The 115052-nt window shown below is 63.0% G+C and carries 100 protein-coding genes (1 of these 100 running past the window's edge); 41 read left to right on the forward strand and 59 right to left on the reverse strand.

Going from position 1 to position 115052, the window contains the following annotated elements:
* Positions 1-236 precede the first annotated feature (236 nt).
* The 4 genes from GCN74_RS13850 (at position 237) to GCN74_RS13865 (ending at position 5489) form a co-directional block, all read left to right on the forward strand.
* On the forward strand, positions 237-1583 hold the full coding sequence (locus GCN74_RS13850) for an MFS transporter (protein WP_152257218.1): 1347 nt from the start codon (positions 237-239) through the stop codon (positions 1581-1583).
* Between the two features lie 14 nt (positions 1584-1597).
* Positions 1598-2743, forward strand: coding sequence for an ABC transporter ATP-binding protein (locus GCN74_RS13855; RefSeq protein ID WP_152257219.1), 1146 nt, complete (start codon positions 1598-1600; stop codon positions 2741-2743).
* 161 nt (positions 2744-2904) lie between these two features.
* Positions 2905-4215, forward strand: coding sequence for a tetratricopeptide repeat protein (locus GCN74_RS13860; RefSeq protein ID WP_152257220.1), 1311 nt, complete (start codon positions 2905-2907; stop codon positions 4213-4215).
* 80 nt (positions 4216-4295) lie between these two features.
* Positions 4296-5489 (forward strand): DUF5009 domain-containing protein, encoded by a 1194-nt coding sequence (locus GCN74_RS13865; RefSeq protein ID WP_152257221.1) that lies wholly within the window; start codon positions 4296-4298, stop codon positions 5487-5489.
* On the opposite strand, the gene GCN74_RS13870 is transcribed toward GCN74_RS13865, so the two are convergent.
* From GCN74_RS13870 to GCN74_RS13885, 4 genes are all read right to left on the reverse strand, one after another.
* Positions 5486-6598, reverse strand: coding sequence for an acyltransferase family protein (locus GCN74_RS13870; protein WP_152257222.1), 1113 nt, complete (start codon positions 6596-6598; stop codon positions 5486-5488). The genes GCN74_RS13865 and GCN74_RS13870 overlap by 4 nt on opposite strands.
* Positions 6595-7893 (reverse strand): glycoside hydrolase family 18 protein, encoded by a 1299-nt coding sequence (locus GCN74_RS13875; RefSeq protein WP_152257223.1) that lies wholly within the window; start codon positions 7891-7893, stop codon positions 6595-6597. The genes GCN74_RS13870 and GCN74_RS13875 overlap by 4 nt, the downstream gene beginning before the upstream one ends.
* Before the next feature lie 65 nt (positions 7894-7958).
* A complete protein-coding gene (locus GCN74_RS13880) occupies positions 7959-10658 on the reverse strand; it encodes a TonB-dependent receptor (RefSeq protein ID WP_152257224.1) in 2700 nt (899 codons plus the stop codon).
* Positions 10659-10835: 177 nt separating this feature from the next.
* On the reverse strand, positions 10836-13493 hold the full coding sequence (locus tag GCN74_RS13885) for a TonB-dependent receptor (RefSeq protein WP_152257225.1): 2658 nt from the start codon (positions 13491-13493) through the stop codon (positions 10836-10838).
* A 388-nt stretch (positions 13494-13881) separates the two neighbouring features.
* Here GCN74_RS13885 and GCN74_RS13890 point away from each other — a divergent pair, with 388 nt between their 5' ends.
* Positions 13882-14622: a GntR family transcriptional regulator gene (locus tag GCN74_RS13890; protein ID WP_152257226.1), complete on the forward strand. Its 741-nt coding sequence runs from the start codon at positions 13882-13884 to the stop codon at positions 14620-14622.
* Positions 14623-14814: 192 nt separating this feature from the next.
* On the opposite strand, the gene GCN74_RS13895 is transcribed toward GCN74_RS13890, so the two are convergent.
* From GCN74_RS13895 to rpsP, 10 genes are all read right to left on the reverse strand, one after another.
* The gene (locus tag GCN74_RS13895; protein WP_152257227.1) at positions 14815-16278 is read right to left on the reverse strand and encodes a carbon-nitrogen hydrolase family protein; all 1464 of its coding nucleotides are present in this window, start codon (positions 16276-16278) and stop codon (positions 14815-14817) included.
* Positions 16275-17093 (reverse strand): AraC family transcriptional regulator, encoded by an 819-nt coding sequence (locus tag GCN74_RS13900; RefSeq protein ID WP_152257228.1) that lies wholly within the window; start codon positions 17091-17093, stop codon positions 16275-16277. The genes GCN74_RS13895 and GCN74_RS13900 overlap by 4 nt, the downstream gene beginning before the upstream one ends.
* A 90-nt stretch (positions 17094-17183) precedes the next feature.
* On the reverse strand, positions 17184-17633 hold the full coding sequence (locus GCN74_RS13905; protein ID WP_152257229.1) for a CBS domain-containing protein: 450 nt from the start codon (positions 17631-17633) through the stop codon (positions 17184-17186).
* A gap of 82 nt (positions 17634-17715) precedes the next feature.
* Positions 17716-18051, reverse strand: a complete 336-nt coding sequence (locus tag GCN74_RS13910) for a DUF3579 domain-containing protein (protein ID WP_029496213.1) — start codon at positions 18049-18051, stop codon at positions 17716-17718.
* A 225-nt stretch (positions 18052-18276) separates the two neighbouring features.
* Positions 18277-19236, reverse strand: a complete 960-nt coding sequence (locus tag GCN74_RS13915; RefSeq protein ID WP_152257230.1) for a CobD/CbiB family protein — start codon at positions 19234-19236, stop codon at positions 18277-18279.
* Between the two features lie 97 nt (positions 19237-19333).
* The gene (locus tag GCN74_RS13920; RefSeq protein WP_152257231.1) at positions 19334-19993 is read right to left on the reverse strand and encodes a CoA pyrophosphatase; all 660 of its coding nucleotides are present in this window, start codon (positions 19991-19993) and stop codon (positions 19334-19336) included.
* Positions 19994-20189: 196 nt separating this feature from the next.
* Entirely contained in the window at positions 20190-20573 is a 384-nt protein-coding gene (rplS, locus tag GCN74_RS13925; protein WP_010395528.1) for a 50S ribosomal protein L19, read from the reverse strand.
* 131 nt (positions 20574-20704) lie between these two features.
* Entirely contained in the window at positions 20705-21451 is a 747-nt protein-coding gene (gene trmD, locus GCN74_RS13930; RefSeq protein ID WP_152257232.1) for a tRNA (guanosine(37)-N1)-methyltransferase TrmD, read from the reverse strand.
* Between the two features lie 50 nt (positions 21452-21501).
* Positions 21502-22059, reverse strand: coding sequence for a ribosome maturation factor RimM (gene rimM / locus GCN74_RS13935; RefSeq protein WP_152257233.1), 558 nt, complete (start codon positions 22057-22059; stop codon positions 21502-21504).
* Between the two features lie 13 nt (positions 22060-22072).
* The gene (rpsP, locus tag GCN74_RS13940; RefSeq protein WP_010395524.1) at positions 22073-22324 is read right to left on the reverse strand and encodes a 30S ribosomal protein S16; all 252 of its coding nucleotides are present in this window, start codon (positions 22322-22324) and stop codon (positions 22073-22075) included.
* A gap of 288 nt (positions 22325-22612) precedes the next feature.
* Here rpsP and GCN74_RS13945 point away from each other — a divergent pair, with 288 nt between their 5' ends.
* Positions 22613-23047 carry an NINE protein gene (locus GCN74_RS13945; protein ID WP_152257234.1) on the forward strand — a complete coding sequence of 145 codons (435 nt, stop codon included), beginning with the start codon at positions 22613-22615 and terminating at the stop codon, positions 23045-23047.
* A gap of 136 nt (positions 23048-23183) precedes the next feature.
* Positions 23184-23810: a glycine zipper 2TM domain-containing protein gene (locus GCN74_RS13950; protein ID WP_152257235.1), complete on the forward strand. Its 627-nt coding sequence runs from the start codon at positions 23184-23186 to the stop codon at positions 23808-23810.
* A 188-nt stretch (positions 23811-23998) separates the two neighbouring features.
* Here the strand turns inward: GCN74_RS13950 and GCN74_RS13955 are convergent, their stop codons facing one another.
* From GCN74_RS13955 to GCN74_RS13980, 6 genes are all read right to left on the reverse strand, one after another.
* Positions 23999-25789 (reverse strand): acyl-CoA dehydrogenase, encoded by a 1791-nt coding sequence (locus tag GCN74_RS13955; protein ID WP_152257236.1) that lies wholly within the window; start codon positions 25787-25789, stop codon positions 23999-24001.
* A 92-nt stretch (positions 25790-25881) separates the two neighbouring features.
* Positions 25882-26814, reverse strand: a complete 933-nt coding sequence (locus GCN74_RS13960) for an electron transfer flavoprotein subunit alpha/FixB family protein (RefSeq protein ID WP_131373968.1) — start codon at positions 26812-26814, stop codon at positions 25882-25884.
* A gap of 120 nt (positions 26815-26934) precedes the next feature.
* The gene (locus tag GCN74_RS13965) at positions 26935-27684 is read right to left on the reverse strand and encodes an electron transfer flavoprotein subunit beta/FixA family protein (RefSeq protein ID WP_076567298.1); all 750 of its coding nucleotides are present in this window, start codon (positions 27682-27684) and stop codon (positions 26935-26937) included.
* A gap of 265 nt (positions 27685-27949) precedes the next feature.
* Positions 27950-28207 (reverse strand): sulfurtransferase TusA family protein, encoded by a 258-nt coding sequence (locus GCN74_RS13970; protein WP_225317265.1) that lies wholly within the window; start codon positions 28205-28207, stop codon positions 27950-27952.
* Between the two features lie 205 nt (positions 28208-28412).
* A complete protein-coding gene (gene alaS, locus GCN74_RS13975) occupies positions 28413-31025 on the reverse strand; it encodes an alanine--tRNA ligase (protein WP_152257237.1) in 2613 nt (870 codons plus the stop codon).
* A gap of 120 nt (positions 31026-31145) precedes the next feature.
* Positions 31146-31604 carry a Fur family transcriptional regulator gene (locus GCN74_RS13980; RefSeq protein WP_152257238.1) on the reverse strand — a complete coding sequence of 153 codons (459 nt, stop codon included), beginning with the start codon at positions 31602-31604 and terminating at the stop codon, positions 31146-31148.
* A 159-nt stretch (positions 31605-31763) separates the two neighbouring features.
* Between GCN74_RS13980 and GCN74_RS13985 the strand changes: the two genes are divergently transcribed.
* Entirely contained in the window at positions 31764-33821 is a 2058-nt protein-coding gene (locus GCN74_RS13985; protein ID WP_193317075.1) for a TonB-dependent receptor domain-containing protein, read from the forward strand.
* 118 nt (positions 33822-33939) lie between these two features.
* Here GCN74_RS13985 and ugpQ read toward each other — a convergent pair whose 3' ends face one another.
* Complete coding sequence (ugpQ, locus tag GCN74_RS13990; RefSeq protein WP_152257239.1) at positions 33940-34683, reverse strand: glycerophosphodiester phosphodiesterase; 744 nt, start codon at positions 34681-34683, stop codon at positions 33940-33942.
* A gap of 196 nt (positions 34684-34879) precedes the next feature.
* Between ugpQ and GCN74_RS13995 the strand changes: the two genes are divergently transcribed.
* Positions 34880-35995, forward strand: a complete 1116-nt coding sequence (locus GCN74_RS13995) for a sensor histidine kinase (protein ID WP_152257240.1) — start codon at positions 34880-34882, stop codon at positions 35993-35995.
* The gene (locus GCN74_RS14000; RefSeq protein WP_152257241.1) at positions 35992-36876 is read left to right on the forward strand and encodes a LytR/AlgR family response regulator transcription factor; all 885 of its coding nucleotides are present in this window, start codon (positions 35992-35994) and stop codon (positions 36874-36876) included. The genes GCN74_RS13995 and GCN74_RS14000 overlap by 4 nt, the downstream gene beginning before the upstream one ends.
* A 7-nt stretch (positions 36877-36883) precedes the next feature.
* Here the strand turns inward: GCN74_RS14000 and GCN74_RS14005 are convergent, their stop codons facing one another.
* Positions 36884-37210 (reverse strand): hypothetical protein, encoded by a 327-nt coding sequence (locus GCN74_RS14005; protein WP_152257242.1) that lies wholly within the window; start codon positions 37208-37210, stop codon positions 36884-36886.
* Positions 37211-37383: 173 nt separating this feature from the next.
* Here GCN74_RS14005 and GCN74_RS14010 point away from each other — a divergent pair, with 173 nt between their 5' ends.
* The gene (locus GCN74_RS14010; RefSeq protein WP_152257243.1) at positions 37384-38040 is read left to right on the forward strand and encodes a hypothetical protein; all 657 of its coding nucleotides are present in this window, start codon (positions 37384-37386) and stop codon (positions 38038-38040) included.
* Positions 38041-38046: 6 nt separating this feature from the next.
* Here GCN74_RS14010 and GCN74_RS14015 read toward each other — a convergent pair whose 3' ends face one another.
* Positions 38047-39324, reverse strand: a complete 1278-nt coding sequence (locus tag GCN74_RS14015) for an MFS transporter (RefSeq protein WP_226939035.1) — start codon at positions 39322-39324, stop codon at positions 38047-38049.
* 108 nt (positions 39325-39432) lie between these two features.
* Between GCN74_RS14015 and GCN74_RS14020 the strand changes: the two genes are divergently transcribed.
* On the forward strand, positions 39433-40335 hold the full coding sequence (locus tag GCN74_RS14020) for a LysR family transcriptional regulator (RefSeq protein WP_152257244.1): 903 nt from the start codon (positions 39433-39435) through the stop codon (positions 40333-40335).
* 167 nt (positions 40336-40502) lie between these two features.
* Here GCN74_RS14020 and GCN74_RS14025 read toward each other — a convergent pair whose 3' ends face one another.
* The 4 genes from GCN74_RS14025 to GCN74_RS14040 form a co-directional block, all read right to left on the reverse strand.
* Positions 40503-41375 (reverse strand): hypothetical protein, encoded by an 873-nt coding sequence (locus GCN74_RS14025; protein ID WP_152257245.1) that lies wholly within the window; start codon positions 41373-41375, stop codon positions 40503-40505.
* Between the two features lie 19 nt (positions 41376-41394).
* The gene (locus tag GCN74_RS14030) at positions 41395-42180 is read right to left on the reverse strand and encodes a hypothetical protein (RefSeq protein ID WP_152257246.1); all 786 of its coding nucleotides are present in this window, start codon (positions 42178-42180) and stop codon (positions 41395-41397) included.
* Entirely contained in the window at positions 42170-42682 is a 513-nt protein-coding gene (locus tag GCN74_RS14035) for a hypothetical protein (protein ID WP_152257247.1), read from the reverse strand. Before GCN74_RS14035 ends, GCN74_RS14030 begins: the two co-directional genes overlap by 11 nt.
* A 96-nt stretch (positions 42683-42778) precedes the next feature.
* Positions 42779-43072, reverse strand: a complete 294-nt coding sequence (locus GCN74_RS14040; RefSeq protein WP_010395442.1) for a DnaJ domain-containing protein — start codon at positions 43070-43072, stop codon at positions 42779-42781.
* Positions 43073-43233: 161 nt separating this feature from the next.
* On the opposite strand from GCN74_RS14040, the gene GCN74_RS14045 reads away from it, so the two are divergent.
* From GCN74_RS14045 to GCN74_RS14055, 3 genes are all read left to right on the forward strand, one after another.
* The gene (locus tag GCN74_RS14045) at positions 43234-45000 is read left to right on the forward strand and encodes a glutamine--tRNA ligase/YqeY domain fusion protein (RefSeq protein WP_152257248.1); all 1767 of its coding nucleotides are present in this window, start codon (positions 43234-43236) and stop codon (positions 44998-45000) included.
* A 195-nt stretch (positions 45001-45195) separates the two neighbouring features.
* Positions 45196-47043, forward strand: coding sequence for a CHASE domain-containing protein (locus GCN74_RS14050; RefSeq protein ID WP_226939036.1), 1848 nt, complete (start codon positions 45196-45198; stop codon positions 47041-47043).
* 193 nt (positions 47044-47236) lie between these two features.
* Complete coding sequence (locus tag GCN74_RS14055) at positions 47237-47950, forward strand: glycine-rich domain-containing protein (protein ID WP_152257249.1); 714 nt, start codon at positions 47237-47239, stop codon at positions 47948-47950.
* Positions 47951-48031: 81 nt separating this feature from the next.
* Here the strand turns inward: GCN74_RS14055 and GCN74_RS14060 are convergent, their stop codons facing one another.
* The 4 genes from GCN74_RS14060 to GCN74_RS14075 all read right to left on the reverse strand — a co-directional run bounded on the left by GCN74_RS14060 (position 48032) and on the right by GCN74_RS14075 (position 50237).
* Positions 48032-48271: a hypothetical protein gene (locus GCN74_RS14060; RefSeq protein WP_029496207.1), complete on the reverse strand. Its 240-nt coding sequence runs from the start codon at positions 48269-48271 to the stop codon at positions 48032-48034.
* Between the two features lie 241 nt (positions 48272-48512).
* Complete coding sequence (locus GCN74_RS14065) at positions 48513-48782, reverse strand: hypothetical protein (protein WP_152257250.1); 270 nt, start codon at positions 48780-48782, stop codon at positions 48513-48515.
* Positions 48783-48974: 192 nt separating this feature from the next.
* Positions 48975-49235 (reverse strand): hypothetical protein, encoded by a 261-nt coding sequence (locus GCN74_RS14070; RefSeq protein WP_152257251.1) that lies wholly within the window; start codon positions 49233-49235, stop codon positions 48975-48977.
* Positions 49236-49319: 84 nt separating this feature from the next.
* On the reverse strand, positions 49320-50237 hold the full coding sequence (locus GCN74_RS14075) for an NAD-dependent epimerase/dehydratase family protein (RefSeq protein WP_152257252.1): 918 nt from the start codon (positions 50235-50237) through the stop codon (positions 49320-49322).
* A gap of 12 nt (positions 50238-50249) precedes the next feature.
* Here GCN74_RS14075 and GCN74_RS14080 point away from each other — a divergent pair, with 12 nt between their 5' ends.
* The 5 genes from GCN74_RS14080 (at position 50250) to GCN74_RS14100 (ending at position 55170) form a co-directional block, all read left to right on the forward strand.
* Positions 50250-51275 carry a CDP-6-deoxy-delta-3,4-glucoseen reductase gene (locus tag GCN74_RS14080; protein ID WP_152257253.1) on the forward strand — a complete coding sequence of 342 codons (1026 nt, stop codon included), beginning with the start codon at positions 50250-50252 and terminating at the stop codon, positions 51273-51275.
* A gap of 77 nt (positions 51276-51352) precedes the next feature.
* Complete coding sequence (locus GCN74_RS14085; protein WP_152257254.1) at positions 51353-52624, forward strand: MFS transporter; 1272 nt, start codon at positions 51353-51355, stop codon at positions 52622-52624.
* Positions 52625-52662: 38 nt separating this feature from the next.
* On the forward strand, positions 52663-53328 hold the full coding sequence (locus GCN74_RS14090) for a DUF1345 domain-containing protein (protein WP_152257255.1): 666 nt from the start codon (positions 52663-52665) through the stop codon (positions 53326-53328).
* 235 nt (positions 53329-53563) lie between these two features.
* A complete protein-coding gene (locus GCN74_RS14095) occupies positions 53564-53941 on the forward strand; it encodes an HPF/RaiA family ribosome-associated protein (protein ID WP_131374005.1) in 378 nt (125 codons plus the stop codon).
* 263 nt (positions 53942-54204) lie between these two features.
* Entirely contained in the window at positions 54205-55170 is a 966-nt protein-coding gene (locus GCN74_RS14100; RefSeq protein WP_152257302.1) for a GGDEF domain-containing protein, read from the forward strand.
* Between the two features lie 106 nt (positions 55171-55276).
* On the opposite strand, the gene GCN74_RS14105 is transcribed toward GCN74_RS14100, so the two are convergent.
* Entirely contained in the window at positions 55277-55909 is a 633-nt protein-coding gene (locus tag GCN74_RS14105) for a DUF5610 domain-containing protein (protein ID WP_226939037.1), read from the reverse strand.
* A 143-nt stretch (positions 55910-56052) separates the two neighbouring features.
* Here GCN74_RS14105 and sbcB point away from each other — a divergent pair, with 143 nt between their 5' ends.
* Entirely contained in the window at positions 56053-57501 is a 1449-nt protein-coding gene (sbcB, locus tag GCN74_RS14110; protein WP_152257256.1) for an exodeoxyribonuclease I, read from the forward strand.
* A gap of 144 nt (positions 57502-57645) precedes the next feature.
* Here sbcB and pyrF read toward each other — a convergent pair whose 3' ends face one another.
* The 3 genes from pyrF to GCN74_RS14125 all read right to left on the reverse strand — a co-directional run bounded on the left by pyrF (position 57646) and on the right by GCN74_RS14125 (position 62889).
* Positions 57646-58470, reverse strand: coding sequence for an orotidine-5'-phosphate decarboxylase (gene pyrF / locus GCN74_RS14115; RefSeq protein ID WP_152257257.1), 825 nt, complete (start codon positions 58468-58470; stop codon positions 57646-57648).
* A 126-nt stretch (positions 58471-58596) separates the two neighbouring features.
* A complete protein-coding gene (locus tag GCN74_RS14120) occupies positions 58597-60960 on the reverse strand; it encodes a pectinesterase family protein (protein WP_193317077.1) in 2364 nt (787 codons plus the stop codon).
* A gap of 84 nt (positions 60961-61044) precedes the next feature.
* The gene (locus GCN74_RS14125) at positions 61045-62889 is read right to left on the reverse strand and encodes a glycoside hydrolase family 28 protein (RefSeq protein ID WP_193317078.1); all 1845 of its coding nucleotides are present in this window, start codon (positions 62887-62889) and stop codon (positions 61045-61047) included.
* Positions 62890-63131: 242 nt separating this feature from the next.
* Between GCN74_RS14125 and GCN74_RS14135 the strand changes: the two genes are divergently transcribed.
* From GCN74_RS14135 to GCN74_RS14155, 5 genes are all read left to right on the forward strand, one after another.
* Positions 63132-63746 (forward strand): LemA family protein, encoded by a 615-nt coding sequence (locus GCN74_RS14135; protein ID WP_152257261.1) that lies wholly within the window; start codon positions 63132-63134, stop codon positions 63744-63746.
* Between the two features lies 1 nt (position 63747).
* The gene (locus GCN74_RS14140; RefSeq protein WP_152257262.1) at positions 63748-64581 is read left to right on the forward strand and encodes a TPM domain-containing protein; all 834 of its coding nucleotides are present in this window, start codon (positions 63748-63750) and stop codon (positions 64579-64581) included.
* Positions 64581-65102 (forward strand): TPM domain-containing protein, encoded by a 522-nt coding sequence (locus tag GCN74_RS14145; protein WP_152257263.1) that lies wholly within the window; start codon positions 64581-64583, stop codon positions 65100-65102. Before GCN74_RS14140 ends, GCN74_RS14145 begins: the two co-directional genes overlap by 1 nt.
* Positions 65103-65174: 72 nt before the next feature.
* Entirely contained in the window at positions 65175-65939 is a 765-nt protein-coding gene (locus tag GCN74_RS14150; RefSeq protein WP_152257264.1) for an SDR family NAD(P)-dependent oxidoreductase, read from the forward strand.
* A gap of 549 nt (positions 65940-66488) precedes the next feature.
* Positions 66489-66914, forward strand: a complete 426-nt coding sequence (locus tag GCN74_RS14155; protein WP_226939038.1) for a VanZ family protein — start codon at positions 66489-66491, stop codon at positions 66912-66914.
* A gap of 19 nt (positions 66915-66933) precedes the next feature.
* Here GCN74_RS14155 and GCN74_RS14160 read toward each other — a convergent pair whose 3' ends face one another.
* A complete protein-coding gene (locus tag GCN74_RS14160; RefSeq protein ID WP_152257265.1) occupies positions 66934-67221 on the reverse strand; it encodes a hypothetical protein in 288 nt (95 codons plus the stop codon).
* A gap of 219 nt (positions 67222-67440) precedes the next feature.
* On the opposite strand from GCN74_RS14160, the gene GCN74_RS14165 reads away from it, so the two are divergent.
* Positions 67441-67935 (forward strand): hypothetical protein, encoded by a 495-nt coding sequence (locus tag GCN74_RS14165; RefSeq protein ID WP_152257266.1) that lies wholly within the window; start codon positions 67441-67443, stop codon positions 67933-67935.
* A gap of 100 nt (positions 67936-68035) precedes the next feature.
* Here GCN74_RS14165 and GCN74_RS14170 read toward each other — a convergent pair whose 3' ends face one another.
* Positions 68036-69163, reverse strand: a complete 1128-nt coding sequence (locus tag GCN74_RS14170; protein ID WP_152257267.1) for a M24 family metallopeptidase — start codon at positions 69161-69163, stop codon at positions 68036-68038.
* A gap of 190 nt (positions 69164-69353) precedes the next feature.
* Positions 69354-70859 carry a dipeptidase gene (locus GCN74_RS14175; protein ID WP_152257268.1) on the reverse strand — a complete coding sequence of 502 codons (1506 nt, stop codon included), beginning with the start codon at positions 70857-70859 and terminating at the stop codon, positions 69354-69356.
* A 216-nt stretch (positions 70860-71075) separates the two neighbouring features.
* On the opposite strand from GCN74_RS14175, the gene GCN74_RS14180 reads away from it, so the two are divergent.
* Positions 71076-72074 (forward strand): LLM class flavin-dependent oxidoreductase, encoded by a 999-nt coding sequence (locus GCN74_RS14180; protein WP_152257269.1) that lies wholly within the window; start codon positions 71076-71078, stop codon positions 72072-72074.
* 237 nt (positions 72075-72311) lie between these two features.
* The gene (locus GCN74_RS14185) at positions 72312-73541 is read left to right on the forward strand and encodes an MFS transporter (RefSeq protein WP_152257270.1); all 1230 of its coding nucleotides are present in this window, start codon (positions 72312-72314) and stop codon (positions 73539-73541) included.
* 131 nt (positions 73542-73672) lie between these two features.
* On the opposite strand, the gene GCN74_RS14190 is transcribed toward GCN74_RS14185, so the two are convergent.
* The 6 genes from GCN74_RS14190 to GCN74_RS14215 all read right to left on the reverse strand — a co-directional run bounded on the left by GCN74_RS14190 (position 73673) and on the right by GCN74_RS14215 (position 81013).
* Positions 73673-75313: a M28 family peptidase gene (locus GCN74_RS14190; protein ID WP_152257271.1), complete on the reverse strand. Its 1641-nt coding sequence runs from the start codon at positions 75311-75313 to the stop codon at positions 73673-73675.
* A 136-nt stretch (positions 75314-75449) separates the two neighbouring features.
* A complete protein-coding gene (locus GCN74_RS14195; protein WP_077400451.1) occupies positions 75450-76286 on the reverse strand; it encodes an HDOD domain-containing protein in 837 nt (278 codons plus the stop codon).
* A gap of 114 nt (positions 76287-76400) precedes the next feature.
* Positions 76401-77486, reverse strand: a complete 1086-nt coding sequence (locus GCN74_RS14200) for a BMP family ABC transporter substrate-binding protein (RefSeq protein ID WP_152257272.1) — start codon at positions 77484-77486, stop codon at positions 76401-76403.
* A 21-nt stretch (positions 77487-77507) separates the two neighbouring features.
* Positions 77508-78437, reverse strand: coding sequence for an ABC transporter permease (locus tag GCN74_RS14205; RefSeq protein WP_152257273.1), 930 nt, complete (start codon positions 78435-78437; stop codon positions 77508-77510).
* Positions 78430-79506, reverse strand: coding sequence for an ABC transporter permease (locus tag GCN74_RS14210; RefSeq protein ID WP_152257274.1), 1077 nt, complete (start codon positions 79504-79506; stop codon positions 78430-78432). Before GCN74_RS14210 ends, GCN74_RS14205 begins: the two co-directional genes overlap by 8 nt.
* On the reverse strand, positions 79499-81013 hold the full coding sequence (locus GCN74_RS14215; RefSeq protein ID WP_152257275.1) for an ABC transporter ATP-binding protein: 1515 nt from the start codon (positions 81011-81013) through the stop codon (positions 79499-79501). Before GCN74_RS14215 ends, GCN74_RS14210 begins: the two co-directional genes overlap by 8 nt.
* Before the next feature lie 463 nt (positions 81014-81476).
* Between GCN74_RS14215 and GCN74_RS14220 the strand changes: the two genes are divergently transcribed.
* Together GCN74_RS14220 and gluQRS are read left to right on the forward strand one after the other, a co-directional pair.
* Positions 81477-82289 carry an outer envelope protein gene (locus GCN74_RS14220; protein WP_152257305.1) on the forward strand — a complete coding sequence of 271 codons (813 nt, stop codon included), beginning with the start codon at positions 81477-81479 and terminating at the stop codon, positions 82287-82289.
* A 306-nt stretch (positions 82290-82595) separates the two neighbouring features.
* A complete protein-coding gene (gluQRS, locus tag GCN74_RS14225) occupies positions 82596-83522 on the forward strand; it encodes a tRNA glutamyl-Q(34) synthetase GluQRS (RefSeq protein ID WP_152257276.1) in 927 nt (308 codons plus the stop codon).
* Between the two features lie 74 nt (positions 83523-83596).
* Here gluQRS and GCN74_RS14230 read toward each other — a convergent pair whose 3' ends face one another.
* Positions 83597-85828, reverse strand: a complete 2232-nt coding sequence (locus GCN74_RS14230; RefSeq protein ID WP_152257277.1) for a TonB-dependent receptor — start codon at positions 85826-85828, stop codon at positions 83597-83599.
* Between the two features lie 509 nt (positions 85829-86337).
* On the opposite strand from GCN74_RS14230, the gene GCN74_RS14235 reads away from it, so the two are divergent.
* Positions 86338-89031: a PAS domain-containing protein gene (locus GCN74_RS14235; protein WP_152257278.1), complete on the forward strand. Its 2694-nt coding sequence runs from the start codon at positions 86338-86340 to the stop codon at positions 89029-89031.
* Positions 89024-89917, forward strand: coding sequence for a class A beta-lactamase (bla, locus tag GCN74_RS14240; protein WP_152257279.1), 894 nt, complete (start codon positions 89024-89026; stop codon positions 89915-89917). The genes GCN74_RS14235 and bla overlap by 8 nt, the downstream gene beginning before the upstream one ends.
* Here bla and GCN74_RS14245 read toward each other — a convergent pair whose 3' ends face one another.
* The 13 genes from GCN74_RS14245 to GCN74_RS14305 all read right to left on the reverse strand — a co-directional run bounded on the left by GCN74_RS14245 (position 89918) and on the right by GCN74_RS14305 (position 105882).
* Positions 89918-90352 (reverse strand): DUF695 domain-containing protein, encoded by a 435-nt coding sequence (locus GCN74_RS14245; RefSeq protein ID WP_152257280.1) that lies wholly within the window; start codon positions 90350-90352, stop codon positions 89918-89920.
* A 39-nt stretch (positions 90353-90391) separates the two neighbouring features.
* Positions 90392-91054 (reverse strand): hypothetical protein, encoded by a 663-nt coding sequence (locus GCN74_RS14250; RefSeq protein WP_152257281.1) that lies wholly within the window; start codon positions 91052-91054, stop codon positions 90392-90394.
* Positions 91055-91139: 85 nt separating this feature from the next.
* Complete coding sequence (locus tag GCN74_RS14255; protein WP_152257282.1) at positions 91140-91406, reverse strand: PAAR domain-containing protein; 267 nt, start codon at positions 91404-91406, stop codon at positions 91140-91142.
* 13 nt (positions 91407-91419) lie between these two features.
* The gene (locus tag GCN74_RS14260; RefSeq protein ID WP_152257283.1) at positions 91420-93051 is read right to left on the reverse strand and encodes a DUF2875 family protein; all 1632 of its coding nucleotides are present in this window, start codon (positions 93049-93051) and stop codon (positions 91420-91422) included.
* 85 nt (positions 93052-93136) lie between these two features.
* Entirely contained in the window at positions 93137-95413 is a 2277-nt protein-coding gene (locus GCN74_RS14265; RefSeq protein WP_152257284.1) for a DUF3274 domain-containing protein, read from the reverse strand.
* A gap of 18 nt (positions 95414-95431) precedes the next feature.
* Complete coding sequence (locus GCN74_RS14270) at positions 95432-98227, reverse strand: type VI secretion system Vgr family protein (RefSeq protein ID WP_152257285.1); 2796 nt, start codon at positions 98225-98227, stop codon at positions 95432-95434.
* Between the two features lie 81 nt (positions 98228-98308).
* The gene (locus GCN74_RS14275) at positions 98309-99172 is read right to left on the reverse strand and encodes a hypothetical protein (protein WP_152257286.1); all 864 of its coding nucleotides are present in this window, start codon (positions 99170-99172) and stop codon (positions 98309-98311) included.
* Between the two features lie 74 nt (positions 99173-99246).
* Positions 99247-100242 carry an alpha/beta hydrolase family esterase gene (locus GCN74_RS14280; RefSeq protein WP_152257287.1) on the reverse strand — a complete coding sequence of 332 codons (996 nt, stop codon included), beginning with the start codon at positions 100240-100242 and terminating at the stop codon, positions 99247-99249.
* A gap of 126 nt (positions 100243-100368) precedes the next feature.
* Positions 100369-102603, reverse strand: a complete 2235-nt coding sequence (locus GCN74_RS14285; RefSeq protein WP_226939039.1) for a TonB-dependent receptor — start codon at positions 102601-102603, stop codon at positions 100369-100371.
* A 148-nt stretch (positions 102604-102751) separates the two neighbouring features.
* Complete coding sequence (locus GCN74_RS14290; protein WP_152257288.1) at positions 102752-103558, reverse strand: alpha/beta fold hydrolase; 807 nt, start codon at positions 103556-103558, stop codon at positions 102752-102754.
* Between the two features lie 116 nt (positions 103559-103674).
* Positions 103675-104313 (reverse strand): TetR/AcrR family transcriptional regulator, encoded by a 639-nt coding sequence (locus GCN74_RS14295; RefSeq protein ID WP_226939040.1) that lies wholly within the window; start codon positions 104311-104313, stop codon positions 103675-103677.
* A gap of 108 nt (positions 104314-104421) precedes the next feature.
* Positions 104422-105378: a bifunctional helix-turn-helix transcriptional regulator/GNAT family N-acetyltransferase gene (locus GCN74_RS14300; RefSeq protein WP_152257289.1), complete on the reverse strand. Its 957-nt coding sequence runs from the start codon at positions 105376-105378 to the stop codon at positions 104422-104424.
* A 75-nt stretch (positions 105379-105453) separates the two neighbouring features.
* The gene (locus GCN74_RS14305; RefSeq protein ID WP_152257290.1) at positions 105454-105882 is read right to left on the reverse strand and encodes a hypothetical protein; all 429 of its coding nucleotides are present in this window, start codon (positions 105880-105882) and stop codon (positions 105454-105456) included.
* Between the two features lie 128 nt (positions 105883-106010).
* Here GCN74_RS14305 and GCN74_RS14310 point away from each other — a divergent pair, with 128 nt between their 5' ends.
* The 4 genes from GCN74_RS14310 to GCN74_RS14325 are packed head-to-tail and all read left to right on the forward strand — an operon-like array spanning position 106011 to position 108345.
* On the forward strand, positions 106011-106505 hold the full coding sequence (locus GCN74_RS14310) for a hypothetical protein (protein ID WP_152257291.1): 495 nt from the start codon (positions 106011-106013) through the stop codon (positions 106503-106505).
* A 44-nt stretch (positions 106506-106549) separates the two neighbouring features.
* Complete coding sequence (locus tag GCN74_RS14315; RefSeq protein WP_152257292.1) at positions 106550-107071, forward strand: DUF1993 family protein; 522 nt, start codon at positions 106550-106552, stop codon at positions 107069-107071.
* Positions 107055-107786 (forward strand): DUF1566 domain-containing protein, encoded by a 732-nt coding sequence (locus GCN74_RS28750; RefSeq protein ID WP_226939041.1) that lies wholly within the window; start codon positions 107055-107057, stop codon positions 107784-107786. The genes GCN74_RS14315 and GCN74_RS28750 overlap by 17 nt, the downstream gene beginning before the upstream one ends.
* A gap of 40 nt (positions 107787-107826) precedes the next feature.
* Positions 107827-108345 (forward strand): hypothetical protein, encoded by a 519-nt coding sequence (locus GCN74_RS14325; RefSeq protein WP_152257293.1) that lies wholly within the window; start codon positions 107827-107829, stop codon positions 108343-108345.
* 3 nt (positions 108346-108348) lie between these two features.
* On the opposite strand, the gene GCN74_RS14330 is transcribed toward GCN74_RS14325, so the two are convergent.
* Positions 108349-109065: an SDR family oxidoreductase gene (locus tag GCN74_RS14330; protein ID WP_152257294.1), complete on the reverse strand. Its 717-nt coding sequence runs from the start codon at positions 109063-109065 to the stop codon at positions 108349-108351.
* Positions 109066-109216: 151 nt separating this feature from the next.
* Between GCN74_RS14330 and GCN74_RS14335 the strand changes: the two genes are divergently transcribed.
* The 4 genes from GCN74_RS14335 to GCN74_RS14350 all read left to right on the forward strand — a co-directional run.
* Positions 109217-110521, forward strand: a complete 1305-nt coding sequence (locus tag GCN74_RS14335; RefSeq protein WP_152257295.1) for an MFS transporter — start codon at positions 109217-109219, stop codon at positions 110519-110521.
* A gap of 334 nt (positions 110522-110855) precedes the next feature.
* Positions 110856-112436 (forward strand): isocitrate lyase, encoded by a 1581-nt coding sequence (locus tag GCN74_RS14340; RefSeq protein WP_152257296.1) that lies wholly within the window; start codon positions 110856-110858, stop codon positions 112434-112436.
* 656 nt (positions 112437-113092) lie between these two features.
* Positions 113093-113830, forward strand: coding sequence for a LemA family protein (locus tag GCN74_RS14345; protein WP_152257297.1), 738 nt, complete (start codon positions 113093-113095; stop codon positions 113828-113830).
* Positions 113827-115052, forward strand: the 5' portion of a protein-coding gene (locus GCN74_RS14350) for an MAG1210 family protein (RefSeq protein WP_152257298.1). Its footprint extends 508 nt past the window's final position; the window shows 1226 of its 1734 coding nt (coding positions 1-1226); the start codon lies at positions 113827-113829; its stop codon lies off the right edge, out of view. Before GCN74_RS14345 ends, GCN74_RS14350 begins: the two co-directional genes overlap by 4 nt.

A 115052-nucleotide genomic window follows, 5' to 3' on the forward strand; every position in this document is an offset into this window, starting at 1 on the left:
CGCGCTGGACGACGTGAGCGCCGCGCTGGCATCGGGCGCCCTGCCGCTGCAGGCCGCAGGTACGCGGCTGCAGCGCCTGGCGGCCATGGCCGCGCGCTACCCGGCCGGCAGCGGCATCTATGCGCAGGAGGCGGCCGACCGCATCATCATGGCCGAGGCCAGGCAGCGCTGCCATTGAACGCCGCCTTTGTTCCCAACGTGACACCCGACTTTCAAGACGACCCGAGGAAGCATCCATGAACGACAAGCACATCAGCAGCAACAGTAGCAAGGGCGGCGTCCGCAGCCCGATTTCGTGGGTGCCCACCTTGTACTTCGCCCAGGGCCTGCCGTTTTACGCCGTGGCCCTGGTGGCCGGCCTGATGTTCAAGAGCATGGGCGTGCCGAACGACCAGATCGCCCGCTGGACGGGCCTGATCGGCTTTGCCTGGGTCTTCAAGTCGCTGTGGAGCCCCTTCCTGGAACTGGCGTCGAGCAAGAAGACCATGGTGGTGCTGTTCCAGTTCCTCGGTGGCCTGAGCCTGGGCCTGATCGCGCTGGCCCTGCAAACGCCGCTGTGGTTTGCCGCCTGCATCGCCGTGCTGTTCGTCGCCGCGCTGGCGTCGTCGACGCACGACATCGTCTGCGACGGCCTGTACATCGCCAGCCTGTCCGACAAGCAGCAGGCCGCCTACGCGGGCTGGCAGGGCGCCTTCTTCAACGCGGGCAAGTTCATCTCGCTGGGCGGCCTGGTGATCCTGGCCGGCTACCTGGAAAAGAATATCGGCGTCAAGCCCGCCTGGTCGGTGATTTTCCTGATCATCGGCGCCATGATGCTGTCGCTGGCCGCCTACCACCTGTGGGCGCTGCCGCAGGTGCGCAACGCAGCCGTCAGCGACAAGAGCGTGGCCGGCATCAGCCGCACCCTGTGGGACGTGCTGGTGGACTTCCTGAAAAAGCCCGGCATCTGGGGCATGATCGCCTTCATCATCCTGTTCCGCGCCGGCGAGGCGCAAGTGCAGACCATCGGCCCGCTGTTCCTGCGCGAAGCGCGCGAACTGGGCGGCCTGGGCCTGTCGACGACGGAAGTGGGCGCCGTGTACGGCACGGCCGGCACCGTCGCCTTCCTGCTGGGCAGCATAGGCGGCGGCTATTTCACTTCCTGGCTGGGCCTGAAGCGCGCCATGCTGTTCCTGATCCTGGCCATGAACCTGCCGAACCTGGTGTTCTACTACCTGAGCCACAGCCTGCCCACCGACCTGACCCTGATCACGGCCGCGCTCAGCGTGGAAATGTTCGGCTACGGCTTCGGCTTCGTCGGCCTGATCCTGTTCATGATGCAGGTGGTCTCCGTCGGCAAGTACCAGACGGCCCACTATGCGTTCGCCACGGGCGTGATGCAGCTCGGCTTCGTGCTGTTCAAGATGATCAGCGGCGACATCCAGACGGCGCTCGGCTACAAGACCTTTTTCCTGTGGGTGCTGGTGTCGGCCGTGCCCGTACTGATCCTGTCGCGCTTCATGCGCATCGGTCCCAAGGACACCGCCGGCCAACCCGACCTGACCAAGGCCGAGTCACCACCGGCGCCAGCGCGCGCCAGCTAGGATAGAACCACTTCATGGCACACATCGTTTTAAAGAATATCGTCAAGCTGTACGACGACAAGCATCCCGTCATCCACGGCATCGACCTCGACATCCGCGACGGTGAATTCGTCGTCTTCGTGGGCCCGTCCGGTTGCGGCAAATCCACCCTGCTGCGCATGATCGCGGGGCTGGAAGACATCACGGACGGCGAGCTGCATATCGGCGGCCAGCTGGCCAACGACGTCGCGCCGGCCGAACGGGGCCTGGCCATGGTCTTCCAGAGCTACGCCCTGTATCCGCACATGACGGTGTACGAGAACATGGCCTTCGCCCTGAGCCTGGCCGGGCATAAGAAAGCCGAGGTGCGCGCCGCCGTCGAGCGCGCCGCCGAGATCCTGCAGATCACGCCTTTGCTCAAGCGCAAGCCGAAAGACCTGTCGGGCGGCCAGCGCCAGCGCGTGGCCATCGGCCGCGCCATCGTGCGCAAACCCAAGGTGTTCCTGTTCGACGAGCCGCTGTCGAACCTCGATGCCTCGCTGCGCGTGCAGATGCGCGTGGAAATCTCGCGCCTGCACCAGGAATTGAAAACCACCATGATCTACGTCACGCACGACCAGGTCGAAGCCATGACCCTGGGCGAGCGCATCGTCGTGTTCAACGGCGGGCGCATCGAACAGGTGGGCAGTCCGCACGAACTGTATAACAATCCCGGCAACCTGTTCGTGGCCGGCTTCCTGGGCGCGCCGAAGATGAACTTCATCGCCTGCGAGGCCGTCGCCTGCGGGCCCGGCACGGTGAGCGTGCGCCTGCCCGGCGGCGCCGTGATCGAGGTCGCGGCGCAGGGCGACGCCGTGGCGCCGGGCGGCCGGCTGACCCTGGGCGTGCGCGCCGAGCATGTGGGCCTGCAGGACGGGGGCGCGGCGGGCGACAACGTGGTCGATGTCACCGTCAGCCATGTCGAATACCTGGGCGACGTGGCCATCGTGTACGCCAGCATGCCAGCCGTGGCCGGGATACCGGCCGAGATGCTGGCCGTCAAGCTGCCGGCCGAAGATGGCTTGCGCCAGGCGGGCGACGCCATGCGCCTGCATCTGCCGCCGCAGCGCTGCCTGCTGTTCGATGCAGCAGGGCAAGCCCTGGCGCGCACGTTTGCCGCACCCGCTCAGCCGTTTATGTGACAATAGCCGCTTAGTATCATGCCGCTTCTGTTTGACTTATGCAGGCAGACTGGCAAAATGTGTGTTTTTTCGAGCTTCCTTGCCCCTCTGGCAATGCCACTGCACGATGTTGCGGCTGCCAGTGCCGGTGCGTATTTTTGTTATTGATTGAAGGATTGACCATGTCCCAATTCCGTCTTGCCCGTCTCAGCCTGCTCCTGGCCGCCATCGGCCTGAACTTCCTGCCATCCCTGTCGCACGCGCAGGATGCCAAGCCGGCCGCTGCCGCTGCAGCTGCAGCTCCCGCAGATTCGGTGCGTCCAGAAGTGTTCAAGCTGCTCGATCCCACTGCCGTGAAAGCATCGATGGATGCAAAAAACTATGCCGACGTGCAAAGCCGCATCGACCAGGCTGCCGCCATACCGGCCCTGACGCCGTATGAAACGTTCGTGCTGAACCGCCTGCGCGTGGCACTGGCCTCCACCACCAACAATGCGCCCATGGCCATGACGGCGCTGGAAGCGGTGATCGAATCGGGCAAGCTGGACAAGAAATCGGAAGGCGACTTCATCCAGGCACTGGCCAACTACCACTACAACGCCAAGGATTACCCGAACGCCATCAAATGGTTCACCCGCTACCAGACGGCAACAGGCGACGTGGCCACCGTGCGTCCCTACATCATCCGCGCCTATTACTTCAGCAATGATTTCGCGCGCGCGAAACAGGAACTGATGGCCGACGTAACGGCCAAGCAGCAAGCGGGCAAGACGCCGACCATCGAAGAACTGCAATTGCTGGCCAATACGGGCTCGAAGAGCAAGGATCCGGCCACCTACCTGGTAGCCATGGAAAACCTGGTGCGCTACTACCCGTCGGACGACTACTGGAGCGACCTGCTGGGCCGTCTGCAGGGCAAGGCCGGCTACTCGGACCGCTTCGCGCTGGACGTGCTGCGCCTGCAATTCAAGGCCGTCGACACCATGCCGCCGCAGGACTACAGCGACATGGCTGAAATTGCCTTGCAAAATGCCTTCCCTACGGAAGCGAAAAAAGTCCTCGACGCCGGCTTTGCCAAAGGCGTGCTGGGTACGGGCGCAAATGCCGCCAAGCACAAGAAACTGCGCGACCAGGCCGCCAAGGCCGCTGCCGACGATGCGAAAAACATCGCCAGCGGCGAAGCGTCGGCCATGAAGAGCAAGGATGGCACGGGCTTGATCAACCTGGGCTACGCCTTCGTGACGATGGACCAGTTCGACAAAGGTATCGACCTGATACAGAAAGGTATCGCCAAGGGCGGCCTGAAGCGTGTTGAAGATGCCAAGCTGCGCCTCGGCTATTCCTACGCCATGGCAGGCAAGAAAGATGAAGCCATCAAGGTCCTGGAAACGGTCAAGGGCGGCGACGGCGTGGGCGACCTGGCCCGCTACTGGATCCTGTGGCTGAACCGTCCTGCCGCGGCAGCGGCGGCACCGGCAGCAGCGGCCCAGTAATTCCTGCTCCCGACAGCACGCACAAAGCAGTTCCCGGCGCAGGCCGGGGCTGCTTTTTTTTCGACCTTTCCCCTCCTGCCATGCCGCCTGCCACCGCCCCCGCCACCGAACGCCTGATCAGCCTGGATGCCTTCCGCGGCTTCGTGATCGTCACCATGATCTGGGTCAACTACCTGGCCGGCATGCCCGGCATTGCCTGGTGGCTCGAACATGCGGGTCCCCGCGCCGACGGCATCACCTTGCCCGACCTGGTCTTTCCCGGCTTTCTGTTCATGGTGGGCATGGCCATTCCGCTGGCCTTGCAGCGCCATTGCGGCCAGGTCACGCCTGCCTTGCTGGGACGCCTGCTGTGGCGCTCCGCCAGCCTGATGCTGGCCGGCGTGGTGCTGGCGAATGCCTACCGCTACGATGCACGGGCGGCGCTGCTGCCATACGCCGTGTATTTCCTGCTGTTTTATGGGGCCATGATACTGCTGTGGCGCCAGGGTGCGGGCAAGCTGGAGCTGGCCGCAGGCGGCGCGCTGATGCTGTTCCTGCTGGCGACGTTCCGTGGTGAACTGAACAGCGAGTTTTCCAGCACCTGGCTGCAACCGTCCTGGTGGGGCATCCTCGGCATGATAGGCTGGGCGTATCTGCTGTGCAGCCTGCTGTACCTGGCGTGCCACGGCAGCGGCACGGCGCTGATGGGTACGCTTGCCATGCTGATCGTGCTCTACATGGGAGGCACGGCCGGCAGCCTCGACTTCCTGCCGGCAGGCGTGAATGCCTTCGTCAACGTGCCGCAGGTGCTGGGCTCGACGGCGGCCAATGTGCTGGCCGGCACCCTGGTGGGTCAGCTGTTCCTGCGCGGCGCGGCCCTGAACCATGCCCAGCGAATACGTTTCATGGCGTGGTTCGCGCTGGGCCTGCTGGTGGCTGGCCTGCTGCTGCGACCGTATCACCACATCAACAAGATTGCGGCGACGGAATCCTATACCCTGGTCTGCAGCGCCATCATCCTGGCCCTGTTCCTGGCGTTTTATGTCGTCATCGACGTCTGGCGCTGGCGCGCCTGGGCGGTGGTGCTGCTGCCCGCAGGTACCAATGCCCTGTTCGCCTACATCGTGCCCGACCTGTGGCAGCAGCTGGCGGCCGTGCTGCACCTGCCCCGCTTCTGGTGGCCGTACCTGGAAACGGGCGGCGCGGCCGGCCTGTGGAATGCCGCCGCCGTCACCGCCCTGATGATGCTGTTGACCGCCCTGGCAACCCGGTACGGCCTGAAGCTGAAGTTCTAGACTTTGATATAGATCCTGCGCTTGTCCATGCCGTAAGCAATCAGCCAGCACAGCAGCATGAAGCTGACGGCAAACAGCAGCGATCCCACCTGCGCCGGCGCCCACCCCGTAAACCCGTGCCGGTACAGCCACTGGTACAGGTTGCCGCCGCCGATGCGCACGGTAAACGCGATGATCACCAGCACTTCCGACACCAGGTAGATGAACAGGGTGTTCTTGCCGAACACTTCAAAGAAGTAGGTCCAGCCCGTCATTTGACGTACGTCAATGATGAACATCAGCAGGGCCAGCAGCAACAAGTCCAGGCCGATGCCCAGCATCACGTAAGAGCTGCTCCACAACTTCTTATTGATCGGAAACACCTCGTTCCAGCACAGGGCGACGGCCACGCAGAGGACGCCGGCCACGGCAAGCTGAACCAGACTGGAACGCAGCCGCGCCGGCGCCGCCTGGCGCAGAAAACTGCCCGCCAGGTAGCCGGCGATGACGTTGACGGTAGCTGGCAAGGTGCCCAGGATGCCTTCCGGGTCGAAGGCGATGCCTTCGCCGTGGTACAGGTGGCTGTCCCCCAGCAGGATCAAATCCAGCTTGGCCGGCGCATTGCCCTGCAAGCTGTAGTCGCCAAAGCATGCCAGGATGGCCCAGTAGCCGAGCAAGGCGCAGGCGCTGAAGAGCAGCGCGCCGCGCGCCTTCCAGTAATGCAGGATCAGGGCGGCGGCCAGGTAGCACACGGCGATGCGCTGCAGCACGCCGGGAATGCGCGTGTGCGACAGGGACGACCAGGCAAACTGGCCAGAGTCGTCGATCTTGAAGAAAGGAAACCAGTACAGCAGGAAGCCCAGCAAAAAGATCAGCGCGCTGCGCTTGCACAGCTTGGCCAGCACGGCGCCATGTCCCAGGTTTTCATACTTGCCCAGCGCAAAGGCCAGCGCATTGCCAACGACAAACAAAAAGCTGGGGAAGACCAGGTCCGTCAAGGTAAAGCCATGCCATTCGGCATGCAGAAACGGCGCATACACGCTGCCCCAGTCGCCAGGCGTATTGACGACGATCATCAGGGCCACGGTCAGGCCGCGCAGGACGTCGAGGGCGAGGTAGCGCTGGCTCATGGCTGCTTCTCCGTCAGGACGGGTGCCAGGGCCGTGCCCAGCACCTGTTGCGCATCGCCGCTCAATTCCCAGAACATGCCACCGCGCAAGCCCTTGTCGCGGATATAGCGCACTTTCCCGGCCACCGATTGCGCGTCCTCATAGCTAATGAAGACGCCGCTGTCGCGGTGGTACAGATATGGCACTTGCGACGCGCTATTCCAGTAGCGCTGAAAACCCCGCGCGCCTTTGCCATCGACCAGGTAGCCCTGCTCGAGCAGGTGCCGGTAAGTGAATGTCGGCGAGCCGTCATTGCCGCTGGCCGCGCCCTGGCATGCCTGGTACAGGCCATCGCCGCGGGGACCGGCGGCGCACTGTTTCCAGCCATAGCCATAGAAGGGTACGCCCAGCACCAGCTTGGCGGCAGGCACGCCGGCGCGCAGGAAGCGCGTCACGGTGGCGTCCGCATACAGGGCCTTGTCGCGCTGCGGGTCGGCAGGATCGGCATACAGGGGCGCCAGCTGGCCATTCTCGGCATCCCACACGCCGCGGTAGTCATAGGTCATCAGGTTGATCCAGTCCAGCTGCGCGGCCAGGCGGGCCATCCAGCCGGGCGAAGCGTCGCTGTCGTCGGTCAGGCTGGCATGCGCGCCGGCAGCGATGGTGATCAGGTAATGGCGGCCGGCAGCCTGCTTGCCGGCGCGGTCGAATGCGCTGCGCAATTCGGCAGCCAGGCGCACATAGTTTTCCTTGTCGTCGCTGCGGTGGCAAACCTTGCCTTCGATACAGGGAATCCCTCCCGTGGCCGGATGCTCCCAGTCGATATCGACGCCATCGAGGCCATGCCGGCGCACCAGCTCCAGCGCGGAAGCGATAAACGCCTGGCGCGCGGCCGGCGTGGCGGCCACGTCCGAAAAACGGTTGGACCAGATCCAGCCCCCTACCGACAGCAGGACGCGCAGCCGCGGATTACTTTGCTTGAGCGCATTGAGCTTGCGCAAGTTGTCGGCATCGGCTTGCGGCGCCGGCAGCACGATGCTGCCATTGGCCGGCCGCGACGGCTTGCCGTCCGCATCCAGGCAGGCGCTCACGCCGCCGCCATCGGGCGCGGGATTGCCGTGTTCGCCATCCCAGCAAATGTCGGCAAACGCATACTGGATCAGGCTCACGTTACCGGCGCGAATATTGGTCTCGGTGACGGGGAAGTCGGCCGACTTCCAGGCGGGATAATAGGCGACCACTTCCGGTGCGGGTCCTGCGGCGGCCGCCAGCGGCAGTGCACAGGCGACGGCGCCAAACATTGCGTGTAATTTCATGGGTTGATCTCGCTACAAAAAAACATGAAAACCGGCGCCTGCGCGGCGCCGGTCGATGGTGAGTCCTACAGCTTGGCGCGCAGGCCAAAATAATACTGGCGGCCATTCGCGTACAGCGCCGTCGGCTGGTCCTGGTTGGCGCCGTAATACTTGAGCACCGGGTTGTTCAGGTTCAGCACGTCGAAGGTCAGCGAATAACGCTCGCTGATCTTGTAGTTGATCGACGCGGCCAGGTTGCCCACGCCATGCACATACTGGGGCGAGCTGCTGAACAGGCCGGCCAGGAAGCTGGAGCGGTAGGTGTAGGCCAGGCGCGCGCTCAGGCGCTCGTCCTCGTAATAGCCTTCCAGGTTGTAGGTGCCGCGCGAACTGCCGACCACGGCGGCACCATCGTCAGCCTTGCCATCCGTATACGTGTAGTTGCCCACCACACCGAAGCCGCCCCACAAGCCTTGCTGATAGCTGAGTTCCACACCCTTGTTCCTGGCACCGATATTCGTCGGCGACTGGATCACATAGGTGTTAAATTTCTTGAAGGTATTATTGTAGTAGGTCACGGGTGCCGTGCCGAACGTCACGTACGATTTCATGTCCATGAAGAAAGCGCCCACCGAGAGCATGGCTTTCGGCGCGAAATACCATTCCAGGGTGGCATCGTAGTTGGTCGAGCGTATCGGTTTCAAGTCCGGATTGCCGCCCGTACCCGTCAGCAACTGGTCGTTCAGGTTGACGGCGCCCACCAGCGCGCTATAGTCGGCGCGCGCCATGGTCTTCGCCACGGCCGCGCGTGCCACCAGGTCCTTGCTCAGGTCAAACTTGATATTCGCGCTGGGCAGCACGTCCGTGTAGCTGTGCTTGACGACGGTGGGCGTGTAGGTGCCGAAGATATTTTCCTGGCCGATCGGATTTTCGCCGCCCGGCACGTTCGTCACCGTCGTCTGCTGCGTGCGCACGACGCGCACGCCCACGTTGCCGCGCCACTTGTTGCCCGACAAATTGGCCATGATGTAGGCGGCGCTGTCCTTTTCCTTCACGTCCAGCTCGGCTGGCCAGTTGCGCGAATTCGGCCCGCCCGAGTTGTCGTACTTGTTCGCCCACGCCACCAGGTCGGCCGGGTCCAGCTGCCAGTAGCGGCCCTGCGCGTTGCCGCCCAGCCCCTTGCCATAGTCGCCGGGATACGTGCCGCCATTCCACTTCGGCAAAGGGGCGTTTGTCGTGCCATCGCACACGGCGCAGCTGCGGTTTTCCGGCCATGCCACATTGCGATGGTGCTCCGCGTAGCGGGCGCCGAACTTCAGCGATTCCAGCACGCCGTAATCCATGCTCAGTTCGCCATCGGCCTGGGCGTATTTTTCCGTATCCAGGGTTTCCACATGCGAACCCCAGGCCGATGCCGTCACCGCATTGGAAAACCTGGAAACATCGAGGCCAGGGAAATTCAGCCTGGCCGGCGACAGGCCGTTCAACTGGTACGACACGCCCACGCCCGTCAAGCCCGCCTCATAGCCGAGGTCGACGGGGGTTTCGCCGATGCCGCGCGTATAGCCCAGGCTGCCCGAGATGCGCAGGCGCTCGCTGGCGCGGTAGCTGCCGTTGACATCGACATACGCGGTCGACGAGTTCGAGCCGGGACGGTAGATCTGGTCGACCAGGGCGGGATACAGCTGACCGTTATAGGGCGTGGTGGCATTCGCGGCAGGAAATTGCGACGCAGGAAAGTCCGCCGCCACCAGGGTGTTGTTCTTCACCGTAAACGTGCTGGGAATCACGCCGACGTGCTTGCCGTCATTGTCGACGGCGTTCAGGTTGGCGCCCGGCTGGTTATAAAAGCTGCGGTTGTAATTGGCCGCGTCCAGCTTGGAATAAAAACCGTTGACGTCGAGCATCAGATCGGGGCTGGGTTTGAATTGCAGGTCGATACTGCCGCCCTGGCGCTTGCGCACCTGCTCGAACAGGGCCGAGTTGATGCCCAGCGGCGCCAGCACGCCGGCCAGTTCCGGGTATTTCTGCGCGGCCGGGCTGTTCGCCTCGATGGCGCCATAGCCGAAGAATTCCTGGCCGTCGCGGCGCTCGTGGCGTTTCTCGGAAAACACCTGGAACAGCACGCCCATGGTCTTCGCTTCGTTCTTCCAGTTGAACAGGGCATTCATTTGCGGGTCCGTCTTGCCCGGCAAGTCGGCGTAGATCGCCTGCACGGCCAGCTCGGCCGTAAACGGCTGCTTGAAACTGAGCGGCTTGCGCGTCTCGATATTGATGGAGCCGGCCACGCCGCCCTCCACCAGGTCGGCCTGTGCACTCTTTTGCACGGTGACGCGGCTGACGATTTCCGACGGCAGCAAGGCAAAGCTGACGCTGCGCCCCACCGTGCCCACCTGGTCTGTGACGAACCAGTCGCCCGTGCCGACGGCGTGGCCGTTGATCAGGGTTTGCGTCAGGCTGGGGCTGGTGCCGCGGATGCTGACCCGGTCATTTTCCGAAAAGCCGCCCTCGCCGCCAGCCGACGAGGAAATGTTGACGCCCGGCACGCGCTGCACGGCATCGGCCACGTTCTTGTCGGGCAGCTTGCCGATGTCTTCCGCGCTGACGACATCGATCACGGAATCGCTGTTGCGCTTCTGGCTCAGCGACTGCTCCAGCGAGGCGCGGATGCCGGTCACGACGACTTCCTGCATGGGAGCCTGCTGCGCCTGGGCCGCCATATTGATGGACAACAAAGCGGCTGCAGCGGCGATGGGGTGGAATACGGGATGCAAACGACTGTTCATAGACTCCTCGATTATAGGTATGCCCACCGGACGGTGGAACGGTTTTATATGAGTACAGACGGCAGGCGCCCTGCCACGGCGCCGAAAAAAAAGGCAAGCCCCTGAAACAGGAACTTGCCTTGAAAAGACCGAGGAAGACCGGGCCTGACGCGGGCGCATCAGGCCTGATCGTCGTGCTTACAGTTTGCCGCGCAGGCCCAGGTAGAAGGTACGGCCATTGCTGTAGAACGCGCGTGGCTGATCCTTGTTTTCCGCATACATCTTGATGGTTTCATTGGTCAGGTTCAGCGCATCGAACGTGATCGTGAAGTGCTCGTTGATCTTGTAGTTGAGCGAACCGGCCAGGGTGCTGCTGTCGTCGACGTGCTGGCTGGCGCCACGGTCCACGCCCGCCTTGTAGGCCGAACGATAGTTGTAAGCCAGGCGTGCGCTAAAACCGTGTGCTTCGTAGAAAGCGGTCAGGTTATAGGTGTTTTTCGACGCATTCAGCAATTCGCTGCCATCGTTCAGCTTGCCATCGGCGTAGGTGTAGTTGGCCAGTACGCCGAAATCACCGAACACCGGTTGCTGATAGCTCAGCTCGACACCCTTGTTCTTGCCCTTGGTGTTGTAAGACTCGGTCACCTGGAACACCCTGTCAGCACCGACCTTGGTATTGAAATAGGTGGCGTTGATGTTACGTTGCGCCACGATCGAATTCAAATCCATGTAGAAGATACCGGCCGAGACCGCCGATTTTGGCGCGAAATACCACTCGGCGCTGACTTCGGCATTGTTCGAACGCACAGGATTGAGGTTAATGTTGCCCTTGGTGCCACTCAGGGAATCCTCGTTCAGCGAAACGGCGCCGCCCAACGCGCTATAGTCAGGACGCGCAATGGTCTTGGCCAATGCCGCGCGCACCACGACATCGCGGTTGACATCAAACTTGATGTTGGCGCTAGGCAGGAAGTCGTTATAGCTGCGATCATAGGTATTCTGCGAGTACGCGCCGAAAGCGGAGCCGGTGATCGGGCCGCCACTGGAGTTGACCGTCGTGGATTGCTTGGTATGGACTGCGCGCACGCCGAAGTTACCGCTCCAGTTGTCGCCCGCCAGATTGGCCATACCGTAGACTGCCTGGGTCTTTTCCTGCAGCTTGAATTCATCGCGCCAGTTGTGGCGTGCCACGCGGTCCGGATTACGGTTGCCCGGGATCGCGGCCCATTTTGCCAAGGCATCGCCGTCGTAACGGAAATAGTTGGAAGGCAAATTGCCGCCCAGGTTGGACGCGAAATTGCTCGGATACAGCGTGCCGTTCCAGATTGGACCGGCGCTGGCCAAACCCGTCGCGCCAGGACCCGTTTCGAACGGATGCTCGGCAGTACGTTTGTGGTCAGTGAAGCGTGCACCAAACTTGATGGAATCCCAGATGCCGTTTGACAGACGCAATTCGCCATCGATCTGGGTGTACAGTTCCTTGTCGACCGACTGCGATTCCCCGCCACCGATCCATGCCGTGCCCAATGGCGCGGCGGTCGTGCCGCCCGGATAGGTGACGGTCGCTGGACTCATGCCATTGAGCGCATAGTTCATGCCGCCATCGACCTTGTTCTGGTAGTACACGTCATCACGGTCGTAGCCCACGCCGTGGGTCTTGCCCAGCTTGCCGGTGAAGGTCAGGTCCTTGCTGGCACGGTATTTGAAGTTGAAATCGAGATAGTACGTTTCGCCGCCTGCGTCCGGGCGATAGATATTATCGACCTCGCCGGCATTCTGCGCGAAGTTGGCCGCCACCAGCGTATTATTGCGCACGGTGTAGGACGTCGGCACCATCCCCGCATTAATCGAGCCACTCGGCGCGGCCAGATGGTTGGTGTTCGAATGCGGCGCCTTCAGCTGCGAATAGAAGCCATTCAAATCCAGCGTCAGATCCTTGTTCGGCTTGAATTCGACGTCAAACGCACCGCCTTCGCGGGTTTTCTTTTGCTGGAAGAAACTTGCGCCGATGAAGGTCGGAGCCAGGACACCCACCAGGTCAGGATGCGCCTTGGCAGCAGCCTTGTCGGCGGCAATCGCCGTGTAACCGAGGATTTCCTGGCCATCGCGACGCACTTCCGACTTTTGCGAGAAACCCTGGACCATGATGCCCAAGGTATTGTCGTCGTTTTTCCAGTTCACCATACCGGAGAATTGCGGCTGGGTTTTCTCCGACAGGTCATTGTAGTTGGCCTGAATCGAGCCTTCGGCGGTAAGCTTGTTCTTGAATTCCAGGGGACGACGGGTGATCACGTCGATCGCACCGGACACGCCGCCTTCCACCAGATCGGCGGTGGCGCTCTTTTTCACCACTACCGAGCTCACCAGCTCGGATGGCAGCAAGGAAAAACTGCTGCTGCGGCCCACGTTGCCGCCGAACTGGTTCAGCACGAACCAGTCGCCGGTGCTGATGGCGTGGCCATTGAACAGGGTTTGCTGCAAGCTGGGGCTGGTGCCGCGCAGGCTGACGCGGTCGTTTTCGCCGAAGCCGCCTTCGCCACCAGCCGAGGATTGGGTATTCACACCTGGCAGGCGCTGGATCGCGTCAGCCACGTTACGGTCTGGCATCTTGCCGATATCTTCGGCCGTCACCACTTCCACGACAGAATCCGCATTGCGTTTTTGCTTCAGCGATTTTTCCAGCGAGGCACGCACGCCGGTCACCGTCACGGTAGCCACGTCGTCGGCAGCTGCTTCCTGCGCCTGCGCCGAAAAAGCCAGGCCGGCGACCATCACGGCAACAGCCGCGGCGATCGGCGTACGGCTACGCGAACCGGATTTCACGACGGCAGCTGCAGGTGTCAAATTGCGTTTCATGTACTCCCCCTTGATTTAGGCTCCAGGATTGGAACCTTTTCATTTTTAATGTAGGTCTTCTTTCCAGCCCGCCCACTCTCGCCGGCATGCTGCAGACCCTTCGGCACAACCACTTACAAAACCAATTCAACGCCAATATACTACTATCCAATACCAGAATACTACCAGTTGCAACTTTTTTTTTATAACGTTGTTTGAATCACACAGACCACTTTATCTAAATCAATCAGTAGCCCGTATGCGCGCCCCAAATGCCCGCGAGGCCAGGCATAAATTGCCGGCCTGATAATTCAAATTGGTTTTATAACGGTCTTTTTTGGTATTATCCAGCGACACAAAACAGATACAGAGCGCGTCTGCAACGCGCCGTAACGGAGACCCTTAGCGTATGACAACCCTGGCTCACATCATGCAAGGCCTGGGGCAGACGAGTAGCCTGCCCCTGTACCAGCAACTGCAGCGCGCGCTGCGCGAAGCGATCGACAAGCGCATCCTCGGGCCCGACGAAGCCCTGCCGGCCGAGCGCCAGCTGGCCAGCGACCTGTCCGTTTCGCGCATCACCGTGCGCAAGGCCATCGATGGCCTCGTCAACGAGGGCTTGCTGGTGCGGCGCCCCGGCTCGGGCAATTTCATCAATACGCGCATCGAAAAGAATTTCGCCAAGCTGACCTCGTTTTCCGAAGACATGCGGGCGCGCGGGCGCACGCCCCGCAGCGTGTGGCTCAAGCGCGCCGAGGGTACCGTCACGCCGGAAGAAGCCTTGCGCCTGCGGCTGTCGCCGGGCGCGCCCGTGTACCGCTTCCACCGCATCCGCTATGCGGACGAAGTGCCGATGTGCCTGGAATACGCGACCATCGTCGCCAGCTGCCTGCCGAACCTCGACGCCGTCGATATCTCCATGTATGACGCGCTGGAACAGGCGGGCAACCGCCCCGTGCGCGCCTTGCAGCGCCTCAGCGCGCTGCTGCTGACGGGGGAGCAGGCCAGCCTGCTGCAGGCGGAGGAAGGCGACGCGGGCCTGTCGGTGGAAAGGCTGGGCTTTTTGCGCGATGGCCGCGCCGTGGAATTTTGCCGCTCCTACTTCCGCGGCGATATGTATGACTTCGTGGCCGAATTAAGTACCAATTAATACCGGATGCGCGCATTTATGAATACCAGATAAAACCAATTATTGCAGTGCAATATATATGCGGGCATCGCGCCTGTAATTGCACGGCAATGGTGCAATAAGCGACGGCGATTATATAGCTTCCATACGGAGCATACAAAAAGGACGACGCAATGCGGCTTTGCGCATTGCAGCAAAACGTGGCGTTCCCCGTCAGGGAGCGGGCGCAGCGCGGCGTCCCGCGCCCAGCATGACGAGGCTTAGCGCCACGCACAGCCAGCCAAACAGCGGCCCCAGCCATCCCGCCCAAGTGGCAACGGACGGGGGCGCCGGCAGCGGCGCCAGCAGGGTGCTGCCCGGCATGGCGCTGCTGGCCCGCTCCGCCAGTACGCGCCCATACGCATCGCTGACCGTCAGCACGCCCTCGCGCGCCGCGCGCAGCACCGCGTAGCCGTTTTCCACGCCGCGCACCACGGTCATGCGCGCCCCCATCCAGGCATCGACCTGGAAATCCCAGGCCGGCACCAGCATCGCCTGCGCGCCGGCCCTGCCATATGCCTGCCCCAGGGGCGCGAAATGCATGTCCTTGCAGATGGCCAGGCCCATGGCGAGCCCCGCCACCGGCTGCACGGCATACGCGCTGCCAGCAAGAAAATCGCGCTCGGGCGGCGCCAGATGATGTTTCTGGTAGCGGACGGGCGCGGCGCCGTCGGGCGCGAACAGCCAGGCCAGGTTGCGCCGGCCGGCCCCATCTTCCACGCCGATGCCCAGCACGATCCACACGCCCGCGCTGCGCGCCAGCGCATGGAAACGCTGCTGCACGGCCTCCGCCTGCGCGGGCGCCAGCACGGCTATCTTTTCCGGCAACAGCACCACGGAGGCGCCCTGCCCGGCCAGCTGCACCACGTGGCGCGCATACTGGTCCCAGATGGCTTGCGCATGCGCGGGCGGCGTGGCCGGACCGATGAAGTCATCGATGGCCGCCAGTCCCGCCAGTTGTCCGCTTGGCGCCGGTACCGCCGCACCCTGCACGCGCCAGGCGCCGCCCGCCCACGCGGCCACCAGCAGCAGCGCGGCGGCACCGGCCGCCGGCGCATACGCGCGCCCGCCCGCCAGCAGCAAAGCCAGCGCGGATGGCAGCAGGCACAGCAAAAACAGCAGGCCAGGCACGCCTGCCAGCGCCGACACTTGCAAAATGGCAAGGTTATCGGCCTGCGAGTACGCGAGACTGCCCCAGTTACCATCGGGCAGCAGGGCCGCCATCAAGGTATCGATGGCCACCCACAGCACGGGATACGCCAGCACCGTCCAGCCTGAACGGTAGCGCAGCACGAGGCGCCGCGTGGCCAGCACGACCAGCAGCCACAGCAGGGCTTTGACGGCGATCACGGCCAGCACGGCTGGCAAGGGCATGAGCAGGCGGAAATAGGCAAAGTTGGCCGACAGGCCCAGCATGGCGGCCACGAGCGTCATCCAGGCCGCATCGCCATGCGACGAGCGCAGCGCCAGCCATAGCACGGGCAGCGGCGCGCACCAGGCCAGCCAGCCCAGCGGCTGCGGCCCCAGCACCCAATACAGGGGCAGGCCCGCCGCCAGCGCGGCGGCGATGTGGGACAGGCGCTGGCGCAGCGCGGTACCGCCGGCAGCCGGCGCAGTCAAGGTCGGGAACATGGTCATGCTTTCAAGGGGAGCCAGATTTCCACGCCGCCGATGCCGCTGGCGGGATCGAAATGGTGGTCGTAGCGTTCAAAATCGGGAGCGTCGGCCACTTCCAGCCCGGACTGCGGCAGCCACTCGTTCCACACCGTGTGCCAGGTGGCGCGGATGGTGGAAATATGGCCGCGGTGACGGAACACGGCATAGCGCCGCGGGGCGATGCGCAGCCGCGTCCAGCCATCGGGCGCCTGGGAAAAGTCGGCCACGGGCATGGCGCACAGATAATCGAAATTACCCGCGTCGTCATTGTTGCAGCACACGCCATACACCAGCTGGCCGGGCGCCACATGGGGCAGGAAACGCTGCCACAGGGCGGGGATGCCGGCAGAGGTTTCCGCGCGATAGCGCTCCACCAGGCCCGCCACCAGCAAGGCGGGCCCTTGCTCGAAACGGGGCGCTTCCAGGGCCACGCCCGGCGCCACGTCCATGCGGATGGCGGCGACCAGCGCGAGATTGCCGACGTGGCGCTGCGCCCGCACCATTTCCGGTGTGAGCTGGAACTGCTCGCGGAAGGCCCGCGTAAATGCCTCGTGGGAACTGTAGCCGGCCTGCAGCGCGACAGCGAGGATGTCTTGCGCGCCCTGCGCCAGCGCCAGGGCCGCCTCGCTGAGCCGGCGCGCCCGCACATAGCGCATCACGGAGTGGCCCGTGGCCAGGCCGAACGCGCGCGTCAGGTGGCACGGCGAGGCGCCGCCCACGCGGGCAATGTCGCCGAGCGAGATATTGTCCGCATAATGCGATTCGATATACCACAGTGCCTTGGCCAGATAGTGCATGAACGCTTCCCGTTGAACGAGCAGCGACTGTAGCATTTTCAGGCGGCCGGGATTTGACTGGAATTGCGCAATGCAGGCTTCAATGCAGGCTTATTTGCGCGTGCGCTTTTCATGCACCAGCTGGCCGCTGCTGATGCGGGCCAGCTCGGCCATCTCCTGGGCCAGGAAGGCCAGCAGGTCGTCGATGCTGACGATGCCGGACAGCGCGCCCAGGCTGTTGACCACGGGCAGGCGGCGGATGCCGTTGACGCGCATGCGTTCGATGATTTCGTAGACGTCTTCGTCTTCGCTGGCCGTGAGCAGCTGCGCGCTCATGATGTCGCCCACCAGCAGGCTGGCAGGGTCGAGGCCCAGGGCGATGACGGAAATGACGATGTCGCGGTCGGTGAGGATGCCGATGGGGACGCGCTCGCCGTTCGGCTGTTCGGCCACGATCAGGTCGCCCACGTGGTGCTGGCGCATCAGCAGCGCCGCGTCTTGCACGCTGGTGTCACGCTGGCAATGGATGGTGTGCAAGGTGCAGATATCGCCGATACGCATGTCGCCACTCCGTTTGAGGCAGAGTGTCCACGCTACACCAGCCCGCCGCGGCGGGTTTGAGGCAGATCAATTGAAACGGGTCTTACTTTTCTTCGGGGGGCGGCAGGAAGCAGGCTTCGACGATCTGCAGGTCGTTATCCTTGGCGAACTCGCGCACGAAGTGAAACGCCATCGGCTCGATCTCGCGCAGCTTGGTGTTGACGACCACCGACTTGACGCCATTGACGACGGTCGGGCGCACGTAGGGCGAATACTGGAGGTGCGCATTGCGCCCGCCACCTTCGGGATTGAAACAGGACATCACTCCGCAAAGGCGCTCGGCCCAATCGCTGGGTCGGAATTGCTTGCCATTGCTGGTGAGACCAAGGATGAAGAACTCGTCTGAGAGTTCCCCTGTTTTTTGAGATAACTCGGCCATGTGGCTTGTCGGGACTGGATTGCGTGAATGGCCCCGGCGGGTAAGCCGGGCTGGTAATTCAACTACGTTTGCTGCGGTAAGCCAGTATTATATCTTATAGAAGACTTGGGTTCTACCTCGATCTGCCCTGACTATGCAAACAGGGGCTGGCACGCCTTGCGCGCCAGCCCCTATTTTAACCTTGTTCCACGCGCAAGGCGCATGGATGGCGCGTGTGCGCCCCCGTCAGCCGAGGAAAACGGCGCCCGACATCAACAGCAGCAGCAGCATCCACAGCAGCAAGGCGCGCCACACCAGGCCCACCGTGCTCTGCAAGGCGCGCGCGCCCGGCTCTTCGCCTGGCAGGATATCGCTTTCGCTGTCGCTGTCATCGACGGCCAGGTCGGGCGTCGTCACCACGCGCGCCGCCGTTTCCGCTGGCGTGCCCAGGCGTACGCCCATGGCGCCGCCGCCCGCCGTCAGGATGATGCCGATGGCCTCGTCCTGCCAGCGCTGGGCGAAATTGCGCCAGGCGTAAATGGCATCCTCGAAATTGCCGACCACGGCAAACGCCACGGCCGTCAGGCGCACGGGAATCCAGTCGATCCAGTAAAAGGCGCGCGCGGCGAACTGGCCGAACGCTTCATTGCGCATGTGCTCGGGCTCGTTCCAGGCGCGCGCCAGGTATTCGGCCACGCGGTACATCACGGCACAGGCAGGCCCCAGCGGCATGAGGAACCAGAAGAACACGCCAAACACATTGCGATGCGTGGTAATCAGGGCTTTTTCCACGGCGATGCGGGCGATTTCGCTCGCTTCCATGCCCACCGTGTCGAGCTTGGTCCAGTCTGCCAGCAAGGTGCGCGCGGTCGCTTCGTCGCCGGCACTCAGGGCCAGCTGGATGGAAGTAAAGTAATGGCTGTAATGACGAAAACCCAGGGTCAGGTAGACGATGAGCACGTTCCAGGCAAAGGCCAGCAGGGTCAGCTGGTAATGCTGCAAGAGCCAGTAAATGCCCGCCGTCGGCACCATCAGCGCGCCGATCATGAGGAACCAGCCCATGCGGCCGTGGCTGGCGTGGCCCGCATTGAACCAGGTCTCCATGCGCATCGCCAGGCTCTTGATTTCGGCGTAGATCGGATTGTCCGCGCGCAAAGGTTTGAGCTGCTCGATCAGCAATGCGCAAAGTATGGAGAGAAATGTCATCAATGGTCCTTTTTGTCTTTTTCAGCAATACCGCAATGCCCGCTACGATAGCGCAGTGCAGTGCCGGAATCAAACTTATTACGTGCGGGGCGCCATTTTACGCGCGCAAGAGGTGAAACAGATTGCGCAGCATGCCGGCCGTGGCGCCCCAGATGTAGAAGCGCTCGTACGGCATGGCGTAGAACGAGCGCCGCCCGCCGGGCAATTCCACGGACAGGCGCTGATGGTTGAGGCCATCCATGAGGAAAGCCAGCGGCACTTCGAAGATTTCCGCCACCTCGGACGGGTCGGCGCGCAGCTCGAACGGCGGCGTCACCAGGCCTACGACGGGCGTGACCTGGTAACCGGTGCCCGTCAGATAGTCGGGCAGGCAGCCCAGCACTTCGATGTGCCCGCGCGCCAGGCCCACCTCTTCTTCCGTTTCGCGCAGGGCCGTGGCCACGGGCGAGCCGTCGAACGGTTCGCTGCGCCCGCCGGGAAAGCTGACCTGGCCCGCATGGCTGCTCAGGTGGTCCGTGCGCATGGTCAGCAAGATGGTCAAGCCGTCCGGCCGTTGCACGAGGGGAATGAGCACGGCGGCGCGCACGGGCACGGCGCGGGCGGACAGGAAATCCTGGGTAATCTCGGGCTGCCAGTCCGGCTGTTCGGCCAGGCGCTGGCGCAGCCAGTCCGGCGTCAGGCGTTCGGCGTCCAGCGCCGCCTCGCCCGCGATCGAATCGATGGCGAGTTGTTTGGGATCAAATGCGATAGTGGCCATTACCCCTCCTTCATGATTAAAACCACCTGGCAAAACCGTCGCGAGCGGAAGGAAGCGGTGGCCGAGACGCGCAACCGTACTCCCGTACGGTGAGCATCGCAGGCTGCCCATGCCGACGCGCAGCAGCTTGGGCCAGGTGTCACCATAAAAAAAGGGGCGCCGAGAGGCACCCCTTTTCCCAACGCAGACGCTGATATTACGCGCTTGCTTTCGCCACAACGCGGCGATTTGGCAATTTTTCTTTGATACGCGCCGATTTACCCGAACGCTCACGCAGATAGTACAGCTTGGCGCGGCGAACATCACCACGGCGTTTCACTTCGATCGAAGCGATCAGCGGCGAGTACAGTTGGAACGTACGCTCAACGCCTTCGCCGGACGAGATCTTGCGAACGATGAAGTTCGAGTTCAGGCCACGGTTACGACGGGAGATAACGACGCCTTCGTAAGCCTGGGCGCGCTTGCGCGTGCCTTCGACTACGTTGACGCTGACGATAACGGTATCGCCTGGTGCGAATTCAGGAATGGTTTTACCCAGACGAGCAATTTCTTCCTGCTCTAATTGTTGAATCAAGTCCATTTTTATAACTCCGAAAACCATCATGCCGGCGCACTGTGGATAGCAAGTATCCGCCCGGTAGAGGATGGGTAATACAATATGGGCAACATGCCCGGCACTACTGGCCACCCTGCCGGCCGTCCGGAGACGGCTTACAGGCTGGCCAAGAATTGTTCGTCGGCTCGGCTGAGCAAGCCGGCGGCGCGCGCACTGAGCAGCAGGTCAGGCCGCTTGGTCGCGGTCGCTTCCAGCATGCGCTGGCGGCGCCACTTGACGATCTCGGCATGATTGCCACCCATCAAGACGGGCGGCACGGCCATGCCTTCATATGTTTCCGGCCGCGTATAGTGCGGCGAATCGAGCAAGCCATTGACGAAGCTGTCCTCGATGGCCGATGCCTCGGTGTTCAAGACACCCGGCAACAGGCGGATCACCGCATCCATCAGCGCCATGGCGGGCAATTCACCGCCCGACAGGACAAAGTCGCCGACGCTGATTTCTTCGTCGACACAACGGTCCAGCAAACGCTGGTCCACGGCTTCATAGCGGCCGCACAGGATCACCAAACCAGGTTCGGCTTTCAACTGCGTGACGCGCTCGTGCGTCAGCGGACGGCCTTGCGGCGACATGAACACCACGCGGGGCGCCGCCAGGCCGAAATCGGTCTGGCGTTGCTTCGCGGCATTAATTGTCGCTTCGAGCGGACGGGCCATCATCACCATGCCGGGGCCGCCGCCATACGGGCGGTCATCCACGGTACGGTGATTGTCGGTCGTGAAATCACGGGGATTCCACAGCGACAAGCCACATTTTCGCTGCTCGAAGGCGCGCCGGGTCACACCCGACTGCGTCAGCGCGGCAAACATTTCCGGAAACAGGGTCACGACATCAAATTGCATCGTTCACCATCCTGCAACGTTTGCCCGGCGCATGGTTAAGCGCAGGCGGTTTAATAATCGAGGCCCCAGTCGACCGTGATCTTGTTGGCGGCCTTGTCAACGTTAATGACAAACTGGCCGACAAACGGGATCAGGCGCTCAGGCGCCTTTTCAGCGGCGTCATCGGGATTGGCGACGGGCGCAATGCGCAAGATCGACTGCGGACCATTGCTCATCATGTCAGTCACTTCGCCGAGGCACTCGCCTTGCAAATTCTCAACTGTCAGTCCGATCAGATCGGACCAATAAAATTCATCGGCCGACAGCGTCGGGAAATGGCTACGCGGAATTTGCACAGAGACGCCTTTCAGCGCTTCTGCGGCATCCCGCCCGACCACACCCACCAGCTGGGCCACGACGTCGCCGCCGTGTAACTTCGCTTGCCTGACTTGAACATCATGCAAGGTCGGTTTATCAAACCACCAGGTTTTGACGTTTAATAATGCATCCGCGTCGTCGGAGAAAGGAGTGATCCTGACCCCGCCAGCAATGCCATAGGCACCGGAGACATAGCCTACCTGTACCAGGTCATCGGGGACTTTCACCCCGGATGCAGTCTTGACCGTCAAACCAGTGATCTAATTAAGCTGCTGCTTTGTTGTTGCTGGCTACCAGGCGAGCAACGGTTGGCGACAATTGTGCGCCAACGCCTTGCCAGTAGGCCAGACGGTCTGCGGTGATACGCAGTGGAACTTCGCCACCTTGCGCCATCGGGTTGTAAAAACCGATACGCTCAATGAAGCGACCATCGCGGCGATTGCGCGAATCAGTAGCGACGATGTTGAAGAACGGGCGCTTCTTGGCGCCTCCACGAGCTAAACGAATAACGACCATAATATTTCCAAAAAGTGTGCTGAGGCGGAAAAAGCCGCAAATTATAGCGCGCTTTACCGCCAGGCAGCAAGCGTTATGATGACGGGCGTGTAATTTGGGCTAATCAAACATTATGACCAGTCATGGCCGAAGACGCAATAGGCGCGTGCGTCTATCGTGCCCGCCATGCCACGCCCAGGCCATGATATTGCGCGACAGCATGACCTGAACGCCGCAGGAAAGTGCTATCGTTGCGGCAGGCAATGACCGATACTGGCAATCTTTACTGATCAGCAACTCTGGAGTCCCATGACCGCCGCCACCATTTTGCAACAGCCGCACAAGAACAAGGCCTTCACCGCCTTGCTGGCCTTCCTGCTGGGCACCCTGGGCGCCCACCGCTTCTACCTGCATGGCGCCAAGGACCGCTGGGGCTGGCTACATCTGGCCGCCGTGCCCGCCTCGCTGCTGCTGCGCCAGCTGCTTCCCGAGGCCGACTGGTTTTACCAGATACTGCCGCTGACCCTGTCCGCCCTGGGCGGCTTCCTGGAAGCACTGGTACTGGGCCTGATGCCGGACGACAAGTGGGATGCACGCTACAACAGCGCCTCAAGCCGCCAGTCGGACACGGGCTGGCCCCTGGCCGTGGTACTGGTCGCTACCTTGATGCTAGGCGCAGGCGTGCTGATCGCCACCATGGCCCGCCTGTTCGACTTGCTGTATACAGGCGGCGCCTACGGTTAATTTCCATACGGAAATGACATGGCCGCAAGCGTCGCGCACGCACATGTAAGTGTTGGTAAGCAATCATGATTTTCCTCTATACTGCATTCACAATGCCGACATTACTGGCACATACGACACCCCACAGGAGAAGATCATGATTCGTCGCCCACTCATCCTCGCAGTCGCCATCACGGCCCTGTTCAGCACATCGGCCTTCGCGCAAAACCTGTCGCCGAAGGCGCAATACGCGTACGACACCAAGCAAGCCAGCACGCGCTATGCGGACGACAAGAAATTGTGCGCCGAAGAAACCAACTCGAAAGCCCGCATGCAATGCCTGCGCGACGCCAAGGGCGAATACGACCAGGCCATCATCAACGCCAAGGCCGCGCAAAAGGCGGGCAATGCGTATGCGGGCCAGAACGGCAAGCCAGCCCAGCAGCAAATCTGCGCCGAGTGCGGCAAGGTGCTGGCAGTCAACGTCGCTGAAAAGGCCGGTGAAGGCGGCGCCCTGGGCATGATCGGCGGCGGCGTGGCCGGCGCCCTGCTGGGCCGCCAGGTTGGCGGCGGACGCGGCAAGGACCTGGCCACCCTGGCCGGCGCCGCCGGCGGCGCTTTTGCCGGCAAGCAAGTCGAAGGCCACATGAAGAACAGCAAGGTGTGGACCGTCACCGTGCAATATGAAACGGGGGCCAAGGCCGACTTCGCGTTTGACCAGGACCCTGGCCTGGCCGCTGGCGACCTGGTGCGCAATTCCGGCAACGGCATCGCCCGACGTTAAGAACGCAGAGTAAGCGCCCATGGCGGCGTTGCCCGGGTTTGGCCGACATTGCCGTACTGGCAGCGGACGCAGACAAGGCGCCTTGCCCTGAGCGCTTTCTCAGGCGCTCTTAATATAGAAAAAGCGCTGGAGAGTGATCTCCAGCGCTTTTTTTGCATTCAGCCGGCAATCACCGGCAAGCATGCACCTTAGAACTGCTCTTCCGACAAGGCCATTACGCCGGCGCTGCCGTCGATGATGGTGGCGCGCAAGCCCGGCGCTTGCGACAGGATGTGGTCGGCAAAGAAGCGCGCCGTGGCGATCTTGGCCTTGTAGAACGCCGCGTCGCCGCTGCCCTCGCCCAGCTTTTGCTGCGCCGCCACGGCCGCGCGCGCCATTTGCCAGCCGCCCAGCACGATGCCGGCCAGTTTCAGGTAGGGCACGCTGCCCGCGAACACGGCCTTGATGTCCGACTTCATGTTCGCCACCACATACTCGACCACGGCTTCCAGCGCGGCGCTGCCTTCGGCCAGGTGACGCTGCATGGCCTGGAAGTCGGCGCCCGAGAGTTCGCCCAGCTGGCCTTCCGTGGCGCGCACCTGGGCGATGATGGCCTTGGCCACGGCGCCGCCGTCGCGCACCGTCTTGCGGCCCACGAGGTCGTTGGCCTGGATGGCCGTCGTGCCTTCGTAGATCGTCAGGATCTTGGCGTCGCGGTAATGCTGGGCCGCGCCTGTTTCCTCGATGAAACCCATGCCGCCGTGCACCTGCACGCCGTCGCGCGTGACGTCCTGCGACATTTCCGTGGACCAGCCCTTGATCACGGGCACCAGGTATTCATAGGTCGCCAGGCTTTCCGCGCGCACGTCCGCGTCCGGGTGATGGTGCGCCACGTCGCTGATGGCCGCGCCCACGTAGGCCAGCGCGCGCGCCGCCTCCGTCTGCGAGCGCATCGACATCAGCATGCGGCGCACGTCCGGGTGGTGGATGATGGAAACGGGGCCGGGAGACCCCGCCAGGTCGCGCGACTGCACGCGGTCCTTGGCGAACGCCACCGCCTGCTGGTAGGCGCGCTCGGCCAGGCCGATGCCTTGCAAGCCCACGCCGAAGCGGGCCGCGTTCATCATGATGAACATGTATTCGAGGCCGCGGTTTTCCTCGCCCACCAGGGTGCCGATGGCGCCGCCGTGGTCGCCGAACTGCAATACGGCCGTCGGGCTGGCCTTGATGCCCAGCTTGTGTTCGATGGAGACGCAATGGGCGTCGTTGCGCGCGCCCAGGCTGCCGTCCGCGTTGACGAGGAATTTCGGCACGATGAACAGCGAAATGCCTTTCACGCCGGCGGGTGCGTCCGGCGTGCGGGCCAGCACCAGGTGGACGATGTTTTCCGCCATGTCGTGTTCGCCGTAGGTGATGAAAATCTTCGTGCCGAAGACTTTATACGTGCCATCGCCCTGCGGCACGGCGCGCGTGCGCACGGCGGCCAGGTCGGAGCCCGCCTGCGGCTCCGTCAGGTTCATGGTGCCCGTCCACTTGCCCGACACCAGGTTTTCCAGGTAGGCGGCTTTCTGTTCATCGCTGCCGGCCGTCAGCAGCGCTTCGATGGCACCGTCGGACAGCAGGGCCACCAGGGCAAACGAGATGCTGGCCGAATTGAGCATTTCGATGCAGGGCGTGGCCAAGAGCTTGGGCAAGCCCTGGCCGCCGAACTCCGTCGGATGCTGCACGCCCTGCCAGCCCGCTTCGCCATACGCCTTGAACGCTTCCTTGAAGCCTTTCGAGGTGGTCACCTGGCCGTCGTGCCAGAAGCTGGGTTCCTTGTCGCTGGGGCCGTTCAAGGGGGCCACCACGCCGCCGCAGAACTTGGCGTTCTCTTCCAGCACGGCTTCGGCCGTGTCGGGCGTGGCATCTTCGCAACCGGGCAAGGTGTGGATTTCGGCCAGGCCGGCCAGTTCGTTCATCACGAACAACATGTCTTTCAGCGGGGCTTGATAGCTCATCTTCTTTTCTCCAAGAAAAAAGCCACGCGCGGCTCGCCGTGTGGGGCGGGCCGGCGTGGCTTTGTCAGTAACAAAACCGGAAGGGGTGTGACTTAACCCAGTTCTTTGACCAGTTGCGGCACGATCTCGAACAGATCGCCCACGATGCCGTAGTCGGCCACGGCAAAGATCGGCGCTTCCGGATCCTTGTTGATGGCGACGATGGTCTTCGAATCTTTCATGCCGGCCAAATGCTGGATCGCGCCCGAGATACCGACGGCGATGTACAGCGATGGCGCGACGATCTTGCCCGTCTGGCCCACTTGCCAGTCGTTCGGCACGAAGCCGGCGTCGACGGCGGCGCGCGAAGCACCCATGGCAGCGCCCAGCTTGTCGGCCAGCGGCTCGAGGATGTGGAAGTTCTCGGCCGAACCCATGCCACGGCCGCCCGACACGATGATTTTCGCGGCGGTCAGTTCAGGACGGTCGGACTTGGCCAGTTCGCGGCCCACGAAGGCCGATTTGCCCGCGTCGGCAACGGCAGCGACGGTTTCCGTGGCAGCCGAACCGCCGGTGGCGGCAGCCGCATCGAAACCGGTCGTACGCACGGTGATGACCTTGACCTTGTCGCCAGATTGCACGGTGGCAATGGCGTTACCGGCGTAGATCGGACGCTCGAAGGTGTCAGGCGAATCGACCTTGGTGATTTCCGAGATCTGCGCCACGTCCAGCTTGGCGGCCACGCGCGGCAGGATGTTCTTGCCGTAGGCGGTGGCGGGGGCCAGGATGTGGCTGTAGTTGCCGGCGATGGCCAGCACTTGCTCGGCCACGTTTTCGGCCAGGCCGTCGGCAAAGTATGGCGCGTCGGCCACGATGACTTTCGTCACGCCGGCGATCTGCGCGGCGGCAGCGGCGGCAGCCGCGGCGTTCGAACCTGCAACCAGTACGTGCACGTCGCCGCCGCACTGGGCAGCCGCGGTCACGGTGTGGTGGGTGCTGCCCTTTAAGGTAGCGTTGTCGTGTTCAGCAATAACTAATGCGACCATGATTATTCCTAATAGTTAGCAAGTGCCGGGGTCAGTCTCTTCGAGATCGGTATCAGTTCCATTGGAACTGATACCCCCTGCGGGTCTGACCCCAGATTTTATGTTTTGGCGGCAAACCGCTCAGATAACCTTGGCTTCGGTACGCAGCTTGGCGACCAGGGTGGCCACGTCCGCTACCTTGATGCCGGCCGAGCGCTTGGCTGGCTCGACGACTTTCAAGGTCTTCAGGCGTGGCGCGACGTCGACGCCCAGGTCTTCCGGCTTGACGGTCTCGAGCGGCTTTTTCTTTGCCTTCATGATGTTCGGCAAAGTCACATAGCGTGGCTCGTTCAGGCGCAGATCGGTGGTGATGATCGCTGGCAAGGTCAATGCCAGGGTTTCCAGGCCGCCGTCGACTTCGCGGGTGACGGTGACTTTGCCGTCTTCCAGCACGACTTTCGAGGCGAACGTGGCTTGCGGCCAACCCAGCAGGGCTGCCAGCATCTGGCCGGTCTGGTTGCTGTCGTCATCGATGGCTTGCTTGCCCAGGATGATCAGTTGCGGCTGCTCTTTCTCGGCCAGGGACTTGACCAGCTTGGCCACGGCCAGCGGTTCCAGTTCGGTCGTCGTTTCCACCAGGATGCCGCGGTCGGCGCCGATGGCCATGGCCGTGCGCAGGGTTTCCTGGCACTGCGTCACGCCGCAGGAGATGGCGACCACTTCAGTGACCTTGCCGGCTTCTTTCAGGCGCATCGCTTCTTCCAGCGCGATCTCGTCGAAAGGGTTCATCGACATTTTGACGTTGGCGGTATCGACGCCAGTGCCGTCACTCTTGACGCGGACTTTGACGTTATAGTCGACCACGCGTTTGACGGGTACCAAGACTTTCATAGCTATGCCTTTGGGAAATTATAAAAATGACGGATCAAGTGCTGATTGTGCGTTCGATTATAAGAGAAATTTGAATCCTGAACCGAATTTAAGCACGATCGTGCGATTTTTTGTTAGAGCAATCCATCTAAACTGTGGGCTTGCGGGGATTTCAGGGGAATCTGCCGCTACGCTGCAGGGCAGCAAAAGGGTGTGAAAGTGACGCAAAAGCGCGGCACGGCGGGCGCTTCGCCAGGCCGCGCCACGGCGGCCCCGGCTGGCAGAATTATTTGCGTTGCATCAAGAAAACAAATTCGGTACCCGTCTGCACATGCGACAGCAGGGCATTGCCCGTTTGCTTGGCGAAAGCCTGGAAGTCGCGCACGGAACCGGGATCGGTTGCCATGATGCGCAGCACTTCGCCGCTCTGCAGCTCTGACAAAGCCTTCTTCGCCTTCAGAATCGGCAACGGGCAGTTCAAGCCCCGCGCATCGAGTTCTTTGTGAAATTCCATAATCTCGGTATCAAGTAGTGTGTCGCTCATCATCAATATCCCACCATTTTTGTTGTACTGATTTTCGACATACTACTCTAAATCAGGGGCATTGACGCGCTGCACCAAAATAGTTCATCGGCTGTTGTGGTGTCACAACGGGATTCAAAAAGAAATAACGGCCCGCAAACACCGTCTGCGGGCCGTTTTCAAGAGGCCGTGGGGCGAAAACCCCGCATGCCTGCTAGCTTACGCCTTATTTCGCGCGTTCGCCCACCCAGGCCGGCACGCCGGCCAGGGCGTTCGCCAGACCGCTCGGATCCGTGCCGCCGGCCTGCGCCATATCGGGGCGTCCGCCGCCTTTTCCGCCCACTTGCTGTGCAACGAAGTTCACCAGCTCGCCCGCTTTGACCTTGGAAGTAGCGTCCGCCGTCACGCCGGCGATCAGGCTGACCTTGCCGTCCGCCACGCTGGCCAGCACGATGGCAGCCGTTTTCAGCTTGTCCTTCAGCTTGTCCATCGTTTCGCGCAAGCGGGCCACATCGGCGCCGTCCAGCACGGCAGCGAGCACCTGGATGCCGTTGACATCGACAGCCTGCGTGACCAGTTCATCGCCCTGGCCCGACGCCAGTTTCGATTTCAGCGCGGCCAGTTCCTTCTCCAGCGCCTTCACGTGGTCCTGCACCTGGACGATGCGGGCCGTCAGTTCTTCCGGCTGCGCCTTCAGCGCGCTGGCCGCTTCGACCAGGCGGCGGTTGATGGTCTGCACCAGCGCCAGCGCGCCCTCGCCCGTCACCGCTTCCACGCGGCGGATACCGGCGGCCACGCCGCTTTCGCCGATGATCTTGAACAGGCCGATGTCGCCCGTGCGCTGCACGTGGACGCCGCCGCACAGCTCTTTCGAGCTGCCGATGTCGAGCACGCGCACTTCGTCGCCGTATTTCTCGCCGAACAGGGCCATCGCGCCATGCTTGACGGCATCGTCAAACGACATCAGGTGCGCTTGCGTGGCGCGGTTTTCCAGGATCTCCTTGTTGACGATGGTTTCCACGGCGGCGATCTGCTCCGCCGTCATCGGCGCATTGTGGCTGAAGTCGAAGCGGGTCTTGTCCGGATCGACGAGCGAGCCCTTTTGCGCCACGTGGCTGCCCAGCACTTCGCGCAAGGCCTTGTGCATCAGGTGCGTGGCCGAGTGGTTGCGGATGGTGCGCGCGCGCTTGGCCGTGTCCACTTCGGCCGAGACGGCGTCGCCTACCTTCAGCACGCCCGACTCGAGCACGCCGTGGTGGCCGAACACGTCAGCCTGGATCTTCAGGGTGTCGCTGACGGCGAAGCTGCCCGCGCCCGAGGCGATCACGCCCTGGTCGCCCACCTGGCCGCCCGATTCCGCATAGAACGGCGTGGTGTCGAGCACGACGATGCCCGCTTCACCGGCCTTGAGTTCCTGCACGGGCGTGCCGGCCGCGTACAGGGCGACGACCTTGCTGCTGAAGGTCAATTGATCGTAGCCGACGAAGGTGTTTTTCTCGCCCGTGTACTCGACCTTGCTGTCCTTGTGCGTCTTGCCGCCCTTGCGCGACAGTTCCTGGCTTTCCTTCAGGGCCGCGTCGTAGCCGGCCTGGTCGAAGCTGATGTCGCGCTCGCGGCAGATGTCGGCCGTCAGGTCCGGCGGGAAGCCGTAGGTTTCGTACAGGGTGAAGGCGGTGGCGCCGTCGATGCCCGTGGCATCCTTGGCCAGCTGCGCTTCCAGCACTTTCATGCCCGTTTCCAGGGTTTCGCCGAAACGCTCTTCCTCGGCTTTCAGCATGTTGGCGACGTTGTCCTTGGCTTCTTCCAGCTCGGGATAGGCGCCGCCCATCTCGATGGCCAGGTCGGCCACCAGCTTGTAGAAGAACGGTTTCGTCTGGCCCAGCTTGTGGCCATGGCGCAGGGCGCGGCGGATGATGCGGCGCAGGACATAGGCGCGGCCTTCGCTGCCCGGAATGATGCCGTCGACGATCATGAAGGCGGCGGCGCGGATGTGGTCGGCGATCACGCGCAGCGACTTGTTTTCCAGGTCGGTGGCGCCCGTTTCGCGCGCGGCGGCCTTGATCAGGTGCTGGAACAGGTCGATTTCATAGTTCGAATGCACGTGCTGCAGCACGGCGGCCAGGCGCTCCATGCCCATGCCCGTGTCCACGCATGGCTTCGGCAACTTGTGCATGACACCCGCTTCGTCGCGGTTGAACTGCATGAACACGAGGTTCCAGATTTCAATGAAGCGGTCGCCGTCTTCGTCAGGCGAGCCCGGCGGGCCGCCAGGGATCTCGGCGCCGTGGTCGTAGAAGATTTCCGTGCACGGACCGCATGGGCCCGTGTCCGCCATCTGCCAGAAATTGTCGGATGCGTAGCGCGAACCCTTGTTGTCGCCGATGCGGATGATGCGCTCGACAGGCACGCCGATTTCCTTGGCCCAGATGTCGTACGCTTCGTCATCTTCGATGTACACGGTGACCGTCAGTTTTTCGGCCGGCAAGCCATACACCTTGGTCAGCAGTTCCCACGCGTATTGAATCGCGTCGCGCTTGAAATAGTCGCCGAAGCTGAAGTTGCCCAGCATTTCAAAGAAGGTATGGTGGCGCGCCGTGTAGCCGACGTTTTCCAGATCGTTGTGCTTGCCGCCGGCGCGCACGCAGCGCTGCACGGACGTGGCACGCGTGTACGGACGGCTGTCCGTGCCCGTAAACACATCCTTGAATTGCACCATGCCGCTGTTCGTCAACAGCAAGGTCGGATCGTTGCCTGGCACCAGGGAGCTGGAACGGACGATGGAATGGCCCTTGGACTCGAAAAATTTCAGGAACTTGTCGCGGATTTCAGATGATTTCATGTTTTTTTGGCAAAGAGTGGCGGCAGCTTTAAAGGAAAGATTATACGTGATATGGGTACGGGAATTGGCGCCGGGCACGGGCATTGTTGCAAGCCTGCCCACAGGTGCCGCCCTGCCCGTTCAGGCCGGGTCGTGGTGGCTGGCGCAGGCGTGCGGTGCCGGCGTGCCCTTGGCCGCAGCGGCAGCCGCGCTGGCGCCGGCAGCCGCATTGCAGTCGGCGCAGCGGCCGTACAGGGTCAGTTCGTGGCGCTCGACGACAAAACCCTGCGGCGCCATGCGCTTCAAGTCGCCCGGGCAATCATGCACGTCGAACACGCGCTGGCACGTGGTGCACTGGAAATGGTGGTGATGGTGATTGGCGGCCGTGTTCGACTCATAGCGCGGGTTTTCGCCCGGCAAGGTCACCACGTGCACTTTTTCTTCCAGCACCAGCGATTTCAAATTGCGGTAGACGGTGGCGATGCCCAGCTGCGTCACCTGCAAGCTGGCCTGTTCGAGGATTTCCTGCGCCGACAGGGGGCGCTGGGCCGACTCGATGGCGGCTTGAATAGCGGTTTTTTGACGTGTTGTGCGTTCCATAGCCGACAGAATACACCATCCGCCTTCTTCCCCTGCCCGGAAAAACTGTCACACAGTAATGATAATGGGTTATCATTATCATCTTCTGGCAGCCACCCCATCCGGCAATGGCCTGCCCCAGCCCCGCAAACACCGATAGCGAATAAGGAATTCTTGCCCATGTCCGTCCGTCCTCAACAACCGACTCCCCTCGCGCTGGCCATCATGCTGGCCTTTGCCGCCCCTGCCAGCGCCCTGGCGCAGCAGGCGACCACCTTGCCCGCCGTCACCGTCTCGGCCAGCGCCCTGGCCCTGGGCAGCGACGACATGAGCACGCCAGTGACCGTGCTGGAAGGCGAGGAACTGGTGCGCGCCCGCGAAGCGACCCTGGGCGAAACCCTGGCCGGCCAGCCCGGCATCACCTCCAGCCATTTCGGCGCCGGCGCCAGCCGCCCCATCATCCGCGGCATGGATGGCCCGCGCGTGAAGGTGCTGTCCGACGGCGCCGAAGTGCAGGATGCCTCAATCATCAGCCCCGACCATGCCGTCGCGGCCGAACCCATGCTGTCGGAACAGATCGAAGTGTTGCGCGGCCCGTCCGCGCTGGCCTACGGCGGCGGCGCCGTGGGCGGCGTCGTCAATGTAATCGACAAGAAAATCCCCACGCGCGTGCCGGCCAAGGGTTTTGAAGGCAGCTTTGACGTGCGCGCCAACTCGGCCGCGCGCGAAAAGACGGGCGCCTTTGAAGTGACTGGCGGTTCCGGCAACATCGCCTTCCACGCGGAAGGCGTCAAGCGCGATGCAAAGGAATACAAGGTCGGCAGCGGCTGGGAAGGCGGCTCGACAGTGGCCGGCAGCTACAACAAGACGGACACGGGCAGCGTGGGCGTGTCGTGGGTGGGAGCGCGCGGCTTCCTGGGCCTGGCCTTCACCAGCCAGCACGCGGAATACGGCTTGCCTGGCCACAACCATGAATTTGAAAGCTGCCACCCGCACGGCACGCATCTGCACTGCGGCGGCCATGAAGGCCACGACCACGGCGATGATGAAGAGCACGACCATGACCACGAACACGGCAGCGTGCCGTACGTGAAACTCAAAAGCGAACGCTGGGACGTGCGCGGCGAATTGCGCGACCCCGTGCCCGGCTTCGCCAAGCTGCGCCTGCGCGCCGCGTTCACCGACTACAAGCACGATGAAATCGAAGGCACGGAAATCGCCACCACCTTCAAGAACAAGGGCCACGATGCGCGCCTGGAAATGGAACACCATCCCCTGTTCGGCTGGCGCGGCGTGGTAGGCCTGCAAACGTCGAAGCGCGATTTCTCCGCCCTGGGCGAGGAAGCGTACGTGGCGCCGACGGTCACGAAGAAACACGCGGCTTTCCTGGTGGAGGAATACAAGCTGGAGCAATGGCGTTTCGAAGCGGGCTTGCGCCACGAATGGCAGGACATCACGGTCGACAGCGCCACCTTGCAGGACCGCAGCGCCAAGGGCACGTCCGTGTCGCTGGGCGCCGTGTGGAAATTCGCGCCCCAGTACTCGCTGGGTTCGACCATTTCGCGCACGCACCGCCTGCCCAGCGCCGAGGAACTGTATGCGCACGGCGTGCACATGGCCACGGCCACGTATGAGCTGGGCAATCAAAACCTGGGCAAGGAAACGTCGAACAATATCGACTTGACCTTGCGCAAATATGCGGGCGCCACGACCTTCTCGGCCAGCGCCTACCGCAACAAGGTGGACAATTACATCTTCGGCTCCACGCTGGACAGCCACGAAGGCTTCCAGCTGATCCAGTACGCCCAGCGCGACGCCACCTTCACGGGCGTGGAAGGCCAGATCCGCCAGCAACTGAACCCCATGTTCGGCGCCAGCGTGTTCGGCGACTACGTGCGGGCCAAGCTGGCAGACGGCGGCGGCAATTTGCCGCGCATCCCGGCCCAGCGCGCCGGCGTGAAGGTCGATGCCAACTGGCAGGCGTGGAGCGGCGTGGCCGAGTTCTACCGCGTGGGCAAGCAGGATAAAGTGGCAGCGTTCGAAACGGCAACGCCGGGCTACAACATGCTGAACCTGTCCGCCAACTACGACACGCGCATCGGCACCACGCCAGCCCAGTTCTACATCAAGGCGAACAACCTGACGAATGAACTGGCGTACAGCCACACCTCGTTCATCAAGAATGCGGCGCCGTTGACGGGACGTAACTTGACGGTCGGGATGCGCGTCACGTTCTAAGCTGTTTCGTAGGTCGGGTTAGCGCAAAGCGCGTAACCCGACCTCGAACTGCCGGGGTCAGACCCGACGGGTCTGACCCCGGATTTACGCTTCTGTCAGGCGCTGTGAAGCTAAGAGCTTATTTGCCAGCTTTAATCAGATCGATCCTGTCCGTGCAAAAACCGTCCACGCCCCAGGCCAGCAGCTCGCTGGCCCGCTCGGGCGTGTTGACGGTGTAGCAGAACAGTCCCAATCCTTCCGCTTTGACTTCCAGCGCCAGCGCGCGCGTCAGCTGCTGGTGGTCGCAATGGAGCGCCACCACGCCCAGTTCGCGCGCCTGTCGTTCCCAGCCATCCGGTATCTGTTCGACCAGCCAGCCCCGCGCCAGTTCCGGCGCCGCCTGGCGCGCCGCCCGCAAGGCTTCGATGCTGAACGACGACAGCAGCGGCAATACTTCTCCTGCCGCGATCTCCTGCGCAAAATGCCCGCGCGCGGCCCGCGCCACCGTTACGCCCGTGGCCACGTCGAAGCCGGGGGCCGGCTTGATTTCGATATTCATCCAGATGCGCTGCGCCTTGCAATAGCTGACGACGGCGTCAAACGTGGGCACGCCCTCGCCCGCGAAAGCGGGGCCGAACCAGGCGCCCGCGTCCATCGCCCCCAGCTGCGCGGCCGTGTAATCGCTGACATGGCCGCGGCCGGCCACGGTGCGCCCCAGCTCGGGGTCGTGCACGACGACGGGCACGCCATCGGACGCCAGCATGACGTCGAATTCCACGGCGCGGTAGCCGTAGGCGAGGCCGCAGCGCAGGGCGGCCAGGGTGTTTTCAGGCGCCAGGGTGCCGCCGCCGCGGTGCGCCAGGGTGCGTGGATAGGGCCACATGGTGTTCCTTTATAGCAATTCCATGGATACAGGACTGTCTTGCCATACTATTGCGTGCCCGCCCTGAAAAGTAAAGCGGCCCGTTTGGCGACGTGCTGCCGTGAATGGCGGCGCGTCCAGGCCGTTTCGTCGCAGCCCGGTTGCGCCCTGGCCTGCGCTGGCACACAATGCCTCATCGTTACCAGCAGACAACTACATGAAACCCGACGCCCCATCCGCCGATGCCCCCGCCAAGCGCCGCTCGCCCTATTACCGCATGCTGCCCGACGCGCGCTATGCGCTGGCGCTGAACGTGATCTGCGCGCTGGTGATTACCTTCATCCTCAATCCGGGCAGCCATTTTGGCCAGAACCTGGTCGCCTCGATGTGCATCGGCACGATCGCCTTCCTGCTCATCGACGGCATGCGCCTGACCCTGTGGGGCGAAGGCCAGCGGCCCAAATTCCTGCCCTTCATGCTCATCATCCTGATTTCCGTGCCCGTGGCGCAAATGCTGGGCTTGACCCTGTTCAGCTGGCTGACGGGCGTGGACGTGGGCGGTTTCGAAAACCTGCTGCCCACGCAGATGATGGGCACGCTCGTATTCACCCTGCTGGCCACGGGCGGCGCCGTGCTGTTTTTCTCCAGCCGCGAAAAAATTGCGCGTCTACAAATGGCGGCAGCCCAGGAAAAGGCCCGCGCCGAATCCGTGGCGCGCCAGGCTATGCAGGCCCAGCTGCAGCTGCTGCAGGCGCAGATCGAACCGCACATGCTGTTCAATACCCTGGCCAACCTGCAGGGCCTGATCAGCTTTGACCCGGACCGCGCCCAGTTGCTGCTCGACCAGTTGATCCAGTATTTGCGCGCCACCCTGTCCTCCTCGCGCGCCGAATCCACCACCCTGGAGCAGGAATTTTCCCTGATGCAAGCCTATCTGGGCCTGATGTCCATCCGCATGGGTGCGCGCCTCAGCTATGCGCTGGACTTGCCCGAGGCCTTGCGCCAGATCAAGGTACCGCCCATGCTGCTGCAGCCGCTGGTGGAAAACGCCATCCAGCACGGCCTGGAACCGAAGATCGAAGGCGGCCACATCCATGTGCAGGCGTCCACGGACGGCGGCGTGCTGACCCTGACCGTCAGCGACGATGGCCTGGGCCTCGGCCATCCGGGCCAGACCAAGGGCACGCACCTGGGCGTGGCGAATATCCGCGAACGCCTGCACGGCATGCATGGCGCTGCCGCCAGCCTGTCGCTGGCCGCCAACCATCCGGCAGGCGCGACCGCCCGCCTGACACTTCCCCTTCCACCCACCACCACGAGTCCACTCGCATGAGCCAGCACACCGCACGCGCGCCACGCGCCCTGATCGCCGAAGACGAACCGATACTCGCCGCCGCCCTGGCCCATGCCTTGCAGCGGCTGTGGCCCGAGCTCGACATTGTCGCCACCTGCCCCAACGGCGTGGATGCATTGCGGCAAGGCCTGGCGCTGCAGCCCGACATACTCTTTCTCGACATCAAAATGCCAGGCAAGACGGGCCTGGAAGCAGCCGAAGAACTGGCCGAACAGTGGCCCGGTGGCGTGCCTTTCCCCCACATCGTGTTTGTCACCGCGTACGACGAATACGCGCTGGCCGCCTTCGAGCAGGCCGCTGCCGACTACGTCTTAAAACCCGTCAATGATGCGCGCCTGGGCAAGACGGTGGAACGCCTGCGGCAGCGCTTGCGCGACAGTGCCGGCACGCCGTCCGCCGCCGCGGCAAGCGCCGCAACACCGGCATCGTCGGCGTCGTCAGCGCCGGCCCAGGCGAACGCGGCAGGCATCGCCGCCGGCGACGACAATATGGCCCGCCTGCTGGCCCAGCTGCAAGCCATGCTGCCGCCCGCCCCCCGCCTGCAAATGATACGGGCGGCCGTCGGCAACAGCGTGCGCATGATCGCCCTGGCCGACGTCGTGTATTTTGAAGCGCTGGACAAATACATCAACGTCGTGTGCCACGATAGCGAAGCGCTGATACGCACGAGCCTGAAGGAATTGCTGCCCCAGCTGGACCCGCAACAGTTCTGGCAAATTCACCGGGGCACCATCGTCAATGCCGGCGCCATCGCCACGGCCGTGCGCGACGAGGCGGGCAAGCTGTCACTGACCCTGCGCCAGCATCCGGCGCAGCTGCGCGTCAGCCCCTTGTATGCCCATCTGTTCCGCCAGATGTAAAACGGGTCTAGTGCAGCTGGTGCTTCAAGTCCGATAGTTCATCGTGGACCTTCTGCACGGCGCTTTTCATTTCCGGCGTCATGCTGGACGCCGTGCCGCACGCCCGCTTGGCGCGGTCCCCCAGGGATTCCATCTGGTCGACGGCTTGCCGGATGCGCGCATCGTCGTGCGTGTCGATGGCTTGCCGCACGGCGCTCTTTTGCTGGTCCAGCTGGTTGATGCAATCTTTCAAGTCCATGGACATGCCCAGCTGCTTGCCGCACAGCTGGGCCGCCTGGCCGATCGCGTGTTCGATGGCGCCAAAGCGCCGTGCCACTTCCTTTGCCTGCATCATGATGTGTCCTCCCATGCTATCTGGAGTTGGATCGTCAGGCCGGCCCCAGGTTCCCCACCGTCCGCCGCGGCATTGAAATTTCCATGGGGCACTTTTTTGTAAGCGCTTGTGACATTTTAGATAATTATCAAATTCTTCAGCTACATTGGCGTACCCGAACCACCACGCCATCCATGACCTCGTTGCCGCCCCTGCCCCGCCGTGCTCCCGGCCTGCTGCTGATCGTCCTGCTGCACGCGGGCCTGGCATATATCTTCGTACAGTCGCGGCCCGCCAGCGTCACGGACGACAACCTGCCGCAGGGCCCCGCCATCACCTGGCTGCGCTACACCACGCCCGCGCCGCCCAAGCCCGTATCGTTGCCCAGCGCCAAACCGCCAGCCCCGCGCGTGCCCCGCCTGCCAGTGCCGGCGCCCATCGGCCGCCCCTTGCCGCCCCCCGCCGTCGAGCAGGCGCCAGCACCAACTCCAGCGCCAGCGCCGGCGGTGCCGGAAGCGGTCACGCTCGCCGCGCCGCCCAGCGCGGCCGATATCCTCGCGCAAGCCAAGCGCGACGTGGGCAAGATCGACAAGGAGCTGCGCAAGGAATTCCCGCAGCGGGGCGGGGAGAAATTCGAGGACACGGGTTTCAAGCGCATGCAGCAAGGCTTTGCCGAAGCCTACGCGGCCGTGCCGCCGAAATGGTACGAGGCGTCGAAAATCGAGGAAGTGGGCGCAAACGAGGCGAAGGGCAGCCGCACCTATAAGATCACCAGCGCGCTGGGCACCTTGTGCGTGACCACGCGCGCGGGCAAGAACGGCGAAACGACGGTCGGCATGTGCCCCAAATAGCCGGACTCAGCCCACCGCTTCGCGCACCCCCAGCGGCTGCAGATGGCGCAGGCGCAGGGCGATCAGCACGCCGCCGCCCAGGCACAGGCCCAGCATGGCGACGACACCCGTCCAGCCGTCGACGCCCCACATCATGCCCGAGGCGGAACCGATCAGGCTGGAACCCAGATAATAGAACAGCAGATAAAAGGCCGAGGCCAGCGCCTGCGGCGCGCGGGCGCGGCGGCTGACCCAGCTGCTGGCAATCGAGTGCGAGGCAAAGAAGCCGAAGGTGGCCAGCGCCATGCCGGCGACGATCAGCGGCAGCGAGTCGAACAGGGTCAATAAAATGCCGGAAAGCATCACCGACAGCATGATCCACAGCACGCCCCGGCGCCCCAGGCGGTCTACCAGGCGGCCCGCCCAGACGGAGCTGAAGATGCCGATCAGGTACAAAAAGGCCAGCAAGCCGACCGTGCTCTGGCGCAAGCCGAAGGGCGCGGCCAGCAGGCGGTAGCCGATGTAGTTATACAGGCTGACGAAACAGCCCATCAGCACGAACGCCAGGCAGAACAGCCACGGCAAGCCCCGGTCGGAAAAATGCTGGCGGATGGCGTGCGGCAAGGCATTCCAGCCCTTGGTGCTGGGCACGAAATTCTTCGACACAGGCAGGCTGCGCCAGAACTCGGCCGCTGCCAGCACGCCGGCCACGCCCAGCACGCCCAGCGCCCAGCGCCACGACAGGAAATCGCTGAGCATGGACGCCACCAGCCGTCCCGACATGCCGCCAAACGCGCTGCCGGCAATATACAGCCCCATCGACAGGCCCAGCGACGGCCCTTCGATTTCCTCGCCCAGGTACGCCATGGCCACGGCCGGCATGCCGCCCAGGGCCACGCCCAGTGCGGCACGGATGGCCAGCAGCTGCGCATAGTCCTGCGCGAACGCGGACAGAATGGTCAATAGTGCAGCGGAAAACATCGACGCCACCATCAGCGGTTTGCGGCCCACCCGGTCCGAGACGGCACTCAGCAACACCAGCGAGATGGCCAGCAAGCCGCTCGACACGGACAAGGACCAGCTGCTTTGCGCCGGCGTCAGGTGGAACTGGTGCGACAGCAGCGGGAACAGGGGCTGGATGCAATACAGCAGGCTGAAGGTGGAAAAGCCGCCAAAGAACAGCGCGCGGTTGCTGCGCTTGAATTCGACGGACCCCTTGGCAATGGCCGTGCGGGGTGCCGGAGCGGGAGGAACCGGGATGGCGGAAGGTGCAGCGGAGGAAAAGGCAAGCGATGAATCAGACATGGCCGTGTTTCGGATAGGAAGCGAGTTTTCATCTTAGGATTGCCAACTCATATCGTCCAATATATATTTAAGGCCCAACTCATACTTTAAAACGATTACTGGACGAATATGGAACTGCGCCACCTGCGTTACTTCGTCGCCGTCGCCGAGGAGCTGCACTTCACGCGCGCGGCCGAGCGCCTGCACATCGGCCAGCCGCCGCTGAGCCAGCAGATCCAGGCGCTGGAAGCGGAACTGGGCGCGCAGTTGTTCGAGCGCAACAAGCGCTCCGTGCGGCTGACGCAGGCGGGCACGCTGTTCCTCGTCGATGCGCGGCGCATCCTGGCCCTGTCGGAACAGGCGGCCGTGACGGCGCGCCGGGCGCAGCGGGGCGAAGCGGGCGAACTGCGCATCGGCTTCACGTTTTCCACGCCGTTCACGCCGTATTTCGCCACCGTCATCAACCGCTACCGCCAGCTCTTTCCGCACGTCACATTGACCCTGCACGAGATGGCGACCTTGCATCAGCTGGAAGCGATCTCGGACAGGACGATGGACCTGGGCTTCGTGCGCCCGCCGGAAACGGCCTATCCGGCCGACGTCCGCCTGACGCAATTGCGCCAGGACCCGCTGTTCCTCGTGCTGCCCGTCGCCCACGCGCTGGCGGCCAAGCGCAGCATCGCAATTGCCGACATGGCGGGCGAAGGCTTTGTCATGTATCCCAAGAATGCGGGCACGGGGATTTATCCGCAGATTTTCCGCCTGTGCAAGGCGGCCGGCTTCGTGCCCCAGGTGGCGCAGGAAGCGGGCGAAGCGTCGACCATCATCGGCCTGGTGGCGGCCGGCTGCGGCATTTCCGTGCTGCCCGCCTCGTTCGACCGCATCCGCATGGATGGCGTGTGCTACCGCCCCATCGCCGACCCGCAGGCAACCACCAGCTTATTGCTCGCGCAACGGGAAGAAGAGACGTCGCCGCAGGTGGCGGCGTTCGTGAAGCTGGCCGAGGAAGCGGCCATGGAAGGAAAGCAGTAGGTCGGATTAGCCCGCAGGGCGTAATCCGACAATCGCATGCATCAATGCAACGCCAGCAATGTCGGCTTACGCTGCGGCTGTGCCGCAGCTAAGCCGACCTACAGGACGCGCGTCGGCGTAGGTCGGATTAGCGGTGGCGAAGCTGCCCCGTGATCCGACATCAACGATCACGAATAATCCGCGTCCAGCTCCGAACCCGCATAGTTTTCCAGGTCCTCGAACAGGCTTTTCATGCTGGCCCGCGTGAGGATCTTCTGCACCACGGTGCAGCTGCGGCGGTACGAAGCGATGCGGTCGAGCAGCACGGGGTGGTGCTGCACGGGTACCTTGGCCACCAGGGCGGCCCAGCCTTCCTCGAAGTCGGGCTTGTTCTTGCGCACGGAACGCACGAAGCGCTCGAACTCCTTCTGCCCCGTGCGCGCGATGACGCGCCCGCCGCCTTCGATGGCGAAGATGATGGCCAGCGCGATGACGCCCTCGGCATTCAAGTCGCTGTCGCTGACGGGGCCGTTGTCATGGTGACGGCGCAGCCAGCCGGCCAGGCGCACGACGGCTTGCACTTCCTTGCGCTGCTGCAACTGCACCGCATACTTTTCATAGCCGGCCCAGTTCTGGTTCGGGTCGGCCTGGCAAATATCGATGAACAGCTCGCGCAGGCGGCGCTGCAAATACACGGGGTCCTGGTCGTATTCGCCCACGAGGGCGTCTTCGGGCAGCTGCGACAGTTCCTTGATCAGGCGAAAGCCCACCTGGAACGCGTGCTCGGCGCCGTGCTCGACGAGGAAATCGAGCGCGGCCTGGTCGCCATCATGCGCGACGGCCTGCTCCAGGCCCAGCGACACGCCGCCCACCGTCAGGTACAGCGCTTTCTGGATACCGTCGGCCGTGCGTTCATTCGTGAACTTCTCGGCCACCATGGCCGTGATGCCCGTCAATTCGTCGGCCAGGTTCAGGGCCGCGTCCTCGCGCGGGTCGTTCGGCAACAGCTTGATGGCGCGCACCAGGCGCGGAAGATTCTCTACAACAATTGCTGGCAGCATCAGTCGTTCCCTGCTTTCATCACGAGAAAATGCCCGTGCCCAGGCTGCGGCGCGTGCTCGAGCGTGGCGCGCTGCGCGTGCTCGGCACTTGCTTGCGCAGGCGGTACAGCAATTCCTTGGTGCTACGCTGCAACATGGTCGGCTCTTCATCCGGATCGTCCGAGTATTCGGCATCGGCCAGGTCGGCGCTGTGGCGGAAATCGGGGAACAGCTCGAACAGCGAGCGGTCCCAGCCGTCCTCATTCGCCTGCGCCAGTTCGATGGCCAGCGGCACGACGTCGTTGTCGGACGAGGTCACGCCCGTCACGTATGGTCCCTTGATGACGATTTCTCCCGCCACTTCGAGGATTTCCTTCGGCGCCATCGAGAACAAAATGGCAAACGCCGTGGCGCCCCAGTCGGTGGCGGACGCTTCGAGCAGCAGCTCGCGGCGGCGCTCGGCGTCGTCGGTGGAAAACACCACGCCGTGGATGTGCGCGAACAGCGCTTCGGCGATGCGTTCCGGATCGTCCTCGATCTGGTCGTCGCTCCAGGTGGCGGCGATGAAGGCCAGGCTGTCGGCCCAGGCTTTCGGCGGCACCAGCAAGGTCGCCAGCGACATCTTGCCGCCGTCAAAACCGGCCAGGTGCAGGGCCGTCACTTGCGGCGGGATGGCATTGAGCACTTCCACCACGGCCAGGTCGCCGTACTGGTCGGCCGCGTCGGCAAACGCCTGCTCGGCGTGGCCCAGCGAACCGGACAGCACCAATTCCGTGACCTGTTTCGTCAGCGCGGGAAGATTGCTCTTTTGTTCATTATCTGCCATGGTCATCTCCATCCTGGTCAAACATCTGGGCGAAATCGTCGGTCGCTTCGTCTTCATCGTGCTCGTCGTCGCCGTCGTCATTGGCGGCCAGCTGGTCGAGCGACTGGTCGTCGTCGTCCCACAGGCGCGGATTCTTGTGCAGGAAGGCCGTGATGATGGCCTGGCGCGCCAGGTCGGGGAAGCTCTCTTCGATGGCCGCGTACATCTTGGCCGCTTCCGGCGCAGCGCAGGCGGCCATGGAAAACACGCGGGCCGGGTCGCCGAACTCGTAGTCTTCGCTTTCGGCCAGCAAGCCTTTCGGGTCGCTGAACGTGATGTGGTCGACCAGCGCGAAGGCCAGCATGTTCACGTCTTCGATGCCGCCGCCACTGGCGTACTCGCCAACCAGCGCGTCGACCATGCTTTTGTAGTTCTTGCGGTTCGGCGGGTCGCCGAGGATGCCTTCGATCTGGCCTTCCAGCTCGCGCGACTGGTACGCGAATTCAGGGTGTACTCTTCTCATGCTGTGCTTTCCAATGTGATGCGCGGCGCTGGATTAACAGCACCGTTGTTGTTGTTTTTCAAGTAATTCTGGCCGGCTGATGCGGGCCGCATCGATTTAATCGGCAGGTAATACTGTGCCGTGCAAACGGAACACGCCGCACCACAGCGCATACGCTTCCGCTTCCGGATCGATGATGATGCGGTGGTTCACGCTCTGGTCGTATTCGGCGCGCTTGGCCGGGTCGGCCAGGATTTCATACGCCTTGGTGACGCTCTTGAAGCGCGCCTCGGCGCCGGGGGCCTGGTTGCGGTCGGGGTGGAAGCGCATGGCCAGCGAACGGTAAACCTTCTTGATTTCATCGTCGCTGGCATTGGGGGCGACACCGAGGACGTTATATAAATTTTCCATATGAGGCTCCGGAGGCGCGAATTTCTACTAATTAAAGGCGAATTATCCTATAGAACGGCGTCCGCGTCGCTTGCATGCTGGGAAATGGGGGCAAATACGTGCTTATAAAGCGCTTGCGGTACGGTAAAATGCTTTTTACTGTCACTCTTCCGCATTGATCAATGAGCAACGATAACCCGAATACCGCCGCGCCAGCGCTGGCGCCCAATTTCTTGCGTAACATCATCGAAGCCGACCTGGCTGCCGGCGCCCACGTGCGTCCCGGCCTGCCCCAGGTGATCACGCGTTTCCCGCCGGAGCCGAACGGCTACCTGCACGTGGGCCACGCCAAGTCGATCTGCGTCAACTTCGGCCTGGCGCGCGATTATGCCGGCCAGTGTAACCTGCGCTTCGACGACACCAATCCGGCGAAGGAAGAGCAGGAATACGTCGACACCATCATGGACAGCGTGAAATGGCTGGGCTTTGACTGGGAACCGAAGAATGGCGACGGCCGGAGCCACCTGCACTACGCGAGCGACTATTTCGACCAGCTGTACGCGATGGCCGAGTACCTGATCACGGCCGGCTTTGCCTATGTGGACAGCCAGAGCGCCGAAGACATGGCCGCCAACCGGGGCAATTTCGGCCAGGCCGGCAAGAATTCGCCGTTCCGCGACCGTCCGCGCGACGAATCGCTGGCCCTGTTCCGCGCCATGAAGGCGGGCCAGTTCAAGGATGGCGAGCACATCCTGCGCGCGAAGATGAGCGAAGATGCCATGAGTTCGCCGAACATGAACTTGCGCGACCCGGCCATCTACCGCATCCGCCATGCGCACCACCACCGCACGGGCGACGCCTGGTGCATCTACCCGATGTACGACTACACGCACCCGATCTCGGACGCGCTGGAAAACATCACGCATTCGATCTGCACCCTGGAATTCCAGGACCACCGCCCGTTCTACGACTGGCTGCTGGAAACCCTGTCGGCCGGCGGCTTCTTCCAGCAACCGGTGCCGCACCAGTTCGAATTCTCGCGCCTGAACCTGACCTACATCGTCACCAGCAAGCGCAAGCTGCGCCAGCTGGTGGAAGAAAAGATCGTCGACGGCTGGGACGATCCCCGCATGCCGACCCTGGTGGGCATGCGCCGCCGCGGCTACACGCCGGAAGCGATTCAATTGATGTGCGAACGCACGGGCGTGACCAAGTCCGACGGCTGGATCGACTACAGCGTGCTGGAAGGCTGCCTGCGCGAAGACCTGGACCCGAAGGCGCCGCGCACGGTGGCCGTGCTGCGTCCGTTGAAATTGATCATCGACAATTTCCCTGAAAACGAGAGCGTGGAATGCACGGCGCCCGTGCATCCGCACTTCCCGGAGCGGGGCTTGCGCACCTTCCCCATCTCGCGCGAGCTGTGGATCGAGGAAGACGATTTCATGGAAGTGCCGAACAAGGGCTACTTCCGCCTGTATCCGCCCATCGACGACAAGCCGGGCAGCAAGGTGCGCTTGCGCTACGGCTACGTGATCGAGTGCACGGGCTTTGACAAGGATGAAAACGGCAAGGTCATCGCCGTGCATTGCACCTACTTCCCGGACAGCAAGTCGGGCACGGAAGGCAGCGCCAACTACAAGGTCAAGGGCAATATGCACTGGGTCAGCGCGCCGACGGCGATTCCCGCCGAAGTGCGCCTGTACGACCGCCTGTTCACGGACCCGCAGCCGGACGCGGGCGGCAAGGACTTCAAGCTGGCCCTGAATCCGCTGGCCAAGGAAGTCGTGCAAGCGTGGCTGGAACCGGGCGCGGAACTGGCCCAGCCGGAACAGCGCTTCCAGTTCGAGCGCCACGGCTACTTCGCGGCCGACCGGGTCGACAGCCAGCCTGGCAAGCCCGTCTTCAACCGCATCGTCACCCTGAAAGACAGCTGGCAGCCCGCGAAATAAGGGCTGGACGGCATACGGAAAAAACCGCTGCGGCGGTTTTTTTTCGTTTCAAGGAGAAACATTGCCAGTTGACTACCTTAACAATAGTTTTGTATATTGTGCACATATTAAGCAATTTACAATTGTGCTTGTGCAACTCAGCAAGGTCACCGCCCTACAGGCGGCACCCGATTCCACCTCCTGATGCGGATTGCGATGTCCTCTACTGCCGGCGAGCAACAGTTAGCCCCTGAAAAAAGACCACTCTGGCTGCTCGGCTTCGTGCTGTCGCTGATGGCGGGCCTGCTGTTCTACGTGGCCGCTTCGCTGTCGATCGAAAACGATGCCAGCGAACTGTTCAACAATCTGGCCCGCAATACCCAGAAAAACATCGAATCGCGCATCAGGTCGTATGCCAACCTGCTGCGCGGCACGGCCAGCCTGTTCCACGCCAACGAACACGTGAGCCGCGAGCAATTCCACCGCTACGTGGCAAACATCTCCTTGCAACAGAACTACCCGGGCGTGATGAATCTCAATTACAGCCAGGAACTCGACGGTGTGCAGCGCACCGCCTTCGAAGCGGCCATGCAGCGCGATTATCCGCCCTGGCGCGACGGCTATCCGCCGTTTGCCATCGAGCCACCCGCCCCGCGCGCCCGATATTCCGTGCTGACGTACATCGAGCCGATTGCCAGCGCCCCGGAGAAGTTTGGCTACGACATCGCCTCGCGCCCCCTGATCGCCGAAGCGCTGGCGCAGTCGCGCGATTCGGGGCAGATCAGCAATTCCGGCGTCCCCGTGCCGATGGAAGGCCGGCCGCAGCTGACGGGCATGGCCATGCGCCTGCCCGTGTACCGCCACGGCATGCCGACCGGCACAGTGGAGCAAAGGCGCGCGGCCTACCAGGGTTCCGTCGGCATCGGCTACGACCTGGTGACGATGATGCGCAGCGCGCTGGCCGACATGCCGGTACGCAATGTCCGCCTGACCCTGTTCGATATCGGCCCGCAGGCGCGCGAACCGCTGGACTTGCCGCACGACATGCACCCTGTCTTCGACAGCACGACGGCGGGCATGCATGCGCCCTGGTGGCTGCCAGGCAACTCCGGCCGGTATCTGAGCAGCACGATGCTGATCGAACATAATGGCCGCGTGTGGCAAGCGCTGTTCAGCGTGCGCAAGAGCGACCTGTATACGCGCTTCGGCGCCTTCCTGCCGTGGTTGGCCCTGCTGACGGGCTTTGCCAGCACCATGCTGCTGTATATGCTGTTTCATACCCTGGCGTCGTCGCGCCGGCGCGCCATCCAGATGGCCACGGGCATGACGGAGGAATTGCGCGCCAGCCAGATCCGCCTGCAACTGTCGCACCAGAAACTGCGCCGCCTGGCGGCCCATGCCGACCAGATCAAGGAAGAAGAACGCAAGCGCATCGCGCGCGAAATCCACGACGACCTGGGACAGAACCTGCTGGTGCTGCGCATCGACGCCGACATGCTGGCCTCGCGCACGCAGCGCCGCCACCCGCGCCTGAACGCCCGCGCCCGCTCGACCCTGGAGCAGATCGACGCCACCATCAAGAGCGTGCGGCAGATCATCAACGACTTGCGTCCAACCGTGCTGGACCTGGGCGTGAATGCGGCCGTCGAATGGCAGGTGGCGCAGTTTCGCCTGCGCACGGGCATTGCCTGCGAAGTGAGCGAAAGCCACGACGATATTTGCCTGAGCGACCAGTGCGCCACGGCCCTGTTCCGCATCCTGCAGGAATCCTTGAGCAATATTTCCCAGCATGCCAATGCCAGCCGCGTGCAAGTCAAGCTGGAAAAGTGCCGCGATACGGTGTCGATGAGCGTCAGCGACAACGGCGTGGGTGCGGCCATCGACGGACGCAACAAGCTGGGCTCGTTTGGCCTGGTGGGCATCGAGGAGCGCATCAAGTTACTGGGGGGTACTTTCCACATCGAAAGCAGCCCCGGTGCCGGCATGAGCGTGCACGTCAGCGTACCGCTGGGCGCGGACGCCACCGCATTTCCCTACCAGGAGGAAAGCAGGGCCAGCACCTGACGGGCACGCCCGCTTGAAACAAGCTCGACTTGCGTATTTTGTGATTAGGTGCAATATTGATGTAGAACAATTAGCCTGGCAGGCAGCATCCAGGCACCCTTCCACTTGCCAGGAGTTCTCGCCACCAGCCAGCTATTTTTCGCCGTTTTTTCTCACGCAGCGCTTTTACGATACCCACGACTAAAGGACACCCATGGATACGAACGACAGTTTCAAGGCAATTGCCGATTTGAATTTGGACGCGATCAAGGTCAAGCTGATGCACCGGGAATCCGGCGAAGGATGGAGCCTGGAGAAGGCAAATGCGGTGGAGTTCGAATACCGGCGCTTCCTGATCCTGATGAAACAGTTTCCGGAAGAAGAAACGGCGCCGCTGATGGACGTCGATACCTTCTGGCACTACCACATCCTCGACACCTTGAAATATGCGGCCGACTGCGAACAGGTCTTCGGCTACTTCCTGCATCACTTCCCGTACATCGGCTTGCGCGGCGAGGACGACGAAGCGGCGCACCACCGCGTGGGCGAGCGCATGAAGCAGCTGTACGAGCAAACGTTCGGGGAAGACTATATCCGCGCAGAAACCGCGTATTCGGGCCGCGCCGTGCAGGCGGCCTATTCGGGACGGGCCGTGCAAGCCGCGTATTCAGGACGGGCTGTACAAACAGCATTTTCCAGTGCGGCGGTACAGGCGACGGCGTACTCGGGCCGGGCCGTGCAGACGGCGTTTTCCAGCGCAGCGGTGCAGGCGACCGCGTATTCGGGCCGCGCGACCGGTGCTGCCAGCACCGCATTTTCCAGCGCACCCGCCACACTGGCCGCCGCAGTGGTCAAGTCGTCCACGACTGGCCTGGAGATGGGGCGTTTCTATATCGATCGCCCGGTGCTGAACCGCGACACGCAATAGAGAAAACAAAGGTGGCTGCCGCACGCGGCAAGCTTGACTTACCCAGACGGCACCTCTCAGTTTGCCGTCTGTCAGGCGCTCTTAGGCAGCCATCAGTTCGCGCAGTTCACGAATGCTGAAATCGCTGATTTCATGCATGCGGATGAGGATCGTGGCGCCGATCGGCAAGGTATTGTGACGAATCTTGCTGATGACAGGCGGCGCCACTTCCAGAGCACGCGACAGGGCGGCATCGTTTTTCAGTTGCAGCTTGTCGATGATCGCATCGAGGACGCGATTCGGGTTGTAGGTAGGCAAAGAGGTAATTTGTTTGAGAGACATGATCAAAAATCCGACTTGTTGTATTAATGCAAAAAGAAACCGAATGTCTCTTCTGCAATAATTCAGGGTAAACACACTAAAAAGCGCCATCACTTATGCGGCATTTACGCCGCAAACAATATAATACACGCTATTGTTGATTTTTGCGTAACTTAAAGCAAAATTGTGATAATTGAAGAGAATTGACGCACTTGGAATGTGCTAGAGGATAACTCAAATCGGAAAAATTTGCTGCAAGTCATCAATTTTTACAATGAAGAACGCCGCTACGCATGAACCAGGCAATCGCCATGAGCGCGCTCAGGCGTACCATTTCCGCTGACAAGTGCCAGCCTTGAACGGCCACGCCGGCCGGGGTGGCCCGCAGACTGGCGCTAGGGAAGGCGTCCACGCGGCACCAGGCCAGTTGCCGGCGAATTTCATCGGGTGGCGGCGGTGGTTGCAACGCACGCTCACGGCGGCGCATATAGGCGCGCACCTGTTCCTTGCTGGGGTGACTCGTAGCTCGCATGGCTCGCTCCTGCTGACTGGAAACGACGTCGCGCTAATTGTAGAGCCCGCCACAAATAGCCAAGACGCGTGACGACATTGCTCACCATATCGCCGGCTCGCCATGACACGTTTGCGCTACATCAAATGGCAAGGCCCCGGCATTGCACCGAAGCCCATGCTGCCCCACGGCCTGCCGGCCGGCGGCCCATCCTTATTTCTTTTGCTGGCGTACGCGCTGTTGCTGCTTTTCCTGCGTTTGCTGGCGATTCTGCTTGCGCTCGAACAGGGTGACCGCATCTTTCTTGGCTTGCTCGACGGTACGCATTTCCTCATGCGCATCGTGCGGGACAAAAAATTCGGCGTCCTGCGCCGCCACGACCAGCTTGATGGCGGCGTCGTCATCGAGGTCATACAGTTCCGTCAGGACGGTGGTGACCTCGTCCAGGTATTCTTCGTAAGTGAGGATGCTCATGCTGTATTCCTTAAGTGAATGGCGCAGCGCCGGAACGGCGCGCTGCGCGCCGGCCCAGGAAAAGTGCGCAGGTAACCGGCCATTTTACCCGATGCGGGCCCCGCCGGCAGCCAGCGGCCGCAAGGCATCGGCCACGTGCGCGTAGCGCAGGCGCACGCCCAGTTCGCGCTTGATGCGCGTATTGCGCAGGCGACGCGATTCGGACATGAACGACAGCAGCATCGGCGTGACCACTTGCTGCAGCTCGGCACGCGGCAGGCGCGGCGCACGCGGCAAGCCGAAGGTATCGGCCACGGCATCGAAATACTCCGCCATTTTGAGCTCGCTGTCATCGCTGGCGTGATACACGCGTCCCGGCTTGCCCCGCCACAAGGCCCGCTCGATGATGCGGGCCAGGTCATCGGCATGGATATGGTTGGTGTACACGTCGTCGCCCGCGGCCAGGGCCGGCGTGCCTTCGCGCAGGCGCTTCAGGGGCAGGCGGTCGTCCGCATAGATGCCGGGCACGCGCAGGATGGCCACGCTGGCGCCGCGGCGCGCGCCCCAGTCCCGCAAGACCTGTTCGGCGTCGACGCGGCGGCGCGCGCGCGCATTCGCCGGCGCCACCGGCCGCGCCTCATCGACCCAGGCGCCAGCGCAATCGCCATATACGCCGCTGGTGCTCACATACACCATGCGGGCATGCTCGGGTAAAATGGCGACCAGATTGCGCGTGCGCCGGTCCAGCACGCCCGACGACAGGGGCGGCGCCAGGTGCACGACCATGGGCGCCAGCCCCGCCAGCCGTTGCAGGCTGGCGCGGTCGTCGAGGTTGGCCACGATGGGCACGGCGCCGGCGGCCCGCAGCTGGGCGCAGCGCGCCGGCTGGCTGGTGACGGCAAAGACGCGAAAGCGCGCGCGCAGCAAGGGCAGCAGCCGCATGCCCACATCGCCGCAGCCCAGGATCAGCAGGCGCGGCAAGCCCACGGGCTTGCGCAAAGAGTGCATTAACATATTTTTCATCTCAAGGATTGTATGACTTTTCAAGTTACTGTTCAGCCCAGCGGCCACCAGTTCAGCTGCGAAGCGGACGAAACTGTGCTGGCGGCGGCGATACGCGCCGGCGTGGGCTTGCCATATGGCTGTAAAAATGGCGCCTGCGGCTCCTGCAAGGGCAAAGTAGTTGCCGGCAAGGTAGAGCACAAGGCACACCAGCAACGCGCCCTGACGCCGGAAGAGGAAGCGGCCGGCCTTTCCCTGTTCTGCTGCGCCACCACGAATGCGGACCTCGTCATCGAAGCACGCGAAGTGGCGGGCAGCAGCGACTACCCGATCAAGAAAATGCCGTCGCGCGTGACCACCATCGAAAAAGTCGCGCCCGACGTCGTCGTGCTGACCCTGCAGCTGCCGGCCAGCGAGCGCCTGCACTACCGCGCCGGACAGTATATCGAAATCCTGTTGCGCGACAACAAACGCCGCAGCTACAGCATGGCCGGCGCGTCCGCCGACGGCGGCCCCGTGAGCCTGCACATCCGCCACCTGCCGGGCGGCCTGTTCACCGACCAGGTGTTCGGCACCCTGAAGGAGCGCGACATCCTGCGCTTCGAAGGCCCGATGGGGACCTTCTTCCTGCGCGAAGATTCCGACAAACCCGTCGTGCTGCTGGCCTCGGGCACGGGCTTTGCCCCGCTGAAAGCCATCGTCGAACACATGATCAGCGAGAAGTCCCCGCGCCCGATCACCCTGTACTGGGGCGGCCGCCGCCCGCAGGACCTGTACATGGATGCGCTGTGCCGCCAATGGGCCGCCGACCTGCCGCAATTCACGTATGTGCCCGTCGTGTCGGAAGCCTTGCCGGAAGACGCCTGGAGCGGCCGCACGGGCTTCGTGCACCAGGCCGTCATCGCCGACTTGCCCGACCTGTCCGGCCATCAGGTGTATGCCTGCGGCGCGCCCGTGATGGTCGATTCGGCCCACCGCGATTTCGTGCAGTTGTGCCAGTTGCCATCCGACGAGTTCTACGCGGACGCCTTCACCACGGAAGCCGACCTGGCCAAGTAAGCATCCAGACAGCGGGGTGCTGCTGGCGCGGCATCCGCTGCCGCCACCGCTCCATCCCGCCGTTCCCTGGAAATCCCATGTCCCTCGCATCTGCCGGCAACGGCTTCAGCATCCTGCGTCACCGCAATTTCGCCTTCTACCTTTCCGCCCGCGTGCTGGGCACGCTTGCCGTGCAGATGCAAAGCGTGGCCATCGGCTGGCAGGTGTACCAGATCACGGGCAGCCTGTTCGACCTGGGCCTGATCGGCCTGGCGCAGTTCGCCCCCTTCCTCGTGCTGATCTTGCCGGCCGGCCACGTGGCCGACCGCTACAACCGCCGCAACATCATCGCCTGGTGCCTGGCGGCCCAGCTGGCGTGCGCGCTGGCCTTGCTGGCCTTTACGCTGAGCGGGCTGTCCATCGTCTGGCCCGTGTTTGCCGTGCTGGTGCTGTTCGGCAGCGCGCGCGCCTTCATGATGCCGGCCACGCAAGCCGTGCTGGTCAACATGGTGCCGACGGAACAATTCAGCCGCGCCGTGGCGCTCAGCTCGTCGAGCTCGCACGTGGCCATCATCCTGGGCCCCACCCTGGGCGGCTTGCTGTACTACTTCGGCCCCAAGGTGGTGTACCTGATCTCGTCCGCGCTGCTGGTGGTGTCCGTCCTGCTGATGCGCGCCACCACGCCCGCGCCGCAAGTGGTGAAACGCGAGCCCGCCAGCTGGCATACCCTGCTCGAAGGCTTGCGTTTCGTCTGGTCGAAACCCATCGTGCTGGGCGCCATTTCGCTCGACCTGTTTGCCGTGCTGTTCGGCGGCGCCACGGCCCTGCTGCCGGCGCTCGCGCATGACGTGCTGCATATCGGCCCCAGCGGCCTGGGCCTGCTGCGCACGGCGCCAGGCGCCGGCGCCGCCCTGTGCTCGATCGCGCTGGCCATGTTCCCCATCACGCGCCGGGTGGGCGCCTGGATGTTCGGCGGCGTGGCCGTCTTCGGCCTGGGCACCCTGGTGCTGGGCAGCACCAGCTTTTTCCCGCTGGCGCTGGCGGCGCTGTTCCTGATGGGCGCCGGCGACATGGTCAGCGTCTACATCCGCCACCTGCTGGTGCAGTTCGAGACACCGGACGAAATCCGCGGCCGGGTCAGCGCCGTGAATGCCGTCTTCATCGGCGCCTCGAACGAGCTGGGCGAATTCGAATCGGGCCTGACGGCCGGCTGGTTCGGCCTGGTGCGCGCCGTGCTCTTCGGCGGCGCCGCCACCCTGGCCGTGACGGGCGTGTGGGCCGTGCTGTTCCCCGTGCTGTCGCGCATGGACCGCTTCCCCCACCACGAGAAGGAAGCGGCCGCCAGGACGGCCACCGCGACCAGCCCATAAGGTCTAAGATGCGCTATTGCCACTGACGACTTCGCACCATGAAAATCACGCTTCCGTTTCACGGCTTCATCCGCAGCCGCCCCCACCTGAGCCTGGCTACGGCCATCGGCGTGGCGGCCGGCCTGCTGCTGCCCGCGTCCTGGCAACAGATGACGCGCCTGCTGGCGGCGTGGAACGTGGCCGTCTGGTTCTACCTGGCGACGATGGCCTGGATGATGATGCGGGCCAACCATCACAAGGTCAAGGCCATGGCGCAGCGCCAGGATGAACGGGCCGCCACGGTCCTGTCGGCCCTGTCCGTGGCGTCCGTGATGAGCCTGGCAGCCATCGTCTCGCAGCTGTCCTCGATGAAAGACATGGCACCGGACGAGCGCGCGCTGCATTACGGCCTGACGATCCTCACCCTGGTCGGCTCCTGGTTTCTCGTCGGCACCCTGTTCTGCGTCCACTATGCCCACCTGTATTACCAGGCCGACCCCGCCTTGCGCCCCCTGAAATTTCCCGACGACGAGCAAAACCCCGATTACTGGGATTTCCTGTATTTCGCCTTCACCATCGCCGTGGCCGTGCAAACGTCCGACGTTTCCGTGCAGACGCGGCTGATGCGGCAAATCGTGCTGGGACAATCCGTGCTGAGCTTTTTCTTCAACCTGGTCGTGCTGGGACTGTCCATCAATATCGCGGCCGGTCTCATCAATGGCTAAGGGTAAATAATTTCGTAGTGGAAACTTGACCTGGGTGTAGGGTTAAGCTCATCTTAATCGTGCGCACCCTCTTGAAATACGGGAAAGAGGAGTAAGATGGATTACGTAAGACAGGTCATGCACAGATCTGGTGCATGAGGCAAGAACCAGGCGCCGGCGCGCCCTGGGAGCGGGTTTGACCACTGCCGTGCCAGGCGCCTGAGATGGTTTTTTTTGAATTGACAGGAGTAAGCATATGCAAATCAATATTCATACCGACAGCACCATCGCCAACACCGCTGGACTGAACGAACATGTGCAATCCGTACTTGAAAACGCACTGAGCCGCTTCCGCGACAACCTGACCCGCATCGAAGTCCACCTCAGCGACACGAATGGCCCGAAAGGCGGCGCCGACGATATCCGCTGCGTCATGGAAGCACGCGTTGCTGGCTATCAGCCAATCGCCGTGACCGAGCAAAACGCCACCGTGCACCAATCCGTTGCCGGCGCCACCGACAAACTGAAACGCGCCATCGATAGCGCCCTGGGCCGTCTGCAAGACAGCAAGCGCCACGCCACCGGCAAGAATGCCGTGATCGATGCGGCCGAAGCGGAAGAAACCGCCGAATAATCCCCCCACTGCAGTATTTGCCAGAGACCAAGGCAGCCGTTCAAGGCTGCCTTTGCACATCCGGCCCCGCCTTTCACCTGCCGCAATAACAATAATTAAATTGCAAGCATTCCAGCTTATCAACACGACAAGGAAATAATTGTCGTATTTCTCACAGTAAGTAACATCAAGCAAGCTTTTGCCGTTACAGCCAGGGCCGCTTTACGCTATCATGAAGATACCGGCCCTCTGCTCGCGCGCGCCGGCTTTTTGAAAGTATGATTGTGGAACAGATCGGCAACTTCAGCGCTTCAGGCTGCAACATCGGCGATTTACAGCTATTTCGCGATGGGGCGGACAGCCAGACGGCCGCCATGCTGGCGCCCTGCCCCGTCATGCGCCTCGAAGCGGGCGAAGCCATTGCCGACACCCAGGGCACCAGCCTGTACATCGTCCTGCGCGGCTCGCTGGCCGTGGCCGCGGACACCCACACGGGCATGGATGACGGCACCGTCAGCAAGGTCTTGCCCGGCGAAAGCGTGGGCGAACAATCGGTGCTCGACGAAGCGAGCAACCTGGCCGCCATTTCCGCCCTCGAGGAAACCGATTTGCTGGTGATCGACGCGGCCATCGTATGGGAATTGATCGAGCAATCGAACGGTCTGGCGCGCAACCTGCTGCGGCTGCTGTCCTTCCGCATCCGCGCTGCCAACGCCCTGCTGCGCCGGCGCCAGAAACTGGGCGAGTTCTACCGCCAGCTGTCGATGGTCGACAGCCTGACGGGCCTGTATAACCGCGCCTGGCTGACCGATTTACTGCCGAACATGATCGTCACGGCCCACGGCAGCAGTTCGCCCCTGTCGCTGGTGATGATAGACCTCGACCATTTCAAGCGTTTCAACGACACGCACGGCCACCAGGCGGGCGACCAGGCACTGCGCATCGCCGCGCAGGTGCTGGGCGCCGCCCTGCGGCCCACGGATTTTGCCGTGCGCTATGGTGGCGAGGAAATGATGGTGATCTTGCCCGATACCAACGAAAACGTGGCCCTGCGCGTGGCCGAGCGCCTGTGCGAGCGCATGCAGCAAGCCGTCATCTTCGCCGACATGCGCAACCCGCTGCCGCACATCACGGGCTCCTTCGGCGTGGCCAGCCTGGCGGCCGAACAGGACGACGAGGACCTGATCGCGGCGGCCGACGCGGCGCTGTACCGCGCCAAGGCGGGCGGGCGCAACCGGGTCAGCACCTGATAAAAAGCCCATGGCGTCGTGGCATTGCCTCGCCGTACATTCGTACTGCCTTCGGCAATGCGCCTGGCCCTGGTCACGTTCTCAGGCGCTTCCGGCGCAATAATGATCAGGCAGCCTTGCTGTCGGCCGGCTTGGCAGGCGTAGTTGGCGCCGCAGCGTCATTCTTCTTGCTGCTGTGTGCGGCGACGAAGTCCGCATAGCCCTTCTGCACCAGCGCGTACGTCTTGTCGATATTGCTGGCTATATCGCCTTGTAATACTTTCAAGCCGCCCAGGATGTCGCGCGCTTCCTTGAAGCCTTTTTCCATGCCGCCGCTGATGGTGTCCATGAACCTGGTCAAGGCCGTGTCGTCGTCCAGGCCGGGATTCTGCTTTTTGAACGCGTCAAAAAAACCCGTCGACAGCGATACAATGCGGCTCGCCGTCGCTTCGGCGCTATTGTCCTGCGAGGCCGCGTTCTGGATCGCGTCGTCGCCGTACTGGCCCTTCAGCGCTTCATTGATGTTGGTGATGGCCGTCTTGTACAGCAGCGCCAGGGGCTCGTTTTCCGAGCCGATCGACACATTCAGCGACGCCTGCATGATGGAAGCGTTCAACTGCAGCTTGGTGCGGTCGTTCACGCTCATTTCAGTGTTGACGCCGTCCTTTTGCTGGACTTTATCGTCCTTGCCGGCAACACCCGTACTGACGGAAGTCACGGAAGGAGCGGAATTGCCGCCTGCGGCGATGGGAATTGACACGATAGACCTCCTTGAACGGGCAATGTATGCCACCATGCGGGAAACGCGGTGATGACCATCCTCTCGTGTAGTATCGGCAGGTTTTCAGAAAACTGAAGCGGCCCGGACAATTAAGATAACAATTAAGCAAGCAACGACCATCAATGACTACCCAGACCTTTCTTTGGCACGACTACGAAACCTTTGGCGCCCAGCCGCGCCGCGACCGCCCGGCCCAGTTCGCCGCTATCCGCACAGATGCGGACCTCAACGAGATTGGCGACCCGATCATGCTGTATTGCCAGCCCGCCAATGATTTCCTGCCCGACCCGCAATCGTGCCTGATCACGGGCATCACGCCGCAGCAGTGTCTGCAGCTGGGCGTGCCCGAGCACCAGTTTGCCGCCACCATCGAAGCGGCGTTTTCGGAGCCGGGCACCATCGGCGTGGGCTACAACACCATCCGTTTCGACGATGAAGTCACGCGTTTCCTGTTCTGGCGCAACCTGATCGATCCGTATGCGCGCGAATGGAAGAACCATTGCGGCCGCTGGGACATCCTCGACGTGGTGCGCATGACGCACGCGCTGCGCCCGGAAGGCATCGCATGGCCGAAGCGCGACGATGGCCAGACCAGTTTCAGGCTGGAACACTTGAGCAAGGCCAATGGCCTGGTCCACGAAGCGGCGCACGATGCGCTGTCCGACGTGCGCGCCACCATCGCCCTGGCCCGCCTGATCAAGGAAAAGCAGCCGAAGCTGTTCGAATTCTGCCTGGCCCTGCACAAGAAAGACCGGGTCGCCAGCGAAATGGGCATGCACCTGGCCGCCGGCGAGCGCCAGCCCTTCCTGCACGTGTCCGGCATGTTCCCCGCCGAACGGGGCTGCCTGGGCGTCGTCTGGCCGCTGGCTACGCATCCGAGCAATAAAAATGAGATCCTCGTCTGGGATTGCGCCTACGACCCGCGCGAATTATTTACCCTGGACGCCGACACCATCCGCACGCGCCTGTTCACGCGCAAGGACGCCATGCCGGAAGGCATGACCCGCCTGCCCGTGAAAAGCGTACACCTGAACAAGTCGCCCATGCTGGTCGGCAATTTGAAGACGCTGTCGCCGGCCATGGCTGCGCAATGGGGCATCGATCTGGAGGAGGCAAAGGTCAACGCGCAATTTGCCGCTGCGGCGCCCAACATGGATGCCATCTGGGCCGAAGTGTTCCAGCGCCCGGGCGCGAATGCCGCGCTGGACGTGGATGAAGATTTGTACAATGGTTTCGTCAGCAACGACGACCGCCGCCTGCTCGAATCCTTGCGCCGCGACACGCCCGCCAAGCTGGCCACGGCCCGCCCTTCGTTTGCCGACGAACGCCTGCAGGAACTGCTGTTCCGCTACCGCGCCCGCAATTTCCCGCAAACCCTGAGCGAAGCGGAAAGCCTGCGCTGGGAACAGCACCGCGCCGCCCGCCTGTTCGACGGCGACGGCGGCGCCCGCACCATCGAAATGCTGTTTACGGAAATCGACGTGCTGTCGGAATCGGTCGATGAGCGGGGGGAGGAAATCCTGGGCGAGCTGTACGACTATGCGGAGATGGTCGCGCCCATGCGCGATTAGTTGCACCCAACCAAACCTGCTACGCGTCGGCATAGGCGGCCTGCGATGCTCACCGTACGCCAGTACGGTTGCGCTTCTCGGCCACCTCTTCCTTCCGCTCGCTACGGTTTTGTCAGGTGCTGTGAGGCTGGCTGTCTCTCGTTCTTATACCGAACGATGGGCATTGATCGCATCGCGCGTTTCAATGGCCACGCGCCGCGCCGCGTCGGCGAAATCTTCGCCCGCCTGCGGCGTGGCGTAGATGATGGCGCGCGACGAGCTGATCATCATGCCCATGCCGTTCGCCGTCTGGCCCGCGCCGACGGTGGCGGCGATGTCGCCGCCCTGGGCGCCGATGCCGGGCACCAGCAGCGGCATGTCGCCCACGATGGCGCGCACCTGCGCCAGTTCTTCAGGGAAGGTGGCGCCGACGACGAGCGCGCACTGGCCATTCTTGTTCCATTTATCCGCCACCAAACGCGCCACGCGCTGGTACAGGGGCACGCCGTCCGTGTCGAGGAATTGCAGGTCCGAGCCGCCCGGGTTCGAGGTGCGGCACAGGATGATCACGCCGCGGTCCTGCCACGCCAGGTAGGGATCGAGCGAATCCTCGCCCATGTACGGGTTCACGGTGACGGCGTCGGCGCCGTAGCGCTCGAACGCTTCGCGCGCGTACTGCGTGGCCGTGGCGCCGATGTCGCCCCGTTTCGCGTCGAGGATCAGCGGAATGTGCGGATAGTTCTCACGCACGTAGCGGCAGATGTCTTCCAGCTGCTTTTCCGCGCCCAGCGCGCCGAAATACGCGATCTGCGGCTTGAAGGCGCAGGCCAGGTCGGCCGTGGCATCGATGATGCGCGTGCAAAAGGTGGTGATTCCATCGGGCAAGTCGCGCAGTTCGGCCGGCAGTTTCGCCAGGTCGGGGTCCAGTCCCACGCACAGCAGGGAATTATTGGCCGTCCACGCGGCGGATAATTTATTGATGAAATTCACGGCACACCTTCTCTATATTCAGTTGCAAACCCCGTATTGTAACGCGGCGCGGGGCCACCACGACAGCGCCGCGCTTCCTTGCAGGCCGGCGCGGCGCGGTGAGCGGGCGCTTACGCCCGTGCGGACCTAGTTGCCGTTGCCGGGCCCCGTGTTGCCATATTCAAACAGGCGGTTCGCCGGCAAGCTGCCCGACGGCACGGAACTGTAGGGACGCGTGGCCGTTGATTCGCCCCACGGATCGGCCTTGCGGATGTGCTCGCCCAGCACCGAATTGCGGATGACGACTTGGCCATTCGGCGAAGCGGCACCATACGCAACCAGGCTGGAGACGCCCTCGTCCCAGGCGCGGCCCAGGTAGATCTGCCCCGTCGGCGTGCCCGTCTCCGCCGTGAAGCGGCTGTTGGTGATGAGGAAGCCGTAGCTGTTGCGGTAATCCGTGCTGGCCGCCGTGACATAGCCGTTGCCATTGCCCGTGTTCAGGGTATGAAGGGTGCAGTTGTCCAGCACGGCCGTGCCGCGCCCGAAGATGAAGTCCACGTCGCCCTCGATATAGCTGTCCTTGACATAGATGCGCGCAACCTGGTCGACATTGCCGCTCTTCATGTAGAACGTGTCCTGGTGGCCCAGCAGGCGCACATTCTCCAGCACGATCTTGTCGCCCTGCGTCATCAGGGCCACGGCCGACTGATTGCTGCCGGCAAAGCTGCCTTTCACGTAATCATTGGCAAACGTGATGTTTTTCGCCTGGAAATCGGCCGCATTCACGGCAAAGGTGGCGCTGCCGCTGGTGCCGATGGGGTTGGCGGGCGAACTGTTGCATTTGTTGCCGCTGGTCTTGGACGCATCGACAGTCGGATTGCCGTTATTAAAGACAATCACCGTGTGCGAAGCATCGCTGTCCAGACTATACAAACGGATGGCCGGCGTGCCGCTGCTGGGCAGGCAGACGGTTTCGCGGTAAGTGCCAGGCTTGACGCGGATAAACACGGGCGGCACTTTATTGCCCAGTGCAATCGCCGCATCCATGGCTGCCTGGACCGTGACGAAATTGCTGGCATCGCTCTTGCCCGCCGCATCCACCGTGAATTGCGCCGTGAACGTGCTGACGTCGCCAACACCGGCCGTCGGGTCCCAGTTATCCACCGGCAAGGAACTCATCGGCAAGCTCTTGCCGCCCTGCGCCAGGTATTTCACGGGCGTCAGCGCGGCCACGGTGGCGGCGTCCAGCTGCGGCCGCGTCGCCGTCGACACGACCGCGGGCGACGCCACCACGGTAGTGCTGGTGCAATCAGCGACCGTGGCACAGCTGGCGCCCGCGCCCGGCGTCACGGTATTTACCAGGCTGCCTGCGGCACCCGCCACGGCGGCGATGCGCACGCTGGCCGTGGCGCCCACGGCCAGGCCGGCCGGCACGCTGCAGCTGAGGCTGGCGCCCGCCGCGCCGCAGGTGGCGCCCGTTGGCGTCACCGTCACGCCGCTGATACTCGCCGGCAAGACGTCGACCAGGGTGAGCGCCGCCGCGGTCGGGCCGGTACCGCTGTTGACGGCCTTGATGGTCCAGGTGATGGTGTCGCCCACGTTGGCCGTGGCCTTATCGGCCGCGCTGCTGACGAGCACCTTGGGTGCGGCCGTGGCCGTGACGCTGGTGCTGGTGGTACACGCTGCCGGCGTGGCGCAGCTGGCATTCGCGCCGGACGGCACCACCGTCGTAGCCAGGCTGCCGGCCGCCGCCGCGTTGGCGCTGACGACCACGCTGGCGCTGGAATTCGGCGCCAGGCCGGCGGCGATGCTGCAACTGACGCTATTGCCGCTGATGGCGGCGCAACTGGCGCCCGCGGCCGTCACGCTGGCGCCGCTGATTCCGGCCGGCAAGCTGGTTGCCAGGGTCACGGCACCCGTCGTGGACGCGTTGCCGCCATTGCTGGCCTTGATGGTCCACACCAGCTTGTCGCCAACGATGGCGCTGGTCTTGTCGACGCTGGCCGTCACGCTGACGTTCGGCACGGCCGCCACCGTCACGTCGGTCGCCGTGGCGCAGGCGGCCGGCGTCGCGCACGCGGGCGCATCAGGGCCGCTGGCCACGACATTGCTGGCCAGCGTGACCACGCCCGTGGCCGTGGCAGACCACACCACGCTGGCGCTGGCGCCGGCAGCCAGGCCCTCGGGAATGGTGCATGTCAGCGTGCTGACGGCCGGGCCGCAGCTGGCGCCCGTGGCCGTCACGCTGATGCCGCTGATATTGGCGGGAACGCTGGATACCAGGGTCACGGCGCCCGTGGTGGCACCGGCGCCCTTGTTGTTGGCGGTCATGGTCCACGTGATGCGGTCGCCCACCGATGCGCTGCTGCGGTCGACGCTCTGGCTGACCTGCACGGTAGCGAGGGCGGCGGGCGTGGCGCCGTCGCCGCCGCCGCACGCGGACAGGGCCAGCAAGGCGGGCATGGCCGACAGGATCGCCGCCATGCGGGATTTCTTGATATTTGCAAACACACTCATCTCCTTTTTTATGATGGTCCTACTCGGTGCAACATCCGGCGTCTGCGCGCCGTCATGAAAACCTGGGTACCGGCTGCGTCAAGGCACGGACATGGGCGCATTGCTGGCCGGAAAATCGACAAATGCCGCACTGCAGTCATGGGCGGCAGCCGAAGCGCCGCGCCGGTCCGCCACGCTGAACTGGTTCGCGCCCGCGGCAGCGGTCAGCAGGCTGGCAAACGAGACGCCCCCCGGCCCCATCGCCAGCGCCGCATTCGATGGCACGGCCTGGCTGATCTTCGTGGCAGCCCAGCCAGGCAAGCTGTCGAAGACGACGTTGTCAAACATAATGTTGTAGAGGGGATTCGTCTGCGTGGCCGACTGGTAGCCGCGCAACAGCAGCAAAGCCTTGCTGCCGTTGAAACGCGAGCCGGGCGTGTCCAGGTAGCGGAAATTGCGCACGGTGATGTCGTGCAAGTTGGGCAGCAAGGCCGCCTTGGCATCGGCCGCGTCGCCGTAATAACTGTCGATGGCGATCGGCTGCTGCACGCGGCGCGCGCACATGCCATCGAGCGTGACATTTTTTACTTCGCCGCCCCGGCTGTCGTCGGTCTTGATGCGGAACCCGCTGGTGGCGCCCATGTCAAATCCATCGATGGCCAGGTCGCGGATGCTGACGCCGTCGACATGGCTGTCCGTCTCGCTGCCGATCGACATGCCATGCGTGAAGTACAGGCGGTTATGCCAGATGCGCAGGTTCGCCACGGGGCCGATCTTGCTGGCGTGCGATTTGACGGCGATGCCATCGTCGCCCACGCTGATGTGATTGAAGGCGATCAGCACGTTCTTCGACTGGCCCGGATCGATGCCATCCGTATTCTTCACCGTCTCGGGCGTGAAACAGGTGCTGGGCGTGCTCAGGTTGGGCGCGCCGGACACGACCGGCATGCTGGCGGCCGGGCAGGCATGGCCGTGCACGGAATACGCGAGCGTCGGCGACAGCACTTTCGCATCCCACACCGTCAAGCCATCGACGCCGCTGGAGACGAGGTGGAATTTCGGCCCGTTCTGCAAGGTCAGCTGGTAAACGCTGAACTTGCTGCCATTGTTCACCTGCACCAGACGGGGATTGTTCTGGCTGGACATGGCGCTGCCGCCCGTCTTCGTCAGCGCCCCCACGTCCCACCAGCTGAGCTTGCCCGCATAGGCGCCCGACGTCAGCACGGCGCCGCCGCGCCCGTCGATCACGCCCTCGCCATACAGGCCATTGCCGTTCGGCGTGGTGGTCAGCAAGGCCAGGCAGCCATTGTCGTTGGCGGATGCTTCGCCGCACACGTTCTTGCCGGCGATCTGGTAATCGGCCGGGCGGCGCGACGCGAACAGGGTCACGCCGCCATCGATCCACAGGCTGACGGACGACGGCAGGGTCAGGGGGCCGGACAGGAAGGCATCCTGCCCCTGCGCGCCCGCCACCAGCCTGACGGCCTGGCCCGCGGGACACGCCGTCAATGCCGCCTGCAGGCGCGCCGCATCGGGCTGGGAAGCGGCCGGCGCCGCATCCACGGCCGCGTCCAGCAAGCCTGCCGCATTCCTGGCCAGGGTGGCCGCCACGCTGGTACACACGGTGGTCGGCAAGACGGGTTCCAGCCCCGCCAGGGCCGCATCGGCGCGGGTTGCGGCCGGCCACAGGGATGCGGGCGTGGCGACGAACGGCGGCCCGGGCGTGGGCACCGGGACCGGATCTGGCGCCGGCGTCGGCGTCGGGACAGGCGTTGGCGTTGGCGTTGGCGTTGGCGCTGGCGTGGGTGCCACGGCGACGGGTGCCTCGCTGACGGCCGCGCTGCCACCGCCGCAAGCGGCCAGCACGGCGCCGACGGCCAGGCTGGCGAACAGGAGCGTAGGTGTGGCGCAACGCGGGCGCTGCGGCGTCGTGGATATATGCATGGGTGTCTCCAACCTTGATTTGTTGATATGTTTTTATCTAATATATCACAATGGCATATCTGATATATCAATTATTTCTATGTGGTAATTTCCCCACGCAAGCATGCAAAACCGTGGCGCGGCAGGAAACCGGGAAACGATGGCGGCGTGGCGAAACCGGCGGGGCCGGGCTTATGAAACCGACATCTGCGGCCGTTTCAGGTATATTTGCCTCACCTCCCTTACTCTGCACGGAACCCATCATGCAAATCACCAATCAATTCACCAAATGGCTGCGCCTGGCGCTGAGCGTCACCGTCCTGGCCGGCATCCTGACGGGCTGCGGCTACAACGACTTCCAGAGCAAGGACGAGGCAACCAAGGCGGCCTGGGGCGAAGTGGTCAACCAGTACCAGCGCCGCGCCGACCTGATTCCCAACCTGGTGAACACCGTCAAGGGTTATGCCACGCATGAGCGCGAAACCCTGGAAGCGGTGACCAAGGCGCGCGCTGCCGCCACCAGTTTCCAGATCACGCCCGAGGTGCTGAACGACCCGGCCGCCTTTGAAAAATTCCAGCAGGTGCAGGGCCAGCTGTCATCGGCCCTGTCGCGCCTGATGGTGGTGTCCGAGAAATATCCGGACTTGAAGGCCGACACCAGCTTCCGCGACTTGCAGTCGCAGCTGGAAGGCACGGAAAACCGCATCACCGTGGCGCGCCAGCGCTACATCACGGCCGTGCAGGATTACAACGTGCATGCGCGCAGCTTCCCGAACAACCTGACGGCCATGATCTTCGGCTACAAGGTCAAGCCATCGTTCACGGTGGAAAACGAAAAAGCCATCTCGACCGCGCCAACCGTCAACTTCGGCAAATAAGATGAAAGCCTGGTCCTACCTCGCGGCGCTGTGCACGGCATTGCTGCTGTGCACGGTCTTGTCCGCTGGCGCGCAGGATCTCGTCCCCGTGCCGCCGCTGGCGGCCCGCGTGACGGACGACGCCGGCATGCTCGATGCCAAGCAGAAAGCGGCGCTGGAAGGCGTGCTGGCCGATTACGAAGCCAAGACGGGCAGCCAGATCGCCGTGCTGCTGGTCAAGAGCACGGCACCGGAAGCCATCGAGCAATACAGCATCCGCGTGACGGATGCCTGGAAGCTGGGCCGCAAGGGCGTCGATGACGGCGTGCTGCTGATGGTGGCGAAGGATAATCCCTCGTCCCTGCGCCGCCTGCGCATCGAGGCGGGCCGCGGCGTGCAGGGCGTGCTGACGGATGCGCAATCGAAACGCATCCTGCAGGACGTGATCGCCCCCCATTTCAAGCAGAACGATTTCTATGGCGGCCTGGTGGCCGGCGTGGGGGCGATTGCCACCCTGCTGAACCAGGAGCAATTCCCCGCCCCGGTCCAGCAGAAAGCGCCGGCCACCGTGGAAGCGGGCGGCATGACCTTCTGGCTGCCCTTGCTGTTCTTCGGTTTTCTCGTCGTGCTGACCCTGTTCCGCTCGCGCGGCGGGCCTACGCGGCTGCAGCGCGGCAGCAACTGGTCCAGCGGCGCCACCGGTGTCGTGTTGGGCAGCATCCTGAACCAGGCGCTGAACAACCGCGGTGGCGGCGGCTTCGGCGGCGGCGGTGGTTTTGGCGGTGGCGGAGGCGGCGGTGGTTTCGGTGGCGGAGGCGGCGGTTTTGACGGCGGCGGCGCCTCGGGAGATTGGTAATGACGAAACAACTGACATTCGGACAACGCTGCGGACGGGCCTTGAAGCATTTGCGGGGCACGCCCGCGACGGCGCGCCAGGCTTTTCCGGAACGCACCCTGAAAGCCATCGAGACGGCCATTGCCGACGGTGAAGCGATGCACCAGGCGGAAGTGCGGCTGATCGTCGAGGCGGCCCTGACGCCGGGCATGGCTTACCAGGGCGTGAGCAACCGCGAGCGGGCGCGCGAACTGTTCGCCCAGTATGGCGTGTGGGATACGGAAGACAACGTTGGCATACTGATCTACATCAACCTGGCCGAACATCAGGTCGATATCGTGGCCGACCGCAACGTGGGCCGCCGCGTCACGCCGGAACAGTGGCAAGCCGTGTGCCGCACCATGACGGGCGGCTTCAAGGACGGCAATTACCACGACAGCACGCTCGATGCCTTGAAGCAGCTCAATACCCTGCTGCAAAGCCACTTCCCCGCCAACGGTACGCGCGGCAACCAGTTGCCGAACGAACCCATCCTCCTCTGATTCCTGTCCAGGGATTAAAATCTGCCATTGCCGCGCGCAATGGCAGCGCGCCCCACCCGCCCAGGAGAACACATGAAACTGATCAATAAAAACGCCATCGTCACGGGCGCCACGCAAGGCATCGGCCTGGCCTGCGCCACCCGCCTGATCGCCGAAGGGGCACAGGTGATGCTGGTCGACATCAAGGAAGAAGGCGCGCAGGCGGCCGCCGCGCTCGGCCCGCAGGCGCATTTCTTTTGCGCCGACGTCAGCCAGAAGGCGGACGTGGACGCCATGCTGAAGGAAACCCTGGCCCAGTTCGGCCACATCGATATCCTCGTCAACAATGCGGGCGTCACGCATGCGGCCGATTTTCTCGACGTGTGCGAAGACGATTTCGACCGGGTCATGCGCATCAACCTGAAATCGATGTTCCTGTGCGGCCAGGCCGTGGCGCGCGAAATGGTCAAGCGCAGCAGCGGCTGCATCATCAACATGTCCAGCGTCAACGCGGAACTGGCGATCCCGAACCAGGTGCCGTATGTGGTGTCGAAAGGCGCCATCAACCAGTTGACCAAGGTCATGGCCCTGAACCTGGCGCCGCACGGCGTGCGCGTGAACGGCATCGGACCGGGCACCATCCTGACGGAACTGGCCAAGCAGGCGGTATTGTCCAGCCCGCAGGCGCGCCACACGATCTTGTCGCGCACGCCGCTGGGCCGCTGCGGCGAACCGGAGGAAGTGGCCGGCATCGCCGCCTTCCTGGCCAGCGACGACGCCACCTACATGACGGGCCAGACCATCTATGTCGATGGCGGGCGCATGGCGCTCAACTACACGGTGGCCGTGAAGGAATGAGGGCAGGACAAGGCAGTTATATCAAAAACCAATAATGGATATCTGAAAAGACCATTAGACACATATCGTGCGACGCAGCATAATGCACCTGTCTCCACTATTCTCCTCCAAGAAAATAGTTTTAAGCCCGCTTTCACCAGCGGGCTTTTTTTTTGCTGTCACGCGTGAAACATGGTCATTCTTGCCATGATGTGCACTATCCCCGATTAACTATGCCGACCGCGAAAAAATGTTGCGGCGTGTCATAAGCCCGTCATGTTCGCCCCCTATACTTGCTTCATCTGCTGTACAGGCAACCGATATGCCTGACTACAGACAGGTGTGCCGCCATGGCACACCACTCCCTTTCATGACCGTGGCGCGCGCCGGCAAGGCGCGCGACATGGTAAGTGCCGAGCAACTCTCAACTCTTGACCCATTTCATTTGGGTTTTTGGCCCGCACCCCCGCGGGCCTTTTTTTTGCCTGTACGGCAAGCTCTTGTGCAAAAACATGGCATCCCGCCACGCGCATGATATTGTGACTGCCTTTCCACCAGCCCTCACGCATCATGCCTGCACCATTGCCCGAACTCTGTTTTGCCGAACGTTACGAACGCCTGCGCTACCGCACGGCAGTGGTGCTGTACATACTGGTCATTGTGATCGGCGATATTCCCGGCATGCGCGCAGACGTGGGCCAATATGCCTCGGGCGGCGTGCTGCATTCCTTCGGTTATGGCGTGCTGGCCCTGATCCTGTTCAGCGGCACGAGCGGCGGCATGGCACGCCGGGCACTGCTGTCGGTGCTGATGGTGGCGGCCATGGGCGCGCTGGACGAATTCATCCAGAGTTTCCTGCCCTACCGCCATGGCGCCGTCAGCGACTGGGCGGTCGATGTCACGGCTGCGGCGGCAGTCTGCCTGCCCCTGTATTTCCTCTGGCCGAAAATGGTCGCTGCCGCCCTCGGCAAGAACGCGCCGCTGCCCGAAGCCTGAACCGGCGCCTGGCAATCCCTCAGGCGCGGTCCGCTTCGCTGTCCTGCCATTCCAGCCGCAACTGCCGCTGGCCGCGCGTGCTGCCTGTACCCAGGCGCCGCATCAGGGCACGCGTCTCGCGCCGGCTGCCGGCGCCCACGGCGCGCGCCGCGTCGCGCTGCATGTCCAGCAACTGTTCCGAGCGCGCCAGCCGCACCAGGCCATGCAATGCCTGGGCCAGGACATGGCGCGCGCGGGCATCATGCGCAGTGCCGCCCACGGCCAGCACCAACTCATCGATCAGTTTTGCGGTAGGGCCAGATGACATTTTTTCTCCCGATTCAGCAGTGAGGAAACGTGCTGGAGCACGAACGAATGATTGCCAGCATCTTTATACCAAGCACGGCAATTAGCCCATTGATCTAGCTCAATGGGCAATGACAACTGCCGAACACCCCTGCCCCGTCATGCTCTTACATGCAGCAATCGCTGCCACCCGCATCACCGCGGGTGCCGATCCTGAGTGTTCGACCATGAGGAGACCAAGATGAGATCAAAAAAAACCCTGCTGCTGGCTGGCCTGAGCTGTATCTTGCTGGCGGCCTGCCACGCCAACGACAATACCAGTCTGGCACGCAGCAATAGCGGCGAAACCTATGCCGCACCGGCAGGCGCGACGCCGCAGACCAGCGTGCCGGCCAGCCCCACGGCCGGCACGGCCGCCGATACCGGCGGCGCCATGAGCAGCAGCACGGGCAGCGACACGCGCAATGACATGAGCCAGTCCAGCATGAACATCAGCTCGGCCACGGTGCAATCGATAGTAACCGTACCGCGCAGCATGGATCAAGGCAGTGCCGACATGCAGTCAGGCACATCGGGCACGGCCGGCAGCACTTCGGGTGCGGCGGGCAATATGCTTTACCGCGTCACCTTGCGCCTGGACGACGGCACGACGCGCACCTTGATGCAGAACAGCCAACCGGCCTTCCAGATCGGCGACCGGGTCAGCGTGCAAAAAGGCGTGATGCAGCGCTATTGAGACTGGCCCAAGCGCGACCGACCAGAGCCTGGCCCAAGCCGGCCGGCCGCTGTCCCGGTCCCGGCCTTCCCGGCCTCTGTCGCTGCCGCGCCTGGCCCGCTCAGGCCAGCGCCAGGGTCAGCGGCCGGCGGCGTCCCTGCACCACGGCCGAGGGCCACGCCGGGTCGTGCGTCAGGTTGTGCAATTGGTTGCCGTCGAGCAGAAACGTGTCTTCCACCGTACTGCCGGGCAAGCTGGGATGGAAGGCCAGCGCCATGCCCCGCTTGAGGAGGATTTCCGTGTGCGCGCCGGCCGCCACTTCGGGCGCCAGGTAGCCATGGATACCGCCTTGCCGGCTGGTGCGCACCGTGTCGGGCTGGCCCGCATACGCGTAAGCGCTGTCGAGCGCGTGATACACCATGCTCAGCGCATGGCCCGTTTCGCAGGCGTCGAGCGCCACCGCTTCCAGCGCCAGCATGGCGGCATCGGCATCGTCCATGGCCACGGCCCCGCCATCGGCGCGGCGCGGCGCCGGCCCGAAGCGCCGTTGACGACTGAGGCTGGCGCACAGGCCGAAACGCCGCGCGCACAGGGCCAGCACGGCTTGCGTGCCCAGCAGCACCTGGGCAGGCGGTGCGCGCCGGTAACGGTGCTGGCGATCCTCGCCGCTGACCAGCACGTGCACGGCCTGCAAGCCCCGCAGCCACAGCGCGCGCACGCAGGCGGCAGCCAGTTCCTGCTCGCTCCAGTCGGGACGGGCCTGGCGCAGCGCATCCGCGGCCGCACCGGCAGCCAGTTGCCCCACCTGCCGGTAACGCAGTTGTTCCGATTCCAGCAGCACCAGCCGCTCCTCGCGCAAGGCCACGGGCAGGCTGCGTTCATGCAAGCCGGGCCGGTCGGACAGCACGGGCGCGCCGCCGGCCGCATGCTGCACGAAATGCTCGCGCAGCTCATACAGCTGCGGCTGCATCCAGGGCGACACTTGCCATGTCCACGGTCCGCGCACCTCTTCCTCGCGCATGCGCATGGCTTCCGCTTCGTCCGTCAGGATGTAGGCGGCGCCGCGCGTCACCAGCACTTCCGCGCAGCCGCACTCGGCCGTCTGGTTATGGCTGTTCGACGCGCCTGCCGTGGCCCACGCAAACCAGTCCACGCCGCGCAAACGCACGGCGCCGGCATGCTGGTCTTCCAGCCAGCCCCGCATCTGCGCCAGCTTGTGCGCCACTTCCAGTTCCAGCGGCCAGTTCATGGCCGCTCCCCGCCGCGCACCGGACACGCACATGTCACCGGCCCGCAGGCTGCCTGCCAGGCTCCTTGCTTGCTATGCATAACTGCCCTCCCATCCATGGAGACATATGACAGGTACACACGAAAAAAGTTCGGCACCCGGACTAGTCCCAGGCTTGCAGTCTATGACTTCCTTCTATTTTTTCAAGCGGCTATTTCGCCAGCTCGATCAGGACGGCCGTGTACATCTGCAAGTTCAGCAGCAGCTGCTTTTCCGTGATGAACTCGTGCTCCGAATGCCCCGTGTACACCGTGTGCGGCATGGCCGGGCCGAAGCTGACGGCGTTCGGGAACAGCCGCGAATTGGTGCCGCCGCCGATGGCAACGGGCTGCGGATTCGCCATGCCCGTGTAATGTTCGAAGACGGACAGCAGGGTGGGAATCTGCGGCGCCGCCGTCTGCAGCCACGGCTCGCCGATCTGCACCTGCAGCGCGGCAGGCACCTGGCGCCGCGCCTTCCAGCCCTCGAAGGCGGCCGTCACCTGCTGGCGCAGCACGTCGGCTGCCTTGCCTTGCGGACGGCGCAGGTTGATGTTCAGTTCCAGCTCCCCGCCTTGTTGCCTGAGCACGGTGGGCGCCACCGTCATCGCTCCCATGAAGCCGTCGCGGTAGGCGATCTGGCCGAAGCGCTCGCCATAGATGCCCGTGCCCACCAGTTCATTCAGGAACGACAACATATCGGCCGCCTGCGTGCCCAGCCAGGGCTGCACGGCCAGCGCGTCGGCCAGCATGCTGATGGCGTTGACGCCGTCTTCCGGCTTCGACGAGTGGGCCGACACGCCCAGCGCCGTTACCGTCAAGGTATCGCCAGCGCGCGCGTAGCTGTAGCGCATGCCCTGTTGCGCCTGCGCACGGGCGCGGATGCCCGCCTCCAGCGCTGCCGGCGCGCGTTCGATGACGGCCGTCGCATCTTCCGGTATCTGGCTGCCGAAAAAACCGCCCGTCAGCTTCGCCAGCACGGGGCCGCCGGCGGCCGGCAAGGCCGTGCGCGGCGGCAAGGTCAGCTTGATGGAACCATAGCCCTTCTCGGCCGTCACCACCGGGTATTCCGCATCGATGGTGATGTTGACCTGCGGCGGCGTGTGGGTCTGGAGGAATTGTTTCAGCGGTTCCCAATCCGATTCCTCGGCCATGTAGACGTACAGCTCGATGCGCTTGCTCAGCGCTAGCTGTTTGTCCTGGATGGCTTTCATCGCATACAGGGCCGTGGCAATCGGTCCCTTGTCGTCTTCCGTGCCACGCCCCAGCAACTTGCCCGGCTCGCTGCTGCGGTCCAGTTCGAACGGCGAACGGGCCCACTTGGCGGGATTGACGGGCTGCACGTCGCCGTGCGTGATCACGCCCACCCGCTCGCTGCCCTTGCCCATGCCGATGATCACCACGTGGCCATGGTCGTGGAAATCGAAACCCAGGCGCTGCGCCTCGGCCGCCAGGTAGCGCTTGAAACCCGTATGCTGGGGATTGTCGGCAAACGGCACGGCCGGATCGGCCACCGTGTTATAGCTGATCATCTTCGCCAGGCTGGCGATCAGCGGTTCGGGATAGGTGGCCAGCGCGTAGCGGGCCGTCTCCTGCGCCTGCAGGCTGACGGGCGCAGCGTAAACGGAGGGTTGCAGCAGCAAGCCGATCAGGGACAGCAAAACAGGTTTCTTGAACATGGCGGGGCGCATAAAGGAGGGAGGCCCACTCTAGCACCGCCCGCACCGATTTCCAATCGATACGAGTTTTTTACCGATCAGTACGCAAATTCCCGATTCGCATTATCATGTGCGCAGCCTGTCTTCCCCGCCACGCTGCCAAGGGTGACCCTGCCTGCGTCAGGGGATAGACAAATCGTCCATTGTGATTTTCCACCACGTCCCGATATCGCTACCATGATTCCATTTTCCATACTCGACCTGGCGCCCATCGCCGAAGGCAGCGACGCCAGCCAGTCGTTCAAGAATACGCTCGACCTGGCGCAGCACGGCGAACGCTGGGGCTACAACCGCTACTGGCTGGCCGAACACCACGGCATGCCCGGCATCGCCAGCGCCGCCACGGCCGTCGTCATCGCCCATGTGGCGGCGGGCACGAAAACCATCCGCGTGGGCGCGGGCGGCGTGATGCTGCCCAACCACTCGCCGCTGCTCATTGCGGAACAGTTCGGCACCCTGGAAGCGCTGCACCCGGGCCGCATCGACCTGGGCCTGGGCCGCGCGCCCGGCTCCGACCAGACGACGGCACGCGCGCTGCGCCGCGACCTGCAATCGGATGCGGAACAGTTTCCGCAAGACGTGCTGGAATTGATCGATTACATGTCCGACGAGCCGCGCCAGCGCGTGCTGGCCGTGCCTGGCAAGGGCGCGAAAGTGCCCGTGTGGATACTGGGGTCGAGCCTGTTCGGCGCCCAGCTGGCCGCCCACCTGGGCTTGCCGTATGCATTCGCCTCGCACTTCGCGCCGCAAATGATGCTGCAGGCCGTGGCCTATTACCGCGAACATTTCAAGCCGTCGAAGCAGCTGGCCAAGCCGTACGTGATGCTGGGCTTTAACGTGTTTGCCGCCGACACGGATGCCGAAGCGCATCTGCGCGCCACGTCGATGCAGCAGGCATTCGTCAACCTGCGCACGGGCCGCCCGTCGCGCTTGCAGCCGCCCGTGCCCGGCTACCTGGAACAGCTGGGCCCGCAGGAACGCGCCATGCTCGATTCCGTGCTGTCCTGCACGGCCATCGGCGCGCCAGAAACCGTCAAGGCCAGGATGGCCGCCTTCATCGCCGAAACGGGCGCCGACGAGCTGATGATCACCTCGCAGATCTTCGAGCACCAGCACCGGCTGCGCTCGTATGAAATCACGGCGCAGGTGCATGCGGAGCTGGCGCAGCAACGGTAAGAGATCCTTTTCTTCCTCCTCGGTATATCCCCATATACCCTTTTCCCGGCCGTCGGCAACGATCGCCGGGATTTTTTTGGCCGCCGTTTTTGCCTGCTGGTTTGCCTGCTGGTTTGCCTGCTGGTTTGCCTGCAGTTTTGTCTCCCCCCTGCCGCAAAATCGGCCCTGCCCGGCAGGAAATGTGCAGCCCCGCTATCATGCTCATCCAAAAGCATTATTCCAAGAAAGCTGTACCGCATGAAATCTGCAAGCTCTTCCGTCGATGCCAGCACCCTGCTGAGCTCCACGCGCATCCTGTTGTTCGCCCTGTCCGCCGGCGTGCTCGTCGCCAGCCTCTACTACGTGCAACCGCTCACGTCCATGCTGGCCGCGTCGTTTGGCGTCAGCGTGCCGCAAGCGGGCTACCTGGTCACGGCCACGCAGATCGGCTATGTGCTGGGCATCGTCTTCCTCGTGCCGCTCAGCGACGTGCTGAACCGCCGCCAGTTGCTGACGTGGATGCTGATCGCCAAGATCGCCGCCCTGCTGCTGGCCGCCACCAGCCAGAATATTATCGTCTTTGCCATCGCCAGCGTCTTGATGGGGATCACGTCCAGCGCATTGATGGTGGTCACGGCCATGGTGGCTTCGTATGCGCCCGATCACAGCCGGGGCCGCATGGTGGGCACCGTCATGACGGGCTTGTTACTGGGCATCTTGCTGGCGCGTACCGTGTCCGGCACCGTGTCGCAGATCAGCGGCGGCTGGCGCACCGTCTACGTGCTGGCCGCCATCGTCGTGGCCGCCCTGCTGCTCATGCTGCGCCGCATCCTGCCCAATGAAGCGCCACGCGGCACGCTGCACTACGGCAAGCTGATGGCCTCGCTGGCCGACATCATCCGCCAGGAACCGCTGCTGCGCCAGCGCGCACTGTTCTCGGGCCTGGGCCTGGGTACCTTCAGCGTGTTCTGGACGGGGCTGACCTTCCTGCTCAGCGGCGCGCCGTATCACTATTCGGAAATGCAGATCGGCCTGTTCGGCCTGGCGGGCGCCACGGGCGCCTTTGCCGCGAATACGGCGGGCCGCATGGCCGACCGCGGCTATGCGCGCCAGGCCACCTGGCTGCTGGCCGTCGCCTCGATCGCGGGCTGGGCCCTGATCGGCTTTGGCGCCCATTCGCTGGTGTTATTGCTGATCGGTATCGTGCTGCTGGACATGGGCGTGATGGGCCTGCAAGTGACGCACCAGTCCATCATCTATAAGCTGGCGCCGCACGCGCGGGCGCGCGTGACGACCGTCTTCATCGCGGGCGGCTTCATCGGCGCCTCGGCAGGCTCGGCACTGGCCAGCGCCAGCTATGCGGCCGGCGGCTGGCCCGCCCTGTGCATGGTGGGCGGCGCCATGCCGCTGTTGCTGCTACTGGTGTGGAGCAAATACCGCCACACGCAGCGCCGGCTGGAACGGGCCGCCCAGGCATCTATCACGTAGATCGAATTGGCGGCGGCATGCCGCGTCATCCGACACTGCTGCGCCAACCATGTTGTCGGATTCCGCTCTTCGAGCGAATCCGACCTGCGATCCGAAAAAAAACCGCTCGGCCGAGCGGTTTTTTTACGTCCTTACTGCGCTGGCGCGCGCGCTTTGCCGAACGCGTCGCCCGCCTTCCAGGCCGGCATTTTCGCGGCATTGGCCACGGCCTGCCCCAGGTTCAGCGTGAATTGCGCCTGCTGCGTCATGCCGGACAAGTCCCAGCTGGCATCGTACTCGTCGGTGACCTGATGGTAGCGGGGACCGTAGGCGGCCGCCTTGGCTTTCGACGCTTCCACGTCCTTGATGTACTCGCGTCCCCCATTGATGGAAAACGCGGGCACGCCTGCCTTGGCAAAGCTGAAATGATCGCTGCGGAAGTAGCCGCCCGCCAGGTCGGGACGCGCTTGCGCGATATGCATGCCCATGGCTTTCGCCACCTTGGCCGCCATGGCGCCCAGGTCCGTGCGCTCGCTGCCTTGCGCGCCGATGTCATGCGTGGCACCCACGAAGTTCAGGCTGTCCAGGTTCAGGGCGGCAGCCGTCTTGTTCAAGGGCCACAAGGGATCGGCCGCGTAGGCGGCGCTGCCCAGCAGACCCTGTTCTTCGGCCGCCACCCACAGGAAGATCTGCGTGCGCTTGGCCGGCTTTTTCACGGCTTCCTGCGCCATGGCCAGCAAGCCGGCCGTGCCCGACGCATTGTCGACGGCGCCGTTGTAGATCGTATCCCCGCTGTCTCCCTGCTTGCCCAGGTGATCCCAGTGGCCGCTGTAGATGACGGCTTCATCCTTGAGTTTCGGATCGGTGCCCGGCACCATGCCGGCGATATTGAACTGTTCCACCTTGCGCACGACGGATTTCATTTCGCCGCTCAAGCTGGCATTCAATGCGACGGCCTTGAAATCCTTGCTTTCCGCCTGCGCGCGCAAGGCGTCCAGATCCTGTCCACCGGCCGCAAACAGGCGGCGCGCCGCGTCTTCCGCGATCCAGCCTTGCAGCGGCGTGCCGGCCGTGCGGTCCGCCAGCTGGAAGCGCTCGCTGCCGCTCCAGCTGTTCTGCACCACGCTCCAGTCGTACGAGGCCGACGCTTTCGTGTGGATCAGCAATACGCCAGCGGCGCCCTGGCGCTTGGCTTCCTCGAATTTATACGTCCAGCGACCGTAATAGGTCAGCGCCTTGCCGGCGAAACGGTTCGGTTCAAGCGCGGTCGGCTGCGGGTCGTTGACCATCATGACGACGATCTTGTTTTTGACATCGGCGCCCTTGAAATCGTTCCAGCCCTCTTCCGGCGCCGTGATGCCGTAGCCGACGAAGACGAGCGGCGCGTCGAACGTGTGCGCGGCCACGGAGTCGCCCGTGGCCCACACCCAGTCCGGGCCGAATGCCAGCGGCACGGCCTTGCCGCCCGCCACGGCCTGCAGGCTGCTCTCGGCTGGCAGCGACTTCACGCCGGCAATTTGCACGCTCTGGCGGTAGCTGTTGCCACGCACGGGTTGCAGTCCGGCCATCTGCGCCTGCGTTTCCAGGTAGGCCACCGTCAGGTCGGCGCCCCGCTGTCCCGTGCCGCGGCCTTCCAGTAAATCGTTCGACAGGAAGGCCAGGTGGGCGCGCAGCGGCGCTTCCTGCACGATGGGCAAGCCATGCGCGGCAGGCGCGGCGGCGTGCGCAGAAAACGCCAGCGCCAGGCTGGAAGCGAGCGCCGTGAAGGCCAGGGAAGAAAACAGCTTCTGCATAAGATCCTTTTGATAAGAGGAGGAGGCGGTCCGGCGGATAGCCGGGCCGGCGATTGTATGCCATGGGGCAAGCACGTCAAAATGCGGACGAAAAAAATCCCCGCGGCAAGGGCGGGGATGGGCGATGGCAGCGGCGTCAGACCAGCAAGGCGGCCGCCAGCGATTCGATTTCCTCGGCCGATTCATCGAGGATGGTGTGCAGGGTGCTGCCGCCGATGCCGAAGTCGATCTTCGCGGCCGCCTGGCGCCGCGCGGCGCTTTCCGGCGGATGCAGGGGCGAGCCGACGGGCGACAGATCGTTGGCCAGCACCAGGGTCGCGCCCAGGGTACGGGGCGGGAACGGACTGCCGCCATGCCACATGCCTTCCACGGCCTGCAAGACCATGTCCGGCACCTGCAGCTGGCGCAGCACGCCGCGGCCGATCAGTTTTTCGCCGTATTCGATCCAGTCTTCCGTATTATCGTCCAGCAAGCCCGGATATTCCTCGGCGCGCGACAGCAGATAGAAGCCGCCCACTTCGTGCACGATGGCGGCGAACATGGCCGTTTCCACGTCCACATGCGTGACTTTCCTGGCGATCACCTGGCTCAGCGCGGCCACGTGGGCCGTGTGTTCCCACAGCTTGGCCGCCTTGGCGCGCAATTGCGGGTCCGTGATCTGGCTGCCCAGCTGGCGCACGATGACGGACGCCACCATCGACTTCAGCGTGGCAAAGCCCAGGCGCGAAACGGCCGCGCGCACATTGGCGATTTCATTGCCGGAACGGTTGTAGGCGGCCGAGTTGGCCAATGCCACGACCCGCGCCGACAGCAGCGGCTCGGCCATGACCATGCGGGCGGCCGCTTCGATATGGCAATCGGGGTCGTCCAGCGCTTCCTGCAGCTTCAAGGTGGCCTTGACGTTGGCGGGGAACGTCAGTTCACCCTTGCTCGCTTGCAGCGCGATAATCTTGAATACTTCCAATCTATCCATGGGTCAATCTCCGGTACGGGCCTGTTCAGGCTCTGCTGTGTGGATGGGCCGGAATACACTCCCGGCCCGGCTCCCGTTTCCGGCAATATTACAGCAAGTTTATACTCAAACCTATTACTTTCCGGAAACTTTTCCTGCCACGCCTTCGACAAAATAATCCATCTTCGTCAGCGCTGCATCATCCAGCACGCCTTTGTCCAGGCGCACTTTGCCGTCGTTATCCTTGATCGGCGCGCTGAAAGGATTGAGTTTTCCAGCAACTAAGTCTTTCTCGCGCGCCAATACAAACTGTTTCACGTCGGCGGGCACGGCAGCGTTGATGCCTTCCAGCTTGACCATGCCATCCTTGATGCCGCCCCAGGTGCTGCTGGACTTCCACGTACCGTCCAGCACGGCTTGCGCCTGCTTCGTATAGTAGTCGCCCCAATGGTGGGTGACGGCGGCCAGCTGCGCCTTCGGCCCGTACTTTTTCATGTCCGAATGGTAGGCGATCGCATACTTGCCCTTCTCTTCCGCCGCCTGCACCACGGCGGTCGAGTCCGTGTGGTGGGTGACCACGTCGGCGCCCTGGCCGATCAGGGTGATGGCCGCGTCGCGCTCCTTGCCCGGGTCGAACCAGCTATTGACCCACACCACTTTCACTTCCGCCTTGGGGTCCACGCTGCGCATGCCGCGCGTGAAGGCGTTCACTCCCTGCAACACTTCCGGAATCGGGAACGCCGCCACGTAGCCGGCCACATGGGTCTTGCTCATCTTGCCTGCCAACACGCCGGCCAGGTAGCGGCCTTCATAGAAACGGGCGTTGGTATTGGCCACGTTGGGTGCCGTCTTGTAGCCGGTCAGGTGGATGAACTTCACATTAGGAAATTGCTTCGCCACTTTCAAGGTGGGATTCATATAGCCGAACGAAGTCGTGATGACCAGCTTGCTGCCCGTTTGCGCCAGGTCGCGGATCACCCTTTCCGCATCGGCGCTCTCCGGCACGTTTTCCACATACTTGGTGGTGATCTTGCTGCCCAGCGCCTTTTCCATTTCCTTGCGGGCCAGGTCATGCTGGGTGGTCCAGCCCGCATCGCCGATGGGGCTGATGTAAACAAAACCGACATTCAGCGGCGCGGTGGCGGGCGCGGCGGCCATGGCGGGCACGGTGGACATCAGCGCGGCACCGCAGGCGGCGGCGCACAGGAATTTCTTGGACATGGTTTTCCTTGTGGTGAGTGATTAATTTCCCGGATTGAAATTTTTCCCCAACGAAGCGGGCATGTTGAGCTTGATGTAATTGGCATTGCTGGAAATGAGCACGAGCACGACGATGGCCGCCACGTACGGCAGCATCGACAGCAGCTGCGACGCGACGGGCACGCCCAGCGCCTGCGCGTGGAAGGTCAAGATCGTGATGCCGCCAAACAGATAGGCGCCGCCTACCACGCGCGCGGGGCGCCAGGTGGCAAACGTGGTCAGCGCCAGCGCGATCCAGCCCCGTCCCGCCACCATGCCCTCGACCCACAGCGGCGTGTAGACGAGCGACAAAAAGGCGCCGGCCAGGCCGCAGCAGGCGCCGCCGAACAGCACGGCCGCCAGGCGGATGCGGCGCACGGGGTAGCCCAGCGCATGCGCGGACGCAGGCGACTCGCCCACGGCGCGCAGCACCAGTCCCGCCCGCGTGCGGTACAAAAACCAGGCGATGGCCACGCACAGCAGCAGGGACAAATACACCATCGGATGCTGGCGGAACAGGGCCGGCCCCAGCACGGGTATGTCTTCCAGCAAGGGAATGCCGAAGCGGCCATTCTGCAGGCTGTTGCCCACATAGTTCAGGCCGATATACGTGGACGCGCCCGCGCCGAACAAGGATAAGGCCAGGCCCGTCGCATACTGGTTCGTCCCCAGCCACACGGTCAGCCAGGCAAAGAAACCCGACAGCAGCATGCTGGCGCCCGCCCCCGCGAGAAAGCCCAGGGTGGGGCTGCCCGTGTTGACGGCCACGGCAAAGCCCGTGATGGCGGAGACCAGCATCATGCCTTCCGCGCCCAGGTTGACCACGCCCGCCTTTTCATTGACGAGCAGGCCCAGCGCGGCCAGCATCAGCGGCGTGCCCGCATTGATGCTGGCGGCGACCAGCGGCGCGATCGTCAGGGCCAGGTTATCCATGTTTTCTCCAGCGCAGTTTGTATTGGATCAGCACATCGCAAGCGAGCAAGGCGAACAGCAAGATGCCCTGGAACACCCCCGTGATGGCACTGGGCAAGCCAAGGCGCGATTGCGCCAGTTCGCCGCCGATGTAGAACAGGGCCATGACGAAGCTGGAAAAAATCACGCCCACGGGATGCAGCCGCCCCACGAAGGCGACGATGATGGCCGCAAAGCCGTAGCCGGGCGAGACCGTGGGCGTCAGCTGCCCCATCGGTCCCAGCACTTCGCAGGCGCCCGCCAGGCCGGACAGGGCGCCGCAGATCAGCAGGGACGACCACAGGGTCTTGCGCGAGGAAAAGCCCGCATAGCGGGCGGCGGCCGGCGCCATGCCGCCCACGCGCAGGCGGAATCCCGCGATGCTGCGCGACAGATACAGCCAGCCGCCCAAGGAGGCCAGCAAGGCAAACACGATGCCCACATGCAAGCGCGTATCGCTGACGACCATGGGCAGCAGCAAGCCGTCAGACAGCAGTTTCGACTGGGGAAAATTAAATCCTTCCGGATCGCGCAGCACGCCATACACGAGATAGCTGAGCAGCAACTGGGCGATGTAGACGAGCATCAGCGAGACGAGGATTTCGCTGGCGTTGTAGCGGTCGCGCAGCCACGCCACGAGGCCCGCCCACGCCATGCCGCCCGCCATGCCGGCCAGCAAACACACGCCGATGATGGCCGCGCCGCCCACGCCGTCATCGAGGTACAGGGCAGCCGCGCCACCGCAGATGGCGCCCAGGGTCAGCTGCCCTTCCGCGCCGATGTTGTAGATGTTGGCGCGAAAGCAGATGGCCAGTCCCACGGCGATCAGCAGCAGCGGCGCCACCTTGAGGCCCAGCTCGGACCAGCCATGCGCGTCGCGCAGGGGTTCCACGAAGAACACGGCCAGGCCCGCCAGCGGATCGTGGCCCAGCGCCATAAACAGCAGCGCGCCGCACAGCACGGTCAGCAGCACGGCCAGCACGGGCGACAGCCACGACATCAGCCGCGAGGGCGCAGGACGGGCCTCCAGGCGCAAGGCAAACTTAGCCATGGGCAGCCTCCTGCGGCCACAGCCCGCTCATCCATTGTCCCACCAGGCTCACGCTGGCCTCGCCCACGGCGAGCGATGGCGAAATTTTTCCCTTCGCCATTACCAGCAGGCGGTCGCTGATGTCGAACAATTCATCGAGTTCCTCCGACACGACGAGCAGCGCGCAACCGGAGTCGCGCAGCGCCAGCAATTCGGCGCGGATTTGCGCGGCCGCGCCCACGTCCACGCCCCAGGTGGGCTGCGCCACCACCAGCACCGTGGGTTCGCGCATGACTTCGCGTCCGACTATGTATTTCTGCAAGTTGCCGCCCGACAGGCTACGCGCCAGCGCCTGCGGCCCGCCCGCCTTCACCTGGAAGCGCGCGATGATGGCGGCCGCCCGCTGCGCGATCGCGCCACGGCGCAGAAAGCCGTGGCGGATGGTGGCCGGTGTCTGCAAGCTGAGCAGGACGTTGTCGGCCAGCGCCATGTCGGGCACGGCGCCGCGCCCCAGGCGCTCTTCCGGCACGAAGCCGAAACCGAGGGCGCGGCGCCGGCCCGGCGGCAGGCGCCCCGCCGGCGTGCCGTTCAGCACGATGCTGGCGGAGGCCGCGCGCAGGTCTTCGCCAGACAGGGCGGCCAGCAATTCCTGCTGGCCATTGCCGGACACGCCCGCGATGCCGACGATTTCTCCCGCGCGCACGTCGAAACTGATATCGCGCAACTCGGTGGCGAACGGGTGGCTCTTCGGCAAATGCAAATTCCTGACGCTCAGCATGGCCGCACCGGGCGTGCGCGCCACGCGCGTGACGGCGGGCGGCTCGGCGCCGATCATCATGCGCGACAGGCTGGCCGCCGATTCCTGCGAGGGGTCGCACACGCCCGCATTCTTGCCGGCGCGCACCACCGTGCACGTGTGGCACAGGGCGCGGATCTCGTCGAGCTTGTGGCTGATGTACAGGATGCTGCACCCCTCCGCCGCCAGCTGGCGCAAGGTGGTAAACAGTTTTTCCACGGCGCCCGGCGTCAGCACGGAAGTCGGTTCATCGAGGATCAGCAGTTGCGGCCTGGCCAGCAGGGCGCGCACGATTTCCACGCGCTGGCATTCGCCCACGGAAAGCGTGTGCACGTGGCGCTGCGGTTCCAGGTCCAGGCCGTACTGGCGCGCCGTCGCCTCGATGCGCTGTGCCAGCTCCGCCATGTTGGTGCCGGCGGGCAAACCGAGGGCGATGTTTTCCGCCACAGTCAAGGTATCGAACAGGGAAAAATGCTGGAACACCATGGCGATACCGAGCGCCCGCGCGGCCGACGGGCTGGCGATTTCCACTTCGCGGCCATTCCACACGATGCGGCCGCCATCGGGCTGCACGGCGCCGTAGATGATTTTCATCAAGGTCGATTTGCCGGCGCCGTTTTCACCGAGCACGGCATGGATCTGTCCCGGCGCGACGCTCAGATGGATGCCGTCATTGGCCACCACGGCCGGATAGCGCTTGCTGATATCGAGTAATTCCAGGCGTGCCGTCATTGTTTTTTCATGCCTCGCTGCGGGGTCGCCGGCGTCGGGGCCGGTAAGAAAAATCAAGCTGCTGTCTCTATCGTATCGGCATCCGCGGCGCTTGGGGGGCAGGCGCGGCGGCGCGTATTTCTATTTCCTCAAAAAAACAACACCTGTATACAATTTTGAAAAAAATTATCAGCTTTACAGCAGCCGCCTTGCCCCGCAATGGCGAGAAGGTGCGATGATTATATGCAAGAACTGATAGTAAGTATGCAGATAAGACATATCGCCCGGGGCGGCGATTCTCGCATCATGGATTGAACGGCGCGCAATATGCCCCATCGCAGCGCTTCATGCGCGCTAATGAGCTAGCGGGCCAGCCCCCCGCGCCCTGCCATCACCAGTTCCCGTTTCTCAACACCGCCATCAGGAGCCGAAAGTGCCAAAAACCATACCGTGTCTGTTGCTCTGCCTCACCACCACCCTGGGCGTGGGCGCAACCGCCCAGGCTGCCGAATGGAGCGATACCGCGCTGAGCTGGCGCGCCGGCAATGATTACCGCGAGCCGTTCAATCCGGACGACATCAAGAAGAACATCTTCGCCATCACGCACGCCAGCGGCTACAAATACGGCAGCAACTTCGTCAACCTCGACTTCCTCATGTCCGACAGCAAGGACCCTGGCGCGCTCGGCAAGACGTCCGGCGCGCAAGAGGCATATCTCGTCTACCGCAACACCATCGACATCGGCAAGGTGCGCGGCAGCGACATCAAGTTCGGTCCCGTACGGGGCGTCGGCGTCACCCTGGGTTTCGACGTCAACACGAAAAATGACGTCGGCTACAACTCGCGCAAGCGCATGCTGGTGGCCGGCCCCACCCTGATGTGGGACGTGCCCGGCTTCTTCAACACCAGCCTGCTGTTGCTGCGCGAAAGCAATGCCCCCAGCGGCGCCTTCCCGCCCATCTCGCAAGTGACGGGCCGCTACACCTATAAAACGCACGCCATGCTGACGGGCGCCTGGGGCATCCCCCTGTCGCCGCTGTTCGCGTTCGAAGGTTTCTTCAACCTCATCGATTCAAAAGGCAACGATGAAGTGGGCCGCAAGACGGCAGTGGAAACGAATATCGACATGCAGGTGATGTTCGACGTGGGCGCAGCCCTGGGCAGCGCCAGGAACACCTTCCGCGTGGGCCTGGAATACCAGTACTGGAAGAACAAATTCGGCAACTCGCCCGCCACCACGGGCAATGTGGGCCAGACGGCAAAGACGCCGATGATACGCGCGGAGTACCATTTCTAAAATTCATTGTTACGCATCAACACCCACGGTCGCGCCTGATGCCAGCATGAAGCTTTCCTGCAGGCGGAGAGCGCGACCGTGGAACAACGGCCGGCGAGTCGCCCCGATACGGCTCGCCCTCGCCCGCCTGTCGCCGCCACGATCCAGCCACGCGCATCTCGCAAGACGGGATGACATTGCAGCTACATGGCGTCACTTGCCATTGCGCCTGATTTGACAGGCCTGCCTCCCTCCCCGATACTTGTTCCACCCTGTAGCCAACCCCAGGAGCGCATGCTGCCTCCGCAGCCGCTTTTGCCAGCACGAATGAACAGTTCTCCCCCCACCTCTCCCTACATCGGCCGCTTCGCCCCCTCCCCTTCCGGTCCCCTGCACATGGGTTCGCTCGTTGCTGCCATGGCCAGCTATCTCGATGCGAAGGTGCATCGGGGCACGTGGCTGTTGCGCATCGAGGATCTGGACTATGACCGCAATGTCGAGGGTGCCGATCTGGGCATCCTGGCCAGCCTGCAGCGCTGCGGCATGCACTGGGATGGCGAGGCGACGTGGCAAAGCAGGCGCTTGCCGCTGTACGAGGCGGCGTTGACACAGTTGCAGGACCATGGCCTCGTGTATGCGTGCGGCTGTTCGCGCAAGGAAATCCAGGATTCGGTGCTGCAGGCGGGCGGGCCCAAGGGTGGGGCCGCCGTGTATCCGGGCACTTGCCGCCATGGCCTGGCGCCGGGCAAGGCGGCGCGGGCCTTGCGGCTGTCCGTGCCGCAGGGCCCGCCAGCCGTGTATGGCTTTACGGACCGCTGGGCGGGTCCCCAGCAGCAAGACCTGGCTGGCGAGGTGGGCGACTTCATCGTGCTGCGCGGCGATGGCTACTGGGCCTACCAGCTGGCCGTCGTGGTCGACGATGGGGAGCAGGGCATCACGCACGTGGTGCGCGGGGCGGACCTGCTCGATTCCACGCCGCGCCAGCTGTATCTGCAAGATGTGCTGGGCTTGCCCCATCCCGGCTTTCTGCACGTACCTGTCGTCACCAACGGCAGCGGCGAGAAACTGTCGAAGCAGACAGGCGCCCTCGCCTTCGATACGGGAACCAGCGCCGCCGACCTGCTGGCATCGGCGCTGCTGCCCGCCGCCCGTTTCCTCGGTCTCGACGTACGCGCCGACAAGGTGGACGATTTCTGGCGGCAAGCGATTCCCGCCTGGGCGCAGCGGCTGGCGCGCCTGCCCGAGCAGGCATAAAAAAACCCGCCGCGGCGAACCGGGCGGGCAGCAATGCAGGCGCCAGCACATGGCCGGCGCCTGAAGTCCGGCAATTAGAAGTTGCCTTTGAATTGCACCCCGAACTGACGCGGCTCATTGATGAAGCCCGTGCGGTTGTTGAAGTCGATGGCGCCCGTGATGCGCTGGGTGTCGGTGATGTTGCGGCCAAATGCGGCCACTTCATACTTGCCGGCATCCCAGGTGTAGCCCACGCGCAAGCCGCCTTCGACCATCGGCTTGCCGGTGAACTCGGTTGCCTCATACAGGAAGAAGTTGATCTTGCTGCGGTAAGCCCAGTCCGTGAAGACGAAGAATTCGCCGTTTTCCATCGGGATCGAATAGCGGCCCGTGGCGGTGATCGTCCACTTCGGCGCTTGCGGCAATGGATTGCCGTCGATGATGGCGCGGTTGCCAGTGGTGAGCGGATCGGTCACGGTGCAACGCGATTGTGCGCAGGTGGCGATCGACAGGCTCGGGTCCTTGATTTCCGTGAAGTTGTAGCTGCCGCCCAGCGACATCTTCAGGCTAGGCGTGACAAAACCTTCCAGTTCCAGTTCCGCGCCGCGGCCATTCGTCTTGGCAGCATTGATCAGGCGCGTCACGTTCGACGTACCGCCGACCACCGTCAGTTGCTGGTTTTTCACCTGGTAGTCATACACGCTGAACGCTACGCGGGCGCGGCGGTTGAACAGATCGGCCTTGATGCCCGCCTCATACGAGGTGATCGTTTCCGCGTCGGCCACGGTCACTGGCACATCCTTGCTGGCTGGCGCGATACTCGGCGCGCGGAAACCCGTGGCGATACGCGCGTAGAAGTTCACGTCCTTGTTGTACTTGTAGGTACCGCTCAGGTCCCAGTTGACCTTGGCTTTGCTGACATCGGCGCTGGTCGGGTTGACTTGCGCGATGTTGATCGCCTCCACCGTGTTGAAATCCTTCTTGTCCTTGGTGTAGCGCAAGCCGGCGCGCAGCATGAAGTCATCGTTGACGGCGTAGTTGACGGAACCGAACGTTGCCCAGGCCGAGTTCTTCTGGCGGCTGGCCAGGTGCGTGGTCAGCACGTGCGTGTTGGTATCGAAGTTGTCGGTGAAACCGTTGGCATCTTCGTTGAAGTAGTACACGCCTGCCTGCCAGTTGAGCGGACCGGCATTCTTCGATTCGGCGCGGAACTCCTGCGAGTATTGTTTCACGCTGGTGATGCCGCCAGCCGTTTCAACCTGGAAAGGAATGAAGCCGGGGCCCGTCGGCGTGCCGCCGTCGATGTCGCCATGCGACACGTAATTGCCGACCTGTTCAAAGCCGGTGATCGAGTACAGCTTGACGCCGTCCAGGTCCCAGCTCAGGCGGGCGCTGGCGCCGTTGGTGCGCAGGCGCTGGAAGTTCGGCGCGTTCGTGAACGACTTGTTCGGGTCGAAACCGTCGACGATATCGTTCGTGCCCTGCTTGATCATGTTGGCGTAGAAGACGCGCGCGCTGCCCGTCGTATTGCGCTGGTGCACATTGAACAGGGCATTGAACGTGGTGTTCGGTGCGTACAGCAATTGCACGCGTTCCGCGTGTTCGTTGTAGCCGTCCAGCGCGTTTTTCTGGCCCGTAAACGTGTTGTCGACGTAATCGTCGCGGTGCTGGCGCAGGGTCGAGAAGCGCAGGGCCCATTCTTTGCTCAGCGGCACGTTGACGGCGCCATCGAAATTGCTGGTGTTGTGCGTCGCCGTGGAGACGTTGTAATAGCCCTCGACCTTGTCCAGGTTCGGCTTGACGGATTCGAACTTGACCACGCCGGCAGGCGTATTGCGGCCAAACAAGGTACCTTGCGGGCCGCGCAGCACTTCCACGCCAGCCACGTCGAAAATCGGATAGCCCTTGAGGATAGGGTTTTCTTGCACGACATCGTCGTAAATCAGGGAAACAGGTTGCGATGCAAAGATGTTGAAGTCGGTATTGCCATAGCCGCGGATGTAGAAGCGGGGAAAGGTGCGGCCATTCGACGATTCCACGTTCAGGCTCGGCACTTTGCCGGCCAGCACGCGAATGTCTTGCCCGCTGGACACCAGCACATCGAGCTTCTCGTCGCGCAGCAGCGATACGGAGACGGGCACGTCGCGGATATTTTCCTTGCGGCGCTGCGCCGTCACGGTCACGGTTTCCAGCTGGCTGGCGGCAGGGGCCGTATCAGCAGCGACTTCATCAGCGTAAGCCGAGCCGATAGGCAAGGCAGCGGACAGTGCCAGCATAGCAGCGCTTTTGGCGCACAAACGCTTGTGCATCTTGGACATCTTGATCATGTTGTTTCCCAGAAGTTTAAAAAAGAATTGCGAAACCTGTCTCCGGGTTATGTACGGCGCTGGATGATCGTCTGCACCATCTCGGTGCAGCAGCGCGAGCGGATGTTTCTCCGCTCTCGGCGTCACTGGCTCTGCCCTGGCTGTCGTCCAAGCTGACAGCGGTTCTGGCCGCATCTCTGGGATGTCTGATGAACACCAACTTTGAAGTAAGGCGCCAATTTAATTCAAGCGCCTTATGCGCTGCAAGAATATTGTTATGTAAAATATTCATTCATCAACATAAAGGGCTGACTAGTGGTTATTCAGCCACAATGGCGTGCTCGCCTTGCTATTTCTGCCGATGCCATGCCGCGTGACGCAGCTTTTTCGCGTGGCCAGCCGAAAGCGGAATTGCTGACCTGCAAGACAGCCCCGACGGTAAAAATAGTTGTAATATCGCCAGACTTGAGCTGCCATGCCGCCCCATTCCAGTGCGGCGGCGGCCCCCCGCACCATCGCCGATCGCCTCCATGCCAGAACCCAGCCAGCCCAGCCACGCCGTCCCATCCTCCATCGCCGCCGCCCAGGCGGCACATTTGCTGCTGGGCGTCCATTGCGATATCGTCTGGAGCACGAAAACCTTCGGCCAGTTCGATGCGGACCAGCCGTCCTGGCGCGCCTTCACGGGCCAGACCGAAGCCGAACTGCTGGGCCGCGGCTGGATCAACGCCCTGCATCCGGACGACCGCAACTTGCCTTACGTCATGCCGACGCACCTGACAACCGTGTTCGAAACGGAATACCGGCTGCGCCACGTCAGCGGCGCCTACCGCAATGTCATCGTGCGCATGCTGCCCGTGCGCGCGCCGGACGGCAGCGTGCTTGAATGGCTGGGCTCGCATTGCGACGTGACCCAGCAACGGCAGACGGAACAGCGGCTGCGCCTGGCCATGCAAGGGGGCCGCATGGGCACGTGGGAGATCGACCTGGGCAGCGGCAGCATGGCCGGCTCCGATGCCTTCAAGGCCAATCTGGGCCTGCCGCCAGCCAGCCACATCGATTACGCCCAGCTGACGGGCGCCATGCTCGACGGCGACCTGCAGCATTGGCAGACGGTGGTGCATGCGGCCATCGCCAGCGCCGGCGATTTCGAGATCGACCTGCGCGTGCGCTGGCCCGACGGCTCGCTGCACTGGACGCACATGCGCGGCACCTGCGCCAGCGACGGCGCCGGCAACGTGATCGCCCTGTCCGGCATCTCGCTCGACCTGACGGCCAGCAAGCAAAACGAGGAAACCCTGCGCCTGACCCTGGCGGCCGGCGAAGTGGCCACCTGGAACTGGGATATCGTTGCCGACCGGGTCACGGCCGACAGCAATATGGCGCGCTTGTTTCCCGTCAATGCCGACGCGGCCACGGCGGCGCCGCTGGCGCGCTACCTGGAGATCATCCATCCCGATGACCGCGAGCAAGTCAGCGCGCAGATAGCCGAGGCGTTGCACGCGCACACGCCGTTCGAGGCCAGCTACCGCGTCAGTGCCGGCGATGACGATGGCGATGGCGACGGCGAATACCGCTCGGTCATCGCGCGGGGCCGCGCGGAATACGCACCCGATGGCACGCCCCTGCAATTGCCCGGTGTCCTGCTCGATATCACGCGCCAGAAACAGGTGGAAGATGCATTGCGCCGCAGCGAGGAACGCTATCGCACCTTGATCGAACTGATGGACCAGGCCTTTTGCGTCATCGAAATGCTGTACGACGAGCAAGGCCGCCCCATCGATTTCCGCTATCTGGAAGGCAACCCGGCCTTCGTCAAGCAATCGGGGCTGGAGAATGCCATCGGCAAGACCATCCGCAGCTTCGTGCCCGATCACGACCAGCACTGGTTCGACCTGTACGACCAGGTCGTCAAGACTGGCGAACCCGTGCGCTACGAAAACGAAGCCGTGGCCATGGAGCGCTGGTTCGAAGTGTTTGCCGCGCGCCTGGGCGGCCCCGGCAGCCGTTTGCTGACGGTGCTGTTCAGCGACATCAGCGAGCGCAAGCGCTCGGAGCAGCAGCTGCGCCAGCTGGCCGACAACCTGTCCGAGATGGACCGGCGCAAGACGGAGTTCCTGGCCACCCTGGCGCACGAACTGCGCAATCCGCTGGCGCCCATCCGCAACGGCTTGCAGATCATGCGCCTGGCCGCCGACAAGCCCGCCACCGTGGCAAGAGTGCGCGACGTGATGGAGCGGCAAGTCAATCAGATGGTGCATCTGGTCAATGATCTGCTGGACGTGGCCCGCATCACGCGGGGCCAGATCGAACTCAAGCTCGAACGCACGGATCTGAAAACCATCATCGCCAGCGCCGTGGAAACGAGCATGCCGCTGATCGAAGCGGGCCGCCACCAGTTGCAGGTGCAACTGGATGAGCAGGCGCTGCCGCTCGAAGCCGATCCCACGCGGCTGGCGCAAGTGCTGGGCAATTTGCTCAACAATGCTGCCAAGTACACGCCCGCCGGCGGCCACATCGCCTTGCGCGCGGGGCGCGATGGCAACGAGGCATTGATCGAGGTCAAGGACAGTGGGGTCGGCATTCCCGCCGAGTCGATCACCACTGTGTTCGACATGTTTACCCAGGTGGGGCAAAACATGGGCCGCGCACAGGGCGGGCTGGGCATTGGCCTGTCGCTGGTGCGGCGCCTGGCCGAGCTGCATGGCGGCAGCGCCACGGCGGCCAGTCCCGGCGCCGGCCTGGGCAGCACCTTCAGCGTGCGCCTGCCGCTGCTGAAGGAGGCAACGACAGCGGCGACGGCGCCCGCCGCCGCCGTCAACACCGCCAGCGGTTCGCACTTCCGCGTGCTGGTGGTCGACGACAATATCGATGCGGCCGATACCCTGGCCGCCGTGCTCGATATGATGGGCCATGTCACGCAAGTGGCCCACGACGGCGCGCAGGCCCTGGCCGTGACGCCGCAATTCTTGCCAGACGTCATCTTCCTCGACATCGGCCTGCCCGGCATGAACGGCTACGACGTGGCGCGCGCGCTGCGCCAGCTGCCGGCCGGCGCCAAAGTCGTGCTCGTTGCCTTGACGGGCTGGGGTGCCGAAAACGACCGCAGCCAATCGAGCGCGGCCGGTTTCGACCACCATTTGACCAAGCCGGCCAACCTGCTCGCCATCGGCGAGCTGCTGGCCACCCTTTCCACTCCAAAAACACCTACCGACCATGACTGAATCCCCGAACCACGTCCGCCGCCACCTCCTGCTGGCCAGCGGCGCCGCCCTGCTGTGCCCGGCGCCGCTGCTGTTTGCCGCGCCCGCCACCAGCATCGCCACCGCCCAGACGCAGCTGGCCGCGCTGGAACAGGCCGCAGGCGGACGCCTCGGCGTTGCCGCCTGGCGCCACGGCAGCGAGCTGCGCGTGGCCTACCGCGCCGACGAACGCTTTCCCCTGGCCAGCACCTTCAAGGCCATGCTGGCGGCCGCCGTGCTGGCCCGCAGCGTCAGCCAGCCGGGTTTGCTGGACCAGCCCGTGCGCTACGAGAAAAAGGAACTGGTCACCTATTCGCCCATCACGGAAAAGCATCTGGCCGACGGCATGACCGTGGCCGAGCTGTGCGCCGCCACCTTGCAGTACAGCGACAATAGCGCGGCCAATTTCTTGATGAAAATATTAGGCGGACCGCAAGCGGTGACGGCGTATGCGCGCAGCATCGGCAATACGCTGTTCCAGCTGGAGCGCTGGGAAACGGAACTCAATAGCGCCATCCCCGGCGAAGTGCGCGACACGGCCAGCCCCACATCGATGGCGCACAGCCTGCAGCAACTGTTATTGGGAAATAGCTTGCCTGCGCCGCAGCGCCAGCAGCTCGACGCCTGGATGCGCGGCAACACGACGGGCGACAAGCGCATCCGCGCCGGCGTGCCGGCCGGCTGGCAGGTGGCGGATAAAACGGGCTCGGGCGCGTATGGCAGCGTCAACGATATCGGCGTGGCCTACCCGGCCAGCGGCGCGCCGCTGGTGATCGCCGTGTATTACACGCGCGAACAGAAAAAAGCGGACACGAATCAGGACATCATCACGGCGGCCACGCGCATCGTGGCCGCCGCATTGGCGTAATTACTTCGGTAACGCAGCCATGAAGCCTGCATACGTGGACCAGGCGGGATCGGCTGCGCTGCGGATTTCAATCGGGAACTTTGGACGCGGCGCCAGCGCCGTGTTCAGGCGGTTGAAAAACTCTTCGCCCGACTGCGTGTAATAAATCCACTCGCGCAGATTCTCGCCCGTCGACACCAGCGCCAGCGTGGCAAAGCCTTCCTCTTCCACCACGGACGCCAGCGCCGCTTCCAGCTCTTCCATGTGCTCGCGCTCGTTCGGCGCGGGCATGCCCGTTTCGTCCTCATAACGCCAGGCAATGATGATGCGGTCCGGCTGCGACGACAGGTCCCAGTCGTCATGGAAGGCGTCGACATAGCGGTAGATGATGGCCATCTCGTCGCTGTGCGTGACGATGGTGCCCCAGCTGCGGGCGGAAGTGGAATTCTGGTTCATGGTTGCAACAGTCAAAAAAATAAATCGAGGGGGCGCAGCTTACAGTACCGGCGGGCAAGTCACATTCCACGCGTCATACTGGGCGCCGCTCTTGCGCAGCCAGACGCGGGCATAGCTGTCGCGGTCGCTCTTGAACACGAGCGCATAGCGCTCTTCGGCGCGCGGTGCTGCGGCGCCCACGTCGACGGCGGCCAGCGCAAACTTCAGCGCGCGCAATGGCGCACATGCCGTATTGCCTGCCATCAATAATCGCGCCCGCTCCAGCAGCGGCTTCTGGTACAGCAGCACGCCTTCCAGTTCCGCATCGGGGACGCGCTGCAGCATGCGCACGGGTTCGGCCACCGCGCGGCAGGTGCCACGGTCGAGCCAGGCGTAATACTCCATGCCCGCCTCCTGCCAGCGCGCCTGCTTGCCCTCACCGTGCAGCACGAACTTGGTGCGCTGCGTACGGCACAAGGCGCCATGCCCGCGGTACGGCGCCGTTTCCACGCTGCCCACCACTTCGCTGCCGCGGCTGCCCACCACGGGCACGCTCTCGAACACGGTGCGCGCTGCCGGCTCGCCCGGATATTGCTGCGCATAAAATTCCAGCAAGGACGCGCGCTGCTGCGCATCCACCGCCACCGCCTCGGCGGCACTGGCAGAGAGGCACACGGCCGACACTACACACAGCGCCAAGGGGCGCACGAAATATCTTGGCATGGCATTCCTTCAATCGACGTTCAAGGGCGGGTATCGCCCAAGCGCAGATTATATAGTTACCAGGAAATACCAGGAGCATGCGGGATCAGGACGTGCGGAAGCTGGCGCCGCCGGCGAGCAAGCTGGCGCCGCAGGTGGTGGTATCGCCTTCGAAGGCGATAGCCATGCCGTTGATGCTGTGCCGGGATGAGCCGCTGGCAATCTTGCAACCCTGATGTCCCTTGATGGGGCAACTGCACAAGTCCCCGACGCAGGCGACAGCAATGCCATTGACCGTAAAATGCGTGGCGGCACAACTGAGCACCTTGCCGCCGTGCGAAGTGACGTCGCCCAGACGGATGACTTTACGCATGCTGCCTCCCGAATTATTGGCCCGCCTGGCTTTCCAGGATGGCTTCCACCGATGGCGCCGCGTAGTTGGCCGGATCGACGGCCGGGGTGATTCGGCTACGGAAAATGTCGCCATTGGCATTTTGCTGCCGGCGTTTGGCGTCCGATGGCGGCGTGATGAAGATGATGCTGGCCTCATTACTGTCGCGTAAATTGATCGCCGCACTGGCGCCGCCATCGCGATAGCTGCCCATCACGCCGATGGCCATCTGCATGAACCACGTTGCCGCGCCCGTGTTGCCCAGGCGATGATCGGTATTGATGAGCTGCGTACTCTTGCTGCTGTCGATTTCCGGTCCGCCCTGCGCCGCGTAATCGTGCAGCATGCTTTCCAACATCAGCAGCTGCTCCGGCTGCTTGCCCGTGCCCGCCACGATGCGCGCCGGCCCCTTGCCACGCTCCGCTTCAGGCAAGGTCTGCAGCGCCTGCTGCCAGCCTGCATTGAACATCCTCTGCCGCGCGTCGCGCCGCGTGAGGGGCTTGCCCTCCTCATCCGTAAATTTGACGAACACGGGCCGGTGCACGAAACCGAACGAAGGCAGGCGGTCGAAGGTTTCCATCTGTTCCCGGTTCCACGGAATGGGAAACCACGGCGTCGGTTTCCAGTCACGCGGAGGGCGATTTTCCCAGGGATTGAGTGTATCAACGGTATGCAAGCCGACGCCGCGGCTATCGGGCCGCTGGGCGAAAGCGGCGGCGGCGGCGAGCCATTCGGCGACGGTGGGTTGACGAGGTATGGAAGGAAAGTCCGTCCCTAATTCCTTATCTGACTTCGCCAGAGACTGCATTAACTGATAATACATCGCTCTGAATTGCTCTTGTACGAACTTGTTCTGCGGGTCGTCCCATATTGCGGGCCGCAAAAAATCAACACGCTCGCGCCGTGCCAGCACAAATGCCACGGTAGTATCTGGCATATCGGGTATGTAATGTCCGTCCTTCAACATCTTTACTTCCCCTTTCGCACGAATACCATCCCTCGTGCCCGCACTGTCATCAGCCATCACAACCACATACGGCACGTCAGGATGCTTGTCAAAAAACTCAAAGATATCGATCAGCAATCTATCTGGACGTTCAGCCAGACGCCACGGAGCTATCGAAAACAAGTGCCATGCCATTCCAGAAGTCCCAGCACCGGCAACCAATCCTGCCATCGGCACTCCAACTTCAAGCTGTTGCTTAGAGTCACGAATTGGTGGGCCAGCATAAAATGATGGCACTCCCCAGTACAGCGGTGTAAGCTTGATTCCGTTTTCCATCGCATCGTATGCGCGCCCACCACTGACACCATTTTTGTCCAGGGCACTCCACGCATATTTACTCTTATCTTGTTCGCGGATAGAAGTGAAAGCACTTCCTTTTTGTAAGGCTTCCCATAGCTTGGATTGCCGATACTTCTCAAAAGTCACACCAATGCCTATCACTTCCAAGACATATTCATCCCGTGCTGTCGTGCCATCCACACCCTCTTTCTGAACCTGCTCAGATCTTTTCTTCAGTGCCGATTCGCGTTCATTTGCTTGTGCCGACACACTGATCCACCTAGCAAGTAGGACAAGAAACAGTACTAGCAATGGAATACCAACCCAACGAACGACGGTCATGATGGCCTCCTGTTTTAACTATTGAAAAGTGTCACTCCTCAATGAATCGCAGAGCGAGCAGCAAACTGTAGAAGTCCAACGTCATTCAGGTTTTCGACGTCTTGACGTCAGAAGCCTTCTTTCCGCTTTTGGTCTCTGATATGACGATTTTCCATAAAGGCCCTGTCAGCAAAGGCAGGTCGGCGGGCAAAACACCTGAGTTGTAATAAGACACATTCCCCTTGATTACATTTTTTCTCCAACTATTCTCCGCATCAAAATACACACGAAAAGTCTCAAGAAATTCCGACCATAAAAGAATTCCTGGCCGCCGTTTTCCGCTTTCGTACGATATCTTCACCCGCCAATCCGCCACCGCACATAAATACGCATAGAACTGCGGATCAGAACTGGCCTTGCCACTGCCAATCGCCACGTCATACGCAGTTACCTGGCTGTGGTTCCTGGCGCTTCCAATAATCGAACTGTGAAAGGATTTGGCACTGACTTCGCGTTGCCAGCGCAGGCGTGCCTCATTCGGGCTTTCCTGAATGGTTGCCAAGACATTTCCTTCCGTGTAACGGGTAGCGGCAATGACCTTACGTTGATCGAGCGGCCCTTTGCCATCGAGTTTCTTTTCCTTGTTATAGGCAGCCGTCATCGAGGCCAGCTCGGCCCCGCGTATGGCTTCATCGCGTTCAGGAAAGCGGCGATAGCCGGCCGGATCCGGACGATCCTCGGCAGTTGTGTGCAAGCCGCTTCCGCTAGTGAGCGCGACAGCAGCATCGCAGGGGTCGACTATTTCAGTCGGCCCTTGCTCCGCCGGCTTACGATTCTTCATCATGGAGGTAGCGGGAATATTCGCCGGATCGATTTGCGAGCTACCGCGCAAATCGGCTGGTACTGGCTGTTTCAATGCTTCGCCAGTAATGGTGCGTATGCCATTACGCTGCTCCGTCTTGCTCAATCTGGTATCGATAGGCCAAACCACCGCTTTATGTTGCGCACGGTACTTCCGCAATGAAACGTCGACGTGTGCCTGTTCGCTTTCTGTCGTAAGACGCAGTGGAAAATCAACAGGCGGCGGCTTGCCTACCAATGACACCGTGGCCTTTCCTGTGGCCGGGTCCAGCCTGGCCTTGCCGCTGAATACACGCTGATAAAATCTGCCGCCCAGTTCCGCCAGCGCGCCGCGTACCTGCGAGCGCTCCACCATCTTGGTATGGCCGGAGGAAACGCTGTACCCATCGAGACTGAGAGTCTCTTCCTCTTCCACCAATTCGCTCCCCAATGCATAATCGGGCACGCCATCCCATCCTATGCCCTGGATGTTATCGAGGGCCACGGTCATATCTTCGGGACAGAAATACAGATAGACCTTGCGGCGGTTGTCGCGGTCGTCGGCACTCTGCCAGCGGCTGCCGACCATGCCACGCTGTTGGTCCTTTTTCAGGTCGGCAAACGGCGGCTTGCAAGCCTGGCCGTTGCCCTTCGCCACGCCGGCAACTATATTCACCAAGGTCTTCAGGCGCGCGCCCAAGGTCTGCGCACCACCGAGCAAACGGTAATAGGGCTTCATTGCCGCATCTTCGCCGCCATCGAACCAGGCGGCACCTCGCATCAACAGAGGCAGGCTGTCCACCAGGCTGTACGGCGGATGCGTAAGGATCAGGTTATCGGCCGGTGCCAGCCCCTTTTCCATCAGCATGGCTTGCGCCAGCAGCGACAGCAGACAACCCTGGCTGTGCGCGACGATGCTGACGGTATCATCCGCATCGTAATCGCGGATCATGGAAATGAGTGCGGCCAGGCGCCGGGCCGCCAGCACCATGTACATGCGCCCGGGCGCCGTCCTCAGCGGGCGCAAGGCGTCGCCCATGGGATCTGCAGGTGCATACATGCCCGGACGCCACATGTCGGGCAAGCTGCTGGTGGCGTTGCCGAACGGGCCACCTTCCTTCGACAGGTCCTTGTCCAGGCGGTTACCGTAACGGTCGACGAACTGGCCGTTGACGGTTCTGCATTTCTCTCCCACTTCACGGTAGCCCCAGTAAAATGGAATCACGGGACTGTTGGTATTCTTGTCGACGGTACGCTTGAAGAAGACGGCATCGGGATCCTCTTCCAGCTTGTCCTTGTCCGCCGCCACGGGCATGCGGTAAGACGCAGGCGTAAAACCGCGGCCCAGCCTTTGCGTCAGGCCTTCGCACAAGCCGTGCTCCACCGCCTTGTAGCTGACGCCCACGTCGTTGACGCCATGAATGACGATAATATTTCCCGGCAAGTTGCGGCGTATTTTCACCTTCTTGCACACGCTGCGTTCGCAATGCAGGATCGCCACATCCTCGCCCACCACGTACGGCACTTTCGGATAGCTGCCCATCGCACTCTCCTGGCGTCATCAATCCTTGTTGTTGAACACTTCGATGGCGGCCAGGTGCATCGCCGCGCGTTCCAGCATCTCCGTCTTGCCGCCGCCATCGCTGCGGCCATCCGCCGACGAGCCATCACCGAGTTTCACGGCAAAGTGCGCCTGCGGCGCCAGCTGCGGTTCTTGGGGCACGCCATCGACAGAATGGTCGTCGCCTTCATACTGAAAGATGAATTGCTGGTCGGCCTTGCCCTCGGCAAAGCTTGGCAATTGCACTGCCATGCTTTGCGGATCATTGAAGACAAAGTTGGGCGCATTGAAGTTCAGCGGCGACTTGCTGCCGAAGGTGATGCCGTCGGCAATGCGGATAAAAGCCCCGTGCTTGGAAATCAACACGATTTCATCGGCCATGCCCGTCAGCTTGCCGTCGCTGGCCGTCAGCTTCAGGTTTTTTGCCGCATTCAGGTCCATGTCGTCATGCTGGCTTTGCAGCAAGAACTTGCCATGGTGGGCAATGGCGCGGATGCCGTCCGCATGGGAAAACAATGAGATGCCCTTGCCCGCGTTCACGCTGTAGCGCTGGCCCGCCACCGCTTGCAGGTGCTGCTGCGCCACCGTATCGATATTGCCGGCGGCATAGCTGACGATGGCTTTCGAACTGGCAAAGCTGATGCCGGCCGGCGCCGTGACGGCAATCGCCGCCGCACCGCCCAGTTCGGCACGGGGCTGCGTATTGCTGCCGCCTTCCCAACTTTTCAAGCTGTGCTGCAGCTCCTGCTGCGCCCGGTCCTCCTGCTCCAGTGCCTGATGCGTGGCCGCATAGCCGCCCAGCGAACGGAACAGTTCCAAGCAGTTTTCCATCAAGCCCAGATATTCGCTACGGGCCATGTGGCCGCCATCACCATTCAAACGCTTCCAGGCCGAGATCAGCATGCCCTTGCCCGCCCGCATGGCCAGCTGCTCGTCGGTGCGCAATTCGGCGCCCTCGCCACGCGCCGTCCCCTGTCCGCTGCGCCGGTCCTGCGTCAGCCAGCCCAGGTTGAGCTGGCTGGAGCCATGGTCGCTGGCAAGCTGGGCATTGATTTGCCCATGCACGTCGTCAAAGCGCAGCTGGTTTCCTCGCGCGCCCTTGATCTCGCGGCTCTTGATACCGGACAAATAACGGTTGCCCGGCAAGTCGCCCGCCTTGCTCAAGGCGATCGGCAACGCACTGTGGTTGTACAGCTGGCCAACGATGATGGGCCGGTCCGGATCGCCACCAAGAAAGGCCAGCAGGACTTCGCTGCCCACGCGGGGCAAGCCCAGGTAGCCGCATTGCTGCATGCTGCCAGGTCCGTTTCCCGCCCAGCTCGATGCGACGCGTACCCAGGCCGAATCGGCATCCGTGTCGGAGGCGCCCGTGCCGCCCGCGTGTTCGTGGTCCGGCGTGCGCGTGGCGGGAAAGCGGACCTTGACCCTGCCCATCGCGTCGCAATGGACTTCTTCATTCGCAGGCCCCACCACCACGGCGCTTTGCATGGCGACGGGCGGCAAGTCGATGCGCGTGTCGTATGCTGGAACGATGGCCACGCCGCGCCGCACGGCAGTCAGTTCGATACGCATACGCAAGGCGCCATCGTCCACCGCAGCCGCCAGCTCGCGCTGCGACAACGCTGCCTCATCGGCCAGCCAGCGGTTGCGCGCAAACAGGCGTGCCACCCTGGTGGCCAGTTCCCTGGGCAGATTACTTTGCGCCGCTACCTGCAGCGATGTAACGACGAAATCTCGCTCGGCCGCTGGCAAGGCGTCGACGTCGGGGTGTTCGGCCAGGCTGAAGTATTCACCGGGACACAGGTCGCGCACGCTGCCTTCGGCATGAAAGCAATGGCTCGCGTAATCATGCTGCTGCATGGCCAGCATGCCCAGCTGGCACAACGCATCATGATCCGTGCCCGCGCGCGGCGGCAGGATGCGGTAGTCATCAAGGGTGGCTGCAACGGCGTTGCCATGCATGCCTTGCTGCCCCTGCCCCAAGGCGCCGGCCGTCATGAACGGCCGCGCACGCGGGTGTTCCTCATTCCAGCTATGACGCGTTACCTTGCCCGCCTGCAGCTTGCGCGCTTCGCTCCACGAGGTCAGGGTGTCGCGCTCTTCCGTTGCCCGGTCGGCGTGGTAGCGCACGGTGTCCGCCATATTCTTCCGCAAGCCATCGGCATGGTTGAACATCACCAGGGTATGCGCCGGTTCGGCATGGGCATCCGTGCTATCTGCCGCACGGAAAAACCAGGCGACGCCGCTACGCTTGAGCAGGCGCCGCACGAAGGCCGCATCGGATTCATTGTGTTGCATGACAAATTCACGCTGCGGATACGCGTGCGCCTCGAAGAAATCGGCAAACGCATACTGGAAGGCATGCGCCAGCACCGTATTGCTGCGTATCCATTCGTCGAGCAGGGTCTTGACGATCTCGATATCCGTCAGGCGCCGGAAGACACGCGTATTGCAGCGTTTTTCCATGATGGCGAAGGCATCCGTCAGCACCAGCTGGTAGCTGGCCAGCGCACCGTCGCAGTCGCCGGCACTGGCTTGCGTGACGAGGCCGCAGATACTGCGCAGCCGGCCCTGGTCCGTCACGATATCGAGCGCGGCGGGCAAGGCAATCAAGCTGCTCAATGGCAAGTCGGCATGCGTCGAGACGCATAGCACACGGTATTCGATGCCGCCGCAAACGGCCTCGCTGCCGGCGATGCGCTGCGGTATCAGTACACCGGCGGGCACCTTGGGCGAGACACCCAAGCGCAGCCGCAAGGGACGCTGGGCACCCGATATCGACTCATCACCGTCCATGGCGTTCTCCTCCTTCGTGCTTGCATCCGGTCAAGCTGGAGAACCGACAATGCCATGGGATGGCTGTGAAATACTTGATATTTAGTAAGAACCCGCCAAGGTGTCCAATACTTCCATCAACTTTTGCCGCTTGGCCAGCAAGGCGGGATCAAACGCCGTCCATCGCTGCAGGCGCACGGTGTAGGCCGGCGTCATCATCCAGCCAAACACTTCCGCCTTGTCTTCCTCGGGGCCGTAGGCCGCGTAGAGGCTGACGAGGCCCGGCTGCGGGTGGCCCAGGTTCTGGAAGCCCTTGCCATAGGCCGTGGCGCCGCCCTGGCCGTAGGCCGTGCCAGGCGGGTTCAGGGCCAGCCAGGCGGGGTCGCGGTAATAGAAATCGTTGAACAGCCGGTATTCGATGAAGTGGTAGTACTCGTGGTGCACGCGCAGCTCCATGCCGGATGGACACATCGCGGCCAGCAGGTTGTCGGCATAGACGACGCTGTCGATTTCCGGCGCCGGCATGGCCAGGCGGCGCTGGCCGTCCACGCTCAAGTCCTTCACCAGCACGACGTGGCGCAAGCCCGTTTGCGTGAAGACGCGGGCCGGATAGCGTTCCATGGCCGGCAAGACTATGCTGAGCAGCAATTGCAACCCGGCGCGGTCCTGCTCCGACTCGGTAAAGGCGTGCGCCTCGCTGCCGGGCATGGACAAGGTCCAGGCCGGCACCAGCTGCAAGGCCGCCAGGCGCGCCGTGGCAATCGCCTGCAACTGCGCCACGCTGGCGTCCTTTGCTGCGACGGGCGCATAGCGCACGTTCCAGTCGCACTCGCTGCGCATGCTGTCTTGCTGGGCGGCGCGCTCGAACGCCAGTGCGTAGGCCGCCGATGGGGCGGGCGGCCCGCCACTGGCGCAAGCGGACAGCAATGCAAGGGCTATACAGGACAGCAGGCGGCAAGCAGGCATGGAATCTTTCACAGGCATAAAAATGGGGCGCAATCGCTGCGCCCCATCATACAAGCTGCTAGTTCCCTACGCCATCAGCGCTGGTAATTCTTGAAGAAATTCCAGCTGATCACGGTGGCGTCCGGGCCCAGTTCGTCGCTGAACGGCCAGCCGGGAGGACCGCCGCTCCACGCGTGGTTCATGCCCTCGACCGTGTACTTTTGCGCGATGACGGCGCCGTTGTGCAGATACGTGTCGATGGAATAGCTGCGGCCATACGGCACCGTCTGGCGCACGATGCTGTCGGCGCGGTAGCGCACGCTGTCATTGTCCAGGCCATCGTCGCCGTAATCGCTGGTCTGCAGGAATTGCTCGATGGTTTGCTCGCCGTTGACGGGGTTGACGACGATGTCGGACGTGCCGTGGAACACCATCGTCGGCATCAGCCGGCGCGGCGAGCCCGAGCAGCGCCACGCATCCTTGCCCCGCACTTTCGGGTCGAAGGAGCTGCCGTTGAACAGGGAATCGGCAGCCGTGATCATGCCCGTGGCGCCCTTGTACATGCCGCCCGAATGCACCATCACGGCGGCGAACACGTCCGAATAGCAGGCGGCCATGATGGAGGCCATGGCGCCGCCGGCCGAGATGCCCGTCACATACACGCGGCTGTCCTGCACCGCATATTTATTCTTGACCTTGTTCAGGATGCCCATCAGCACGGCCGGCTCGCCCGTGCCCCGCTCCTGGTTCAGCGGCAACATGAAATTCCAGCAGCGCATGGGATTGGCCGTGACGTTCTGGCGCGGATAGACGACGATGAAGTTCTCGCTGTCGGCCAGTTCGTTATAGCGGCTGACGGCGGCCATGCTGTTCGGCTCGGAACCGCAGCCGTGCAGCATCAGCACGACGGGCAGCGGCGTGTTCGGATTATAGTTGCTCGGCAGCCAGACCTGGTATTCGCGCGAACCCCACAGGCTCGCGTAGAGGCCGAAGTCCCACTGCCCGGCAGCGGCCGGCAGCGCGGCCAGCAAGCCGCAGGCGGCGATGATTGCAGATAATAAGTGACGCAGTTGCTGATGCAGATTTGCCATGCCAGTCTCCCATGATTGTTATTGACGACGAGAACAGTGACAACAAACCGGCTTGATGCATATCAAGCCGGCACTTCCGACCAGCGAGGCCGGGCCCGGCGGGTCCAGCCCCGCTAGTTGAGAACCTTAGAACTTGTAGCCGGCCTTGGCGATGATCTGGCGCGGCGGGCCATAGAAGCCGTCGAGGATGAACAGCGCAGGAATGTTGTAGCCATCCGTGCGGTAGCGTTTATTGCCCAGGTTGCTGCCATGCAGGCTGAAGGTCCAGTTCTTCGGCGCTTCCCAGACGACGCCGGCCGTCCACATGCTGTAGCCGCCCTGCGCCAGCACTTCGCTCAAGTCCGTGGTCGGGTACACCTTGCTGCGGTAGCCGTAGCCGACCATGCTGCGCAGGGCGCCGCCAAACACGTCGCGGTCCGTGCGCGTCAGGTTCAAGCCCACCTGGCGCCGCGGCGTATTGCTGAACTTTTGCGTATCCGCAATGTTCTTGCCACCGCTCATGAACTCGTCATAGCTGGCGTTCAGCAAGGCGAGGAAGCCGTTGACTTCCCACTGGCGGTTCGGCCGCCACGAAAATTCGAACTCCGCGCCCTTGACTGTCGCCTTGCCCGCATTCGTGAAGTCGCCATAGAAGCCGGGCAAGCCGCCCGGCTGCACATAGCTGGTGAAGACGGACAACTGGATATCCTTGTAGCGGTTGTAGAACAGGGCCACGTTGGCATCGAAGGTATCGTCCGGCGCCGCGTACTTCATGCCCACTTCCAGCGCGTCGAGTTTCTCATCCTTGTACGGACGCGCGGAATCGGGTACCACCAGGTTGTTGGCCCGCACGTTGTAGCCGCCCGACTTGAAACCGCGCGACAGGTTGCTGTAGAAATTCGTCGTCTTCGACGCTTCGTAGCGCACGGACAGTTTCGGCGAGGTATTGCTGACGGACAAGGACTTGTCGAAATCGGCCGCCGTCTGGATAGGACGCGTAAAGCCCGCGTCGGCAAACGCGCGGTTGAGCACGATCGCGCGCTTTTCCTCGCGCGTGTGGCGCAAGCCCGCATTGATGCTCCACGCCTTGCCCACGGGCCAGGTCCAGTCCGTGTACAGCGCCGTGCTGTCCGTCTCCACCGTGCTGACGGCGGCCTGGAACTGGCGTCCCAGGAAGTTGTTGTAGATGCCGCCGCCGGCCGTGCCTTCGAAGCGGTACAAACCGATTACGCCGGCGCCATAGTCGCCGCTGTAGGACGCCTGCAATTCCAGGCTTTTCTGCTCGTCGCGCGAATCGCCAAACACGTCGGCGATGGGCTGCGGCAAGCCGTCGAAGTCGATGGTTTGCTCGGACGTGCTGCGCCGCTTGGCGCCGATCACTTTCACGGACCAGTCGTTCGAGAGGGTGTAGTTGGCCACCAGCGAGCCGCCCCGGTTGTGCGTGAAGTTGTTGCCCGGCATGCCGCTCTGGATATCGTAGGCGCTGGTGCTCGGTGGCCGCTTGAGCGGATCGAAGGCGCTCACGCCCATGCGCTGGAAGCCCCGCACGCCCGATTTGTCGTCGGTGGCGTCCAGGCTCAGCACGACGGTGAGCGGTATGTCTTGCGGAAAGTAGCCGACGGACAGGCGCGCGGCCGTGCTGTCCTGGTCGCTGACCTGCTCGCCGTTAAACGTGTTGCGGCCGAAACCGTCGCGGTCCAGCTTGGCGGCCGCCAGGCGCGCGCGCCAGGTGCCGTTTTCATTGGCCACATTGAAGGCGGCCTTGAAGTTGCGCTGGTTGTAATTGCCGATGCCCACTTCCGCCGAAGCGCCGTTTTCCTTCGCCAACGGGCGCGAAATGTACTTGATGGCGCCGCCGATGGTGTTCTTGCCGTACAAGGTGCCTTGCGGGCCGCGCAGCACTTCGATGCGCTGCACGTCGAACACATCGAGCAGCGCGCCTTGCGGACGGGCCATGTAGACGTCGTCGAAATAAATGCCCACGCCCGGGTCCACGCCCCAGACGGGGTCGGCCTGGCCCACGCCGCGGATGAAGGCCGTCAGGGTGGTATTCGTGCCGCGCGAGGCGTACACGGTCAGGTTCGGCACGCGCTCCTGCAAGTCGGCCAGGTTCTGGATATTCGCCCGTTCCAGGGCCTTGGCGGAAAACGCCGTGACGGCCAGCGGCACGTCCTGCAGGCGCTCTTCGCGGCGGCGGGCGGAAACGGTGACGGTTTCCATGCGCTCCTTTGCATCGCGGGCCTCGCTGGCCTCGCTGGCCTCGCTGGCGCTCTGGACGCTGGCGGCAGACGCGGCGGCCTCCTGCGCCAGGGCCTGGGTGGAAAAGCTGAAGGCGCCGGCAACGGCGAGGGCGGCGGGCATCAATTTCAAAGCAAGTTTCATAGCGTCTCCAATGTCAGGCTTGCTTACCACCAGGGAAGACTGCCGGATTCCAGGATCGCAAGACGTAACGGTACCCGCGCGCATAAAGCGAGCACCTGCCCTGCGATGACTGTTTCCCGGCCCCCTGCCCGTGCGGCGAGTGGCCTGTTTATTTTGAATGTGTGGCGAGAAAGGACTGCAACAAGGTATTCACACGCTGCGCCTGGTCCAGGGGCGTGGCGTGGTGCGAGTTCGCGATGATTTCGATCTCGCACTGCTGAAACTGTGCGGCAAAGGCCCGCTTGCTGGCGACGGGCGTGTAATCCTGGTCGGCCGCCATGATGAAGACGGGCATGGCCAGGGCCTGGAAATGAATGTCGATGTCCCAGTGGAAAATGGCGTCCAGCGCGGCCAGGTAGGCGCGCTTGTCCATGCCCGCCATTTGCGTGGCGAAGCGCTCGACCAGGGCCTGCTGGGCCGGATCGGGAAACAGTTTCTTGCCGATGATCTTGCCCATGGGTTTCAAGCCCAGGGTGGCGATCACGGTGCGGCGCAGCCAGTAGGCAAACAGCAGTGCAGCGGGCTTGCTGCCCTGGAACGGCTGTGAATTGATCAGGCACAGACTGGCCACCCTGCCGGGCGCCCGGTTGGCCATTTCCAGGCCCACCATGCCGCCCAGGGAAAAGCCGACGATGTGCGCACGCGGCACGTCGAGCTGGTCCATCAGATTGAAGAGGTCGTTGGCGAAATCGCCGATCTGCCAGTCGCCGTTTGGCGCGGGACTGGCGCCATGGCCGCGCATGTCGGGCACGATCAGGCGATAGTGATTGCCGAGGGCGTCGATTTGCGGGCGCCAGTCTTCGGCGCAGGAACCGAGGCCATGCAGCAAAAACACGGGATCGCCCTGTCCCGTCTCTGTGCCAGGACCCAGGTCGAGGTAATGCAATGGAACATCGGATGTCGTGTGACGCCGCATTCTGTCTCCTTGCTGTTGAACATGCTTTGTGTTCAGGTGCAGGAATATGTTTTCCTGCTGTTGGAAAACATAATACGGAATCCGAATTCCGATTTCAAGTTAAATCGGTAAATATCTCAAGTCAGGTAATTTAAAGCAACACGCACCAGTTCATCCTCGAGCGCGGCGGCCGACAAAAAGGACAGCGAGCCCGACAAAACGTGCTGGTTCAAAATGCCCAGCAGCACGGGCGGTACCACCATCATCGCCTGCGTGGGGTTCGGGTGGCGGATGCTGGACGACTTGCTGGCCAGCACGGCGACCGTGCGTTGCGAAATCAGATGGTTGATCTGGTGCACCTTGTCGCGGAACTGCGCATCCTGCGAGCAGCGCGTGATCAAGGCGCGCAGCACGCCGCGCCGGCCCGTGTTGACCGCCACGAACATGGCGACCATGGCGCGGATGAACGCTTCCAGGCTGCGCCCTTCCCACTGGCGCAGCTCCGTCAGGGTCTCGACCTTTTCCACCATGTCGGAAAAAAAACGCTGCAGCAGCAAGCGGCTCAGGGTGTCCTTGTCGCCCAACAAGCGGTAAAACGTGCCCACGGATGTCTCCGCCAGCTTGGCCAGGTCGGCCACGCCGATTTCATCGAAACGGTTTTCCGCCAGCAACTGCTCGCCCACCAGCAGCAAGCGCTCGAAGGCCAGCTTGCTGCGCGCCTGGGTGGGCTCCGGTGGAACGATCAACTGCGGGAAGGGCATCGGGAAGGAAGGCATGCGGCGTCGGCGTCTCGAAATAGTGGAACCTTGGTTCCGTTATGGATGCGCGTATTGTAACGCGGGAGACGGCCGATGGGGAGCGCCGCGTGGCAAGCCTCGTGTGCGCTAGCGGCCCTGCCACTCCATGTAGACGTCGGCGCGCTGGTAATGGGCGTCGCCGGCCGGCCGCGCCACGTGCGTAAAACCGCTGCTTTCATACAGGCGGATGGCGGGATGCAGCTTGCTGTTCGATTCCAGGAACAGCAGTTGCGCGCCGCTGGTCTCGAAGGCGTCGAAGGCCCGTTCGATCAGCCGGCGCGCGATGCCCAGGCCCTGGCACTCGGGCGTGACGGCCATCTTCGACAGCTCGATACTGCCGTCGCCGGCGCGGATCAGGGCGCAGGTGCCGACGATCTTGCCATCGAGGCGCGCGAGGAAAATCTGCCCGCCATCGTCGAGAATCGAGCGTTGCGGATCGGACAGCACCTTGTCGTCGAGCGCCTCGACATAGAAATACCGCTCCAGCCAGGCGATATTGAGCCGCTTGAAGTCGGCTGCATAGGGCGCGGCGTAATCGATGATATCCACGGCGGCCCGCTCGCGCTGGCGCCGGCAGGCGGCGATGGTCGCGCCGAAATCCTGTGCCTGCAGGCCCGCTTCCGCCCGGTCCAGGCTGGCCATCAATTGCGGCGTGCCGTGTTCGAACACCGTGTCGACGGCCGCGCGCACATCGTCCCACAGGGGCGCCATGTTGCGCAGCAGCGCCTGCCCGGACTCGGACAGCGCCAGCAGGCGGCGCCGCTCATCCTTGGCGTCCGGCATCTCCGCCACCACGCCAGCGTCCAGCAGCTTGCGTCCCAGCTGCACCACTACCGGATGCGTCTGCCCGATTTGCGCAGCCAGGGCCGTGATGGACGTGGGGCCGTTGTCGCGCAGCAGCAATAACAGGGGGAAACAGCGCGACGTCAGCTCGACGCCGGCCGCCACATAGCTGGTATCGACACCGGCATACAGTTGATCGGAAAGACGGCGCAGGCGGCTGGCCAGCATCAGGGAGCCGTAGGTTTGCAGGGAGGAGGACATGTTGGGGCGGGATATATGTAAGTAGTTACGTATACCTTAACGCAAATGGGCTTTCCTGGTCAAGGGCAGGCTGAACTACTCCCCATCCTCCGCCAGCGCCTCATGCAGCCTGGCCCGAAACACGGCCGCGACCAGCTCCTCCAGTCCCGGCCACACCTGCGTCAGCCAGCGCTTGCCCTCCTCGCCCGGTGCCACATACGGTGCGTCACGGGTGACGCACGCCAGGCCGATGGGGATGACTTGCCCCGCATCATCCAGGCCGGCCGCGATCATGGCGTCGATGGGCAAGGCGATCAGCCCGGCAGTCAGATGCGGACGCAGCAGGCAGGCGGGCGCGATGATGGCGAACGACGCTTCCACGTAACTCCAGCAGTTGGTGGGCCAATGGGCAGCTTTGACGGCGTCGAGGAAGGCCGCGTCGCTGAAGGCATCCGGCTGGGCTTGCGCCTGCGCATAGAAGGCGGCAAGGGCGACGAGTTGCGGCGGGGAAGTCCAGGTGGGCATCGGTCATTGATCCAGGCAACGCCGCTCCAGGCTGGCGGCAAAGGCGGACTGTAGCATGTTCAAGCGGCACGCCGGAACACGGCTGGCCCGGGCATAATGCTGGCATCGCTCTCGACCTTGATCCCTGTATGCCAACCGCCTTTGAACGCTGGAAAGCCGAACTTTTAATTGTGGGCAATATCGTCCAGGACGACGACAGTGCCACGCCGCCCGATGAAGCCCATCGGCGCTTCCAGCGCTACTGCGCCATGCTCGATGCGCTCATGGGCACAGAAGGGCCGCAGTACGCGCTGGCCGTTTTCCAGTCCGTGCAGGCCGAACATGATTACGGCGCCTACCAGATTGCCAACCGCGCCGCCTGGCGCTTCGGCGAAACGGCGTATTGCACGGCCCTGCTGCACGAACTGCCGCGGCTGATCGCCAGCTTGCCCGACTGGGCGGGAGACTTTCTCGTTGGCATAGCCAACGGCGCGGGCACGCCCAACGCCTCCACCATCAGCTGCTTCAACACCCTGCTGGCCACGGCGCCGCCTGCGGACCGGGCGCAGATCGCGGCATTTATCGCACAGCAGGAAGACGACGGCTGGTTCGAGCATTGCCCTGGCGTGCTGGGGCATCCATAAGGCCGCGCCGCCCTGCCTGTCTGAATAATTACTTGAGGAAGTCCATGTCGCTCTACACCATCACCATCCCCTGCTTTGCCCAGATGCTGCGCGCGTTGACGACGCTGTTACGCAAGGGCGAGGAGCACGCCCAGGCGCTGGGCTTCGATGCGCAACACCTGCTCGATGCGCGGCTGGCGCCCGACATGCACACCCTGGCGCGCCAGGTGGAATTCACGTGCACGCAGGCGCAGGAAGCCGTGTGCCGGCTGACGCAGCAGCCATTGCCCGCACTGGCCACGCCCGCGAACATGCCGCAAGCCAGGGCGCTGATCGAAGACACCCTGGCGATGCTCGCTTCGGCGGACCGCGCAGCGATCGACGCTGGCGCGCAGCAGCCAGTGTCGATCGCCCTGGCCGGCGGCCTGACCTTCGACATGACGGGCCAGGAATACGCGGTGAACTGGGCCACGCCGCAGTTCTATTTCCACCTGGTGACCGCGTACAACCTCCTGCGCCACAACGGCGTGCCGCTGGGCAAGGCCGAGTATGTACAACATATGTTTGCCTATGCACGCCAGCCATAGGCACCAGGACGCCATGGACGGCGAACGCTACGCGGGCGTCATGCCAGGCCGGGACGGCGCTGCCGGCTACCACTTGTTCCTGCTGCCCGGCGAAGCCGGCGCCCTGCCCTGGCAAGCGGCGCTGGCCTGGGCAGCGGCGCGCGGCGCCTGCCTGCCCACGCGCAGCGAGCTGGCCTTGCTGCACGCCAACCTGCGCGACGCCTTCCCGGACGCCTGGTACTGGTCGTCGGAAGCGGACGCCATCCTGCCCCGCCTGGCCTGGAGCCACGCTTTCGATAACGGCACCCAGTACAACTTTCACAAGACCTACAGCGGCCGCGCCTGCGCCGTGCGCCGGGTCGCGCTGCCGCCATCGGACGCCGCGTCCGTCCCCCTGCAGCAGGGCGAACGCTATGCCGGGCTGATTCTCGGCAAGGATGGCGCGCCCGACTACCATCTGCTGCTGCAGCCGGACGAGTGCGAACCGGGGTACCAATCATGGCAAGCCGCATCAAGCTGGGCCGCCAGCCTGGGTCACAGCCTGCCCAACCGGCGCGAGCAGACCTTGCTGTATGCGACATTGAAAGATGCATTCCGGCCGAACTGGCACTGGTCGAGCGAGCCGGGCGACATCGAGGACGAAGCCTGGTGCAAGGATTTCGACACGGGCGTCGCCTATCCGAATGCGCGCGAGTTCGACGGCTATGCGCGCTGCGTGCGCCGGGTGCTTGTATAGTGCGCGTTTGCTCAGCCGAGCTATCCCATCAAGGAAAACCATGCTGTTATCACTCGACGATCCCATCTGGCCCACCCTGGAAGGCGGCTACCGCGTGCCTTACGATGTTGCCGAGGCGCTCAAGGCCATGCACGCGGGCGAAGACGTCTGGCATGAGCTGTGGGAAGAGTTGCACCACCAGGGCGACGTGGGCGTCGCCTCGTATGCGGCCGTGCCCCAGCTCGTCCACCTGCTGGGCGGCGCCGCGTCGCGCGAGGAAGATTTCTATGCGCTCATCGCCCTGATCGAACTGGAGCGCCACCGCCCCCACAATCCGCCGCTGCCGGACTGGCTGGCCGACAGCTACCAGGCGGCCTGGGCGCAGCTGCCCGCCATCGCCGCGCGCGACCTGCAGGGCCAGCTCGATCCCGTCATGCTGGAATCCGTGTTTGCCGTGCTGGCCTTGGCCAAGGGCAACTTGCGCCTGGGCGCCCTGCTGCTGCAGATGGACTCATCCGAAGTGGATGAGTGGCTGGAAGAGCGGCTGGGCTGGTCCGAGGTCTACGGCAAGGACGCTTAACAGTCAGAAACGCTCGTCGCGCAGCGCCGGCATCACCAGTTCGCGCACGAACGAGGCATTCGACAGGCCCAGCAGCATGCGCACGACGGCGACAACGTCGTGCACGGGGATCAGCTCGCCCTCGCCCCGCGCGGCGGCGTCCGCCAGCGGCACGGACAAGCCATCATAGGTATTCAGGTAACCGAGCTGCAGCGCCGTCACGGCCAGCCCCTGTTCGCGGAAACCTTCGCGCAAGGCGTCGGCAATGCCGTTCAGGGCGAATTTCGACGCGCTGAACGTCACTTCCGGGCGGCCGCTCTGGCGCAGGCCGGACGTGGAACCCGTGAGTATCAGCTGCGGCTTGCTGCTGGCCAGCAAGCGCGGCACCAGGCGCTTGAGCAGCAGGATCGTCGCCGTGATGTTGGTGTTGACCATGTCGACGATGGCATCATCCCCATCGCCGAGGAAAGCGTAGTCATCGCTAAAGGCTTTTTCTTCCCACACGCCCAGGTTGTAGATCACGGCGTCCAGCGTGGCGGGCGCTGCACGCGCGATGCGTTCGACGGCCTCGGCGGGCGCTGCCAGGTCGGCCGCGATCCATTGCAGCTGCGCGCCCTGGCCGGCAGGCAAGTCGGCAGGCTGCTGGCGCGACACGCCGATGATGGCGTGCCCGTCCGCGAGCAAACCGTCCACCAGCGCGCGCCCCAGGCCCCGGCTGGCACCCACGATCATGATGTTCATACTGTGTCCTTTGCAATGAAGTCAACGCCGATGATAGCGGCGTTGTATTAAGCACAGCTGAGGCCACTCCCCATTCCCCCGCGTTTACTCACGCGGCCGAAATGCGTATGCTAGGTCTGGCAATCTCCGATAACACACAAGAACGAGACACATGCCTACTTCCGACACCGCCGCAAGCAACGCCGCAACCCGCCCCCTCACCCAGCAAGACTACAAGACCCTGTCCTTGGCCGCCCTGGGCGGCGCGCTGGAGTTCTACGATTTCATCATCTTCGTCTTCTTTGCCAACGCCATCGGCCAGTTGTTCTTCCCGCCGGAAATGCCGGAATGGCTGCGTCTGCTGCAAACCTTCGGCATCTTCGCGGCCGGCTATGTCGTGCGTCCGCTGGGCGGCATCGTCATGGCCCACTTCGGCGACTTGCTGGGTCGCAAGCGCATGTTTACCCTCTCCATCCTGATGATGGCCGTGCCGACATTGCTGATCGGTCTGCTGCCCACGTATGCCACCATCGGCCTGGCCGCCCCGCTGCTGTTGCTGCTGATGCGTATCTTCCAGGGCGCGGCCGTGGGCGGCGAAGTGCCGGGCGCCTGGGTGTTCGTGTCCGAACACGTGCCCAGCCGTTTCACGGGCTTTGCCTGCGGCGTGCTGACGGCGGGCCTGACGGTCGGCATCCTGCTGGGCTCGCTCGTGGCGACGGGCTTGAACACCGTCTACACGCCGGCAGAAATCACCGATGGCGCCTGGCGCTATCCATTCTTATTGGGCGGTATCTTCGGCTTCGGCGCCATGTATCTGCGCCGCTGGCTGCATGAAACGCCCGTCTTTGCGGAAATGCAGCAGCGCAAGGCGCTGGCCACGGAAATGCCCCTGAAATCCGTGCTGCGCAGCCACCGCGGCGCCGTCGTCGTATCGATGCTGCTGACGTGGATGCTGTCGGCCGGCATCGTCGTCGTCATCCTGATGACACCGGCCCTGCTGCAAAAGATCCACCACATCGCCCCGCGCACCACCCTGGTGGCCAATACCGTGGCCACCCTGTGCCTGGCCTTCGGCTGCATCATCGCCGGCATGCTGGCCGACCGCCTGGGCGGCAAGCGCGTGATCTTCGTCGGTTCCGTGCTGCTGGCCATCAGCACCTATCTCTTCTACACCACCGTCGGCAGCCGTCCCGACCTGCTGCTGCCCCTGTATGCGATGACGGGTTTATTTGTCGGCGTCGTCGGCGCCGTGCCCTACGTGCTGGTGCAGGCGTTCCCGGCCCAGGTGCGCTTCTCGGGACTGTCGTTTTCCTACAACTTGTCGTACGCGATTTTCGGTGGCCTGACGCCCGTGGTCGTGACCCTGATGCTGAAGAGCAACGTGCTGGGCCCCGCCTATTACGTGATCGGCGTGTGCGTGGTCGGCATGCTGACGGCGCTGTTCATCAAGGACCAGCGGCAAACCGTGGGCCGATAAATCGGCTAGCTGCAGCCCAGGCCGCCTTCGGGCGGCTTTTTTTTCGCCCCTTTTGTCGCGCTGCACCAAAATCTGAAAAGGCGTTTCACATCGCGGAATTTCAAACAGCGGACTCATCAATTAATCCTCTCACTTTTTGAAAAATCATTTCACATCCTGAAAAAATATAATTAAGTCTTTGAAAAAGAACGATTAAATTTAAGTTATATGTCTTATATAAGACTTGAACATCGCCGGGAATCGGCCTACTATTTAGTCATGCAGTTTGCCTCGACAAGACGTTGTGGCGCACTCGGCGATTTTCTCAAACTTAGTTTTTCTTTAGGAGATACACATGTCCCAATATCAAGACGACATCAAGGCTGTTGCCGGTTTGAAAGACCAACAAGGTAGCGCCTGGAACGCCATCAATCCCGAGTCCGCCGCCCGCATGCGCGCCCAGAACAAGTTCAAGACGGGCCTGGACATCGCCAAGTACACGGCGAAGATCATGCGCAACGACATGGCCGCCTACGATGCGGACCCATCCAAGTACACGCAATCGCTCGGCTGCTGGCATGGTTTCATCGGTCAACAGAAGATGATCTCGATCAAGAAGCACTTCAACAGCACCGACCGCCGCTACCTCTACCTGTCCGGCTGGATGGTGGCCGCCCTGCGCTCCGAGTTCGGCCCGCTGCCGGACCAGTCGATGCATGAAAAAACCGCCGTCTCCAGCTTGATCCGCGAGCTGTACACTTTCCTGCGCCAGGCCGATGCGCGCGAACTGGGTGGCCTGTTCCGCCAGTTGGACGCAGCCCAAGGTGCTGAAAAGCAAGCGATCCAGGCGAAGATCGACGGCCACGTGACCCACGTCGTGCCCATCATCGCCGACATCGACGCCGGTTTCGGCAATGCCGAAGCGACCTATTTGCTGGCGAAACAGTTCATCGAAGCGGGCGCCTGCTGCATCCAGATCGAAAACCAGGTGTCCGACGAGAAACAATGCGGCCACCAGGACGGTAAAGTGACGGTGCCGCACGAAGACTTCCTGGCCAAGATCCGCGCCATCCGCTACGCCTTCCTGGAACTGGGCGTGGACGACGGCATCATCGTCGCCCGCACGGATTCGCTGGGCGCCGGCCTGACCAAGCAGATCGCCGTCACCAATGAACCAGGCGACCTGGGCGACCAATACAATTCCTTCCTCGACTGCGAAGAAGTGTCTGCCGATGCGCTGGGCAATGGCGACGTCATCATCAAGCGCGAAGGCAAGCTGCTGCGTCCGAAACGCCTGCCGAGCAATCTGTTCCAGTTCCGCGCCGGTTCCGGCGAAGAGCGTTGCGTGCTCGACTGCATCACCTCCTTGCAGAACGGCGCCGACCTGCTGTGGATCGAAACGGAAAAACCGCATATCGCGCAAATCGGCGGCATGGTCAGCGAAATCCGCAAGGTCATCCCGAACGCCAAGCTGGTGTACAACAACAGCCCATCGTTCAACTGGACCCTGAACTTCCGCCAGCAAGTCTACGATGCGATGAAAGCGGCCGGCAAGGACGTGTCCGCCTACGACCGCGCCCAGCTGATGAGCGTGGAATACGACCAGACGGAACTGGCGCTCGCCGCCGACGAGAAAATCCGCACCTTCCAGGCCGACTCGGCCCGCGAAGCCGGCATCTTCCACCACCTGATCACCCTGCCGACCTACCACACGGCAGCCCTGTCGACGGACAACCTGGCCAAGGAATACTTCGGCGACCAGGGCATGCTGGGCTACGTGGCCGGCGTGCAGCGCAAGGAAATCCGCCAGGGCATCGCCTGCGTGAAACATCAAAACATGTCCGGCTCGGACATCGGCGACGACCACAAGGATTACTTCAGCGGCGAAGCGGCGCTGAAGGCGGCTGGTAAAGACAACACGATGAACCAGTTCTGAGCTTTGGGCTTGGCTGTAGAGTAAGAGAGCCTGCTTCGGCGGGCTTTCTCGTTAACCGAACGGCAAGCGCTATCGCTATCGATAGCTTTCTGCCCGGCCGTGCGGGCATTCCTGTCATTCAATTCACAAAAATGAATGAATACTGTCGTTCATCCAGCTCGACAGTGTTACTTCACCGCTGCATTGCAACCCCTTCCTGCATTTCCTCTATTTGTCGATGGCAAATCCTTAAATAATTCTTGATCATTTATTTCTCCGCAAAGTCTGGTCTGGCGCGGCCGAAGATTCGATGGAAATCGTGGGATTGCTTACGGGCCCGAATTGAATGTATTGGGCGGCTATGGCCGGCTGGCAGCGGGTGTCCATTATCCAGTGCCCCGCCTGCCTGCTGCCGTTTTTTTTTGCAAGCGGCTGGCTAATCATTGACCGCACCGGAAAGTGTCCAGGATTTTTCCCGAAACTTCACATGCAATATCGGCTTGACTGCCCTTGATTGGGTTTCATCCTTCAAGATATGATGGCAAAAAAATTAATTTTGGGAAACTTACACGATACACCGGCATTCCGCTCCCGCGCGTCAAAAGCTGAAGCGACATATTTTGCAACCGAGCGAGAAACGCTCAATCAGAAACACTCACTACAAAGGATTTTCAAGCATGGCAAATGATTTGGACGAAGTAACTGGCCCGATAAATGAACAGGGGCGCGACATCAACGTCATCAGCAAGCAGATTTCCGTCCAAGTCGGCACCGGGTCGCTCATATTTGAAATCGCCCTGTGGGCGGTCCTTCCGCTGATCGGCGGCCTGGCGCTGCTGACCGGCGCATTGCCGCAAACGTACGGCTTGGCACTCCTGGTGCTGGGGGCACTGCCAGGCCTGGTCTTCCTGTTCATGAAGATCTCCGCCCTGGCGTATCTGCGCAAGCTGCAGCAGAAAATCCAGGCCGATGCGTCACAGATCGACAATTACCTAGAGCAGCGCGTCGTGGTCCTGAACAACGTGGTTGGCCTGGTCGCAAAAGCGATCGACCTCGACAAGGACGTGATGAAGTCGGTAGCGGCTTACCGGAGCGGACAGAACGCCGATGCCGAACGCAATCAGGCATCGCAGAAAATCGACGGGATTTTTTCCCGCATCAGCATGGCGTGCGAAGCCTACCCGGATCTGAAGGCACAAGCCGTCATCGCCGATGCCATGCGCCAGAACAGTTATCTGCAAAAGGAAGTGACCGCCGCGCGCACGCTGTATAACGATACCGTCGGCATGTGGAACCAGGACGTCTTTGCGTGGCCGACCAAGCAGATCGTAGCGGCGCGGCAAGGTTATACCACGCGCATTCCTTTCACTGCCTCCGCCGAAACCAAGGCCGCCGCCCGGAGCGTCTTCTTTTGATCAACGACGTCCATGAACCATTGGAGCGGTATTCTCTCCATTTCAAAAATGCTCACGCCAGCAATACGTCGGACTTTTTCGAAGACCTCGTGCGCCAGTCCGGCGTGGACGAGAACGCCAACATCGCGACGGTGCAGGAACTACGCGTGCTCGAAAAGCAGGCCGCGGGCGCCGGTTCCAGCAACAAATGGTGGCGTATCCTGCGCGGCGCCAGCATCGTGGCCGCGCTACTGGCGGCACTCTATCTCTACGCCTATTACGCATGGCCATGGCTCGTGGTCCCGGCGATTGCGCTTGCCGCTGCGATTCATACGCTCAACCGCATCATCAACGATTCCGACGCGCAGTTAAAGCGGCTGCAGGAAGCCTGCGACGCGAAACGTGCCGTGGCCTGGGGCCAGATGGTGCCGCTGAACCGCCTGTACGACTGGGACATCATGGCAAAGCTGATGCAACAGACAGTGCCCCGCATCGCTTTCGACCCGTATTTCAGCAACGGCCGCATGGAAGAGCTGCGCAAGAGCTTTGGCTGGTTTGGCAATCTGGGTGACGACCACTCGATCGTGTTCTCGCACAGCGGCGTACTGAACGGCAACCCGTTCATTCTTGCACGCACCTTGTCCCACTCGATGGGCAGCAAGAAATACGATGGTTCGCTGGCTATCAGCTGGACGGAACAGTACCGCAATTCGCAAGGCAAACTGGAAACCAGAACCCGCCACGAAACTCTGCGCGCATCGATCGAGCGTCCAATGCCCGAGTACGAGAACCAGACGTTTATTGTCTACGGCAACGAAGCGGCGCCGGATCTCGTGTTCAGCCGCCACCCGTCAAAACTCTCCAGCCTGGAGGACGGCTTCTTCGACAAATGGCGGAAGAATCGCGCCATCAAGAAGCTGGAAGAAAAGTCACGCGATGTCGACGAGGGGCATACTTTTACGGTGATGGCCAACCGCGAATTCGACGCCTTGTTCGATGCCACGGACCGCAACCATGAAGTACAGTTCCGGCTGTTGTTCACGCCATTGGCGCAACAGGAAATGCTCAAGCTGCTCAAGGATAGCCAGACAGGTTTTGGCGATACGTTCGCATTCGAAAAAACCCGCATGATCAACGTGCTGGAATCGGGACATATGCGCGCGACCGACATCAGCGGCGCCCCGGAGAAATTCTTTGCCTACGAACTCGCCCAGGCCCGCCTGTTTTTCAACGCCTATCACAA

It is taken from the genome of Janthinobacterium sp. FT14W (assembly GCF_009208755.1).
Classification (GTDB): domain Bacteria; phylum Pseudomonadota; class Gammaproteobacteria; order Burkholderiales; family Burkholderiaceae_D; genus Janthinobacterium; species Janthinobacterium violaceinigrum.

What these genes read in the sequence shown, in the direction of transcription:
- GCN74_RS13850 (WP_152257218.1), top strand. Translation starts at nt 237, where the DNA reads ATGAACGACAAGCACATCAGCAGCAACAGTAGCAAGGGCGGCGTCCGC.
- GCN74_RS13855 (WP_152257219.1), top strand. Translation starts at nt 1,598, where the DNA reads ATGGCACACATCGTTTTAAAGAATATCGTCAAGCTGTACGACGACAAG.
- GCN74_RS13860 (WP_152257220.1), top strand. Translation starts at nt 2,905, where the DNA reads ATGTCCCAATTCCGTCTTGCCCGTCTCAGCCTGCTCCTGGCCGCCATC.
- GCN74_RS13865 (WP_152257221.1), top strand. Translation starts at nt 4,296, where the DNA reads ATGCCGCCTGCCACCGCCCCCGCCACCGAACGCCTGATCAGCCTGGAT.
- GCN74_RS13870 (WP_152257222.1), bottom strand. Translation starts at nt 6,598, where the DNA reads ATGAGCCAGCGCTACCTCGCCCTCGACGTCCTGCGCGGCCTGACCGTG.
- GCN74_RS13875 (WP_152257223.1), bottom strand. Translation starts at nt 7,893, where the DNA reads ATGAAATTACACGCAATGTTTGGCGCCGTCGCCTGTGCACTGCCGCTG.
- GCN74_RS13880 (WP_152257224.1), bottom strand. Translation starts at nt 10,658, where the DNA reads ATGAACAGTCGTTTGCATCCCGTATTCCACCCCATCGCCGCTGCAGCC.
- GCN74_RS13885 (WP_152257225.1), bottom strand. Translation starts at nt 13,493, where the DNA reads ATGAAACGCAATTTGACACCTGCAGCTGCCGTCGTGAAATCCGGTTCG.
- GCN74_RS13890 (WP_152257226.1), top strand. Translation starts at nt 13,882, where the DNA reads ATGACAACCCTGGCTCACATCATGCAAGGCCTGGGGCAGACGAGTAGC.
- GCN74_RS13895 (WP_152257227.1), bottom strand. Translation starts at nt 16,278, where the DNA reads ATGACCATGTTCCCGACCTTGACTGCGCCGGCTGCCGGCGGTACCGCG.
- GCN74_RS13900 (WP_152257228.1), bottom strand. Translation starts at nt 17,093, where the DNA reads ATGCACTATCTGGCCAAGGCACTGTGGTATATCGAATCGCATTATGCG.
- GCN74_RS13905 (WP_152257229.1), bottom strand. Translation starts at nt 17,633, where the DNA reads ATGCGTATCGGCGATATCTGCACCTTGCACACCATCCATTGCCAGCGT.
- GCN74_RS13910 (WP_029496213.1), bottom strand. Translation starts at nt 18,051, where the DNA reads ATGGCCGAGTTATCTCAAAAAACAGGGGAACTCTCAGACGAGTTCTTC.
- GCN74_RS13915 (WP_152257230.1), bottom strand. Translation starts at nt 19,236, where the DNA reads ATGACATTTCTCTCCATACTTTGCGCATTGCTGATCGAGCAGCTCAAA.
- GCN74_RS13920 (WP_152257231.1), bottom strand. Translation starts at nt 19,993, where the DNA reads ATGGCCACTATCGCATTTGATCCCAAACAACTCGCCATCGATTCGATC.
- rplS (WP_010395528.1), bottom strand. Translation starts at nt 20,573, where the DNA reads ATGGACTTGATTCAACAATTAGAGCAGGAAGAAATTGCTCGTCTGGGT.
- trmD (WP_152257232.1), bottom strand. Translation starts at nt 21,451, where the DNA reads ATGCAATTTGATGTCGTGACCCTGTTTCCGGAAATGTTTGCCGCGCTG.
- rpsP (WP_010395524.1), bottom strand. Translation starts at nt 22,324, where the DNA reads ATGGTCGTTATTCGTTTAGCTCGTGGAGGCGCCAAGAAGCGCCCGTTC.
- GCN74_RS13945 (WP_152257234.1), top strand. Translation starts at nt 22,613, where the DNA reads ATGACCGCCGCCACCATTTTGCAACAGCCGCACAAGAACAAGGCCTTC.
- GCN74_RS13950 (WP_152257235.1), top strand. Translation starts at nt 23,184, where the DNA reads ATGATTCGTCGCCCACTCATCCTCGCAGTCGCCATCACGGCCCTGTTC.
- GCN74_RS13955 (WP_152257236.1), bottom strand. Translation starts at nt 25,789, where the DNA reads ATGAGCTATCAAGCCCCGCTGAAAGACATGTTGTTCGTGATGAACGAA.
- GCN74_RS13960 (WP_131373968.1), bottom strand. Translation starts at nt 26,814, where the DNA reads ATGGTCGCATTAGTTATTGCTGAACACGACAACGCTACCTTAAAGGGC.
- GCN74_RS13965 (WP_076567298.1), bottom strand. Translation starts at nt 27,684, where the DNA reads ATGAAAGTCTTGGTACCCGTCAAACGCGTGGTCGACTATAACGTCAAA.
- GCN74_RS13970 (WP_225317265.1), bottom strand. Translation starts at nt 28,207, where the DNA reads ATGAGCGACACACTACTTGATACCGAGATTATGGAATTTCACAAAGAA.
- alaS (WP_152257237.1), bottom strand. Translation starts at nt 31,025, where the DNA reads ATGAAATCATCTGAAATCCGCGACAAGTTCCTGAAATTTTTCGAGTCC.
- GCN74_RS13980 (WP_152257238.1), bottom strand. Translation starts at nt 31,604, where the DNA reads ATGGAACGCACAACACGTCAAAAAACCGCTATTCAAGCCGCCATCGAG.
- GCN74_RS13985 (WP_193317075.1), top strand. Translation starts at nt 31,764, where the DNA reads ATGTCCGTCCGTCCTCAACAACCGACTCCCCTCGCGCTGGCCATCATG.
- ugpQ (WP_152257239.1), bottom strand. Translation starts at nt 34,683, where the DNA reads ATGTGGCCCTATCCACGCACCCTGGCGCACCGCGGCGGCGGCACCCTG.
- GCN74_RS13995 (WP_152257240.1), top strand. Translation starts at nt 34,880, where the DNA reads ATGAAACCCGACGCCCCATCCGCCGATGCCCCCGCCAAGCGCCGCTCG.
- GCN74_RS14000 (WP_152257241.1), top strand. Translation starts at nt 35,992, where the DNA reads ATGAGCCAGCACACCGCACGCGCGCCACGCGCCCTGATCGCCGAAGAC.
- GCN74_RS14005 (WP_152257242.1), bottom strand. Translation starts at nt 37,210, where the DNA reads ATGATGCAGGCAAAGGAAGTGGCACGGCGCTTTGGCGCCATCGAACAC.
- GCN74_RS14010 (WP_152257243.1), top strand. Translation starts at nt 37,384, where the DNA reads ATGACCTCGTTGCCGCCCCTGCCCCGCCGTGCTCCCGGCCTGCTGCTG.
- GCN74_RS14015 (WP_226939035.1), bottom strand. Translation starts at nt 39,324, where the DNA reads ATGTCTGATTCATCGCTTGCCTTTTCCTCCGCTGCACCTTCCGCCATC.
- GCN74_RS14020 (WP_152257244.1), top strand. Translation starts at nt 39,433, where the DNA reads ATGGAACTGCGCCACCTGCGTTACTTCGTCGCCGTCGCCGAGGAGCTG.
- GCN74_RS14025 (WP_152257245.1), bottom strand. Translation starts at nt 41,375, where the DNA reads ATGCTGCCAGCAATTGTTGTAGAGAATCTTCCGCGCCTGGTGCGCGCC.
- GCN74_RS14030 (WP_152257246.1), bottom strand. Translation starts at nt 42,180, where the DNA reads ATGGCAGATAATGAACAAAAGAGCAATCTTCCCGCGCTGACGAAACAG.
- GCN74_RS14035 (WP_152257247.1), bottom strand. Translation starts at nt 42,682, where the DNA reads ATGAGAAGAGTACACCCTGAATTCGCGTACCAGTCGCGCGAGCTGGAA.
- GCN74_RS14040 (WP_010395442.1), bottom strand. Translation starts at nt 43,072, where the DNA reads ATGGAAAATTTATATAACGTCCTCGGTGTCGCCCCCAATGCCAGCGAC.
- GCN74_RS14045 (WP_152257248.1), top strand. Translation starts at nt 43,234, where the DNA reads ATGAGCAACGATAACCCGAATACCGCCGCGCCAGCGCTGGCGCCCAAT.
- GCN74_RS14050 (WP_226939036.1), top strand. Translation starts at nt 45,196, where the DNA reads ATGTCCTCTACTGCCGGCGAGCAACAGTTAGCCCCTGAAAAAAGACCA.
- GCN74_RS14055 (WP_152257249.1), top strand. Translation starts at nt 47,237, where the DNA reads ATGGATACGAACGACAGTTTCAAGGCAATTGCCGATTTGAATTTGGAC.
- GCN74_RS14060 (WP_029496207.1), bottom strand. Translation starts at nt 48,271, where the DNA reads ATGTCTCTCAAACAAATTACCTCTTTGCCTACCTACAACCCGAATCGC.
- GCN74_RS14065 (WP_152257250.1), bottom strand. Translation starts at nt 48,782, where the DNA reads ATGCGAGCTACGAGTCACCCCAGCAAGGAACAGGTGCGCGCCTATATG.
- GCN74_RS14070 (WP_152257251.1), bottom strand. Translation starts at nt 49,235, where the DNA reads ATGAGCATCCTCACTTACGAAGAATACCTGGACGAGGTCACCACCGTC.
- GCN74_RS14075 (WP_152257252.1), bottom strand. Translation starts at nt 50,237, where the DNA reads ATGAAAAATATGTTAATGCACTCTTTGCGCAAGCCCGTGGGCTTGCCG.
- GCN74_RS14080 (WP_152257253.1), top strand. Translation starts at nt 50,250, where the DNA reads ATGACTTTTCAAGTTACTGTTCAGCCCAGCGGCCACCAGTTCAGCTGC.
- GCN74_RS14085 (WP_152257254.1), top strand. Translation starts at nt 51,353, where the DNA reads ATGTCCCTCGCATCTGCCGGCAACGGCTTCAGCATCCTGCGTCACCGC.
- GCN74_RS14090 (WP_152257255.1), top strand. Translation starts at nt 52,663, where the DNA reads ATGAAAATCACGCTTCCGTTTCACGGCTTCATCCGCAGCCGCCCCCAC.
- GCN74_RS14095 (WP_131374005.1), top strand. Translation starts at nt 53,564, where the DNA reads ATGCAAATCAATATTCATACCGACAGCACCATCGCCAACACCGCTGGA.
- sbcB (WP_152257256.1), top strand. Translation starts at nt 56,053, where the DNA reads ATGACTACCCAGACCTTTCTTTGGCACGACTACGAAACCTTTGGCGCC.
- GCN74_RS14125 (WP_193317078.1), bottom strand. Translation starts at nt 62,889, where the DNA reads ATGCATATATCCACGACGCCGCAGCGCCCGCGTTGCGCCACACCTACG.
- GCN74_RS14135 (WP_152257261.1), top strand. Translation starts at nt 63,132, where the DNA reads ATGCAAATCACCAATCAATTCACCAAATGGCTGCGCCTGGCGCTGAGC.
- GCN74_RS14140 (WP_152257262.1), top strand. Translation starts at nt 63,748, where the DNA reads ATGAAAGCCTGGTCCTACCTCGCGGCGCTGTGCACGGCATTGCTGCTG.
- GCN74_RS14145 (WP_152257263.1), top strand. Translation starts at nt 64,581, where the DNA reads ATGACGAAACAACTGACATTCGGACAACGCTGCGGACGGGCCTTGAAG.
- GCN74_RS14150 (WP_152257264.1), top strand. Translation starts at nt 65,175, where the DNA reads ATGAAACTGATCAATAAAAACGCCATCGTCACGGGCGCCACGCAAGGC.
- GCN74_RS14155 (WP_226939038.1), top strand. Translation starts at nt 66,489, where the DNA reads ATGCCTGCACCATTGCCCGAACTCTGTTTTGCCGAACGTTACGAACGC.
- GCN74_RS14160 (WP_152257265.1), bottom strand. Translation starts at nt 67,221, where the DNA reads ATGTCATCTGGCCCTACCGCAAAACTGATCGATGAGTTGGTGCTGGCC.
- GCN74_RS14165 (WP_152257266.1), top strand. Translation starts at nt 67,441, where the DNA reads ATGAGATCAAAAAAAACCCTGCTGCTGGCTGGCCTGAGCTGTATCTTG.
- GCN74_RS14170 (WP_152257267.1), bottom strand. Translation starts at nt 69,163, where the DNA reads ATGAACTGGCCGCTGGAACTGGAAGTGGCGCACAAGCTGGCGCAGATG.
- GCN74_RS14175 (WP_152257268.1), bottom strand. Translation starts at nt 70,859, where the DNA reads ATGTTCAAGAAACCTGTTTTGCTGTCCCTGATCGGCTTGCTGCTGCAA.
- GCN74_RS14180 (WP_152257269.1), top strand. Translation starts at nt 71,076, where the DNA reads ATGATTCCATTTTCCATACTCGACCTGGCGCCCATCGCCGAAGGCAGC.
- GCN74_RS14185 (WP_152257270.1), top strand. Translation starts at nt 72,312, where the DNA reads ATGAAATCTGCAAGCTCTTCCGTCGATGCCAGCACCCTGCTGAGCTCC.
- GCN74_RS14190 (WP_152257271.1), bottom strand. Translation starts at nt 75,313, where the DNA reads ATGCAGAAGCTGTTTTCTTCCCTGGCCTTCACGGCGCTCGCTTCCAGC.
- GCN74_RS14195 (WP_077400451.1), bottom strand. Translation starts at nt 76,286, where the DNA reads ATGGATAGATTGGAAGTATTCAAGATTATCGCGCTGCAAGCGAGCAAG.
- GCN74_RS14200 (WP_152257272.1), bottom strand. Translation starts at nt 77,486, where the DNA reads ATGTCCAAGAAATTCCTGTGCGCCGCCGCCTGCGGTGCCGCGCTGATG.
- GCN74_RS14205 (WP_152257273.1), bottom strand. Translation starts at nt 78,437, where the DNA reads ATGGATAACCTGGCCCTGACGATCGCGCCGCTGGTCGCCGCCAGCATC.
- GCN74_RS14210 (WP_152257274.1), bottom strand. Translation starts at nt 79,506, where the DNA reads ATGGCTAAGTTTGCCTTGCGCCTGGAGGCCCGTCCTGCGCCCTCGCGG.
- GCN74_RS14215 (WP_152257275.1), bottom strand. Translation starts at nt 81,013, where the DNA reads ATGACGGCACGCCTGGAATTACTCGATATCAGCAAGCGCTATCCGGCC.
- gluQRS (WP_152257276.1), top strand. Translation starts at nt 82,596, where the DNA reads ATGAACAGTTCTCCCCCCACCTCTCCCTACATCGGCCGCTTCGCCCCC.
- GCN74_RS14230 (WP_152257277.1), bottom strand. Translation starts at nt 85,828, where the DNA reads ATGATCAAGATGTCCAAGATGCACAAGCGTTTGTGCGCCAAAAGCGCT.
- GCN74_RS14235 (WP_152257278.1), top strand. Translation starts at nt 86,338, where the DNA reads ATGCCAGAACCCAGCCAGCCCAGCCACGCCGTCCCATCCTCCATCGCC.
- bla (WP_152257279.1), top strand. Translation starts at nt 89,024, where the DNA reads ATGACTGAATCCCCGAACCACGTCCGCCGCCACCTCCTGCTGGCCAGC.
- GCN74_RS14245 (WP_152257280.1), bottom strand. Translation starts at nt 90,352, where the DNA reads ATGAACCAGAATTCCACTTCCGCCCGCAGCTGGGGCACCATCGTCACG.
- GCN74_RS14250 (WP_152257281.1), bottom strand. Translation starts at nt 91,054, where the DNA reads ATGCCAAGATATTTCGTGCGCCCCTTGGCGCTGTGTGTAGTGTCGGCC.
- GCN74_RS14255 (WP_152257282.1), bottom strand. Translation starts at nt 91,406, where the DNA reads ATGCGTAAAGTCATCCGTCTGGGCGACGTCACTTCGCACGGCGGCAAG.
- GCN74_RS14260 (WP_152257283.1), bottom strand. Translation starts at nt 93,051, where the DNA reads ATGACCGTCGTTCGTTGGGTTGGTATTCCATTGCTAGTACTGTTTCTT.
- GCN74_RS14265 (WP_152257284.1), bottom strand. Translation starts at nt 95,413, where the DNA reads ATGGGCAGCTATCCGAAAGTGCCGTACGTGGTGGGCGAGGATGTGGCG.
- GCN74_RS14270 (WP_152257285.1), bottom strand. Translation starts at nt 98,227, where the DNA reads ATGGACGGTGATGAGTCGATATCGGGTGCCCAGCGTCCCTTGCGGCTG.
- GCN74_RS14275 (WP_152257286.1), bottom strand. Translation starts at nt 99,172, where the DNA reads ATGCCTGCTTGCCGCCTGCTGTCCTGTATAGCCCTTGCATTGCTGTCC.
- GCN74_RS14280 (WP_152257287.1), bottom strand. Translation starts at nt 100,242, where the DNA reads ATGGCAAATCTGCATCAGCAACTGCGTCACTTATTATCTGCAATCATC.
- GCN74_RS14285 (WP_226939039.1), bottom strand. Translation starts at nt 102,603, where the DNA reads ATGAAACTTGCTTTGAAATTGATGCCCGCCGCCCTCGCCGTTGCCGGC.
- GCN74_RS14290 (WP_152257288.1), bottom strand. Translation starts at nt 103,558, where the DNA reads ATGCGGCGTCACACGACATCCGATGTTCCATTGCATTACCTCGACCTG.
- GCN74_RS14295 (WP_226939040.1), bottom strand. Translation starts at nt 104,313, where the DNA reads ATGCCTTCCTTCCCGATGCCCTTCCCGCAGTTGATCGTTCCACCGGAG.
- GCN74_RS14300 (WP_152257289.1), bottom strand. Translation starts at nt 105,378, where the DNA reads ATGTCCTCCTCCCTGCAAACCTACGGCTCCCTGATGCTGGCCAGCCGC.
- GCN74_RS14305 (WP_152257290.1), bottom strand. Translation starts at nt 105,882, where the DNA reads ATGCCCACCTGGACTTCCCCGCCGCAACTCGTCGCCCTTGCCGCCTTC.
- GCN74_RS14310 (WP_152257291.1), top strand. Translation starts at nt 106,011, where the DNA reads ATGCCAACCGCCTTTGAACGCTGGAAAGCCGAACTTTTAATTGTGGGC.
- GCN74_RS14315 (WP_152257292.1), top strand. Translation starts at nt 106,550, where the DNA reads ATGTCGCTCTACACCATCACCATCCCCTGCTTTGCCCAGATGCTGCGC.
- GCN74_RS28750 (WP_226939041.1), top strand. Translation starts at nt 107,055, where the DNA reads ATGCACGCCAGCCATAGGCACCAGGACGCCATGGACGGCGAACGCTAC.
- GCN74_RS14325 (WP_152257293.1), top strand. Translation starts at nt 107,827, where the DNA reads ATGCTGTTATCACTCGACGATCCCATCTGGCCCACCCTGGAAGGCGGC.
- GCN74_RS14330 (WP_152257294.1), bottom strand. Translation starts at nt 109,065, where the DNA reads ATGAACATCATGATCGTGGGTGCCAGCCGGGGCCTGGGGCGCGCGCTG.
- GCN74_RS14335 (WP_152257295.1), top strand. Translation starts at nt 109,217, where the DNA reads ATGCCTACTTCCGACACCGCCGCAAGCAACGCCGCAACCCGCCCCCTC.
- GCN74_RS14340 (WP_152257296.1), top strand. Translation starts at nt 110,856, where the DNA reads ATGTCCCAATATCAAGACGACATCAAGGCTGTTGCCGGTTTGAAAGAC.
- GCN74_RS14345 (WP_152257297.1), top strand. Translation starts at nt 113,093, where the DNA reads ATGGCAAATGATTTGGACGAAGTAACTGGCCCGATAAATGAACAGGGG.